This is a genomic window from Amedibacillus sp. YH-ame10 (assembly GCF_053848885.1).
The window spans coordinates 1-89893 of record NZ_JBSPFA010000012.1 but is presented as its reverse complement, the minus strand read 5'-3'; the positions used below and the strand labels follow the sequence as shown (position 1 = coordinate 89893).

The 89893-nt window shown below is 34.8% G+C and carries 93 protein-coding genes and 1 other annotated feature; of the genes, 14 read left to right on the top strand and 79 right to left on the bottom strand.

Features of this window, described 5'->3' with window-relative positions:
- Positions 1-92: 92 nt before the first annotated feature.
- From ACWG42_RS06835 to ACWG42_RS06825, 3 genes are all read right to left on the bottom strand, one after another.
- Positions 93-827 (bottom strand): ABC transporter ATP-binding protein, encoded by a 735-nt coding sequence (locus ACWG42_RS06835; RefSeq protein WP_455791102.1) that lies wholly within the window; start codon positions 825-827, stop codon positions 93-95.
- Positions 828-1251: 424 nt separating this feature from the next.
- Positions 1252-1998: a DNA/RNA nuclease SfsA gene (locus ACWG42_RS06830; RefSeq protein WP_455791101.1), complete on the bottom strand. Its 747-nt coding sequence runs from the start codon at positions 1996-1998 to the stop codon at positions 1252-1254.
- Entirely contained in the window at positions 1998-2462 is a 465-nt protein-coding gene (locus ACWG42_RS06825; protein WP_455791100.1) for a pyridoxamine 5'-phosphate oxidase family protein, read from the bottom strand. Before ACWG42_RS06825 ends, ACWG42_RS06830 begins: the two co-directional genes overlap by 1 nt.
- 154 nt (positions 2463-2616) lie before the next feature.
- On the opposite strand from ACWG42_RS06825, the gene ACWG42_RS06820 reads away from it, so the two are divergent.
- The gene (locus tag ACWG42_RS06820) at positions 2617-3189 is read left to right on the top strand and encodes a TetR/AcrR family transcriptional regulator (RefSeq protein ID WP_455791098.1); all 573 of its coding nucleotides are present in this window, start codon (positions 2617-2619) and stop codon (positions 3187-3189) included.
- A gap of 24 nt (positions 3190-3213) precedes the next feature.
- Here the strand turns inward: ACWG42_RS06820 and ACWG42_RS06815 are convergent, their stop codons facing one another.
- From ACWG42_RS06815 to ACWG42_RS06785, 7 genes are read right to left on the bottom strand one after another with little or no spacing between them, the layout of a single operon-like run.
- Positions 3214-3897, bottom strand: coding sequence for a 5'-methylthioadenosine/adenosylhomocysteine nucleosidase (locus tag ACWG42_RS06815; RefSeq protein ID WP_455791097.1), 684 nt, complete (start codon positions 3895-3897; stop codon positions 3214-3216).
- Positions 3894-4604 carry a class I SAM-dependent DNA methyltransferase gene (locus tag ACWG42_RS06810; RefSeq protein WP_455791096.1) on the bottom strand — a complete coding sequence of 237 codons (711 nt, stop codon included), beginning with the start codon at positions 4602-4604 and terminating at the stop codon, positions 3894-3896. Before ACWG42_RS06810 ends, ACWG42_RS06815 begins: the two co-directional genes overlap by 4 nt.
- On the bottom strand, positions 4601-4939 hold the full coding sequence (gene rsfS, locus ACWG42_RS06805; protein WP_455791094.1) for a ribosome silencing factor: 339 nt from the start codon (positions 4937-4939) through the stop codon (positions 4601-4603). Before rsfS ends, ACWG42_RS06810 begins: the two co-directional genes overlap by 4 nt.
- Positions 4940-4945: 6 nt before the next feature.
- Entirely contained in the window at positions 4946-5977 is a 1032-nt protein-coding gene (gene nadD / locus ACWG42_RS06800; RefSeq protein WP_455791093.1) for a nicotinate (nicotinamide) nucleotide adenylyltransferase, read from the bottom strand.
- Position 5978: 1 nt separating this feature from the next.
- Complete coding sequence (locus ACWG42_RS06795; protein ID WP_455791091.1) at positions 5979-6263, bottom strand: YhbY family RNA-binding protein; 285 nt, start codon at positions 6261-6263, stop codon at positions 5979-5981.
- Between the two features lies 1 nt (position 6264).
- Positions 6265-7344: a ribosome biogenesis GTPase YqeH gene (gene yqeH / locus ACWG42_RS06790; RefSeq protein ID WP_455791089.1), complete on the bottom strand. Its 1080-nt coding sequence runs from the start codon at positions 7342-7344 to the stop codon at positions 6265-6267.
- Complete coding sequence (locus tag ACWG42_RS06785; RefSeq protein ID WP_455791087.1) at positions 7337-7861, bottom strand: YqeG family HAD IIIA-type phosphatase; 525 nt, start codon at positions 7859-7861, stop codon at positions 7337-7339. Before ACWG42_RS06785 ends, yqeH begins: the two co-directional genes overlap by 8 nt.
- A 169-nt stretch (positions 7862-8030) precedes the next feature.
- Here ACWG42_RS06785 and ACWG42_RS06780 point away from each other — a divergent pair, with 169 nt between their 5' ends.
- From ACWG42_RS06780 to ACWG42_RS06765, 4 genes are all read left to right on the top strand, one after another.
- Positions 8031-8675 carry a TetR/AcrR family transcriptional regulator gene (locus ACWG42_RS06780; protein ID WP_455791086.1) on the top strand — a complete coding sequence of 215 codons (645 nt, stop codon included), beginning with the start codon at positions 8031-8033 and terminating at the stop codon, positions 8673-8675.
- A gap of 72 nt (positions 8676-8747) precedes the next feature.
- Complete coding sequence (locus ACWG42_RS06775; protein WP_455791085.1) at positions 8748-9974, top strand: MFS transporter; 1227 nt, start codon at positions 8748-8750, stop codon at positions 9972-9974.
- 46 nt (positions 9975-10020) lie between these two features.
- Positions 10021-11061, top strand: coding sequence for a M42 family metallopeptidase (locus ACWG42_RS06770; protein WP_455791083.1), 1041 nt, complete (start codon positions 10021-10023; stop codon positions 11059-11061).
- Position 11062: 1 nt separating this feature from the next.
- Complete coding sequence (locus ACWG42_RS06765) at positions 11063-11512, top strand: GNAT family N-acetyltransferase (protein ID WP_455791081.1); 450 nt, start codon at positions 11063-11065, stop codon at positions 11510-11512.
- 11 nt (positions 11513-11523) lie between these two features.
- On the opposite strand, the gene sigK (ACWG42_RS06760) is transcribed toward ACWG42_RS06765, so the two are convergent.
- The 14 genes from sigK (ACWG42_RS06760) to hemA all read right to left on the bottom strand — a co-directional run bounded on the left by sigK (ACWG42_RS06760) (position 11524) and on the right by hemA (position 24319).
- Complete coding sequence (gene sigK / locus ACWG42_RS06760) at positions 11524-12237, bottom strand: RNA polymerase sporulation sigma factor SigK (RefSeq protein ID WP_455791079.1); 714 nt, start codon at positions 12235-12237, stop codon at positions 11524-11526.
- Positions 12238-12307: 70 nt separating this feature from the next.
- Positions 12308-13354 carry a hypothetical protein gene (locus ACWG42_RS06755; protein WP_455791078.1) on the bottom strand — a complete coding sequence of 349 codons (1047 nt, stop codon included), beginning with the start codon at positions 13352-13354 and terminating at the stop codon, positions 12308-12310.
- Positions 13351-13992: a GNAT family N-acetyltransferase gene (locus ACWG42_RS06750; protein ID WP_455791077.1), complete on the bottom strand. Its 642-nt coding sequence runs from the start codon at positions 13990-13992 to the stop codon at positions 13351-13353. Before ACWG42_RS06750 ends, ACWG42_RS06755 begins: the two co-directional genes overlap by 4 nt.
- A gap of 143 nt (positions 13993-14135) precedes the next feature.
- On the bottom strand, positions 14136-14861 hold the full coding sequence (locus tag ACWG42_RS06745) for a sigma-70 family RNA polymerase sigma factor (RefSeq protein ID WP_455791075.1): 726 nt from the start codon (positions 14859-14861) through the stop codon (positions 14136-14138).
- Positions 14842-15273, bottom strand: coding sequence for an anti-sigma F factor (gene spoIIAB, locus ACWG42_RS06740; RefSeq protein ID WP_455791073.1), 432 nt, complete (start codon positions 15271-15273; stop codon positions 14842-14844). The genes ACWG42_RS06745 and spoIIAB overlap by 20 nt, the downstream gene beginning before the upstream one ends.
- Entirely contained in the window at positions 15270-15587 is a 318-nt protein-coding gene (locus tag ACWG42_RS06735; protein ID WP_455791072.1) for an anti-sigma factor antagonist, read from the bottom strand. Before ACWG42_RS06735 ends, spoIIAB begins: the two co-directional genes overlap by 4 nt.
- Positions 15588-15700: 113 nt before the next feature.
- Positions 15701-15859, bottom strand: coding sequence for a hypothetical protein (locus tag ACWG42_RS06730; protein ID WP_455791070.1), 159 nt, complete (start codon positions 15857-15859; stop codon positions 15701-15703).
- Between the two features lie 69 nt (positions 15860-15928).
- Positions 15929-17098, bottom strand: coding sequence for a serine hydrolase (locus ACWG42_RS06725; RefSeq protein WP_455791068.1), 1170 nt, complete (start codon positions 17096-17098; stop codon positions 15929-15931).
- 149 nt (positions 17099-17247) lie between these two features.
- The gene (locus ACWG42_RS06720) at positions 17248-18501 is read right to left on the bottom strand and encodes a precorrin-2 dehydrogenase/sirohydrochlorin ferrochelatase family protein (RefSeq protein ID WP_455791066.1); all 1254 of its coding nucleotides are present in this window, start codon (positions 18499-18501) and stop codon (positions 17248-17250) included.
- A complete protein-coding gene (gene hemL / locus ACWG42_RS06715) occupies positions 18479-19792 on the bottom strand; it encodes a glutamate-1-semialdehyde 2,1-aminomutase (protein WP_455791064.1) in 1314 nt (437 codons plus the stop codon). The genes ACWG42_RS06720 and hemL overlap by 23 nt, the downstream gene beginning before the upstream one ends.
- A gap of 1 nt (position 19793) precedes the next feature.
- Positions 19794-20765, bottom strand: coding sequence for a porphobilinogen synthase (gene hemB / locus ACWG42_RS06710; RefSeq protein ID WP_455791063.1), 972 nt, complete (start codon positions 20763-20765; stop codon positions 19794-19796).
- Positions 20758-22212: a uroporphyrinogen-III C-methyltransferase gene (gene cobA / locus ACWG42_RS06705; protein ID WP_455791061.1), complete on the bottom strand. Its 1455-nt coding sequence runs from the start codon at positions 22210-22212 to the stop codon at positions 20758-20760. Before cobA ends, hemB begins: the two co-directional genes overlap by 8 nt.
- Positions 22209-23099 carry a hydroxymethylbilane synthase gene (gene hemC, locus ACWG42_RS06700; RefSeq protein ID WP_455791059.1) on the bottom strand — a complete coding sequence of 297 codons (891 nt, stop codon included), beginning with the start codon at positions 23097-23099 and terminating at the stop codon, positions 22209-22211. Before hemC ends, cobA begins: the two co-directional genes overlap by 4 nt.
- Positions 23096-24319 carry a glutamyl-tRNA reductase gene (gene hemA, locus ACWG42_RS06695; RefSeq protein ID WP_455791057.1) on the bottom strand — a complete coding sequence of 408 codons (1224 nt, stop codon included), beginning with the start codon at positions 24317-24319 and terminating at the stop codon, positions 23096-23098. The genes hemC and hemA overlap by 4 nt, the downstream gene beginning before the upstream one ends.
- A 165-nt stretch (positions 24320-24484) precedes the next feature.
- Here hemA and ACWG42_RS06690 point away from each other — a divergent pair, with 165 nt between their 5' ends.
- On the top strand, positions 24485-26023 hold the full coding sequence (locus tag ACWG42_RS06690; protein ID WP_455791056.1) for a nitrite/sulfite reductase: 1539 nt from the start codon (positions 24485-24487) through the stop codon (positions 26021-26023).
- Positions 26024-26046: 23 nt separating this feature from the next.
- Here ACWG42_RS06690 and ACWG42_RS06685 read toward each other — a convergent pair whose 3' ends face one another.
- Both ACWG42_RS06685 and ACWG42_RS06680 read right to left on the bottom strand, forming a co-directional pair.
- On the bottom strand, positions 26047-26652 hold the full coding sequence (locus tag ACWG42_RS06685; protein ID WP_455791054.1) for a GDSL-type esterase/lipase family protein: 606 nt from the start codon (positions 26650-26652) through the stop codon (positions 26047-26049).
- Between the two features lie 301 nt (positions 26653-26953).
- Positions 26954-28363, bottom strand: a complete 1410-nt coding sequence (locus tag ACWG42_RS06680; protein WP_455791052.1) for a GntR family transcriptional regulator — start codon at positions 28361-28363, stop codon at positions 26954-26956.
- Positions 28364-28672: 309 nt separating this feature from the next.
- On the opposite strand from ACWG42_RS06680, the gene ACWG42_RS06675 reads away from it, so the two are divergent.
- Positions 28673-29398, top strand: a complete 726-nt coding sequence (locus ACWG42_RS06675) for an SIS domain-containing protein (RefSeq protein ID WP_455791050.1) — start codon at positions 28673-28675, stop codon at positions 29396-29398.
- A gap of 38 nt (positions 29399-29436) precedes the next feature.
- Here ACWG42_RS06675 and ACWG42_RS06670 read toward each other — a convergent pair whose 3' ends face one another.
- The 6 genes from ACWG42_RS06670 to sufC are packed head-to-tail and all read right to left on the bottom strand — an operon-like array spanning position 29437 to position 34650.
- Complete coding sequence (locus tag ACWG42_RS06670; protein WP_455791049.1) at positions 29437-29967, bottom strand: 5-formyltetrahydrofolate cyclo-ligase; 531 nt, start codon at positions 29965-29967, stop codon at positions 29437-29439.
- Complete coding sequence (gene sufB / locus ACWG42_RS06665) at positions 29967-31367, bottom strand: Fe-S cluster assembly protein SufB (protein ID WP_455791047.1); 1401 nt, start codon at positions 31365-31367, stop codon at positions 29967-29969. Before sufB ends, ACWG42_RS06670 begins: the two co-directional genes overlap by 1 nt.
- Positions 31367-31810, bottom strand: coding sequence for a Fe-S cluster assembly sulfur transfer protein SufU (sufU, locus tag ACWG42_RS06660; protein ID WP_455791045.1), 444 nt, complete (start codon positions 31808-31810; stop codon positions 31367-31369). The genes sufB and sufU overlap by 1 nt, the downstream gene beginning before the upstream one ends.
- A 12-nt stretch (positions 31811-31822) precedes the next feature.
- Entirely contained in the window at positions 31823-33055 is a 1233-nt protein-coding gene (locus ACWG42_RS06655; protein ID WP_455791044.1) for an aminotransferase class V-fold PLP-dependent enzyme, read from the bottom strand.
- Positions 33048-33836, bottom strand: a complete 789-nt coding sequence (locus ACWG42_RS06650) for a SufB/SufD family protein (protein WP_455791042.1) — start codon at positions 33834-33836, stop codon at positions 33048-33050. The genes ACWG42_RS06655 and ACWG42_RS06650 overlap by 8 nt, the downstream gene beginning before the upstream one ends.
- A 1-nt stretch (position 33837) precedes the next feature.
- Complete coding sequence (gene sufC, locus ACWG42_RS06645; protein ID WP_455791040.1) at positions 33838-34650, bottom strand: Fe-S cluster assembly ATPase SufC; 813 nt, start codon at positions 34648-34650, stop codon at positions 33838-33840.
- A 212-nt stretch (positions 34651-34862) separates the two neighbouring features.
- Here sufC and ACWG42_RS06640 point away from each other — a divergent pair, with 212 nt between their 5' ends.
- The 3 genes from ACWG42_RS06640 to ACWG42_RS06630 all read left to right on the top strand — a co-directional run bounded on the left by ACWG42_RS06640 (position 34863) and on the right by ACWG42_RS06630 (position 37223).
- A complete protein-coding gene (locus tag ACWG42_RS06640) occupies positions 34863-35867 on the top strand; it encodes a peptidylprolyl isomerase (RefSeq protein WP_455791039.1) in 1005 nt (334 codons plus the stop codon).
- Positions 35868-35878: 11 nt separating this feature from the next.
- On the top strand, positions 35879-36754 hold the full coding sequence (locus ACWG42_RS06635) for a peptidyl-prolyl cis-trans isomerase (RefSeq protein WP_455791037.1): 876 nt from the start codon (positions 35879-35881) through the stop codon (positions 36752-36754).
- Positions 36755-36827: 73 nt separating this feature from the next.
- Positions 36828-37223 (top strand): HIT family protein, encoded by a 396-nt coding sequence (locus tag ACWG42_RS06630; protein WP_455791035.1) that lies wholly within the window; start codon positions 36828-36830, stop codon positions 37221-37223.
- Positions 37224-37253: 30 nt separating this feature from the next.
- On the opposite strand, the gene ACWG42_RS06625 is transcribed toward ACWG42_RS06630, so the two are convergent.
- The 4 genes from ACWG42_RS06625 to ACWG42_RS06610 all read right to left on the bottom strand — a co-directional run bounded on the left by ACWG42_RS06625 (position 37254) and on the right by ACWG42_RS06610 (position 40611).
- Positions 37254-38126, bottom strand: coding sequence for a hypothetical protein (locus ACWG42_RS06625; RefSeq protein WP_455791033.1), 873 nt, complete (start codon positions 38124-38126; stop codon positions 37254-37256).
- Between the two features lie 120 nt (positions 38127-38246).
- Positions 38247-38720: a pantetheine-phosphate adenylyltransferase gene (gene coaD, locus ACWG42_RS06620; RefSeq protein ID WP_455791032.1), complete on the bottom strand. Its 474-nt coding sequence runs from the start codon at positions 38718-38720 to the stop codon at positions 38247-38249.
- Between the two features lie 4 nt (positions 38721-38724).
- Positions 38725-39285, bottom strand: coding sequence for a 16S rRNA (guanine(966)-N(2))-methyltransferase RsmD (gene rsmD, locus ACWG42_RS06615; protein WP_455791030.1), 561 nt, complete (start codon positions 39283-39285; stop codon positions 38725-38727).
- 57 nt (positions 39286-39342) lie between these two features.
- On the bottom strand, positions 39343-40611 hold the full coding sequence (locus tag ACWG42_RS06610; protein ID WP_455791028.1) for an FtsW/RodA/SpoVE family cell cycle protein: 1269 nt from the start codon (positions 40609-40611) through the stop codon (positions 39343-39345).
- A gap of 139 nt (positions 40612-40750) precedes the next feature.
- Here ACWG42_RS06610 and def point away from each other — a divergent pair, with 139 nt between their 5' ends.
- From def to ACWG42_RS06595, 3 genes are all read left to right on the top strand, one after another.
- Positions 40751-41308, top strand: coding sequence for a peptide deformylase (gene def, locus ACWG42_RS06605; RefSeq protein ID WP_455791026.1), 558 nt, complete (start codon positions 40751-40753; stop codon positions 41306-41308).
- A gap of 147 nt (positions 41309-41455) precedes the next feature.
- Positions 41456-43294, top strand: coding sequence for a ribonuclease J1 (gene rnjA, locus ACWG42_RS06600; RefSeq protein WP_455791024.1), 1839 nt, complete (start codon positions 41456-41458; stop codon positions 43292-43294).
- 88 nt (positions 43295-43382) lie between these two features.
- Positions 43383-44258, top strand: a complete 876-nt coding sequence (locus tag ACWG42_RS06595; RefSeq protein ID WP_455791023.1) for a metallophosphoesterase — start codon at positions 43383-43385, stop codon at positions 44256-44258.
- Positions 44259-44287: 29 nt separating this feature from the next.
- Here ACWG42_RS06595 and pheT read toward each other — a convergent pair whose 3' ends face one another.
- The 35 genes from pheT to ACWG42_RS06420 form a co-directional block, all read right to left on the bottom strand.
- Positions 44288-46690: a phenylalanine--tRNA ligase subunit beta gene (gene pheT / locus ACWG42_RS06590; protein WP_455791021.1), complete on the bottom strand. Its 2403-nt coding sequence runs from the start codon at positions 46688-46690 to the stop codon at positions 44288-44290.
- A gap of 12 nt (positions 46691-46702) precedes the next feature.
- Entirely contained in the window at positions 46703-47743 is a 1041-nt protein-coding gene (gene pheS, locus ACWG42_RS06585) for a phenylalanine--tRNA ligase subunit alpha (RefSeq protein WP_455791019.1), read from the bottom strand.
- Positions 47744-48020: 277 nt separating this feature from the next.
- Positions 48021-48758: a hypothetical protein gene (locus tag ACWG42_RS06580; protein WP_455791018.1), complete on the bottom strand. Its 738-nt coding sequence runs from the start codon at positions 48756-48758 to the stop codon at positions 48021-48023.
- A complete protein-coding gene (locus tag ACWG42_RS06575; protein ID WP_455791017.1) occupies positions 48745-49233 on the bottom strand; it encodes an RNA polymerase sigma factor in 489 nt (162 codons plus the stop codon). Before ACWG42_RS06575 ends, ACWG42_RS06580 begins: the two co-directional genes overlap by 14 nt.
- 87 nt (positions 49234-49320) lie before the next feature.
- Positions 49321-50379 carry a type IV pilus twitching motility protein PilT gene (locus tag ACWG42_RS06570; RefSeq protein ID WP_455791015.1) on the bottom strand — a complete coding sequence of 353 codons (1059 nt, stop codon included), beginning with the start codon at positions 50377-50379 and terminating at the stop codon, positions 49321-49323.
- Between the two features lie 13 nt (positions 50380-50392).
- Positions 50393-52066 (bottom strand): GspE/PulE family protein, encoded by a 1674-nt coding sequence (locus ACWG42_RS06565; RefSeq protein ID WP_455791014.1) that lies wholly within the window; start codon positions 52064-52066, stop codon positions 50393-50395.
- A 12-nt stretch (positions 52067-52078) separates the two neighbouring features.
- Positions 52079-53509: a PilW family protein gene (locus ACWG42_RS06560; RefSeq protein WP_455791013.1), complete on the bottom strand. Its 1431-nt coding sequence runs from the start codon at positions 53507-53509 to the stop codon at positions 52079-52081.
- 25 nt (positions 53510-53534) lie between these two features.
- Positions 53535-54491, bottom strand: coding sequence for a pilus assembly FimT family protein (locus tag ACWG42_RS06555; protein WP_455791011.1), 957 nt, complete (start codon positions 54489-54491; stop codon positions 53535-53537).
- A gap of 15 nt (positions 54492-54506) precedes the next feature.
- Positions 54507-55658 (bottom strand): hypothetical protein, encoded by a 1152-nt coding sequence (locus tag ACWG42_RS06550; RefSeq protein WP_455791009.1) that lies wholly within the window; start codon positions 55656-55658, stop codon positions 54507-54509.
- Positions 55659-55676: 18 nt separating this feature from the next.
- Positions 55677-56291, bottom strand: a complete 615-nt coding sequence (locus ACWG42_RS06545; RefSeq protein WP_455791008.1) for a hypothetical protein — start codon at positions 56289-56291, stop codon at positions 55677-55679.
- Between the two features lie 18 nt (positions 56292-56309).
- Positions 56310-56972: a hypothetical protein gene (locus ACWG42_RS06540; protein ID WP_455791006.1), complete on the bottom strand. Its 663-nt coding sequence runs from the start codon at positions 56970-56972 to the stop codon at positions 56310-56312.
- Between the two features lie 10 nt (positions 56973-56982).
- Positions 56983-57897, bottom strand: a complete 915-nt coding sequence (gene pilM / locus ACWG42_RS06535; RefSeq protein ID WP_455791004.1) for a type IV pilus biogenesis protein PilM — start codon at positions 57895-57897, stop codon at positions 56983-56985.
- A 9-nt stretch (positions 57898-57906) separates the two neighbouring features.
- Positions 57907-59103 carry a type II secretion system F family protein gene (locus ACWG42_RS06530; RefSeq protein WP_455791002.1) on the bottom strand — a complete coding sequence of 399 codons (1197 nt, stop codon included), beginning with the start codon at positions 59101-59103 and terminating at the stop codon, positions 57907-57909.
- 16 nt (positions 59104-59119) lie between these two features.
- A complete protein-coding gene (locus ACWG42_RS06525; RefSeq protein WP_455791000.1) occupies positions 59120-59890 on the bottom strand; it encodes a prepilin peptidase in 771 nt (256 codons plus the stop codon).
- 85 nt (positions 59891-59975) lie between these two features.
- Positions 59976-60434: a type II secretion system protein gene (locus ACWG42_RS06520; RefSeq protein WP_455790999.1), complete on the bottom strand. Its 459-nt coding sequence runs from the start codon at positions 60432-60434 to the stop codon at positions 59976-59978.
- 179 nt (positions 60435-60613) lie between these two features.
- Positions 60614-61342 carry a TrmH family RNA methyltransferase gene (locus ACWG42_RS06515; RefSeq protein WP_455790997.1) on the bottom strand — a complete coding sequence of 243 codons (729 nt, stop codon included), beginning with the start codon at positions 61340-61342 and terminating at the stop codon, positions 60614-60616.
- Between the two features lie 72 nt (positions 61343-61414).
- Positions 61415-64138 carry an isoleucine--tRNA ligase gene (gene ileS / locus ACWG42_RS06510; RefSeq protein ID WP_455790995.1) on the bottom strand — a complete coding sequence of 908 codons (2724 nt, stop codon included), beginning with the start codon at positions 64136-64138 and terminating at the stop codon, positions 61415-61417.
- A gap of 35 nt (positions 64139-64173) precedes the next feature.
- Positions 64174-64385: a binding site (T-box leader), on the bottom strand.
- A complete protein-coding gene (locus ACWG42_RS06505; protein WP_455790993.1) occupies positions 64382-64846 on the bottom strand; it encodes a DivIVA domain-containing protein in 465 nt (154 codons plus the stop codon). Its footprint overlaps the feature before it by 4 nt.
- Positions 64847-64860: 14 nt before the next feature.
- On the bottom strand, positions 64861-65628 hold the full coding sequence (locus tag ACWG42_RS06500) for a YlmH family RNA-binding protein (protein ID WP_455790991.1): 768 nt from the start codon (positions 65626-65628) through the stop codon (positions 64861-64863).
- Positions 65615-66016 carry a cell division protein SepF gene (locus tag ACWG42_RS06495; RefSeq protein ID WP_455790989.1) on the bottom strand — a complete coding sequence of 134 codons (402 nt, stop codon included), beginning with the start codon at positions 66014-66016 and terminating at the stop codon, positions 65615-65617. Before ACWG42_RS06495 ends, ACWG42_RS06500 begins: the two co-directional genes overlap by 14 nt.
- A gap of 129 nt (positions 66017-66145) precedes the next feature.
- The gene (locus tag ACWG42_RS06490; RefSeq protein WP_455790987.1) at positions 66146-66388 is read right to left on the bottom strand and encodes a PRC-barrel domain-containing protein; all 243 of its coding nucleotides are present in this window, start codon (positions 66386-66388) and stop codon (positions 66146-66148) included.
- 44 nt (positions 66389-66432) lie between these two features.
- Positions 66433-67212, bottom strand: coding sequence for a SigB/SigF/SigG family RNA polymerase sigma factor (locus ACWG42_RS06485; protein WP_455790985.1), 780 nt, complete (start codon positions 67210-67212; stop codon positions 66433-66435).
- 133 nt (positions 67213-67345) lie between these two features.
- Complete coding sequence (sigK, locus tag ACWG42_RS06480; protein ID WP_455790984.1) at positions 67346-68050, bottom strand: RNA polymerase sporulation sigma factor SigK; 705 nt, start codon at positions 68048-68050, stop codon at positions 67346-67348.
- A gap of 4 nt (positions 68051-68054) precedes the next feature.
- Complete coding sequence (locus tag ACWG42_RS06475) at positions 68055-68792, bottom strand: sigma-E processing peptidase SpoIIGA (protein ID WP_455790982.1); 738 nt, start codon at positions 68790-68792, stop codon at positions 68055-68057.
- A gap of 103 nt (positions 68793-68895) precedes the next feature.
- Positions 68896-69063 (bottom strand): hypothetical protein, encoded by a 168-nt coding sequence (locus ACWG42_RS06470; protein ID WP_455790980.1) that lies wholly within the window; start codon positions 69061-69063, stop codon positions 68896-68898.
- A 10-nt stretch (positions 69064-69073) separates the two neighbouring features.
- A complete protein-coding gene (locus tag ACWG42_RS06465) occupies positions 69074-71323 on the bottom strand; it encodes a bifunctional diguanylate cyclase/phosphodiesterase (RefSeq protein WP_455790978.1) in 2250 nt (749 codons plus the stop codon).
- Between the two features lie 169 nt (positions 71324-71492).
- Positions 71493-72692, bottom strand: a complete 1200-nt coding sequence (locus ACWG42_RS06460) for a coenzyme F420-0:L-glutamate ligase (RefSeq protein WP_455790976.1) — start codon at positions 72690-72692, stop codon at positions 71493-71495.
- Between the two features lie 67 nt (positions 72693-72759).
- Positions 72760-73245, bottom strand: coding sequence for a metallophosphoesterase family protein (locus ACWG42_RS06455; RefSeq protein ID WP_455790975.1), 486 nt, complete (start codon positions 73243-73245; stop codon positions 72760-72762).
- 72 nt (positions 73246-73317) lie between these two features.
- On the bottom strand, positions 73318-74286 hold the full coding sequence (locus ACWG42_RS06450) for a GerMN domain-containing protein (RefSeq protein WP_455790973.1): 969 nt from the start codon (positions 74284-74286) through the stop codon (positions 73318-73320).
- 67 nt (positions 74287-74353) lie between these two features.
- Entirely contained in the window at positions 74354-75448 is a 1095-nt protein-coding gene (locus tag ACWG42_RS06445) for a M15 family metallopeptidase (RefSeq protein ID WP_455790971.1), read from the bottom strand.
- A 46-nt stretch (positions 75449-75494) separates the two neighbouring features.
- Positions 75495-75947, bottom strand: coding sequence for a hypothetical protein (locus ACWG42_RS06440; protein ID WP_455790969.1), 453 nt, complete (start codon positions 75945-75947; stop codon positions 75495-75497).
- Positions 75948-76035: 88 nt separating this feature from the next.
- Positions 76036-76263, bottom strand: a complete 228-nt coding sequence (locus ACWG42_RS06435; RefSeq protein ID WP_455790968.1) for a response regulator transcription factor — start codon at positions 76261-76263, stop codon at positions 76036-76038.
- A 29-nt stretch (positions 76264-76292) separates the two neighbouring features.
- Positions 76293-78059, bottom strand: coding sequence for an excinuclease ABC subunit UvrC (gene uvrC / locus ACWG42_RS06430; RefSeq protein WP_455790966.1), 1767 nt, complete (start codon positions 78057-78059; stop codon positions 76293-76295).
- Between the two features lie 4 nt (positions 78060-78063).
- Positions 78064-80379: an endonuclease MutS2 gene (locus ACWG42_RS06425; protein ID WP_455790964.1), complete on the bottom strand. Its 2316-nt coding sequence runs from the start codon at positions 80377-80379 to the stop codon at positions 78064-78066.
- Between the two features lie 2 nt (positions 80380-80381).
- Entirely contained in the window at positions 80382-81035 is a 654-nt protein-coding gene (locus ACWG42_RS06420; protein ID WP_455790962.1) for a CvpA family protein, read from the bottom strand.
- A 143-nt stretch (positions 81036-81178) separates the two neighbouring features.
- On the opposite strand from ACWG42_RS06420, the gene rnhC reads away from it, so the two are divergent.
- Positions 81179-82057: a ribonuclease HIII gene (gene rnhC / locus ACWG42_RS06415; protein WP_455790960.1), complete on the top strand. Its 879-nt coding sequence runs from the start codon at positions 81179-81181 to the stop codon at positions 82055-82057.
- A 44-nt stretch (positions 82058-82101) separates the two neighbouring features.
- Here rnhC and ACWG42_RS06410 read toward each other — a convergent pair whose 3' ends face one another.
- The 8 genes from ACWG42_RS06410 to ACWG42_RS06375 all read right to left on the bottom strand — a co-directional run bounded on the left by ACWG42_RS06410 (position 82102) and on the right by ACWG42_RS06375 (position 89689).
- Complete coding sequence (locus ACWG42_RS06410) at positions 82102-83259, bottom strand: DUF349 domain-containing protein (RefSeq protein WP_455790958.1); 1158 nt, start codon at positions 83257-83259, stop codon at positions 82102-82104.
- A gap of 159 nt (positions 83260-83418) precedes the next feature.
- Positions 83419-83904: a deoxycytidylate deaminase gene (locus ACWG42_RS06405; protein ID WP_455790956.1), complete on the bottom strand. Its 486-nt coding sequence runs from the start codon at positions 83902-83904 to the stop codon at positions 83419-83421.
- A gap of 5 nt (positions 83905-83909) precedes the next feature.
- Positions 83910-85154, bottom strand: a complete 1245-nt coding sequence (locus tag ACWG42_RS06400) for a rhomboid family intramembrane serine protease (protein WP_455790955.1) — start codon at positions 85152-85154, stop codon at positions 83910-83912.
- A gap of 10 nt (positions 85155-85164) precedes the next feature.
- Positions 85165-86076, bottom strand: coding sequence for an RluA family pseudouridine synthase (locus ACWG42_RS06395; RefSeq protein ID WP_455790953.1), 912 nt, complete (start codon positions 86074-86076; stop codon positions 85165-85167).
- A complete protein-coding gene (gene lspA / locus ACWG42_RS06390; protein WP_455790951.1) occupies positions 86064-86540 on the bottom strand; it encodes a signal peptidase II in 477 nt (158 codons plus the stop codon). Before lspA ends, ACWG42_RS06395 begins: the two co-directional genes overlap by 13 nt.
- 321 nt (positions 86541-86861) lie before the next feature.
- Entirely contained in the window at positions 86862-88097 is a 1236-nt protein-coding gene (locus tag ACWG42_RS06385) for a DUF2812 domain-containing protein (RefSeq protein ID WP_455790949.1), read from the bottom strand.
- Positions 88098-88130: 33 nt separating this feature from the next.
- Positions 88131-89375, bottom strand: a complete 1245-nt coding sequence (locus ACWG42_RS06380; RefSeq protein WP_455790947.1) for a DUF2812 domain-containing protein — start codon at positions 89373-89375, stop codon at positions 88131-88133.
- On the bottom strand, positions 89372-89689 hold the full coding sequence (locus ACWG42_RS06375) for a PadR family transcriptional regulator (RefSeq protein WP_455790945.1): 318 nt from the start codon (positions 89687-89689) through the stop codon (positions 89372-89374). Before ACWG42_RS06375 ends, ACWG42_RS06380 begins: the two co-directional genes overlap by 4 nt.
- Positions 89690-89893 lie beyond the last annotated feature (204 nt).

Sequence of the window (89893 nt, the reverse complement as noted above, 5' to 3'; positions counted from 1 at the left end):
AATTTATTTTAGATTAGACTTTCTTTTCATCTATCTTTTTAAATTAGCTACCTTGTTAGTTCTTTTTATCGTGTCTTATTTTTTTTCATGTTTTACTTGACAAGTTCATAGTTGGTCTCCTTTTTTGTATACCATAAGTAAGCATCTTCCAAATTCTCATATGGACTATGCTCAACGATTTCTTGTACACTTCCCTCCACCACTTTTTTGCCATCTCTCAAAATAAGTACACGATCACATAAATTCTCCACTTCTTCCATGTAATGGGATGTCAAAAAAATGGTCATTCCCTTTTCTTTTAAATCGTGTAAAACCTGCCATACTTCCCTTCTTGCGGCCACATCCAATCCTGTCGTAAGTTCATCTAAGAATATCATTTCTGGATTTGACAATAAGGCAACTACCACCGCTAAACGTTGTCGCTCCCCTCCGGACAATGCGTCTACTTTTTGATTTTCAAAGCTAGCTAAATGAAACTTTTCTAATAAAGTTTCATACTTCATAGCGTTTTTATACAACGATGCCATTTCTTCACACACTTCTTTTACCTTTATATTGTTTGGATAGTGTGAATTCTGCAGTTGTACACCAACGCGTTCAAACAAGGCTTTTCTTTCCTTCCTTGGATCCATCCCCAACAGGCAACAACTTCCTTCTTCCATCTTTGTAAGTCCAAGCAAACAATCTATGGTTGTACTCTTACCTGCTCCATTATGACCTAATAAACCAAACACCTCTCCTTTGTGTACTTCAAAACTAAGAGAATCCACAACCTTTCTTCCTCCATACACCTTCGTAATATCTTTTGCGACAATACATTGTTCCATGATAAATACCTCCTTACAAAAGTATGTTAAATCCTCCTGTAAGAGGAGAGTCAAGAAGAAAACAAACATTTGTATAAAAGTATACAAAGCAAAACCACCAAAACATAAAAAAGAATACCTCATCAGTCTAAACCATGTGGAAGGGTTGCATTATGCTTACATTAGCAAAGATATACTATCTTTCATAAGAAAAAACTTTGCTTAACCAAATCTATGAAAACATAATCATAGTAAGACAAATCCTTAGTAATAAGAACGATTTACATAATTAGCAATCAAAGGCAAATCACATCATTATTTGCCTTTTTTTAACAGATAATAAAAACGACTAAGTGCAATCATCTGAAACCTAGTCGTTTTTAAAGATTTATGAAAGAAAATACATGAAGAAATCACTAATCAATCTTGATAATGACCACATTATTCATCCATTAATGGAATTTTTTGTTGTCGTATTTTCATACATGCATAATGTGACACCCTTTGGCGTAAATCGAAACTGTATATCCCAAGTTTCTAACCCTTTATTTATAGCAACGTTCATAGCATGTCTTACTTCTTCATAATGAGTGCTTTTTTGATGTTTTTTCTTCTGTGTAACTTCATATTGATAAACCGTTAGTAAAATGGCTCGTTTATGATTTTCAAGCGAGCCAGCAAGTTCATTGATATGTTTTGTAAACCTTTCCGTAGATGAAAATGGTGTTATCGCTTTAACCTTTATATGCTTTCCGTATTTAACGTGTAACGTAGTAAGTGGAGTCTTAACCTCAATATATGTAAATCCTGCGAAAAAATCTAATTTGGAAATCCCCAATTCTACTTCTCTACTTATATCTGAAAATACAGAAATCATCTTATCTAGTTCGTGCTGACGTAAAAAATGCTCAACTAGCTTATTTGATAAAATTTGATTTATACCAATCCAATTTTTTTCATTTTTATCTATTTCATCACAAGAAATTGCTTCAACAGTATAAGGTAATTTTCTTTTCTTGTCTTTACTCACAGAAATTAGACAAGCTATATTCTTAGTCTCAATATCTCCAATTCGACCAGTAGTAGGGCAATGACATTTTATTAGTTTCCCATCTAATAAAACGTCCAACGTAAAACGACTACTTCTTTTTAAAATTAATCCTTCTCGCAATGGTTCGTTAAAAAGATACATTATTTTCCCTCTGGTTTATCTATCCATTTACCACTGATATGTGTATAGTTGATTTCGAATGTAGATATACTTTCTAGTGCGTGTGGAATACCAACTTTTGCGTCTTTCCATGCCAATTCTGGAACGAATTTTTCAACTATCTTTTCTAAAACAAACTGACGTTTATTTACTACTTCTGTTGCATTTCCAAATATTATGACGCTTTTAGCCTTTACTCCATTTTCAGTTTCTACCACTGTAAAACTGATTTTTGAATTTTTTCTAATTGCTTCCACCTTGTGTCCATTCTCTAAGCTACAATGAAAAAACAATGAATCTCCTATCATAGCATAATGGATTGGTACTCCGTATGGATAACCATCTTCTCCAAATAAAGAAAGAATACCAAATTTTTGATTTTTCAAAATCTCTAATGATTGTTCTGTACTCAATGACCTGTCTTGACGTCTTAATTCACGAAACATTCTTTTTTCCTCCATTTCATTATTAAACTTGACCTTTATAAATGTTTTGAAATATAATAAAGAAACAAGTGTTGCTTAATTTTAGCAAATAAAATTATGCATAACAAGATGCTAGCGCTTAACTGCAACAAAGAAGGGAGATGTGTTGCTTTATATGAGAAGAAAAGATACCACTACCGAAATGATGAAGTCTTATATTGTAGAAGCTCTTTTTCAATTATTAAAAACAAAGAAATTTGATGCGTTGTCAATAAGTCACATTACAGAAAGAGCAGGTGTGAATCGGTCTACTTACTATCGTAATTTTTCATCTAAAATCACTATAATTCATTATTTTTTCGAAAAATTAATGATAGAATATGAAGAAATTTATCAGAATAAAAACATCTTTACTTTAGAGGAGTATCTTTCCTCTATTTTTGATTGTTTCTACACCCATAAAAGCGAACTATTAATACTTTATAAAAACAATTTAACCTATCCACTGTTAGAAGTTTTTCATAAATACTTTAATTATGAAAGCACAGATGAAAGTGTATCACTTACTGAAAAATATAAACTAGCGTATCATGTAGGTGGTATTTACAATCATTTATTATTTTGGTTTTATAGAGATATGCAAGAAACACCATCAGAAATGGTAAAATTGTCTTCAGAAACACTAAACAATGGATTCCAACCTAATTTGAACATAGAAAAAACGACAATAAATATAACGAGTCAGTAAAAAAAAGACACGTATGAACGTATCTTATAAAGCACTTAACTTCATGAACTCACGAGTGAAATCTGCACTTCTTTTAGAAGCTTGTTTTGCATATTCACAAAAGTCCATATGAGAGTTTTCTTTATGGGTGATATCCGATAAAGAACGCAATACAACAAATGGGACTTGATAATGAGCGCATACTTGCGCAATTGCTCCAGCTTCCATTTCAGCGCATATTGCTTCAGGAAAGTTTTCCGCTAATTTATCTAATTGATCTACGCGTGCAATAAATTGATCACCACTCGCAACCAATCCACGATGAACAGTGACGCCCAAGGCATGCAGGGAGCGTTCACATACATCTGCTACATCTTTATCCGCTGTAAAACGTAGTCGAATACCCTCTTTGCCATCTACTGGACTTGTATCAAAGTCATGTTGTACAACATCATCACTAATAACAGCATCCAAAATATTTTGTGTAGGGTTAAGTCCACCAGCAGTACCAATGTTCACAACACGATCAATAGAGAAGCGTTCTAATAGGATAGTTGTGGACATACTTGCATTCACTTTACCAACACCACTTTTCATCACAAGAAGTGGACGTTCATGTATTGTCCCCTTAAAGAATGAAACTCCAGATTTTTCGAGTTGTTCTACATTACTCATAATAGAAGTAATCGCTTCTACTTCTATATCCATAGCTGCAATGATTGCGATCATTTGCTTACCTCTTTTCTACATATGAAGAATTGTTTTTCTCCAGTACAAATTCCAGGTTGTTTGAAATCTGTGAAGATTGCCACATCAAAACCTTGTTTCTCTAACAATGCTTTGATATACACCGGATCATATACTCTTTGTATATGTTGTTCCAAAGTCATGGTGCCATCACTATGATAAAAAGCAAAGTTTTGATAAATACGATCTTCTTCACTCATGATGGTCCACTGTACATCACAATCTCCCATATGCCCAACTTCGTTATATTCTTCTTCGAATTCTTCCAAACGATCTAAAGAATGCATATCCATGATAAAGATTCCTTCATCTTGTAAATGATCCCATACATCTTGAAACAATTGTTCTACTTGTTGCTCTTTTAATACATAGTTAAAACTATCGCACAAACAAAGAATGCCATTGTATTGGCTTTCCACATTAAAGTGACACATGTCCATGACAGACCAGTTCACCAACTCACTGTGCTCTTTTTCTTGTGCTACTTGAATCATATCCGCAGATAAATCACTGGCATCTACTTGATATCCTTCTTTTGCTAGTGCAATGGTGATTTCTCCACTTCCACAAGCAAGTTCTAGTATATGTCCACTTGTTACATAGCGTTTGATAAGTGATAACCAATCTGCAGTAGCCTCATCATCTTTTACTAAAGCATCATAGAAATGGGCTAACTCTTGATACATCATAAAGTAAAGTCCACACTAGGAAGATCTGCATATAACTTCTCTAGTTGGAAATGTTCACGTTCTTCTTGTAAGAAGACATGTACGATAATTGTATCAATATCTACCAATACCCAACGAGATTCGCTGTTCCCTTCCATGGAACGAATATCATATCCATGTTCACGAACACGATCTTTGATATTTTGCGCAATTGCGTGTACTTGACGAATATTCGATGCACTACAAATAATAGAATCATCGATGAATGGATTAATGGAACGAAAGTCAAATTTAAGGACATGTTCCCCTTTCTTTTCATCGATTGCTTTTTGTACAATATTTAATAAATCACTCATGTATAATTACTCCTTTATAATTCCTTCTTTTTTCAGATAGGTTTGTTGTTCTTGTTTTACTACTCTAAATCCCTCTTTTAAACATTTCATACTTATTTCAATTTGTTTGCTGGAATCATACCCACGGCTTGGATCCAACTTATCTGCGATATATAAGATACGATCGTAATCTGTACGATTACGTCCTTTCACATGATGATAAATTGCTTCACAAATACGGCGATCATCCATATAGAAATATTTGCGTATATAATCCGCACCAATATAGCCATGCCAAATGGAACTTGCTTCTTCCATATTTTGTGGAAGATGTGTTTTCATCCAAATACTCGCTTGCGCTAGTGGTAGTTGTTTACAAACATCATGTGCAATTCCCATAAGATACGCAACGCGTGTCTCTAGTTGATGAGCTTTCGCTAATTGTACACATAAGTTTGCGACTGAAACACTGTGTACATATCGCTTTTCATTCATTTTATCTTGGATCATATCTTCTATATATAAACCTTTTTTTCCAATATATCGTAAGACACTTTTAGGAATTCTATATAGTTGATGTCCTGCACGTAGTTGGGTACTAGAAACCCTTACCAAATCCATGGGAACACGTGTTAACCCTTGTGGAAGTGTGTACTTCTCTTCTATCCTAGAAAAGACAAAGAAAGGAATTCTTTTCTTCAATTCATCACTATCTTTCCATGCATCAAAGTGTTGTCCTTGATCATCTCCAATCAACCAACAAAAAGTATGCATAGGATATCGTCTTTGTAGTTCTTTTACCGTACGTATTGTATACGAACGATCTTCCCATTCATTTTCTAGCGTACATAAACGCATATGACGATATGGATGAATAGCAAGTTTCACCATCATTGCTCGATCTTGAAAGCTTGCACATTGTCCTTCTTTTAGAGGTGTTTCTTTTGTAGGCATAAACCAAACCTCATCAATAGAAAGCTTTTTTAGCGCTGTTTTCGCTATTTGTAAATGCCCTACATGAATCGGATCAAAACTTCCTCCTAATACCGCAATTCGCATATTACAACTCCAATTTGTTCTTTTTACTCTTACGATACAACACAAAAGTTCTACCGATAATTTGTACAATTTCACTATGTGTTGCAGCACTTACTTCGATTGCTGCCTCATTTGCACTAATACCACATGTTTTTAATAAAGAAACCTTTACTAGTTCATGAGCTTCTAAGGAATCAGAAATAGTTTTCACTAAATTTTCTGATAATGCATCCTTCCCCATTTGAAATAATGCATTTCTTGTTTGCGCAATTCCGCGCAAATAACTCTTTTGTTTTCCTGTTAACATCTTATATCATAGCCTTTCTAAATGTTACATTGCCATTTTTTGGCACAAACACTTTACATGTTTCTACATTTCCACTAATACAAAACCATCCCAAACCATGGATGACAACATCAACCTTATCACGTACATGATGTAATTCAAAAGTACGCATGTCTGTATAATTCTCATCTAGAGCTGGTGATAATAATTCACCTAAATGTTCACTCCACAATTGATTTGCTTTTTCTGCTTTACTACGGTGCAATTTTAATCGATCACTAAAATACGCAACACAGCTTACTTGCTCACAACCAATCAAATCCAAACGCACTAACCCTCCTAGGGATAAGGTTTGGGATTCATAAAACTGATATCCTCTTGCCTTTAATGGTTTTAAAGGAATTAACGTTTTTAATAGCTTGTCATCGATATGTGTGAGTAAAGAATCCATTCTAGTTAAACCTGGAGTATCATAAATCACAAAGTCATGATGCTCTATTTCATTGAAATCCAAGGTTGTTCCTGGATGTCTTGAGGTGGTTAAGTCCTGTGTATCACACATCGCATTTAACAAGGTGCTCTTTCCAGCATTTGCCATTCCCATGACAACCACATCACGTCCATTACGATAGTATTCCATTGCATATTCTACTTCATCAATGGAATCGTTGTATTCTTTTGTGGCATGTTTTACCAAGTCTCCACAAATTACAATTCCTTTTACTTTGATATCTAAATCCTTTAAACGTGCCATAATGAATTTTGATAGTTTTTCATTTCCAATCGTAACTGGCAATAAATCTCGCTTCGTTGCGACCATGATAATATCTTTTCCCATCAAGTGGCGATTAATGCCTGGTAATATATTTGCTTCAAAATCGAATAAGTCTACAACCCAAAGAATTAAGGCATCTTTTTCTTGTACCTTTGTTAGTACTGCATCACTATCAATTCCTTGTTTCATAGAAATTACAACATCATCGTAATGGCGAATACGAAAACAACGTTTACAATAGTCAGCTTCCATCTTAGGTGTATACCCAATGGCTTGTTCATCATGATTTTGTAATACAACTCCACAACCTTTACAGATTTTACTCATCAAATTCTCCCTTCGTCAACTTCTTCGTTACTTTCAATAATTTAAACACTATATTTTCCGCAATTCGGTTGACTTTTGTAAATGATAAATCTCGTTCTACAGCCTGCGCTGTTAAAATCGTATGTAACCCCATCATATTAGCACCTAACACATCGGTCATCAGTTGATCTCCAAGTACCGCGATATGTTGTTTCGATACTTTTATATCTTTTATGATTCTTCGGTAGGTCTTTGGTAATGGCTTCATAGCAAATGGATAACATAATACATCCAATCCTTTCGCAAATACATGCACACGCTCTTCTACATTATTACTTATAAAAATAACCTGAATACCTGCCTCTTGAATAGCTTTCAAGAATCTCAAAACATCCTCATCGGGCTGTGCAACATCGTGTGGTACTAATGTATTGTCGATATCGCATAGCAACACTTGAATACCATGATCTAAAAGATATTGTACACGCAATGCGCTATAGTTATGTATATAATAGTTAGGGGTAAATAATTTTAGCATAAAATCTCCTTTTTTCAAGCATCATTGTACCATATTTTTCTATCCCCGTGTAGTAAAAGCTTTGGTGCGCGTTAATTATTTACAACTTTCCTATATTCTTTCCTTTACAACGCTATTTTACTATGTTATATTTTATACATACCGAACGTATGTATGTAATGGAGGTGCCATGGCAAGAAATAAATATCCAGAACAAACGATTAAGAAAATACTGGACACAAGTCTTCGACTATTTTCAGAAAAAGGATATGAACAAACAACCATTCAAGATATTGTACATGATCTAGGTATGTCCAAAGGTGCTATATATCATCACTTCAAAAGCAAAGAAGAAATTTTATTAGCTCTAGGAAATCATTACTATAACGATCATGCGATGTTTGGCAATATTAAAGAACGAGATGATTTAACAGGATTAGAAAAAATTCGTGAAATCTTTGTATTGCAACTTTCTAACCAAAGCAAAGCAGATATGGATGTACTCACCATTAACATTTGGAAAGATCCTAAGTTCTTTATGATGGATATGAAAAATAACTTAACTGAGAATCCATTGGCGATTATGGGCATGCTTGAAGAAGGAATGGATGATGGAAGTATTCGTAAACAAGATGCAAAATGTCTTGCTCAAGTTGTCTTGATGCTTGTGAATTATTGGGTACTTTCCCCTATTACTGGATTTTCCCCAGAAGATTTAAAAACGAAGATTCATTATCTAAGATATTTCACCGATGCCATTGGACTACCTGTTATCAATGATCATGTAGAACAATTAGCGTTTGAATACTTCGATCGCTTAGCAAAAGCTGTTTAATACTACCCTAGTGGTAGTTTATTTAAACTAATATACATACCGTCGTTCGGTATTATAAGGAAGGGAACAATTATGAAACTATTAAAAAACCGCAATTTCTCACTTATGATTTTAGGACAAATCATTTCTCTATTTGGTAATTCTATACTACGTTTTTCTATTTCTTTGTATATTCTTGAAGAGAGTGGCTCCGCCGCAATCTTTGCGACAATTCTCTCCATTTCTATTCTTCCAACAATCTTATTGTCCCCTATTGGTGGAATTCTAGCGGATCGTGTGTCTCGTAAACATATCATGTTGGTTTTGGATTTTATTACATCTGCGATTATTTTTGGATTCTCTCTATTTGCCTTACAAGGAAATGTCCCTATTTTTATCATCGCAACAGTAATGATTTTATTATCTATCATTCAAGCATGTTATCAACCATCTGTGCAATCTAGTGTACCCTTATTAGTAGAGAGCGATGAACTTGTTACTGCCAATGGATTGGTTGTGCAAATCAACGCATTATCTACCTTATTAGGACCCATCCTAGGAGGAATTTTATTTTCCTTCATTCCTTTCCCCAATTTATTATGGATTGCGGCTGGGAGCTTCTTTTTCTCTGCAATCATTGAATGCATTATGAAAATACCTTATCAAAGAATGGAACGTAAAGAAAACGTCATCAAAACATCTTTATCAGATATAAAAGAAGGTATGCATTTCATCATGAAAGTAAAACCTACACTCTTTGGTTTATTGATTATTCTTGCTTTGTTAAACATGGTTTTATCAAGTCTACTTACGGTTGGTCTTCCAGTTATATCCAATATCACCTTACAATTACCTCCTATTTTCTACGGTTGGTTAGAGGCAAGTATTGCGATAGGTTCTATCGTTGGTAGTATTGCTTTATCTGTTTTCTTCAAAAAAACAACCATAAAAGAATCTTATAAGTTTTTATTACTTGGAAGTATTGCAATTTCTTTGATTGGTGTCGCATTACTTTTTAAAGATAGTGCCTATATGAGCTATGCTCTTGTCTTATTTGCAAGTGTGCTTTCTATGGCATTTGCGGCTATATTTAATATTTTAGCACAAACCTATCTACAACAAGCAACTCCTGAACATCTCTTAGGAAAAGTAAGTTCCTTTGTTACAATGATTGTGATGTGTTCTTATCCAATTGGTCAATCCCTTTACGGTTACTTTTTTGAAGTATTTTCAGATCAACAATTTTTCATTATCTTTATCGCAAGCATCTTATCAATCATCATTTCATTACAAACGAAAAGAAAACTAAAAGATATATAATTCCCCTTTGATTATGATACAATAAGTATATTATTGGAGGTTATTTATGAATACAAATATCAAAAAAGAAACGATTGAATACGTTACAAGAAAGTTAATTGAAACACCTAGTCCTGTTGGATATTATGAACAAATTCAACCAGTATTTGAAGAATTAGCACACCAATACGGCTATGAAGTAAGCTATGATCGTAAGCGAACTGCTTATATAAAAGTAGAAGGAAAAGATACTAGCAAAACGATTTGTGTAGGAGCTCACTTAGATACAATAGGTCTTATGGTACGTCATATCTGTGATAATGGTACTCTTGAACTAAGAAATTTAGGTGGTGTCAATTATAATAACTGTGAAGGATGTAGTGTGCACATTCATACAAGGGATGATCGTTTCTATACAGGATTGCTGGTATGCAAAGCACATTCTACACACGTGTTTGATGAAGCAAGAAGTGATGTTCGTGAAGAAGCAAATATGATGGTCATCTTAGATGAGCCAGTTACTACTGCACAACAAGTACGTGATTTGGGAATTGAACATGGAGATATTATTTCCATCGACCCTGATTATCACTATACAGAAAAAGGTTATATAAAATCACGTTTCATCGATGATAAGGCTGCAGTTGGTGCTGTATTTGCAGTGCTTGAACTTATGAAACAACAACAGATAAAACCAGCATATACTACGCTGTTCGCTTTCCCATTATATGAAGAGATTGGACATGGCGGAGCATATTTACCACCTGAAGTCGAAGAATATGTTGCCTTAGATATAGGTTTGATTGGACCAGATCATACAGGGAGTGAGTACAAAGTATCCATTTGTGCGAAAGACAATTACACCCCATATGATCGTGAACTTACAAGTAAACTTATTCATCTAGCTAAACAAAACGAGATTGCATATAGTGTAGATGTATTTTACCATTATGGTACAGATGCAAGTGCAGCGATTCGTGCAGGAAACAATGTCTATGCCGCAGCTTTTGGCATGGGATGTTTTGCATCACATGGGATGGAGCGATGCCACATTGATGCAGTAGTAGAAACTTCTAACTTATTATTAGCTTATATATTGAGCAAATAAAATGCATGTTATAAAAGTCAAGGATCACCCTGAAAAAGCAGAGAAAGCCATTCTTTGGTTTCATCAAAAATGGAAGTACCCACTCATCGCCTATCAAAAGAGTATCCAAGCATCATTTACCTCTGCTATTCCCGCTTGGTATATAATCGAAAATGATCATAATGAAATCATCGCTGGTGCTGGACTGATTGAGAACGACTTCCATGACCGTAAGGACCTTCATCCTAATATATGTGCCATATGGGTGGAAGAAAGCTATCGTAGACAAGGTATCGCAAAACAACTATTGCAACATATATGTAAAGATGCATCTAGCATGGGGCTAGCACACTTGTACCTTGTTACTTCTCATACAAGCTTTTACGAACAATGTGGTTGGAGTTTTTTAACCATGGTAAAAGATGCAGATGGTAGTGCTTTACGTATGTATACGATCGAAATAAAAAAATAAGACAACGCGTCTTATTTTTTCTTTCGATCCTTTTTCTTATCTTCCTTTTGAAATTCTCGATAGATTTTCATAAAGGCTCTTTTTTCTATGCGAGAAACATAAGAACGAGAGATTCTTAGTTGTTTTGCAATTTCTCGTTGTGTTAATTCCTCTTGTCCATATAAGCCAAATCGCTTTGTAACGATTTCTAATTCTCGATTATCTAATACATGAATGAAGCGTTTTAGTTTCTCAATGTTATCTGCCACCATCATATCATCAATGATACTCGTTGTTTCTGGAGAAGATATGGCATCGATCAACATAATCTCACTTCCATCCTTATCTGTCGCGATTGGTTCATTTAAGGATACATTCTGAAAGTAATTCTTTGAACTACGTAAGTACATTAAAATTTCGTTTTCAATACACTTCGATGCGTACGTGGTAAGCTTATGTCCCTTTTCTGGTTTAAAAGAATCGATTGCCTTAATCAATCCAATCGTTCCAATACTGATTAAATCTTCTGTCTGTTCCTTTTTAAAATCATATTTCTTTACGATATGCGCAACCAAACGAAGGTTGTGTTCAATCAATTTGTTTCTAGCTTCTTCATCGTTCTTAGACAATAATTCAATAAATTTTTCTTCGTCTTGTTTATCGAGTGGTTGTGCAAAGGAATTACTACGAATGTATCCTACATAACACAACGCATTAGAGAGTACTTCGAATATGGTTGTAAACATGTTATCACCTATTGTACTATATGAAATTTTAAAGAAAGTTAGAAGTAAAGAAAAAGACTATTTCTCTGTCTTATAGATATCCTTTATAATACACAGGAAATGTCATCTTTTCATTGATTTTTTCTAATGCAATTTCAAATCCATCGATATCAAATATCGCAACATCTATATAGGAATAGTATTCCCCTACAGCTCCACCCATAGTTCGTGCAATTGACATTGGATACAACAAATCATGTAGCTCTTTTTCCAATTGTTGACGAACTAGTGCTTCTTTTTCATCATCGTATAATACTTCGTAATATAAGAAGCCATATTCCCCACCTAAATTTACAAAGTCCTTACATGTATCATATTGTTTATTTAACAATTCTTCTTGTAATTGTGGATTGGTAGTGATAATAAGTTTACGATCATTACGTAACGTTTCACTCACTGGTTTTTCATCCAATTTATAGGCAAGATATATAGACAAAGGATCATGATATTCCATCCAATCACGTTCTACAATGATATCACAGATATCTTCATATAAGTTTGGAAGTAAACATACATCTTCTTCATCACTTTCTTCATCTAGAATTTCCACATGAGAAATACGTGCTTCAAATTCTAATTCTCCTAGATATAGTTCTAGCATATAAGCCGTTATAGAATTCTTCTTATCATCTTCTAATTCTTTTAATCCTTCACAATATACTTTTAGTAGAAGTGTCTTTGATGTATCATCAATTGTATAATACACTTTGAAGTCTGCCCCAGTATATTGTTTTCCTTGAATTTCCAATACCGAGTTCAAAGCTTTTTCACTTAAAGGTTGACGAAAGGCATTGATAATCCAGTCTTCACTTAGTTGTTTGGGCGCATCTTTTTTTAGAAGGGCTGCCGCTAGTTGTGAAGTTTTATTACCCGCTGTATCAAATGTCATTTCATAAAAACCAGTTTCACTCATTTCAATTTCCATTTTACAAGCACTTATGGTTTTCAAACGTTCATTAAAATCTAACAACATACGTTGTACTTCTTGTGCATTGTTTTCTTTTAAAGCTGTTTCTAAATCGTTTTGGTTTTGTGTAAAATACTTCCAAAAGTTTTGTACTCTATGTTTTAAATTCATTTGGATTCCTTTTCCCTTCTGTTCAATAAATTGTATTGTATAACATCATCGTTTTCATGAGAAATTGTACTCATCAACATAAAACCATATCGTTCATATAGCTTTAAGTTTTCTTTATGATGGGTTTCCATCGTGATATCACAATGACGCAAGCTTGCTTCTTCAACAATTTGCTCTAGCATTGTTCCCGCAAGCCCTTGTCCACGCTTTTCTTCACGTGTTGATAATAAGTCTAAGTGTAAGTAATCTTCCCTTACGAAGTCTTTAATCCATCGTGAGGTAAACATATCCCAACAAGAGATTAAATGACGTATCCCACTCCAAGAAAAGAGTCGAATAATAACAATTAACATCTTTAAGTTCAATGAAACTACGCGTAAGCAATATCGTTTGTTTTCTAATGCTGAATCAAATACCACCATAACACAATCTTGTTTCTTATCATTGGCAACAAAATAGCAATATGGTCGTATAAGTTGTATGTAATGTTTGAAATATTTATTTAAAAATAATTCACGTTTTTTATCATCTTTAAATAAAGTACAGTATAAATCGTCCATGTAGAAATCTTTAGCGAAGGTTTTATAAAGTCGATCTATTTCATGATCGCTCAAATAATATAAATCTGCTAGTGCCATGTTTACACTCCGTTCTTTTCAGTCATGTATTATATCATAGATTCTTCTTCTAGTACAAGTCACTACAACTGCTATCTCAACTAGAAAAGACAATGCTACTTCATTCGGAAGAATAACATTGTCTATTGGGTGTGCTTAATATCTTATGATGGAACTAGACGAGATTTTAATTTCTCTAAGATTTTCTTTTCTAATCTTGATACTTGTACTTGTGAAATATGCAGTTTAATCGCAATATCCTCTTGTTTCATAGCCAAATCATAACGATAATGCAACAACAATTGTTCTCTTTGTTCTAAGCGTGATACTTCATCACGTAAAGAAACCATCATCACAATGTCTTCTTCATTTTGATTGCTAATTTTATCTTCTAAAAGAATTGGAGAACCATCGTTTTCATATATTGTTTCATCCAATGAGTATATGAACTGATTGGCTTCAAATGCTAAGATAACATCACTCACATCCATCTGCAAAGCATTTGCTATCTCTTGATACGTAGGGTCTCGATTAAGTTTTTGCATTAAAACCTCTTTTGTCTTAATCATTTGTAGGTATCCTTCTTTTAAAGATCTAGAAATACGAATACTTCCATCATCTCGAAAGAATCGTTTAATTTCGCCCATAATAATAGGAACTGCATATGTAGAAAATTTCACTTGATAACTAGTGTCAAAATTATTCAATGCTTTCATTAACCCCACGCAACCAATCTGAAATAGATCATCTTGTGTCACCCTTTGTTTTGAAAATCGTTTCACAATAGAATACACAAGTGCACTATTTTGTTTTACAAACTGGCTCTTTGCCTCTTCATCCCCTGTTTTGATCTTTGTGATCAATTCTTCATTAGTCGCTTGCGTTTCCATTTGGAATTCTTTTCGTGATCTCTACTAATGTCCCGCTCCCCTTTTGTGATGTCACATGAAATTGATCTGCGAATGCTTGCATAATTGTCATTCCCATTCCACTTCTTTCTAAATGTGCTTTGCTTGTGTACATTGGTTCCATCACTTGTTCAATATCCTCAATACCACAACCTTCATCACGGACTTCCATATGTATACATTCTTCATCATAAAACACATGTAGTTTTACCATACCTTCTTCTTTTTCATACCCATGAATCATAGCGTTAACAACTGCTTCCGCTAACATTGTCTTTAACTCCATTACGCAATCCATCGGTAAATTCAATGGCATTAAAAATGCAACAACACTTGTTCTAGCAAACGATTCATTCTCTAATTTACTTAAAAATTCCAATTTCATCTCGTTCATAATTTAACCCCATTCCTCTCATGTTTCATAATCTGAAACACACCAGACATCTGAAACAATACCTGATTGCTCTTTGATAGATTACATAAAACAAGTTCACTGTTCATCTTCAGTAGTTGTTTATAACGTGCTAAAACAAATCCAATACCTGTACTATCGATAAACGTAACTTCTTCAAAATCCATCATTACTTTTTCTGGCTTATATTTCTCAATTAAATCAATGCATATTTGTTTGAGATTACATACGCTCAGGTTATCGAAATCTCCATAAAAATAAAAATATAAGATTCCATTAGAATATTGATGTTTCATAATTTATCCCTCCGACACCCATAGTATCACGTTTAAAAAAAGCTTTGTGGATATTCGACAAAGCTTGTCATCACTCGACAAAAAAAGAAAAAAAGGGCTTTCTTCACCCTTCTTTAAGAGACGATATGTTCCTGCGGTTCCTCTTGTGTCAACCTTCCTTCATCATACCCTGCACATACATCAGATATATGCGCTATTTTCAACAATGAGTAAAGAAATAACAGGATAAAGAATGTTCCTAAAACTATTAAAATGATGAATAGAATTGCCATCACAGATACCTTCTTTCTTTTCTAGTCTGTGATGCTCACTCTTATTTTATTCCTAAGTTCTAAAATTGCTTATGCGAATACATCTTTAAATGTTTTCATAAAAATATCCATATAGTCTAGTGGCTCAATCGTTTTATGAACTCCAATCGGAACTTCCATATAATACCCATCACTCATTTCCACCCGTACATACCCAATCTTCTTATCTTTTACATATGGCAACGAACGTTTTGTAATTACAATTTTCTTATTCTTTTCCTTTGGTTCTTTTCCCTTTTCAAACACATAGGAAACATCTTCCAACGCCACAATATTTGCTTTTCCTGGTTTTCCATTTTCAAAAGTAATTTCATCTAACTTAGATCCTTTTTTATACAATAAACCTTGTGCATATTGAGAGAACCCATAATCCAACATTTGTTTTGCTATCGCATTACGCTCTTTACTACTTGGTGCCCCCATAACCACTGCGATAAGACGTAAATCTTGTCGTTTCGCACTCACTGTAATACAAGAAAGAGCTTCACTGGTAAACCCCGTCTTTAATCCATCTACACCTTCATATTGTTTTAGTAATTTATTCGTATTCACTAGCCAGAATTTATTATCACTGTTTTCTCGAATATAAGCATCATACGTAGAAGTAATAGCTAACATCTCATCGCCACCTTCTTTGATTAGTGCTTGCGCAAGTACCCCCATATCTTTCGCACAAGTGTAGTGATCTGGATCATGAAGACCCGTAGCATTTACAAAATGCGTATTGATAAGACCCAATTCTTCTGCTTTAGCATTCATCATTTCCACAAAGTTATCATTGGTTCCACCAATCTTTTCTGCCATCGCCACCATGGCATCATTGGCAGATGCAATACAAATCGATTTCACCATATCTTTTACACTCATGGTTTCATGAACCTCAAGGAATACTTGCGAGCCACCCATACTCGCTGCATATTCACTCGTTGTCACATCATCTTTCCAACTAATTTTTTGATGATTTAAAGCTTCAAAGATAAGTAATAATCCCATCATTTTTGTCATACTTGCAGGATAAAGTTTCTCCTTTTCATTCTTCGCAAAAATCACTTTACCTGTCGTATTCTCGATTAAATATGCGGACTTAGCACTCCCAGCTAAATCAACACCAGTAATTTTTACACTCTCCGCTTGAATAGGAAGTAAGCATACAGAAAACAACATACACATAGCAACTAAGACTTTTATTATTTTTTTCATTCGCATCTACCTCAATATAGCGTATGATACATTCGACACGTTATGACATGAAATTCAAGAAAAAGCAATCCAACAAATAGCTCAAACAAAAAAAAACCGCTCCTATGTCTTAGCTAGGAACAGTTCAACTACTATAATCTATATTCTTATTATATTTTTTGTATCCACAAATCTTGTATACACTCTAATTCTATCATACTTTGTTCTATATACGTCACTTTATATCCTTTCCTTCTTAATTCTTGTACATTTGTTAAATCATCTTTGCTATGTTTACCAGATAGCATATAAAGTGATAGCACTAGTATGTGCTTTTCTTTGACCACTACTTCTAATGGTATTTGTACTTCTCTTAAAAAATACAAATTTGGAAATTGTGGCGCAAGCCTTTTTAATTTGTTACAAAAATCACCATCTTTACTAGAATGATAACAAACAAGGATTTGATCATACGTTGCATACGTGGAGGAAATGCATTCGCATAATTCTTCTATTGCATCATCACTTGCGAACATTGGTTCTTCTATAAACACATTCGAATACGTATCCCATTTCTGAATCAAATCAAAATAGGCTCCCTTTTGAAATAACATCGGTTGTAAGATAATTGTTTTGTGAAATTGATGGAAATATGGTATGAATACACCAAGTTCAAATACTTTATAGTTACTTGCATTGATTGTTTTACAAACCGCTTGTGATAGATAAGCACTACATACTAATTCTTTTGAATGCTTTTGTTGAACTAAGGTTTCAAAGTTTTTGATTGTTTCTAACACGTGTTCATCCTTTACCCCATGGTAACAAAGCACACGCATTGAATCATGATTTAATATTTCTTTTATTTGTAATAATATATCGTATGATACAGTAAGCAATAGGCGACAAAATTTCTGTCGTGTGCATGCATCTAGATTATTAGGTAAAGCTTTACGAATACTACTTAACAATCGTAAGCGTTCCCCTTGTGTTTCTTGAAGAAATGCACCTGCTTCATCTACTAAATTAGACGTCATGGCTGGATACTTACCTTTTGTGGAAACAGCGATTTGAAAATCATCAAAATCTTTGCTTACCATTGGTCGCATGTTCGATGCATCCTCTTGATGTACTCCCATGCATAAACAATGCATCTTCTTCGCATCCGCAAAGACTTGTTCATTAAATGCTTTATCACTTGTACAAGCAATACAAAACAAGTACTGAGATAACATTGCCTTATGATAAGGTTCATGTACTATCGTAATAGAAAGTTCTCGAAATTCTTCTTTTATTTCTTTCGATAAAATGAATACATTCGCGCCTTCTTCAAGACATTGTTTTGTCTTACGCAATGCAACATTACCTCCACCAAGAATCAAAACAGAAGCATTCGCTATATCAATCTCTACATGAAAAGACATGTTCTTTTACCTGTTTTAAAGCGTGTTTCATTGCATTAAGTGTTGTATCTATATCGTCTTGTGTATGGGCAGTGGATAAAAACATTGCTTCATATGGTGAAGGGGCAATGAGGATACCTTGTTGTAATAAGGATTGAAAAAAGATGGTATATGCTTTCGTATGACATGAGGAAACATCTTGGTAGTTATAAGGTAATTCATCTCTAAAGAAAAGAGAACATAAGCTACCAACTTGATGCACCACACATGGAAGTTGATATTCTTCTATCATACGTTGAAGTTGTTCTTTCATGTACTTCCCTTTTTCTTCTAGTTCTTGATAACAAGTTGGATGCTGTTTTAAATAAGTTAAAAGACGTACACCTAATTCCATTGCGAATGGATTTCCTGAAAGTGTTCCTGCTTGATAAATCGGTCCTTGTGGAGATACCATTTTCATAATATCTGCACGACCACCATAAGCACCTACTGGCATTCCAGCACCAATAATTTTCCCGAAACAAACCATATCAGGAACAATACCGTAATATTCACTTGCTCCACCATATCGAAGACGAAAGCCTGTAATCACTTCATCAAAGATGAGTACAATTTGTTCTTCATCACATAGCGCTCGTAATGCAAATAAAAATTCTTTTATTGCTGGAATTACTCCCATATTACCTGCCACAGGCTCTAAAATAATGGCCGCAATATTTCCTTTGTTGTTTGTAATCAGTTCTTTTACAGAATTGATATCGTTATACCTCGCAACTAGGGTATGCTTCACTACATCATGTAGAACCCCAGGACTGGTTGGTATACCAAAGGTCAATGCTCCTGAACCACTTTGTACTAGCAAACCATCACTATGTCCATGATAGCATCCTTCAAATTTTATGATATTTTCTTTTCCACTGTAACCCCTAGCTACACGGATCGCACTCATCGTTGCTTCAGTTCCTGAATTTACCATGCGAACCATATCTACTCCTGCATAAGCATCACAAATTAGCTTTGCTAGTTCGATTTCTTTTGCAGTACACAAGCCATAGCTGATTCCCTTTTTCACAACATCATCCACATGGGATGTTACTATGGGATGGGCATGTCCTAGTATCATTGGCCCCCATGAACCAATATAATCAATATAGGAGTTTCCATCTACATCGTTCACGTGACTTCCAGATGCACGTTCTACAAATATAGGAGGTGTTCCTACATTTGCAAAGGAACGTACAGGGGAATTTACTCCACCAGGTATATATTTACAAGCTTCTTCAAAAAGCTCTTTGGATTTTTCATTATTCATTTTATATCCGTCCTTCATCAATGCAGTTTGCCAAATATAATGCAAAATATGTAATGATAATATCTGCACCTGCACGTTTCATACATAACATACTTTCAATGATAGCATCTTCCGCAAGTAAACCATTTGCAATTGCCATCTTTAACATAGCGTACTCTCCACTCACATTATATACCGCAAGTGGGTGTGAAAAACGTTGTTTCACAGTTGCCACAATATCAAGATAAGCAAGGGCTGGTTTTACCATGATGATATCTGCACCTTCTTCAATATCTGCCTCAACTTCTCTTAATGCTTCTCTAGCATTGGCATAATCCATCTGATACCCTTTGCGATTTCCAAAACATGGAGTAGAGTTTGCTGCAGCACGAAATGGTCCATAAAAGTTAGATGCGTATTTTGCACTATATCCCATAATCGCTACTTCTTGATATCCTTCTTCATCCAATGCTTTGCGAAGTGTTGCGATATGTCCATCCATCATGTCACTTGGCGCAATCATATCAATGCCAGCTTTCGCATAACTTAAGGCGATTTTATTCAAATAAGGGAGTGTTTCATCATTGTCAACTTCGTGGTTTTCATTTAAGATCCCACAATGTCCATGATCTGTATATTCACACATACATACATCACCTATGATATATATGCTAGGGTATTCTTTCTTCATAAAACGGATGGCTTCTTGTACAACGCCATGTTCATCATAAGCACTACTTCCAAACGCATCTTTATGCATAGGAATGCCAAAGAGAATACAAGAATAGATTTCTGCCTGTATCATTTGTTCACATATGATATGTAACTTATCAATCGAATATTGATACACTTCTGGTAAGGTTTCAATTTCATGATAAATACCTGTTCCCTCTATTACAAAGATAGGAAGAATAAGATCTTGTTTACGTAGTGTTGTTTCTTGTATCAGCGAGCGTATTTTCTCGTTTTTCCTAAGTCTTCTTCCTCTATACATGATGTTCCTCCTCTAGAATACTTTCTATAAATTGATAACGGTCTGCTTCCTTAAGTTCTATGATATGTTGAAAGCCATATTCTTGTAAAGTTGTCGTTGTTTTCTTTCCCATCGCGTAGACTGGTTTTTGTAAAATGTTCTTCCAAGTATGTAGTTGTTTCATGCATTCATGAACGACAAAAGAACAAGTAAATAAGATTCCATTATAATCCTTTTCTTGGATAGTGTATGGTGATGGTATGGTTTCATAAACTTTAATGGACTCTATAGAACACAACTGAGAAATGCTTTCTTCTAAGATACGATTATGATTCTTTGCCTTTGGTAATAAGGCATTAGATTCTTTTGTAAGCACATGTTTTAAACACTGTGCAAATCCTTCGCTGTTAGCAACATCTGATACAACATCTGCAATGCAACCATACTGTTTCAAATGCTCTGCGGTTTTTTGACCAATGGCACACATTGTTGTATGTGCGAATGTACGTAGATCCATTCCTTTTTCAAACAGTTGGTGAAAGAAAGCATCCACGCCATGTTTGCTTGTAAATAGAATATGCGTATATTCATTTATTGGATACGATGTTGTATATGGAAGATGGACAATACGACCACAAGTTATCATATCCAAGTGGGCACCTGCTTCTTGAAATTGCCACAAAATTTCTTCATCGTATTGCATACAAGCCATCAAATATTGTTTTTGAAACAATGGTTTGTGTTGTAAAAAAGAAAGTTCATTTTGAAATTTTACTGCATTTCCTACCACAATGATACCTGGAGAAACAATGGAACTTAAGTCCTGTTTAAGAATATTAGATAGTGTACCTTGTACGCTTGTTTGATTGAATCTACCGCCATTGCTAATGAGAGCTATGGGTGTATGAGTATCTTTACCTGCTTGTATAAGATGATGTACAATTTCTTCTAGATTATTCAATCCCATGAGAAAAATAAGTGTATCTTGGGTATTTGCCATAGATTCAAAATCCATTTGTGCAAACGTATCATTCTTTGTATGTGCACTCATAATACGGAATCCTAATGCACATCCTCGATGAGTTACTGGAATTCCAGCAAGTGCACTTCCTGCAATACCAGAGGTTACACCAGGAATGATTTCAAACTCTATATGATGCTTTGCTAGATATAAAGCTTCTTCACTCCCTCTACCAAACACATAGGGATCTCCTCCTTTAAGACGTACCACATTTTGATATTGTTGTCCTTTTTCTACTAAAAGTTTTTGAATGTCTTCTTGTGGAAGGCTATGATGGTGATTTTGTTTGCCCACATATATCCGTTCACAGTTATCGTTTGTAAGCTGTAAGATTTGAGGATCTAAAAGACGATCATAAAGTATGCAATCTGCCTGTTCAATTACTCTTTTTGCCTTCAACGTTAATAAAGAGAAATCACCACAGCCTGCTCCTGTTATGTAAATCACGTTCTTTCTCCTTCTTTTAGTTCTTTTGCAAGCACTTGTATTTCATCCATAATCGTATCCAGTGGATAATTTCTTTGTACCTGATGAAGTTCTTGATTTTCTCCTTGATACACAGCGAAAAGAGATACTTCATCCTCTACAATATGAGCACGCACTCCAAAAGGAGTATGACATCCTGCATCCACTGCACTTAATAAAGCACGCTCTATCTCCACTTCTTGATGAACTTGTTCATCACAAAGTTTTTGTATACGCTGAGCAATTTCTGTACTATCTTTTCGTATTTCAATTGCCAAAGCTCCTTGCCCACAAGCAGGAACCATTTCTGTTTCTTCGAAATATGCACGAATATAAGATTGCATATGCAAACGATGAAGACCTGCAGCAGCAAGTACAATTCCATCCAACTTTTCTTCCTGCATTTTCGCAATACGTGTTTCTACATTTCCACGAATTCCACATACACATAAATCCTTTCGTATGTTTAATAATTGTACACTTCTTCTCTTACTTCCTGTTGCGATTTTTGCGCCTTGTGGCAATTGTTCAAGTGAAGTCGCATTACGTAAAATCAAGACATCTCGTGCATCTTCTCTCAACAATGTTTTTGTAAAACAAAGACGATCATCCAATTGAGAAGGCATATCCTTCATACTATGAACCGCTAAATCAATATTTGCATTTATAAGTTCTTCTTCAATCTCTTTTACAAAAACACCTTTATCATTCAATTCATCTAAAGGTACATCTAACCTTTTATCGCCTGTTGTTTTAATGATTTTTAGTTCTACTTCTACATCATCATAAGCTTCTTCCAGTAGATGTTTCACTTGTTCACTTTGCGCAATCGCTAGTTTACTTCCTCTGGTTCCTAATATCCATTTCATTGTTCATCATCTCCTTGGAAAAGCATTTCCAACATTTGTTGATACGCTTTTTGATCTTCTTGTTCTAACTTTTTTAGTTGCATTACTGGTTCTTTAATCAACCGCATAAACGAACTGTGTAGTACTTTCTTTAATACATATTCTTCATGACTTGATAGTGTAAGCTTCCTTTTTAACAAATCATAGGTTTGTGTTGCCATCTCTTCACTTCGTTTTTGCAAAGTTAGAATAGTTTCATCAAAGCTATGATGTTGTAGCCACTTCCAAAGTTCTTCGATATCCTTCTCTAATATTTCATGGTATGTTTGTAAGGCAGATACACGTCTCGACAAATGTATACGTGCATATTCTTTTAAGTCATCCATATCCAACACATGGACATGTTCAATTGTACGAAGATTGGTATCAATGTCTCGAGGTATTGCCAAATCTATCATATAAAGAAGTTTATGTATGTTTGGGAAATTATCCTTTTTAAGAATGATATGAGGACTTGCAGTTGCACTACAGATGACATCGCATTGTTGTATAACTTGGTAACGTTCTTCAAAAGGAATGATTTCGATATCTTTATCTATTTGGATATGTTCTTTAGTTCGATTGCATAATAAAAGACGTTTTAGGTTTTCTTCCTTTGCATAGGTACGCATCAATTCTGCCATTTCTCCATTTCCAATGATCATCATCGTCTTATCTTGTAGGGATATGTTTTCCTTTAATTGTTGCATTGCTAAATACGCAATGGATAATGGTTTTTGTTCCCTTTCTGTTGTGGCCTTCAAGTTTTTAATACTTGCAAAACAGCTTTGAAAGATCTTATGTAATTGTTTTCCACAAGCGCCTACCGCACGTGAAAGTTCATATGCATTTTTCATCTGATGTAGTATTTGGTCTTCACCTACTACTAAAGAGTGATATCCCCCACATACTTCAAACAAATAAGTGATTGCTTCTTTATCTGTTTTCTCAAAGAGATAAGGTTCTATCTCTTCTGTTGTATATTCCATAAACAAGGCTTTTAAATTCATGCGTTGTTGTTCATGTTCAAATAAAAAGTATACTTCACTACGATTGCATGTAGAAAGAAGTACTGCTTGTCCTATTCCATAGGATAATAATTGCTCATAAAAAGAAAGAATGCGCGTATCACTAAATGCACAACGTTCTCTTAAAGATATATCCGTATTTTTATAACTTACTCCGATTAGTGAAAATTTCATTTGCACACCCGCTTTTATCGTAGTTATATTATACAAATTTCATTCCCTACTTACAAGGAAACACCTATAATAATTGCTTATGATGGTATAAGCAGAAGTTTTTTTATGAAATGTTTGTTTTGTGGTATCATGTATACATAAACAACTTTGCAAAGGAGCGGCATTATGAACAAAGAACTTTATCAAGAACTAGAACAAGAAATACATGAATTTCATGAGAAAACAAAGCAGTTCATCAACAAAGAAATCAGTGTAAAAGATTATAAAGGATATTCTGGTGGATTTGGTAGTTATGCACAACGAGGTGGACAAAGCTTTATGCTTCGTCTGCGTATGAATCAAGGAATTGTCACGAAAGATAAATTAAAATTTGTTATTGATGCCTGTGAAAAGCATCAAGTGAATAAAGCACACTTTACTACTTGTCAAACTATTCAGCTTCATGATTTGAGTGGTATGGAAATTTCCGATATCATGTTGGATGCCTTACATCATGACATTGTATGTCGTGGAGGTGGAGGAGATTTTCCTCGTAATGTCATGTGTTCTCCATTAAGTGGATGTGACCCTCAGGAAACCTTTGATGTCATCCCCTATGCGCAAGCTGTTGGAGACTATATGTTAACACTCATCAATAAATTTTCATTACCTAGAAAATTAAAGATTGGATTTAGTAACAATGATAAAAATGAAACTCATGCGACTTTTAGAGATTTAGGGTTTGTAGCCAACAGTGATCATACCTTCGATGTATATTGTGCTGGTGGTCTTGGAAACAATCCAAAAATGGGAGTAAAAGTAGGACATCATGTAGCTGGAGAAGATATCTTATATTATGTATCCGCTATGGTTTTAATTTTTATGCAATATGGGAACTATGAAAATCGTGCAAAAGCAAGAACTCGTTATCTACAAGAAGTTCTTGGAAAAGATGGTTTGATAGAGGAGTTTCAGAAGAAGGTAGAAAATGCATTTGCTGGTGAACAATTAAAACTTCAAGTGGAAGAAAGAATTGTTCATAAAACAGGAAATGGAAATATTGTAGATCGTAGAGTTACGCCACAAAAACAAACTGGATTATTTGCTGTTTTCTATCATCCAATTGGCGGAACCCTTACACCAAAGAAGTTATCCGATATTTATGAAGTAATTAAGGATATGGAAGATGTGGAACTTCGTATTACTCCACAAGAAGGAGTATACATTGTAAACTGTACAGCAGACGAAGCCAAGCTTGTTTTAAATATTACAAAGGATGGCGCACGTAATGAATTTGAAGAAAGCGTTGCTTGTATTGGCGCATCTACTTGCCAAGTTGGTTTACGTGATTCACAAGGCACACTGAAAGAAGCAATCATGTATTTAAGAGAAAAAGAATATGCGGATCATGTTCTTCCTCGTATCTTTATTTCAGGATGTCCAAGTTCTTGTGGTACGAATCAAATCGGACCATTAGGATTTCAAGGAACCGTTAAAGTTATCGATAAACAAGCATTCCCTGCTTATACATTAAGCATTCATGGTAAGGAAGCTTTATTGCATGCTACCTTTGGAGAAACAAAAGGTGTTATCCTAGAAGAAGATGTTTGCTGTTTCCTGGAAAGCATTGCAAATCAAGTAAGCAAGCATACTACAACTTATGTAAACTGGATAGAAGAATATCCTGAAGAATTACAAACTATTCTAACAACCTATATTAAATAAGAGCTGACGGTGTCAGCTCTTTCTTATTCATCACTTTTTAAATTTGCAACTTTTATAATATTTTGTAACCATTTAGGATAATACGGATATTTAGGATGGATTCCATCATACTCAAATATATCATCTTCCCATTGCATCAAATAACTATTGTCAATAAATGTAAGATCCATTTCTTCGCACATCGTCCTTAACGCATTATTGAATCTAGCAATCACCGTGACACCTCCAAATTTTGCAAGTGTATCACTACGCATAGGAATGATCGAATTAATATAAATGTTTGTTATATCATGTGCATATAAACGTCGAATTTGTTCTTTATATTTTTCAATAAAAGCAACTTCATCTCCACGAAAACGATAAATATCATTTTTCCCATATTCCATAAATATAATTTTTGGTTGTAAGGCAATCACGCGTAACATATCCCCATCTATCATATCTACACTTCTACCACGTTTGGCAATGACATTATTTTTTCTAAGCAACCGATAATCCAAAATAGATTCCGCTAAAGAGTCTCCCATCAAAACGGTATCTTGAAAAAAAGGTAGCATAGCATAAATTGCTTTCTCACTTTTTTTGCACTTGTGTAATGTATGCATATTAAAATCAATTACGTCTATCATAAAAATGATCCCCTTCTATCACCATGTATTACCAGAATAATATAACCTTGTACTAATTAGTACTTCACACTATTATAGTAATCTAAAGCAATACAATTTTCAAGATAAATTTGTAATTTTTTTAATAAGCTTTCCTATCATAGTACCGGTCAACAAATAAAGCATATTATTAAACGTTGTACAGAAAACTTTATACAATGTATGAAAACCCTTATTCTTATACACAAAAGAAAACGGAACATACGACATTGCGTTTGTTCCGTTTCGCAAACCTTTTGAGTACACTAATATATTCTTTTGCTTAAAGCACTTCTTCAGAAAGTATTCTTTCATAATGATCTAAAATTTGAATTATTAGTTTTTGTACAGTTTCCATATTCATATTTCTAAGAGCCAATTTTATTTCACTCTTTGTTTCTTCGCTAGGAACTCCATAACTATCTTGTTGTTTCAATAACATAGTAAATACTTGCCAAACAAAAGAATCACTCATTTGTTTAAAAATATAAGATAGTGTAGGATTATAACTTTCGCAAATCATATTCAAAATAGGTTGTATAGAAAAGCTTTCTTCTAAATCAAAAAGAATCTTTTCACAAACATCTTGTGAAATCCTTTTGAATTGTTTCTTTTGAAAAGATGCAAGTATCCATTTAGAAAGCTCAAGCATTTCATGAAATATCGCAAGATTATTTTGTACATGAGGCTTTTGTAAAATTTCTTGAAGATTTGTATTCTTATCATATACAAGAATTGTCCCTATTCCATTAACTGACTGCACAATGCCATATAAACGCAATTCCTCAATAGATTTCATAATCGTATTTTTGGATACTCCATATGTTTTTCCTAGTTCCTCAATAGAAGGAAGTTTATCTCCAATTTTTAAGTCTGTAGCCGTCATATTATGGAGGATATCTACACTTACTTGATTGTATAAATAACGTTGTTGAAGTTCAGCTCTCCATTCAAAACCGATTGGATCAAACTCTTTTAGATCACTACAATGCTCTTTACAAAATCGATCTCCTCCTTTATCTACCATAGTGGTAAAGATTGGAATGATTTTTTTCAAAACAAGCGTTTTACCATTTAATGCTTTTTTGAAATTATGCATAGCCGCTACTCGTATTTTCTTTTGTATATATCTACTTGTGAAACGATTGCTATCACTTGTGTTGATTGGTATTGTAATAAAACTCATCATTGTTTGAAACAAATTTAAAAACATAGCATTATTTAAATTCGTAAATGCCAACGTATATAATTTCATCAATTGTTCTAATAATATATTAGGATTTGCATTTTTATCTTTCTCGATGTGTTCGATAATTTCTAACATTTTATTTTGATCTTGACTACTACTTTTAGACAAAGCCTCTTGTGCAATCAAAGGCATAATCAGCCCGAGTATTCTTAATACTTCATGTGCTGTTTGACACTTTGATATAATCATAAGACGATATGCTCGATTGTATTCAAAATCATCAATGTTATATATCACGATATGATTGGATCCTTGCGCTGGCATAACAAATCCTATCTCTTCTAATAAATGTATTGCGTAACGCATCGTATTTCTTCCAACTTGGTAGTATTCACATAACTCTTTCAAAGAAGGAAGTTTTTCACCTGTTTTATATTTTGATTGTAATATATCGTGTTTTAAATGCTCATATACCATATGATATAATGTGTCTTTTTGTTCCATCGTATCACCTTACTTCCTGAGTATCTTTATAAAAACTTTGCAAAACAGTATCTGAAAAGGAGATCTTCACATAACTATCTTCTATCAATAAAGGTGTAACAATTATAGCACATTTAACTTTACATATGATATTTTTTAGGGCTGTTCTTTCTCTTCTTTGTGCTTCCATAACTCCATTTATAAATGAAAATGAAGTTGCATTTATAAATTAAAATGCTACCATATAGATATAAAGAAGTTCATCTAAATCTTGTAAAAAAGAGTATAAAATCAAAAACGCAAGTTCATGAGACTAAAGGAGGATAATTTATGGAGTTTATGGATGCTTATCACACGTTTGTGAAGGATACACTAGAGGAAACACACCAAAGAAATGTACAGGCAATGGAAAAAGCTGCTCAAGTATTGTTTGCCTGTGAACAAAAACAAAAGAAAATCTACACCTTTGGAACTGGACACTCCCATATGATAGGACAAGATTTATACGCAAGAGCTGGCGGATTTGCCAAAATATTTCCTATCGTAGAAATCGAAATGACACTTGCTACACACCCAACAAAGAGTACGCATCTTGAACGTAATGAATCTTATGCTGATGTACTTGATGAAGTTTATACCATAGAAAAAGATGATGTGATTATTATGACAAGCAATTCTGGTAGAAATCCTTTGGTAATTGAATATGCATTACGGGCAAAACAAAAAGGTGCACATCTCATTGCGATTACTTCTCTAACGCATAGTAAACGTATTCAAAGTCGTCACAAGAGCGGTCTTCGTCTATTTGAATGTGCAGATATCGTACTGGATAATATGGCACCACTAGGTGATGCTGGTGTCGAAATAGATGATACAATCAAAATGGGACCTATTTCTACACTTACGGGGTGTTATTTATCCCAATGTATCATCGGTCGCTTTGTTGAACTTCTACGTGAACAAAAAATGCCTGCGCCAGTATTTCGTTCTAGTAATATGGATGGTGCAGATGCCTACAACAAAGAACTTTTTGACCAATACATCATAAAAAAATAATGATTTAGTTCTTTAAGATAGAAAAAAAACATGGGCTTCTAAAAGTTCATGTTTTTATATATTTTGTGTTCACTCACAATCATATCCAGAGGAATATCATGCGCTTCTTCAAAAACATCTTCCACCTTTTGACATTCATGTGCAACACCTATCTTTAATCCTTGGAAATGTTCGAGATAACGATCATAATACCCAGCACCATGTCCCAAACGATTGCATTGTTCATCGAAGGCCACAAGTGGAATCAATAAAACATCCAATGTTTCCACTTCCCTAGCATCTTTGGGTTCACGAATACCATAACTTCCAACACTAAAGCTTGTATGTTCATCGACTTGATAAAAACGAATCGTATGATCTGGAAATGTCTTTGGTAGTGCAAAGGAAACGTTTTTATTTTCCAATAAAGGTGTAAGATTAACTTCACTTCCATATGCGTAATACAATCCAACATTCCCCTTTAAGTATGGTAAGAGGCATTGACATATACGTTCACTATTGGTTTGGATTTGTTCTTTTGAAAGTGCATTTCGCACGCTCAACATTTCTTTTCTAACGTCTGTTTTCATTATCCGATGGACTCACTCATATCGAGTTTTAAAAGTTGATTTAATTCCACTGCATATTCCATAGGCAATTCTCTTGTGAATGGTTCTAAGAATCCCATAACAATCATCTCTGTAGCTTGTGAGCGAGATAAGCCTCGGGACATCAAATAGAACAATTGTTCCTCACTAATATTAGAAACGGTTGCCTCGTGTTCAATTTGTGATGTCATGTTTTTTGATACATTGGTTGGAATCGTATCACTACGTGATTGTTTATCTAGGATTAAGGTATCACATTCTACCTTGCTTTTGGCGTATGCCGCATTTGGTCCATGATAGATAAGTCCACGATAGTTCACTTCTCCACCAATCCTTGATACAGATTTCGATATAATATTGCTGTAGGTATGAGGTGCCAGATGAATCATTTTAGCACCTGCATCCTGTACTTGTTTTCTTGCGGCTACCGCAATCGAAATACAAGTTCCTCGTGCATAAGGTTCTGCTAATATACAAGCAGGATATTTCATATTGGTTTGAGAACCAATATTTCCATCAATCCACTCCATACTTCCATTTTCAAATACTTTTGCACGTTTGGTTACTAGATTGATAATGTTATCACTCCAGTTTTGTACGGTAGAATAACGACATCGTGCATTCTTATGCACAAAGATTTCTACCACTGCCGCATGCAAAGAATCCTTTGAATATACAGGAGCTGTACACCCTTCTACATAATGTATATCCGCACCTTCATCCACAATGATTAACGTACGTTCAAATTGTCCCATACGTTCTGTATTGATACGGAAATAGGATTGTAGAGGTTTGTCTAACTTTACACCTTTAGGGACATAAATAAAGCTACCACCACTCCAAACACAACTATTTAAAGCTGAAAATTTATTATCACTATATGGCACAAGGGTTCCAAAGTATTTCTTAAATAAATCTGGATGTTCTTTCAAAGCGGTATCCGTATCTAAGAAGATAACGCCTTTTTCTTCTACCTCTTCCAACATATTATGATAAACAGCTTCGCTATCATATTGGGTAGTAACTCCTGCTAAAAAATCCTTTTCTGCATCTGGTATTCCTAGTTTATCAAATGTATCCTTAATGGTTTCTGGTACATCATCCCAACTCTTTTCTGTTCGATCACTTGGTTTGATATAGTATGTATAATCATCAAAGTTTAAATCTGATAAATCTGGTCCCCAGGTTTGCATTGGCATTTTTTCAAATGTTTCAAATGCTTTAAGACGAAAGTCCAACATCCACTGTGGTTCCTCTTTTATATGAGATATTTCCATTACCGTTTCTCTTGTTAAACCTTTATCCGTTTTATAAAGACTTGTGTCTTTATCATGAAACCCATATTTATATTCATCTTCCAAAGGAAGCTGTTTTTCATTCATTAAGACTCCTCACTTTCTTCAATGAGTTCTTTCATTGCTTTCCATCCAATGGTAGCACACTTGATACGATTTGCTTGTTTTCCAACATTTTGAAAAGCAATTGCTTCTTGTAACAGGTCTTCATCATATTCTTTTTGATCAATCATAGAAAAATATTCCTCGATGATAACTTTTGCTTCATCAGTACGTTTTCCTTGTAAGAGTTCACTCATTATAGAAGTGGAAGCTGTGGAGATCGTACACGCTACACCATCGAAGCGGATATCCTCCACAACTCCATCACAAATCTTACTTTGTACATAAATATCATCGATACAAGAATCAGAAGCCATATGTTTTTCACCATACCCTTGATCTTTTGTTAATGTATGATTTCTTGGGTATTCATAATGATCCATGATAATTTGGCGTAAGACCATAGGATCTTTTAATGCATCGTTCATTCTAGCGACCTCCTAAAAAAATATATCTAAGCATGTTTCCATTGATGCTTTTTCACATACTGTTAAAAAGGCATCGATATCCTCTTTGGATGTGTATAAATACAAACTAGCTCGTATGGTAGCATCCGCATGTAATTGATTTCCTAACAACTTAGAACAATGTTGTCCACTACGAACACAAATTCCATTTGCATTAAAGAAACTAGCAGCATCTTGAGCAAATACACCTTTTACATTAAAGGTAATAATTCCAGTATCATTGTTTGGGTTATAGACTTCAATATGATCCATCTTTACTAGTTTATCGATTGCATACTTATGAAGTTCTTGTTCATATGCATGAATGTTTTCTAATCCAATTTCACTAAGATAACGGATTGCCGCATGTAACCCGAAGATTCCTTCTATCGGTTGTGTACCACTTTCAAAACGATATGGTACATCCTTTAAAAGGATATTTCCTTCCATATCATAGCGAGCATTGCTATCCCCACCTAAGAACAGTGGATCCATCATCTCTAATAGATCTTTCTTTCCATAAAGGACACCAATTCCGGTTGGTCCACACATCTTATGTGCAGAGAACGCTAGGAAATCACAATCCAATGCTTTTACATCGATGGAAATGTGTGGAACACTTTGTGCTCCATCTACAACTACAATAGCGCCATACTGATGAGCAATCTCACATATTTGTGCCACTGGTAATATATACCCTAGCACATTGGTAATCTGTGCAATCGAAATCACTTTTACTGCTGGATTCATCATCTGTTCAAACGCTTCAAAGTCAAAACGTCCTTCTTCATCTAATGGGATATATTCTAGGAATGCTCCTGTTTCTTGCGCTACACGCATCCAAGGTAGAATACAAGAAGCGTGTTCTGCTTCGGTTGTTAGAATGATATCTCCTTCTTGTAGATATTTTCTTCCATACCCATACGCAACTAAGTTCAATCCTTCACTTGCGCCACTCGTATAAATAATCTCTTCTGGTAACGCATGAAGAAATGAAGCTATATCGGCTCTTGTCTCTTCGTACTCTTTATCTACATAATAGCTTAAATCATAATCTCCTCGATGTGCATTTGCGGAATAGTTTTCATAATAATTAACCACCGCATCAATCACAGCTTTAGGTTTAAGAGTGGTTGCACTACTGTCTAAATAAACCAATGGATGTCCTTGCATCGTCTTTCCTTGCAACATTGGAAAGTCTTTGCGTATTTTTTCATTATTAAGCATGTAGACCCACCTTCATTTCAATTTCATTTTTTAATTCATTTTTCCATTCTTCATGGTCAAACATTTGCGCTATTGGCATAATATACCCAACGCTTAATAACCCCAATGCTTGTTCTCTTGTAAGACCTCTTGTTTGAAGATAATACAATTGATTCGCATCTGGTTGTCCTAGGGTTGTCGCATGAGATGCCTTTACATCGTTTTCATCAATTAACAACAAAGGAACTACTTCACTATTGTGTTGTTCACTCATGGTCAATACACGCGTTGTTTGATGAGATACACTATCATGTGCTCCCTTGTTTATTTTACCGATTGCTTCCATATGGTAATTTCCATGTTCCTTAACTACCGCATAATGTTCCATGGTTCCTGTAGTATATGGAGTCGCATGTTCGATTGCTACTTTAAAATGCTTGTTACCTTCTACAATACAAGCACTCTTGATGTCACAATTTGCGCCTTCTTCACATAAATGAACCATCCCATCGATTGTGGACGCACTAGGATCTAAATCACAGTACGCAAGTTCAAGAGATGCATCCTTATGCACAAAAGCTTCGATATCCAGTTGGATACCTGATGTGCTGTTATTCTTTAGTAAAACTTTCAACTTACTTCCTGGTTGTAACAGGATGTTCACACGTTGTTTGGCATCTAAGCCATCATATGTCACAAATAGCATTGCGTTTACACGTTCGTCTATTTGTAGTTCTAAGAGGTCTTCCTTGCGTGCAATTTGCACCTTTTCCAACACATCTTCTGTAATATGCAATTTCATATTAATTATGTTTTACTGCACAAGTACCTAGCAGCTCTACTTCTTTCTGTTCTTCTTTAACAACGTGTACATTATATTCTTGTTCTAACCAGTCGTATCCTTCCTGATCAATTTTTTCAACCAGTTCACTTCCACCGCTTACAACGATTTTTCCATCTACTAGCACATGTGCATGCGTCGGTTGTAATAAATCATAAAAACGAGCATAATGTGATACGATTAACAAACCTAATCCTTCACTTGTACGCATGTCTTGAATTGCTTGCGCAACAATCTTCAGTGCATCTACATCCAAACCAGAATCAATTTCATCCAACATCGCAATGTTTGGTTTTAACATTTTCATCTGTACGATTTCATTACGTTTCTTTTCTCCACCACTAAATCCTTCGTTCAAGAAACGATGTGCAAGATCCTCTTTCATATGCAAATCTGCCACTGTTTTTTCCATTTCTTTAATAAAGGTAAACAAAGGAACTGGACGTTCTCTTCTAGCATTAATGGCAGCACGTAAAAAATCAGAGTTCGTGACTCCACTTACTTCACTTGGATATTGCATTCCAAGAAACAAACCAGCTTTGCTACGCTCATCTACTTCCATTGCTAAAACATCGAATCCATCAAGGGTGATACTTCCCTCACTTACATGGAATTTTGGGTTCCCCATGATGGCTGCTAATAGGGTGGATTTTCCATTCCCATTAGGGCCCATCAAAGCATGGGTTTCTCCACTATTTATCACTAAGGACAAGCCTTTTAAAATTTCTTTTCCATCTACATCTACGTGTAAATTCTCAATACATAAACTACTCACATTGATCATCCTTTCCTCGCGTGTATTATCATACCAAATTTTCGCCTTTTCTACAATTCAAACGATTCTACATTTCCTAGCATATACATATTTTTTAAGTTCCGTGAAAATTAGGTGAATATTTGTGTTAAATTACGTGAAAGTTTGGAAAAAATTGCATTCAATGAACAAATACACTATAATATTACGGAATAAACAATTAGGAGGACTTTATGATAGAAATACTAAAAAGACAATGGTTTGTCGTATTGGTTGCTGTGATTTTTATCGGTTTTGCCATTTTCTGTGTATACGATACCAACAAGGATCGTGTCAGTGGGAAAACACACGATGGAAAAGATGTCGTCGCAACATTGAGCGGTGATAAATATATTACGGCTGATTCCTTGTATGATACTCTATATAAAAACTATGGAGGTACTACAGTTTCCACCAAATTTCAAGTTGCTGTAATTTCACAATCCGTAAAAGAAACAAGCGAATTGAAAACGCAAGCTACCAACTACAAAGCAAACTTTTTAACACAAGCGGAGACAGGAATGTCTCAATATGGGTATACGGATATCAAATCCTATATCAATGCACAGCTAGCAAACTTAGGATATAGCTATGATACATTAGATGATTACGCAATGTTATGTGTAAAAATCAACAAAATGTCAGAGGATTATATCACAAAGAATTTAGATGCATTGTTTAGCCCTATATATGAGGAAAAATCTCCACGTAAAGTATCTCATATCTTAATCAAAATGGAAGATTCTGAAAATCCAACGGATGCTGAAAAGAAAAAAGTTAAACAAGTTGAAGATGCTCTTGCAAAAGGAGATAGCTTCGCAGAAGTTGCTAAGAAATATAGCGATGATAGCGCGTCAGCAGAAAACAATGGTTCTTTAGGGTATATGGATAGCGATACCACATATGTAGATAGCTTTAAAAATAAAGCGTTGAGCATGAAAACTGGAGAAGTTAGTGAATGGGTTCATGAAAGCAACGATTCTTATAAAGGTTGGCATATGATTAAAGTTGAAGAAACAGATAAAGAAAAGCTTTTAAAAGATAAAGATATCAAAACTGGTTTATATGAAGCAATTCAAAATAACAACAGTGATATTTATAGCAAATTTGTTTGGGAAGCAGCAAAAAAATTAGATATCAAATATGCAAGTGATGATATAAAGAAGAAAATTATGACATCTCTTGATATTGAAGAGTAGGAGGCAAACATATGAAAAAACTCGTATCCTTAATGGCGGTTGCCATGGTGTTTACCTTAGTTGGATGTAAAGATGCTTATGTTGGTGTATCCAAATCTGATGATACATTAGTTACTGTCGGTGATCAAAAAATCACCAAAGGCGAAGTATTCGATATTATCAAAACAACGTATGGTGCTTCTTATACCTTAAATGAAGCAATCAATATAGTTGTAGACAAAGAAAAGATTGCTTTAACAGATGAAATGAAGAAAAAAGCTGATGAGCAATTAGCGACCTTAAAAACAAGTGGTGGCGATGACTTTGTACAACGTTTGAAAGATAACGGTTATGAAAGCGAAGACGATTACAAAGAAAAAGAAATTTATCCAAACCTTCGTCAACAAGGATTGGTAAAGAAATATGTAGAGAGTAAACAAAAAGCATTATTCAAAACATATTCTCCTCGTAAAGCAGAGATTATTGAAGCAGAGTCAAAAGAAAAAGCACAGAGTGCATTGGATGCTGTTAAAGGTGGAAAAAGCATGAGTGAGGCTGCTGGTGAATTTGGTGTCACAACAACGTATAAAGGAGAAGAAGCAATTTATACTTCTAAGAGTTCCCTTCCAACCGTTGTATTCGATAAAATCAAAACAGCTGAAAAAGCAGAATTGGTAAGTTTAGTAGTAGAAGATACTACCAATCAAAAATACTATGTAGTAAACATTACAAACATTGACCCTACTTCCTTTAAAGAAGAAGCCATTGACGCAATTGTTACTACTGGTTCTACAGATTTATCTACATCTGCATCTATATTTTATTTGAAGAAATATGATTTCGAAGTATATGATAAAGATGTTTATGATGGATTAAAATCAATTAACGAAGAATATGTAGCAGATTAAGTCGGATTACCGACTTTTTCTTTTCTATAGATTTATTCTTTGGTATAATAAACCTATAGAAAGAAGGGTGTATATGTGTATATTTTGTAAGATTGTAAAGAAAGAAATACCTAGTTATTGTATTTATGAAGATGATCTTGTCATGGCTTTTCTAGATATCTCTCAAGTAACAAAAGGACATACCCTCATCATCCCAAAGAAGCATTTTGAGAATCTATTAAGTTGTGATGATGAAATTCTTATGCATATGACTAAAGTCGCTAAGATGCTTGGAAAACGCATCATGGAGCGGACCCATGCCAATGGCATGAATTTCTTAAGTAATATGAATGAAGTTGCAGGACAAAGTGTTCCTCATTTCCATATTCATTTGATTCCTCGCTACAGTGAACAGGATGCTTGTATCATACGATTTAACGAAAGTGAAGATCAAGACAAGCTCGCATTACAAGCACTTTTACAAAAGTAACAAAAAAACATGCTCGACATGTTTTTTTTATTACTTCTTCACAATTTCTAAAAACGTAAGATTATAAAGCTTCGCATATTTATCACGTATATACCTTTGGAAATCCTCTTCAAGACTCATATTATAACTCGTATTAACAATCATCTTCTCCCCATATACATTCTCATCTAATATATTGAGAGATGTGTTAATTTCATTAAATGTTAACATATAATAAATCGTTTCTTGCGCTTCTTCTAAAACAGCTTCCCCCTCACTTGCAGTATTCACTTCCCCTTTTGCCTTTACTGTATATATATCAATAATTTTATCCTTCACACTTCCTTGAAAGGAATCCAAGAATACACGATAAGTTAAGGTATAGTTTTCTAATTTCGGTTGTGATTCCACATAGAAAGAAGTAAAATCCTCTTCCAATATAGATTTGATATTGTTCTTTAGATACGTATCACCATAACTTGCGATTTCTTTAAATAAGGATTTTGGAATTTCATCAGCACCAGCAAAACGAACGGGTAAATCTTTTACTTTCACTTTACGTATGGTATTGATAGGATGAATATTATATACACGAGCAAGTTCTTTATCATAGCTTGCAGTTATAGTCAACTCGGCATCATTATAAATTTCACTCTGTGGTGTTACTTCATATGTAATGGAATTCATGAATTCTTGAATTCGTTGATTGTAGGCTTTCATTTTATTCTCAACCTTAACACTCGCAGTGCCTGTTTCTCCACGATACGTTATGGAGGCATCTTTGGTCACATCTACATCTATGGTACGCATAAAGAGGAAATAACTAACGGAATAAAGACTCAATACAATTAACACCATGCATATGACCGTAATACTTTTTCCTTTTGCTGTTTCTTTGCTTGGTAAAAGAACATTCAGCTTCATCCAATTCCTCCTTTCTGTTTCAAATATTCTTGTACATTATAGCATTTTTTCATAGTGATTACTATGCATTCCATCTATGAAATTCTTACAAAAAGAAAAGAAACGCTAGCTCCACGTCTCTTACATTTTCTCCCTTAACGCCTGGTATACTTCTTCACTTACAAAGGCACTCACATCTTGATTATATTTCATCATTTCTCGGATCATAGAACTAGATACATAGGAATATTTTGGATCTGCAAATAATGTTATCGTTTCAATAGAAGGTAGCATATGATGATTCAATGAGGCAATAGAAACCTCATACTCATAATCTTTTACACTGCGTACACCTCGTATGATAGCACATGCTTGTTCACGCTTTGCAAACTCTACGGTAAGTCCAGCATCACTTTCACAGCGAACATTTGGAATATGATGTAGTGCATGATTTAAAAATGTCATACGTTGTTCTAGCGTAAATAACGTTTGTTTTTCAGAATTGTTTAAAATCACCACAATCACTTCATCAAACAAACGAGCTGCTCGTTCGATAATATCAACATGACCTAATGTAATAGGATCAAAACTTCCTGGAAATACTGCTTTTTTCATATACTTACCTCTTCTTATAATATGTGATACGCGTAATACCATACGTTACATCTTTTACTTTTTCAAGACTACCTACAACATCTTCAAAAGTATCTTCTTTCAAGCTTTCACAAACGATATCACCATGTTCACAAAGCATATCATTTTCTTCCAAATAGGTTAAGATACTCATAATCTGTTGTTTCTTATAGGGAGGATCTAAATATACTAGATCAAACTTCTTCCCCTCTATATTTGCCTTACGAAGCGCGCTCTTATAATCCATTTTCCAAACATCACACTTTTCTTTACAGTCTAATGATCTAATATTTTGTTGTATGGTGGAGATAGCCTTACCATGATAGTCCACCATAAGCGAATGGTCCATCCCTCTAGAAATTGCCTCTAGAGACATATTCCCACTTCCCGCAAACAAATCAAGCATCTCTCCTCCATCAAAGTATGGTCCAATACGTGAAAAGATTGCCTCTTTTATTTTATCTGTAGTAGGCCTTGTGGATTGTCCATCCACTGCCTGAATTACGCGAGATCGATATTCTCCAGCAACAATTCTCATTTTTTTCAACTCCTTATGTATAAAGCAATAGGATCAGGGAATGATACTATTGCAACCGAAAGGTTGTTACCCCCCAATCTTTGTTTCTCCTCTTCCCTTTCTTAAAGAGTCCCCATTCCCCTTGGGACTCTTTTTTATCATACCATCCGCACCTTGACGTCGAATCCTTGATATGACAGCTTGTGATATTCCAATGGCACTCATGATTGCCATCAAAGAAGAACCACCACTTGATATAAACAACAAAGGAACACCCGTTAATGGTATCAGTCCAGATACTCCTCCAACATTTAAAGCAAAGTGAATAAAGATATACATAGCCGTACCGATTAAGATTACTTTATACCCTTCACTCTTTGTACGGAAGGCATAATAAAATAACCTTTGTATAATCACTCCATACCCAATCATTACAATTGCCAATCCAAAAATACCCAACTCTTCTACCACAATGGATAAAATGTAGTCATTATCTGATTGCGTTAAATATCCATATTTTTGTATAGAATTTCCAAGCCCTACTCCAGTAATACCACCGCGAGCTAATCCATACAAACCATTGATTGGCTGGTATCCATCTAGATGTGGTGATAGAAATGGATTGATGGCATTGGATATACGCGTTGCAAAATGCCCTATAAAAGGCATCTTTGCGATATAATCAATCCCTACACCACTCATAACAATCAAAGAACAAACACATGCTACAACTAACAATATTTTAATCCAACGCTGTTGTTTTCGTATATTGATGTGTGATGGGATTAAAAAGCAGATTGCACAAAGCAAAAATAAAACAATTAAGGTACCAAAATCTTTTTGTAGAAGAATTGCTGCTGCACAACCAACAAAAAAGAATACAGGTACTTTTACAATTCTCCAAAAATCCCAATTTTTCCGACCAGCGACTTCTACATACACCGCCATCGCAACAATCATAAATACCTTCGCGAACTCCGAGGGCTGTATCGTAACTTCTGTACCTGGAAGTGGGATTCGAATCCATGCATGAGAACCATTTACATCCCTAAACAACTGTGTAGATAGTAACGCTCCTATAATAAATACTGCTGCTATAGGAAGGATCTTTTTTGCATTCCTCATCGAAAAATTATTCGCAAAAAAAGTCATTAATATATAGGACATAACAACAAACATCGCTTGTTTCACAAATACAATTGCTACAATCGCAATGCCATCTTCCGCAACACGCCCTACCGTAGTAGACGCAATCATCAACGTTCCAAAGGCAATTAAAATCAAGATTGTTAACTGTAAAAGAAAATCAAAACTTTTTGGCATTTTTAATGTTAAGTGTATATTTCTTTTGCGCATCGTTTCCTTTCCCTCCTATTCATAATTCATATCTTTTATGATACCATATTCTATCATGATTTTCACTTTTATTTGGCAAAACTCTTCCATTATTTCGTAAAAGCGTATAAAATAGAACAGTAAGAAAAGGAGGAATCTTATGAGTTATAATTATGATGATATAATAAAAGACAGTGAATCAATTGTACGTGAAAAGAGTCTTCCTGTAGAATTGCCTTTAGATAGTGAAAATCGTGCGTTATTAAGCGATATGTTAACCTATGTTCGAGATTCGCAGGATGATGAACTTGCCCAAGCTCAAAATTTACGACCAGCCGTTGGTATTGCGGCCATTCAATTAGGTGTTCCTAAAAAAATGCTTGCAGTGGTTGTTCAAGATGAAGATGGCAATCGTATAGAATATGCACTAGCAAACCCTAGAATCATTTCTGAATCTGTACAAAAAGCATATTTAAAAAATGGTGAAGGTTGTTTATCAGTAGAGAATGAACACGAAGGTTTAGTACCAAGAAGTGCCCGTGTGAGTGTCAAAGGATACGATATGCTACAGGATAAAGAAATTACGATTAAAGCAGATGATTATTTATCCATTGTGCTACAACATGAAATTGATCATTTCTCAGGTATCTTGTTTTATGATCGCATCAACAAGAGTGATCCATGGCTAGCAGATCCTGACGCTATTATCATTGAATAAATGCTCTATGTAGAGCATTTTCTTTTGATTTAAAAAAAGATATACGCTTACATAAAAAAAACAAATGCAAATCAGGTTTATTTTTTATAAAATATGATATAATATTAAAAGATATGAGGTGCATATCAACATGAGAAAGGAGTTTATATGAGTATAAACCAAACAAACAAAACAAATGCACCGAGAACAAATCAGGATATGAATAAAAACAGTTATAATAGAAACAATACAGAACGTAACGATACCCTAGTGTATGCACTAGGTGGATTAGGTGAAGTAGGTAAAAATATGTACTGCTTTGAACACGGAAATGAAATTTTAATCATTGATTCCGGTGTTCGTTTTCCTGAGGATGATTTACTCGGTGTGGATTATGTTATTCCAGATTACAATCATTTGGTAAAAAATAATCGCAAACGTAAAATTTTAGTTATTACGCATGGTCATGAAGATCATATCGGAGGTATTCCTTTTCTATTGAAGAGTGTCGATATCGAAGCTATTTATGCCCCTGCTTTCGCTGTTGCGTTAATCAATAAAAAATTGGAAGAACGTAAAATGTCACGCAGTGTGAAATTGATAGAAATCAATGATCGCAGTTCTTTAAAGATGAATCATTTCACATGTGGATTCTTTAACACAACACACTCCATCCCTGATTCTTTAGGGATTCTAGTGAATACGCCGAATGGACGCGTTGTTCATACAGGAGACTTCAAGTTTGACTTAACACCTGTTGGTTCCAATGCAGACTATCAAGTGATGGCCTATATGGGACAGATTGGTGTAGATTTATTATTGAGTGATTCTACCAATTCTGGTGTCGCAGACTTCTCAATTTCTGAAAAGAAAGTTGCGGCAGAGATTTTAGATACTATGAAGAAGACCAATGGTCGATTGATTGTAGCTACATTCGCAAGTAATGTATACCGTGTTTCACAGATATTAGAAGCTGCGGTTGCTTGTGGACGTAAAGTTATCATCTTTGGACGCAGTATGGAAAATGTAGTAACGATTGGACGTAAAATGGGGAAAATTAAGGTTGGAGAACAACATTTCCTATCCCCTGATCAATTGGCACATACCCCTGCAAATAAAACTTGTATCGTTTGTACGGGTAGTCAAGGTGAACCACTTGCGGCATTATCACGAATTGCGAATGGAACACATCGTTACATCAAGTTGATCCCTGGAGATACAGTTATCTTCTCATCAAGTCCGATTCCTGGAAATGGTGCGAGTGTAAATCAGGTGGTGAACAAGTTGTTCCGTGCAGGTGCAAATGTATTAACGAAATCAATTCTTGGTAACTTGCATACAACAGGACATGCTTCTCAAGAAGAACAAAAACTGATGTTGCAATTGATTAAGCCTAAATACTTCATGCCAATTCATGGAGAATATAAGATGTTAAAACAGCATAAGGATACAGCGATTGAAACTGGATTACCTCCAGAAAATATCTTTACTTGTGCGAATGGAGATGTCCTCACCTTAAGAAACCATCAAGTTTTAGAGACAAGTTGGAGAATTATGGCAGATGATATCTATGTAGATGGTAATGATATCAGTGGTGTATCTACCGCTGTATTAAAAGATCGTTCAATCCTAGGTGACAATGGACTTGTTTCTGTTATCATTGCGATTGATTCAAAAGAGAACAAGGTTTTAACAAAACCTGTTATTGTATCTAGAGGATTTGTCTTTATCAAAGATTCTCAAGGATTATTAAAGGAAGCAGAAACAATTGTTCACAATGCATTAAAAGAAAAGATGCAACAACGTACAACCTTCTCCGAATTGAAGAATTGTGTACGAGGAACACTTGAACCATTCCTTTACAATAAAACCCATCGTAACCCAATTGTAATTCCTGTAATCATCAATTCAAAATCAGCGATGCAGGCAATCATGCAATCACGTGCGTCACATCAAAAAACAAATCGCACACCAAACAAAAAGAATACAACTCCAAAAGAAGCATAGCGTAAGCTATCCTTCTTTTTTCTATATTTCTCATTTCTTTACCAACGTATTTATGATAAAATAGTAAAGAATATGAGGTGCTTAAATTATGGTAAAACGTCTACTTAAAATCGTATCTGTATTAATATTACTTGCATTAGTGGTTGCAGGTGTGTTCTTTTATTCCATATATATATCCGTAGATCGTGTAAATTTATCTTATCAAAATTTAACATCTACAAAAATACCAACAGAAATGAACGATATCAAAATCGCTTATATAAGTGATATTAAATACAATTCCTTTATGAATAAAGAGCGATTGACTTCAATGATTTCTGAATTGAACGATACTGGAAGTGATGTTGTGATATTTGGAGGAGATATGTTTGATACTCCTGATAAAAAAGCTCCTGATTCTACCATTACCGCTGAGATTACAGAAATCTTAAAAAGTATCGATGCACCTTTAGGAAAATTCGCAGTCTTAGGAGATCAAGACTTGGTGAATGAAGAAACAAAAACTTTGGTTTCTTCCATTCTATACAATAGTGACTTTGAAATTATTACCAATACCATTGTACGCTTGCGTAACCAAAGTAATTCTAGCATCTCTTTGATTGGGCTTGATTCCCTAGTAAATGGCACTCCTGATGTTGCTAGCGCATTTTCTAAGATTAACAACGATGAATACAACTTACTTATTACACATTGTCCAGACTTGTTAAAAAACAATGATATCAATACACAATATATTGATACGGCTATTACAGGACACTCCCTTGGAGGACAGATTTATCTTCCTTTATTTGGTCCTCTACATACCGTTACAGGTGCAGAGAAGTATAATCATGGAACATATGATATTAATAAGATGACCTTATTTGTTAGTAATGGATTAGGGACAACAGAAACCGATATGCGTTTATTCGCTCCTCCTCAAATCCTTATCTTCAAACTACATCATGGTACAAACAAAGCATAACAAAGGCAGCCGATTGGCTGCCTTTTTCATTATGATCTTAATTCTGCTTGTACATCTTTCTTTAAAGTTTCTAAAATCAATTCATGAATACTATTAATTTCAGTATCTTTAAGAGTCTTTTCAAAGGATTGGAAAGTGATACTCAACGCGATTGATTTACTTCCCTTTTCCACATGTTCTCCTGTATAAACATCGAACACTTCTACATTTTGAATAATGTTTTCTTTTCCAAGTTTTCCATTCTTCTTAATGCTATTGATAATGTTCGCAACTTTTACATCTTCCTTAACAACAAACGCTAAGTCTCGTGTAACCGATGGGAATTTTGATACTTCTGAGAATTTCACTTTACTAGCTTTATTCTTAAGAAGAATTTCAAGATTGATTTCCATCGCGATAGTATCATTGATATCATATGTTTTTGCCAACATTGGATGAAGTTGCCCAACAATACCTAACAACTCTTTTCCTAAATATACTTCCGCACTACGATATGGGTGGAAGTTCTTACAATCGATATGATTTTCTTTGAATACCACACGCTTTTCATCGAATCCAATACTTGAAAGTATCGATTCTACTACACCTTTTAATGTATAGAAGTCCACATCAACACTATAGTTTTGCCAACGATTCTTATGCAGTGCTCCACTTGCCGCAACACAAAGTCGTTCTTCTACATTTCCAATGCCATACGCATTACTGATTTCAAACAATGCGATATCTTTTACACTTCTTGCCTGGTTGTACGCGATACTATCTAATAAGCCAGGAAGGATAGAATTACGAATATAACGACGATCTTCACTCATCGGAGAAGCCAATTCATATACTTGTTCATCTCCCATAACTGCTTCATCAATTTTTTTCTTACTTACCAATGTATACGTAACTGCTTCATTATACCCAAGATCACTTAAGGTAGAACGTAATTTTCTTCTTAATTTTTGACGTTTGTTTAAGTGTCCAAGAGTTGAAGTTGTTTGAGGCATTGTACATGGTAAACGATCATAACCAAGAATACGGATAATCTCTTCAGCGATATCTGGTTCAATCAATAAATCTGTACGATAACTTGGAATCTCCACATGAAGATCTTCTCCAAGTTTTATTGGATTCAAGTGTAAATCCTGTAACACTTCCATGACTTCACATTCCGCAAAGTCAGTACCCAACAATGTATTCATACGTGCTACATTTACATCAATGGTAACTGGTGTATAGTGATTAGAACCAAATTGTACAGTTTCTTCTAATCCTTTCGCATCTGCATATGCAATTAACAATTCAACGGCGCGATCCATTGCCTTAAAGGTAGCCATTGGTTCGATTCCCTTTTGGTAACGAACACTAGCATCCGTGTTTAGATTTAAACGACGTGCGGTATTTCTTATAGAAACATGATGGAAGATTGCTGCTTCGATGATGATTCCTTTTGTTGTCTCTTCAATCTTAGAATCATTTCCACCCATAACACCTGCAATACCAATTGGTTTTCCAGCATTTGTAATGACGATATCTTCATCATTTAATGCATACGTAACCCCATCCAATGCAGTATAGTCTTCATGGATATGATCTTTCACAGTGATCTCTTGATCTTTGATCGCATCAATATCATAGAAATGTAAAGGTTGTCCTGTTTCTAACATTACAATATTACTAATATCTACTACATTGTTAATGGACTTCATACCCGTTGCCATCAATAATTCCTTCATCCATTTTGGAGATGGTTTAATGCTTACTTCATTGATGACTTTTCCTAAAAACAATGGACATTTTTCGCTTTCGCTGTGAATTTTTAACTTCGTTGCACTTCCCTGTGCCGCGATCCCTTCCACTGCAGGAATGTTAACTTCTCTTTTCAAGACAGCACCTGTTTCTAAAGCCATAGACCAGGCTGCTAAACAGTCTGTACGATTTGGTGTTAAACCAATGTCCATAATTTCATCATCAAGTCCAAGATATGCCAAAGGATGTTCATCCCCTACAACCGCATCATCATCCAGTACTTCAATCCCATTCTTGCTGTCTTCACTCAATTGATGCGCATCCACACCTAGTTCTAATAAAGAACAAATCATACCATGGCTCTCTTGTCCACGAATGACACCATCTTTGATTTCTCCACCTGCTAATACGGCACCAGGACGAGCTACAATGACCTTTTGTCCTGCCGCAACATTTGGCGCTCCACAAACAATTTGTGTTACTTTATCACCTAAATCGACTTCACATACATGCAAATGATCACTATCTGGATGATCCACACAAGTTAATACTTTACCAATCACAAGGTTACTACCTTGACTCATTCTTTCGATTCCTTCAACTTCTGAACCACTATTGGTTAATTTATCCGCAACTTCTTCGATTGTTAAATCAGATATATCAACATATTGTTGAAGCCATTTTCTACTTATTATCATTCGTACTTCCTCCTACTCGAAACGAGAGAACGTCTTCAAGAAACGAATATCGTTTGTATAGAAATTACGAATATCACTAATTCCATACTTCAACATCGCAACACGTTCAATACCAATACCAAATGCAAAACCACTTACCTTTTCAGGATCATATCCAGCCATAGAAAGTACATTTGGATGCACCATACCTGCACCTAGAATTTCAATCCAACCAGTTCCTTTACAAACATTACATCCTTTACCACCACAAATATGGCAACTAACATCTACTTCAACACTTGGTTCTGTAAATTGGAAATAACTTGGACGGAAACGAATGGTTCTGCTTTCTCCAAACATTGATTGTGCCAAGAACAATAAAGTTCCCTTCAAATCTGATAATTTGATACCCTCTCCAACAACAAGTCCCTCACATTGCATAAACTGATGAGAATGTGTCGCATCATCATCGTCCCTACGATACACCTTACCAGGACAAATGACTTTTATAGGTAGAACTTCATCTTTCGCAAAAACTTCCAACTGACGCGTCTGTATGGCCGTTGTATGCGTACGTAATAGTTCCTCTGCATTGATATAGAACGTATCTTGCATATCTCTAGCAGGATGATCCTTTGGAATATTTGCACGTTCAAAATTATACAAATCAAATTCCACTTCAGGACCCTCTTCCACTGTATAACCTAACCCAACAAACAAATCTTCCATTTCCTGTTGAATCAACATAAGAGGATGCATATTTCCTAGTGTAGGTTTTTGTCCATCCAACGTAATATCAATCTTTTCATTTTCAATACGTTGATTCATCTCTTCCACTTCTAAAATCGCCTTACGTTCTTCAATTGCACTTCCTATCAATGTCTTTACATCATTGACCATCTGTCCAAATGCAGGACGCTCTTGCGCACTCAAATCCTTCATAGACTTCATAACTTCCTGAATAGGACCTTTCTTACCAAGGTACAATACACGAAGCTGTTGTAATTCATTTACATCTTTACAAGATGCAATCTTGCTTAAACCTTCTTCTTTTAACGTCGTTAAAACATCCATAATTCAACTTCCTTTCCAATAAAAAAGTCGTAAGACTACAGGAACGCTTACTATAGCGCGGTACCATCCTGTTTCATCTTGCGACACACCTTGTTTATCATGATAACCGTCATGGATACGGGAGATGTTTAATCTCACTCCTAGGTGAATTCATAAAGCTATCCTTCAAGAAGACTTTCAGTCCATGATCTTCTCTCCCTAAGATGAGTTGCTTTATTACTAATCCTTATCATCGTTTTCTAGCTTATTATAGCCAATTTTCACATAAATTACAAGGTTAAATTAGAAAGCTTTCTAAGAACTTTGAAAATTCCTCTTCATTTTGTATCCTAGCGTTCATTTGTATGATATAACCCTTGCGATATGCATGCACCCAATACAACGTATTTCCACTCTCTTCCTCATAACGCTTATTGATTGTAAGTTTATAACCCTTGTATTGTTCAACACTGTCATCGTTCTCAATATCATATGGAATGCACCTTGGCATACGTTCATCCTGATAAAATACGTCGATTGCTTCCTGTGTTCCTTTTTCAAAGTGATAGGTAAGATTGGCATAAGGACCAATGGTTTTTTCATCATTCCAATATTGCATATAGTTTATATTCGAAGTGAACCCTGTTGGAATATGCAATTGTTCTAGGGTAGGCGCAATCTGTACCATCTGATTTCGAACTTCTTCATTCATTGGTTCTACAATTCCTGAAATATCTCCTGAGGTCTTAGCAACTTCTTCTATACTAAACGTCTCCTCTTTTACATACGCATTTAGATTGAAAGGCGCCTCCACAACAGGACTTTTTTCTTCAACTACAGGGATACTTTCATTAGGCTTGTAAAAGCTATACAATACTCCTATTCCAACACATAAACATAGCATCACACAAGCTGTCGCATAACGCATCCCAATTCTTCTTGTGGTTGTTTGCTTTGTACTCATTGCTTGTACTGTCTTTAGAATAAGCTCTTCAGGTATTTCTAATTCCTCATTAATTTGCTTATAGGTTTTCAAATTCTTCACATCCTTCCAGTTGTTTCTTTAATAGATTACGTGCTCTTTTTAGCTGTGTACGTATCGTCGCATCTGGCAAATGAAGGATAGACGCAATTTCTTGAGAGCTATACCCTTCATAGTAGTATAAATGGATAACTTGTCTATATTTCAAAGGAAGTTTTAAAACTACTTCATATAGTCCATATTCCTCTTCTTTTAACATTGGAATATCTTCAATCAAGGGAGCACTATGACGAACAAAAGCAGACATAAAATGATTCTTACAACAATTTCTAGTCACGACGAAAAACCATGCTTTGGCATGCTCTTCATTTTCAAATACTGGTTGTTTCTTTAGATAGCGTAAAAAGACTTCTTGAAACACATCATCTGCCACATCTTTGTGTTTGGTAAGTGAAAGGGCAAAACGATACACACTATGTCCATATTGTTCAATTAACTTCTCCGCTTCTTGTGCACTTAAAGCTTCCATAATTACCCCCTTTCGTATGTTATACCCTAGATTCTATAAGAATGTTTCAAAAAAACAGGAAAATTTCCTGTTTTTTTCGAATATGATTTATCCCATTAAATATTGATGTAATTCGTTTGGATCATCACTATATTTTTCAGCTACTTCTCTACTCACTTTTCCCGTACGAACAAGTCTTGCTAAATCGTAATTCAAAGATTGCATTCCTGTTTTCACCCCTGTTTGTATCAAGGAATTGATCTGATGCACTTTGCTTTCACGAATCATTGCCCCTACAGCATCTGTACCCGTCATAATTTCAAGAGCCGCTACGCGTCCACTTCCATCACTTAATGGTAACAATTGTTGTGTAATAACTGCTTTTAAAATACCTGAAAGTTGCATACGTATTTGGGATTGTTTTTCCGCTGGGAAAACGTCAATGATACGATCGATTGTCTTAGCTGCCCCAATAGTATGTAAGGTACTAAACACAAGGTGTCCTGTTTCCGCAAGTGTGATAACAGAAGCGATTGTTTCGTAGTCACGCATCTCTCCAACTAAAATAACATCTGGGTCTTCACGCATTGCAGAACGAAGTGCCATATCAAATGATTCTACATCACGACCTATTTCACGTTGATGAATTAGCGCACGCTTACGTTCATATAAGTACTCTACAGGATCTTCAATCGTTAAGATATGACAATCTTTTCTCTCGTTAATATATTGCATAACAGCCGCTAGTGTTGTGGATTTACCACTTCCTGTAGGACCAGTCACAAGTACAAGCCCACGAGGTTCCATTGCTAAATCTTTTAACACACTCGGTAAACCCAATTCTTCTAATGACCATATATGATTGTTAATGATACGTAAAGCCGCACAAAGTTTCCCTTGTTGACGATACACATTCACACGTTGGCGTTCATTTCTACTATCCACATAGGTAAAGTCTAAATCCTTCCCATGCTTCAACAATTCTTCTTCATGTTCATTGATCATAGAATGAATCATATCGTTCATTTCTTGATCACTAATTGTTCTTGGATAATCTACTAATTTTCCATTCATTCGAATCATGGCACTACCACCCACATTCAAATGTAAGTCACTACACTTATGATCTCTAGAATACGCAATCATTTCTTCTAATAATGCATTCATATTTGCTAGCTCCTTAATCTGTATAAGCTGAAATCTTATACAATTCTTCCATCGTTGTCATACCTTCTTTAACGAGTTGAATTGTCGCTTCTTTTAATGTTACAAGGTTTTGCTCCTTTTTAACATATGCATACATATCATTAACTTCCGCATGACTACTAATTAATCTACGTAACGTCTTATCAATCAAAATAACTTCATGAACAGCTGTTCTACCTTTGTATCCAGTATTATTACAATGATTACAACCAGCTCCATGATAAATAAATTCAATATCTTCACCAAGTTCATCTTTTTCAATATCCGTAGCTTTGATCTTTGTTTTACAGTGAGGGCAAATGGTTCTTACCAAACGTTGAGAAACAGAACCAATCATAGAGTTCGCAACCATAAATGGTTCTACACCCATATCCTCTAAACGAACGATTGCGGAAATCGCATCATTCGTATGTAAAGAACTAAGAACTAAATGTCCTGTAATTGCTGCACGTACAGAAATAGAAGCCGTTTCACCATCACGCGTTTCCCCTACTAGGATAACATCTGGATCTTGTCGCAATAACGCACGTAATCCCGTTTCAAAATTAAGACCCGCCATATTATTAATCTGCATTTGATTCACTCGTTCTATATTCTTCTCTACTGGATCTTCAATCGTTGAAATATTCACCTGTTTCTTTGCTAATGCTTCCAATATCATATACAACGTAGTTGTCTTACCACTTCCTGTAGGACCCGTAATATAGATAATACCATGAGGCATTTCCATCATCTTACGCATCTTCACAAAGTTTTCAACGTTCATACCATATTGACTATCATTACGAATAGGTGTATTACTATTCAAGAAACGAAGTACCGCTTTTTCACCATATACTGTTGGAATTACAGACACACGTAAATTCATTTTAATGTTTTCAATAGTAACCATAAAATGTCCATCTTGAGGAATACGTTTTTCCGCGATATCCATATTACTCATAATCTTAATACGGACAATCAAAGATTGATGCAATGTTTTCGCAAGCTGTACATAATCAACAATCATTCCATCGATTCTCATACGTACCATTGTTTTATCTTCATATGGCTCCACATGGATATCACTTGCATTTGCTTTATATCCGCGAAGAATCAAGGAATTGAATAATTTTACAACTGGTGTATCATCTGTTTCAGAATCAAACAATTCACTTTCATCAAATTCAAAGGATACAAAATCTTCACTTGCTTTATTCGCAACTTCTTTCGCATTGATTTCAGAATAATAATAATCAATGGCACTTAATATTTTTGCTTTCTCACAAAGACAAACAGAAATACTCATACCCGTAACTAAACGAACATCTTCAATTCCATAGAAATTCAAAGGATCACTCGTTACAATCGTCAAACGACCATTATTTTCACTAATCGCAATCAAGTTATATTTTTCTGCTAATGCTTTTGGTATTTTTGCGACAGCATCTACTTCAATTTTCACATCATCTAAATCTACTACTGGCTCATTCAATTTATCAGACAATGCCTTCAACATTTGTTGCTCAGAAATAAAACCCAAATCAATCAAATGTTGTCCCAAACGCTTAGAGCGATCATTACGCTGTGCTTCCAATGCAGATTGCAATTGATCTTCATTGATATAACCATACTCTTTTAACACTTCACCTATTGGTATATTTTTCATACAATCACTCCTCTACGCCTGTGTCCAATTTCCATTGCCTTCATATTTCACTTCTACCCATATAGATTTATCTGTAGGTTCAGTCCCTACGAAATCATCTTTTTTAGCCAAATAAAACTTTCCATCATAGCGAATAATATCCCCCTTTAAATATCCACTTGTTTCATCCCAATTCAGTTGAATCTTTTGCCAATCATATTCCCCTTTTTTATTTTTCTCACCTGGAGCAATATTCCCATCTCCATTTTGCACTGTCATCCATACAGCACCATTGTACTTAACAAATTCATTCATTGAACCATGACCATTTCCCTTATACTCCTCTATCACAAGATTTGGGTCATCATCCTTATTATTTACTGTATCCTGATACTTTTCTAAATTACAACCATTATAATAGTCTGGGAATGTTTCCTTATCATTTAAATCAATGAAGTCTTTTGCAGAATCCTTTGGACCTTTCCAAACCGCATAAGCAGCTGGATTATTTGGAAGCACATCAGAAGCACCTCCATCCGTACGAATCATTTGATAGTATTTACCGGCATATACGATAATATCTTTGTAATCATAATAGGAAGCTTCACTATAATCTTTACTAATTTTCTTCCAATTTGTAGATTTATCTGGCCTAGTACTACCCGCATCTGTAGCAACTTCTAATCGATACCAAGCACCATCTTTATCAGGGTATTGAACAAAATCTCCTAAAACATATTGTTTCCCAAGATTGTTCCATGCATTCTCAATCCAAACACCCTTATTATTACTTGCAGAATCCTCAAGTGCAGTGATAGCTTCATTCTTACAATGAATTTCATCCGCAACAGTACCACTGCTATCAATAGTTGGAGTATCGTTCACAAAAGGATTTGTACCTTTTTGATAAAATATTCTACGTGTGCCAACGATATTCAACAACTCTGAATATTGATCCTCACTTGCGCCATTTGAAGAAAATACATTATTCTTCAAATTAATCAATTCTAACGTATGAGATGTCTTATATATCTCTTTATTGTTGTTATCCAAAAAAGCAAAACTCAAATCCATACGATAATCATTTTTATAACAGCGTGCTTTTAGTTCTAAAATATTGTTATTATAAAAATCATCTGTATACAATAGTAACTCAGAAGCATCATCCCCCACATATGTAGTCTTTATGAGATGTTTTTCACTATTCAAAGATAATGCATACCAATCACCATAAGCCTTAGGTTTTTCATCCGCCACAACTACACTGCTAGCATACGCTAACTCATCTCTTATTAAATCAGCTATTTTATCAACAGCAAATTTATTAACATCAGCACTCTCTGTTTTGTTAAAGTATCCAAAGCTATTCAATATGATAGAACCAGCAACAACCATAACAATAGAAGTAATGACAAGAGTAACCAATATTTCAATAAGTGTAAATCCTTTGTTATTTGTTTTCATAGTTACCTCACCTCTTTCTTCTTACTTACTTCCAGATATCATCTGGGTTGCTTGGATTGTATTCCGCATTCATATCAAGTTTTTTCCACCCAATAGATTTGTCTGATAATTGCAATTTAAATGTATCCCAATTCATCCAATCACTATTTCCTTTATATGATAACGCTGAAAATCCACGGAGGTTATATAAAGGCGCATAGGTCATAACATAATCATCACCTTCATAATAATACCAACTAGAGTTCTCATAGTTGTAAACAAAATGAATAACTTCTTTTACAGCATTTTCAGTTGATGAATAATCGTTATCTTCATGATATTTATCATACTTAGACAAATAGATTAACACATTTTTAGCATTTGAATCTTGCATAGCGTGTTCCCAAGGATAATACGCTTTCAAATAATATGGAATTGCACTTTCTTTTAAAGGTAATATTTCAATAGGATATCGTATATAATCATCTTTCGCATTAAATTCTGGATAATAACTACCTGATCCATCACTTATAGCTGCATCCTTTTTAAATATGAAGTTCAATCCAACTTTCGTATTATAGCCACCATTCAAAAATGCATTCGCACGTTCTGTAACCCTTAAATAAAACGAATTTGCATTATTAACAACATCAGGATCCACTTTCGAACTTGCCGCATTTTGAATAGACTTAAGTGTTATAATGCCATCGGACTTCATGCTATGTTCACTTACATTGTATTTTGCAGATACTTGCTTTCCTTTAAAATTCTTTATTTTAACTCCATCCATTGTTTTTGATGTAGTTACTACTTCTTTATTTGTTTCAGAATCCGTTTTTTCTGCTTTTGACAATAACGCATTGCTTTGATTCTTCACCGTATTTGCATTTCCCATAACACGGATTACATTCGCAAATCCGGTCATAATCATAAGCCCAGCAATTGACAATATGAAAATCGCCATCAAAGTCTCCATCAATGTCATACCTTTATTATTTTTCATATTGTCATCTCCCTTCTATTGCAACATATTTTCTTCTGTAAGGAAATTTGCTACTAAGTAATTCCATTTATCTTCAGCATCATTAGAAGAATCAAAAGATGTTGGTGCTAATGACATAGGTGCACCATTTGGGGTTAAGCGAATTTGATTAATATAATACCAATGTCCATTATAGAACACTAAATTGATAACGCCTCCATTGCTAGGAGTAGCTGATTCATTCGCAAACACAAACAGTAGGTTATACCAATTTGTGTATTTTGGCTGAATATAATAAGGTTTACTCAACAATTTATCCTTCGAAATGCTCTTTTCTACTTTTTTGATGGATTGTGTTCCATCAGGTAGTGTAACGGCTGTAGGTATAATAAGCTTATCCTTCGCAGTAACTTCATCTACATTATATGGAATATAGGTATGTTCATTATTTCTATTAGCCAAATAATCACGTAAGGTTTTGTCATCAAAATACTTCAAAGCCTCTAGTCTTGCCCTCATAGTTTCATCTACGTTCTGCCAAGATTTATCTTCTTTCATATATTGAACCAATGCTCTCACAGCAGATTCTTGATTCATACCTTCACTCATTTTTTGTGAGAAATACTCATAGAATTCTCGCATGTCATTCCCTACTTTGTAACCAAGTGTAACATTATTAAAGACTTCATCCGCATCACCATTTTGATAATAACGTATGATTTGCCATTTATCTCCAATACCATCGATATACCCCAATTTTAAATCCGCTCTAACTTCATACTTTTGACTATCGTACTCCGCAATCACGCCAATGGTAATATATCCCTTCATTGATTTATCCGTCTTATTGATCAAAATATAGCTTTCTAGTATATCCCCAACATTCGCTGTTGTTGGAAGAGATACCGTCAAAGGTATTCGTTGTCCTTCACCTAAGATTGGTGTAAATTCATCCTTAGATGTATCCATAAATAAAGCTAAGTATTCTTCATTGCCTTTTTTGATATTTTCTGCAATGTCTTCCACAACACCCTTAGCAGTTAAATACGCTTGTCTTTTAGAATTTGTTTGTAATGTACGATGATAATAGGAATACGCAATCGTCAAACTGCCCGCAATTAAAATGGACAAAACGCCTATTACAACAATCGCCCACAACAATGCGGATCCCTTCTGATTTTTCTTCATATCATCACCAACCTAATTTTAAACCATGAACACTTTAAATGTAACCGTCATTGTGTTCGATAATAACAACTGACTTGAGTATGTTACTTCAGAAACTTTCAATGTTTTTATTGTGTTTGCATCATTGACCATTGCTTGTAAATTTGAAATAGTTCCAGTAACGGTTAACGTTACATTATATACTTTCGCTTTTGTTTTTTCTGTTGCATTTTCTTCAGTAGTTGCCTGTGCATCTTTGGTCTGTGCTTTCGCAAGTTCTTGTATATACTCTTCGTAGTTTACAACTTCTTCTTCACTTACCTCAGAAACCTGCAATGACATTGGCTTCAAATAATAATTAACTGCTAATGAAGTAATCAATTGGTCAACGTCTTCTGTACGTGTTAAATCCGCAATATAGAAACGATCGATTGCCGTATTATAATCTTTCGTAGCTGCTTCTATTTTGGCATCTAAATCTTCATACTCAATAATCCCAGCTTTTGTCGACATCCACTGCGTTTCAATCGTCGTATATTTTGCTTTTAAATCATTATATTTTTCAAGTGCAGGCATGCATAGTAGAAAGCCTCCACCTACAATGATCAAAATATATACCAATACATACAGTAGGATTTTTTCTCTCTTTGTCATATTTTTCATTCATATCACCTACTTCAAGATACATTCAACAGTTGCGGAATATACGGTTTCCTTCACTGTTTCTTGCTCGCTCTTTGTTATATTTCCTAATATATTTGATACACTGTTATTACTTGAAGATGATGTGCCTTCATTTGCTTTTTCAGAAGCTGCATACCCTGCATAAGTCACTTTCGCAAATTCCCCACTTGCTTTTAGATTACGCACAAATTCCTCTGTGTTGCTCTCTGTAGCAGTTTGTATAGTTACGGTTATAGCTTGCGAAACTCTTGTATAATGAAACCCTGTAATCGTAACTTTTCCGTTTCCTGAAATAATCAACTGATCAAATGTACCTTGAGACAATTGTGGATAAGACTGTATGTCTTCGTACAATTTCTTATATTTCTCCGTATTTGCATAAATTCCTTGCAATGTATTTGCCTTAGCAACATTTGGATCTTCTGCAATCTTTTTCTCAAGTTGCTTGATTTTGACATTCATCTCATCAATATCCCCTTGCATACCAATGCTTTGTAAGGTCACATAGCCAAACACTCCTGCTATAATAACTGCCAATATAACTGGAGGTATTGCATACTTCATTATGGAAGCGTATTTTGATGGTTCTTTTTTCTTTTTAAACGCATTTAATAAATCAATGTCTTTTGTTTTCAATTTCTTTTGAAGCATCTCATACACCTCACTTTCTAATTAAGCATCCAACGCAATAAACGTAGTCATTCAAATAAAATTTTTCTTTTTTCTCACTATTCGTTACATATATAGTTTTTGAATCTGGAAAACGCCCTGCTTGAATTTCCAAATTCTCTTCTACCATTTTAGACAATGCAATTTCTTCAGATTTCTCTAATCCACAAAAGAACGCCATTTCAATTGGATATGGACTTCTCTTCGATTTGTTAAATTGAATCAATTGAGATATATTACTATTCATTTCTGTAAGAAAATCCGGTGTTCCACGTTCTGAAAACATACGAGAACGATTAGAGAACGTATAATGGTTATTCTCAAATAAATAAGAAGAAACATTATTCGCATCCAAAACAGATACAATAAACGTCTTATCTTCAAAATCACTCAATTCTTCAGTTAGTTTATGTAATGTATTCACGGAAATATCAATACTATCTACTTTTATACCAGCATTTTCGAATACTTCCAAATAACTTGAAATAAGTTTACGTTCCACAGCACAACATAGGATTTCTCCTCCTACTTTATCTGCTTCTGTATACTCATTGCGAAGAACACTATAATCATAAATTAAATCCTCATATCCTTCTTCAAGATTAGAGAGTTCATTTTTCACTACTTGTGTCAATTCACTCTTTTTCAGTGCGGGCACATCAACGTTTTTTACTAAGATTTGTCCACTGTCGATAACAATACGACAATGCTTCACACCTTGTTCTTTCAACGTCTTCAAATTTTCTAAAATTTGCGCCTCATCTGTAATCACACCATTGATCATAGTTCCTTCATCCAGAGGTAGTTCTAGAAAGTTATGGATCTTTATCATATCTGATTTATCAGATGATCCCTGTATCAACTGAATACTATTCGTCGATATATATACTACGTTTTCACTTGCCATAATGTCCTCCTATGCGATTCCTGTTGGATTTTGATACATCTGGTAAATTGGTAACAAAACAGAAAGCATGACCATCAATACAATAACTGCTAAAATAATGATCATTACTGGTTCCATAATGGTAACCATTCTTTGCGTTGCAGCTTCTGATTCATAATCAAAATCATCCGCAATACTTGTTAACATATCCTCTAATTTACCGCTCTCTTCACCAATAAAGATGGATGTACTTAACTTAGAATCAAACCCTTGAATTTTTTGAACACTTTGTGATAATGCAGAACCATTACGCACCATTGTAATAGTATCATCAAATTGCGATTCTAAGTATTTATTACCAACTGTTGTTCTAGCAATTTGCAATGCATTTATAATTGAAATCCCACTTGTATACAAGGAACATAAATTACGTGCAAATCTAGCTGTATATATAATTCTTAATAACTTTCCAAACAAAGGTGATGTAAGTTTGAATTTATCAAACTTATATCGAATCTTATCAACTCTCAATAAAGAAGAAATAATAGCAATGATCATCAATACTCCAATCAAGAACAAATACCAATATTCCAACATAGCTTTCGAGAACGCATTCACTAATCGCGTAACAAGTGGTAGTTCCATTCCTTCAAAAATATCTTGAAATTGAGGGATAATCAATGTAAACACCGCAACAATTACAACCACAGTCATACATAAAAGAATAATCGGATATACCATGGCATTTTTCACTTTGCTTTTTACACGATTGTCTTTTTCATATTGAATCGCCATCGTCTTCGCAACTTTTTCCATTTGCCCACTAGCTTCTCCAGAACGATACATATTAATCATCAACTCAGGAAAAGCCTTCCCTTGTTCTTCCATTGCCGCAGACAATGTCAAACCTTGTTGAAGTTTACGATAAATATCTGTATAAATTCTTTTAATTTTAGGATTCTCTTCCCTTTGTAAAAGGATTGATATTGCACGTATCAAACTTACACCTGAACCAAGCATTGCCCCTAACTGTCTAGAATAATCTGCTAGTTCCTTCAACTTCATTTTATACTCATTACGTTGTACATTAGTTATATCTTTAAAACTAATCAAATATAAGTTTTCACTACGCAACAAAGAGACAAGCTGTTTTTCGTCATCCGCTTCACGCTTGCCTTGTATTTTGTTTGCTTCCATGTCTCTAGCTATGTATTTAAATACTGCCATATTCATTCACCTCTTTTTAAATCAGACCAAAAAACATTAAATACGAGTGAATAATTTCATTTCCATATAGTAATGATACCATAATTCCTACCGATAGGTAAGGTCCAAACGCCATATAACTGCCTTTTTCTGTCTTTTTTCGCAATAATAAATTGATTGCATACCCTCCACCTAACAGTAAAGACACAAAGGTTGCGAGTAATGTTAATTTCCAACCTAATAAAATCCCACATACCGCTATCAGTTTAATGTCTCCTCCCCCGAAACAATCTGGTATACATCTCGTTAATACATACATTGGTAAACTTACACTAAAGAAACCAATCATTCTGTCTATGATACTTACATCCGTTTGTACAAACATCATCCCAATGATTGGAATAAACAACGCCAGCACCAATCCATTCGGGATTTCCATTGTATCAAAATCAATCATAGTGATTGCTAGTAATATTACAAACAATATAAACACAAACAATGCTTCTAATTGAAAAGGATATTTCCAGAAACAGAAAACCGCAAATATCCCCCCAATGCACTCAATCAATGTATCACGCATTGGAATCTTAACTCCACAATATCGACATTTTCCTTTTAAAAACAAATAACTAAAAACTGGAATCAAATCCAACCATCTTAATTCATGATTACAACTTGGACAAAACGATCTACCTTTCGCAACCGATAATTTCTGAGGCACTCTCCAAATTACCACATTAATAAAACTTGCGACGCACATCCCAATCAGAAAGGAATATATATATATAACAACAACAATACTCTCCATGAAACTCCCCTTTCCAAATATGTAAAGTAGAAAGCCTCTAACTAGTAGAGGCTTAAAATCTTATAAATTAGACACATCAAATACACTAGTTGTAAGCCGCGCCATCTGTAGCTGCACCATTAGATACAACAGAGGTGCCATCCGCCGAATTAAATGTAACATGACGAGTAGGATCGCCCTTCACAGTAATCTCACACACATTGACATTATAAACATTTTTGCCATTCACTTGTGATTTTGTAAAAGTACAGTTTGCTGAGTTTATGGCTCCATCTTCTTGAATTTCAGTATTCAAGTTGTTTCCATTGATCACAGTACGTGTTGCTGGTTGTGTTGCATTTTCTCTTGCAAGGATACCTTGTGCCCCAACATAACCATTACGTGCTTGCGCAATAAATTTTTGATCATTCGCTTTACTTACGTAACCAAGAATAGCTGGTACCGCAATAGCCAATAGGATACCCATGATTACTAATACTACGATGATTTCCATTAATGTGAAACCTTTTTTGTTCTTCTTTAAGTTTTTAACATTTTTAAACATTTCTCTTCTCTCCTTTATTTCATATGCAGAAACTGCATACCTTCTCATGCATCCATTATAGCACAATCATCTAAAGTGTGTAGAAAAAATTACGATAAATTGTAAAAATTCCGCTTGTTATATGCAATTCCTAGTAATTTGTGACGATTGTGTGACTTTTTTTGAGTTTTTCTTGTTTCCTATCGGAAATGATACATACAAATCCCCGACGCTACTGCGACATTTAACGATTCAAATGTCTCCATTTCGATGAAAACTTTTTGATCTGCACAGTCCAAAATACGCTTACTGACACCACTTCCCTCATTGCCAAACACCAATGCAATTTCACTTGGTTTTTCTACTAAAGACATGGGTTTTCCATTTTCAAGTGCTGTAGCGTAGATAGGAATATGTTGTTCTTGTAGATGATGTATTACCTCTTCCATATCTTTTCGTAATACCGGAAGATGGAAAAGGGCGCCTTGTGTAGAACGTATTACTTTTTCATTGTAAACATCTGCACAGTGCGTTGATAAAACAACGCTATCATATCCAAACGATAATGCAGTGCGTATAATGGTTCCCACATTACCTGGATCCTGCACGTCATCTAGGATGACGATATGCTTCCCTAATTCTTCTGTAGAAAGTGTTGGATAATGACATACTGCCATAATCCATGTACCAGATTTGCTATCACTTAGTTTCTTCAATATTTCTGGTGTTACTTCATAACTTTCATACAAGTGATACTTACAAGTATGGGACTGTTCCACAACAATCGCATCGATCAAGCCAGCTTTATGTGCTTCTTCAATCAAATGTTCTCCTTCGATTAGAAATTTTTGGTCTTGCTCGCGATGTTTTTTTTCTTTATATTTTGCCCACTGTTTTACTTTTGCGTTCGTTAATGAATTGATTTCCATACATGTACTCCTATTCTTTTTGTTTATGATATCACATAAGAAAGGTAAAGTCATCGGACTTTACCTCATTGTTTATTTTAATACGCTTGCGCAACGTTCACATAAACCATCTTCTGCATGTGAATCGCTGATATTCCAACAGCGTGGACATACACTACCTTCACACTTCTCTACAGAAGCCTGACATACTTCGTATGCTTGTAGTTCATCTACGCTGAAAGATACCTTAGACACAATTAACCACTGATGGAAGTTATTCCCACAGTATGTATCAATAAGTTTACGATCTTCATCACTTACATTTACTAAAACATGCGCTTCTAAAGATTTACCAATCACCTTTTCTGCACGTGCTTCTTCTAATGCTTTGAAGATATCAGAACGGATTGCCATCATACGTGCCATATCTGCTTTGATGCTTTCTCCATTTTCTACATGTTGTGTTTCAGGGAAGCTTCCTAAATGGATGCTTTCTTCTTCTGCATGGAAGAAATCATTCACTTCTTCTGTTGTATGCGTAAGAATTGGTGCCCATAAACGAACAAATACATTTACCGCATGATAAATAACTGTCTGTACTTGACGACGTCTAATATCATCTTTCTTTTCGATGTATAGAATATCTTTTGTAAAATCTAAGTAATACGCAGAGAATTCATTTGTCATCAATGTTGTTAACATACTTGTCACATCCGCAAAACGATATTCTTTGTATGCTTTTTGTACTTTTGTATTAACATCGTCCAAAAGTGCAATCATATGTTTATCTAACAATGGAAGAGTTTCCACATCTTGTAAATCTGCTTTTTGGAAATCTTCTGGGTGAATATTTGCCAATAAGAAACGGAATGTATTACGAACTTTACGGTAGTTCTCAGAAATCTGTTTCATGATTTCATCACTCATACTACAATCTGCTTGATAATCTACACTTGCTGCCCATAAACGTAAAATATCCGCACCAAATTTCTTTGTGATTTCTCCTGGCGCTACCGCATTCCATTGACTCTTAGACATTTTCACGCCTTTTCCATCCATGACAAACCCATGGCTTAATACCTGTTTGTATGGAGAATGTCCATGCACTGCAGTCCCTACAATTAAAGAAGAGTTAAACCAACCACGATATTGATCGCTTCCTTCAAAATACAAGTCTGCTGGATATCCTAGATTGTTCGCAATCATAGCACCTGTATGAGAAGAACCACTATCAAACCATACATCCATAGTATCGCTTTCTTTATAGAATACACCATTTGGTGAAGCGGCATTTGTATACCCTTCTGGAAGAAGATCTTTGGCTTCTTTTTCAAACCAAATGTTAGAACCATGTTCTTCAAATAGTTTTGCGACATGATCAAATACAACTTGATCCATAATCGGAGTATCATCTTCCCCATAGAAAATAGGAATTGGAACACCCCAAGCACGTTGACGAGAAATACACCAATCTCCTCGATCCGCAATCATATTATGCATACGTTGTTGACCCCATTTTGGAATCCAATCAACATTTGCAATTTCAGTTAGTAATTGTTCTCTAATTTTATCAATAGATGCGAACCACTGTGTTGTAGCACGGAAAATAATTGGTTTCTTTGTTCTCCAATCATGTGGATAAGAGTGCGTAATAAACTCAAGTTTCAATAAAGCTCCTAGTTCATCTAAACGCTGTGTAACCGTTTTATTGGCATCATCTACATATTGCCCTTCTAACCATTCCCCAGCATCTTTCATCATGCATCCATGTTCATCCACATTACAATACGCTGGTAAACCATATTTGGCACCGATGAAGAAGTCATCTGCACCAAAACCTGGGGCTGTATGCACACACCCGGTACCAGCTTCCGCTGTTACGTGATCCCCTAGGATCACTAAGGATTCTCTATCATATAAAGGATGTTGACAAACGATTTTTTCTAGTTCGCTTCCTTTGAATGTTTTTACGATATCCTTCTGTGTTAAACCAAACTTCTCCCATAAAGCATCTACCATTTCTTTTAGAACGATAAGTTTTCCTTTTTCACTCTCTACAAGTGCATAGGTAAAGTCTTTGTTTAAACAGATTGCTAAGTTTGCTGGAATCGTCCAAGGTGTTGTTGTCCAAATTACAAAAGAAGTATCTGTATCTAATATACCATTTCCTTCTTTTACCGCAAACTTTACGAAGATTGTAGGACTTTTAATATCATGGTATTCGATCTCTGCTTCTGCAAGTGCAGATTCTGATGATGGAGACCAATAGACTGGTTTTAATCCTTTATAGATCAATCCTTCCATTGCCATTTTACCAAAGATTTTAATTTGTTCTGCTTCAAAGTCTTTGGTCAATGTAATGTATGGATGATCATAATCACCAACGACACCAAGAGATAAAAATCCCTTCTTTTGACGTTCTACTTGTTCCATCGCATAGTCATAACATAATTTACGAAAGTCTGCCAATTCCATTTTCTTACGATCATGTCCTAGTTTTGTAATTGCTGTTTCAATTGGTAAGCCATGTGTATCCCATCCTGGAATATAAGGTACCTTATACCCTGCCATGAATCGATTACGTACAATGACATCCTTTAAAATCTTATTAAGAGCATGTCCTAAATGGATATCCCCATTCGCATAAGGAGGCCCATCATGTAGCACAAAAGACTCGCAACCTTCTCTTTTTTCTAACATCTTTTCGTATAATGCTTGTTGTTTCCAACGTTCTTGAAACCCTGGTTCTTTGCTTGGAAGTTTCCCTCTCATTTCAAATTCTGTTTTTGGCATCAATAGTGTGTCTTTATATTCCATGTTCATTTCCTCCTAACATAAAAAAACGCCCTCTATCTAAGGACGTATAATCAACGCGGTACCACCTTAGTTCTTCATATTCCTATGAAGCCCTCAAACTTATAACGACAAGTGCATCGTATCATCTTACTGTACTTGGGATGATCTGCTCCAAAGTGATAATCAAAATGAATCCTTACAGTTTTTCACCAAACAACTGCTCTCTATAAATTCCTCATCTTAATCGTATCTTTTTCTACGCATTTATTTTTCTTTTTTTAGTAGATCCATATCTGGAATCTGTGGCGTCTCAAATTCATCAAGTGCCTGTGAAATCTTCGCTAAATCTTCTTTCATGTTCCCCTTTAAAATGTTTGCCTCTTTACCAACACGCGCTATCTCACTTAATACTTCACGTGCCATCATTAAAGATTCTCGAACAATTACATCCGCATTCTTATGGGCTGTTTCCACGATTAGATTTGCTTCTTTCATTGCCATACGTGTCATATCGAAGGCTGCTTTTTCTTTCACATTGAGATTCTCGCAAATCCCATCATATAATTTTTTGTAATCATTTGCTTCTTGTTCGTAAGAATCCCGTAATTGATATGCCTTTTCAATTTTCTCCTGAAGGGAGGATAATTGTAACTGCATAGATTGAATATAATCATCTACTTGATAGCGATTATACCCTTTCTTCATAGTGTCAAATGTAGGTTTGTCCATACTTTCACCCTCGCTCACTCATACACTCCGACATCAATCACGTAATGTTCTTTCTTGGTTCTCTTGATTACTTCTGCGAAATGATAGCGCCCATATCCACGAATGGAAATAGCACTATTATTATTACACATGTAAGACGTTTGTTCAAGTACAACATGATTAACTTTCACTCTCCCTGAAACGATAAATTCCTGTGCTTTTGCACGTGATACATTCGTCAATGCAGAAACAATGGCATCCAAACGAAGAGAGGAAACGATTTTATGTGAATATAAAATCGTAGGCGTATGTTCTATAATATTTGTGCTTCTTTGAAAGTGCACATGATTTCGTTTGATTTTCGTTAGATTACAAACGATATAATTTTCAATTTCCTCATCCAAAATTATTTGTATATCACGATCACTTACAAGGATATCTCCTATCTTTTCTCTTTCAATCCCTAGATTCATCAAGGCTCCTAAAACATCACGGTGTCCTATGGAAGAAAAGGTAGATGAGTAATTCGCCTGAAGTAAGACGGTAGGAAATATAACATCTTCCTCAAATGGTAAAAATGCAAATCGATTACGTTCTGCTTGTGCATAACCCCCATCTTTTCGTACTGCGATTTGGTTTCCACAAATCGTCTCTACAATCGCACTTTGATCAGGCGAAAAAAAGGGAGTAATGATGGTTCGTTTACGTTTTTCTGTAAGATCCAATAGATCATAGATACGTTTTACGAATTCTTCATTACCCCGATAATGTTCAAAGTGTATGCCTTTATTATTCTTCTTCACTGGAATCTAAATTGATTGCCCCGTGAACTGGAACATTTCTAGGTGCACATAGAATTACATTATGTCCAATCTTTTGAATGCTACCATCTAGTGCAAAAATAACACCAGTTAAGAAATCGATTGTTCTTTGAGCGTAATCTCTTTGCAGTTTATGTAAATTGATAACCGCTGCTTTATTTTCTTTTAAGCGACGTGCGATTTCTTCTGCTTCATCAAAAGAACGTGGCTCAAATAACACCATTTTTGTATCATTTGGTAAATGGCTTACTTTTGAGCGAGGTTGTTCATATTGTGATATAGATTGTGTTTCTTCTTCCTCTTCTACTTCTAAAACGTCATCTTCATCCATTGGTGCAATGAATTCTTTAAATTTCTGAGTGATGCTCATAGCGATACCTCCTATTATACTTACCTATATGATAGCATAAAAAAGCCTATAGAAAAAGTTTTTTTGCTTATTCTTGGGCTTTTTTACTTAAACTTTCGTAAGAATTTGGAAAACTATTGTACATCTGTCTCAATGGAAGCGAACAAGAATCACATCTCCATTGATATTTTCGATTTCATTTACTGGTATTTCGATTTCTTCACAAGGAAAAAACCATGGGAATATTTTCTTCACTAGGCTTTGTGCAGGACGTACATAAATAGCATGAATGACGTAATTACATTCATCGAAACCTAAGTCATTTACAAATCCCACAAGTGTTCCATTACGTACATTGATAACTTCTTTTCCAGCTATTTCACAAAATTTCATGTTCTTCACCTAGTTTAGTATATGATAGAAAATTAAAATTGTGCCTATGTTTCAATTTCTCTTTTTAATTGTGCGATGGCATTCTTTTCTAACCGTGATACTTGGGCTTGTGATATGCCGAGTTCTCTTGCTATTTCTGTTTGTGTTTTATCTTGGTAATAACGTTTATGTAAGATATCCAGTTCTTTATCTTTTAGATGTTTCATGCTTTTACGTAAGGATAAAATATTACCTAGCTTTTCTATTTCGTTTTTATCATCTTTGATTTGGTCTAACAAGTATAATTCATCTCCATCATTATTGAACACAGGTTCAAATATAGAGAGTACACTCTGTGTAGAATCCATTGCGTCCACAATATCCTTCTCTTGTACTTCCAATTGTTGTGCAAGCCATGCAATGGATGGTTCTACTTGATGATCATGTATATACTCTTCCTTTAAACGAAAGGCTTTATATGCCAAATCCTTCAAGTGACGAGAAACACGAATCACTTGGTTATCTCTTAGATAACGCCTAATCTCCCCCATAATCATGGGTACTGCGTACGTAGAAAAGCGAACTTCATGTTTCAAATCGAAATTATCAATGGATTTCACTAATCCGATACACCCAACTTGGAATAAATCATCCATGTTCTCACAACGACTAGAAAAGCGTTGTACAATGGAAAGTACAAGTTTCAAATTCCCTTTGATAAGTGTTTCCTTTGCACTTTCATCTCCACTTTGTAACTGTAAAAAAAGCTGTTTCATTTCTGTATTACTAAGCACAACCAACTCTGATGTGTTGATTCCACTGATTTCAACCTTATAACGACTCATATACAATCCTCCTGTCCACTACTAGGAGTCTTCCCTTTAAAAGGTAGCGTTATACGGTATACGAATGGCTTTGCACTGTAAGTAATTGGAAGAAAAATAGGGCTTGACAGATGTAAAAAAAGCTACTCTTATATTAGTAGCTTTGATTATGTTTCATTTGTGTTTTTAGCTTATGAATAATACGTTTTTCAAGACGAGAAATATAGGATTGTGAAATTCCTAAACGCTTTGCGATATCCTTTTGCGTAAGTTCTTCATGTTCGATACCATAGCGCATTTGTAAGATCACACGTTCTCTTTCTTTTAGCGTGCCCATTGCCTTTAACAATTCTCGTTTGTTCTCTTCTCGTTCGAACTCTTTGGTTACGACATCATCATCAGTACCAAGGATATCCGACAACAATAGTTCATTCCCATCGTAATCGATGTTGAGTGGTTCATCAAAACTGACCTCAACTTTACGACGGCTTTTTTTACGCAAGAACATGAGAATTTCATTCTCTATGCACCTAGAGGCATAGGTTACAAGTTTAATATTTTTGTCACGTTTAAATGTATTTACCGCCTTGATCAATCCAATGGAGCCAATGCTGATAAGATCTTCCATAAAAATAGGATTGGTTTCATAACGCTTCGCAATGTATACCACCAAACGTAAATTGTGTTCAATGAGTTTATTACGTGCTTCTTCATCTCCATTTTCAAGCGCAATCAGTGCTTCCAACTCTTCTTCTTTTTCCAAAGGTTTAGGTAGTACGTCATTGCCTTGAATATAGTACACTTGAATCTCATCCTGTTTAAAGAATAAAAACTTCAATATTTTGATTAGTTTTCTCATAGTTTCACCCCATCGTCATCAATTTCATATTTAGTAGTACTACGCATTTGAATGGCAGTTTCAAATGTCGCTCTGCGTTGATATATACTTTATGCCTCTTACATCCTGCCATCTGTATCTCGCATTCATAACAGCGCATAACATCGGTTGAAGTGACACTGTTCATTACTATTAATTCTATGCGTTCGTTTTTAAAATATGCTTGGTATTTCTTATCTACAAAAATGACTGGTATTCCTTTATAGGTTAATAAGTTCCCACTATCCAAATACGATTTTAACCCCATCTTTGTCTGGTTCATAAAAAACTTTGCTTCATATACATAGGATAATTTCGCAAAAATATCTTTCCATTTCAAAAACAATAGCACGTACAACAGTGCATAGACTGCCCACAAGAAGAGAAAGGAGGTTCCTATTGGTACAAACCATACCCCATTATGAAACCCTCCCCCATAAAACAAAAAGGCAGAGCCATAAAACAAATAACGGAAAACAAGTGAACATAAATAACTTTTATAGGCATAACGAAAGAAAAAAAAGAAGCTGATTAACTCCAGCACAACCACCCACACCAAACTATACGCTGACCATGTAAAGACTGCAATGGCACTCACAATGATAGCGTATGGTATACAACGTTTCAAGGAAACAGGCTGCATAGCTGCATATTCCCCTAGCAACACACACAGTAATATGGTCATTGCATTATGTAGAAAGCTCACTTCTACATAGCTTTCCATAGTATCCCTCCTCAACAAGTTCTAGTATAAACAAAACCACTTTGTTATCTTGTCGAGATATGCTAAAAAAATAAAAGAATTGCTTTCTTTTTCGTCAAACATTTTAAGAACGTTGTTCTATAAAAACATCATATAAATTGGGATACAAATGATGTATCTTACAATAACGTAAATATAGAATTACATACTCTTCCATACATTCCATATCTTTTACTTCTTGTAATGTTTTTCTATGATACGTTAACCATTCTTGAAAAGATAAAAAAAACATACAGCTCACCTCACGTTACAGTGTATGCTGTATGTTCTTGTTTTTGTTCATTTAAGATTGCTTCTAAATCAGGAATTGGCATTGGACGATAGAAGTAAAATCCTTGTGCAACATGACATTTCACACGTTTCAAGAATTGTAATTGTTCTAGATTTTCTATTCCTTCTGCCACCGTTTCAATGTGTAACATATCAATCAACTGGCATAAACCAGCCACAATGATATTGCTCTTTCTCTTGGTTTCCTCTGTATGTTGAAAGAACACTTGATCTAATTTGATAACATCAATTGGTACTTCTTTTAACATATTCAAAGAAGAATACCCACTACCAAAATCATCCATTGAAATTTTAAAGCCATACCCTTTCAATTCATCGATAATAGCTAATAAATCATTTGGGTTTTCTAACATTGTGCTTTCTGTAATCTCTAATTCTAAATATTCAGGTGCTAAATGATTGCTCTCTATAATTTCATGCAACCGTTTCGCAAATCCTTTTGAGAACATATAACTCTTTGATATATTCACCGAAATTGTAATCATTCTCTTGTGTTCATTTTGCCATCTTTTCAGTGTTCTACACACTTTGTGGAACACATAAAAGTCAAGTTTATGAAGCGCTCCATTACGTTCGAATAAAGGAATAAACTCCCCTGGAGGTATCAATCCTCGAATTGGATCACGCCATCGCACCAGTGCTTCTGCCGCAACGATTTCAAACGTATTTACATTCACCTTTGGTTGTAAGTACACAACAAATTCTCCATCATTGATAGCTTTATCCAAACGTTCCAACATATACTTCTCATTTAATACTTGTTGGTACATCTCATCATTGTAGAAAGAAATGTGATCTTCATGATTCTTTTTGATATAGTTTTTAGCGTATACTGCCTTATCTAGGCAATTCATAATATTAGTTTCTCCACTCTCCATGATGTACACACCAAAACATAGTTGGAACTTAATTCCTTGCTGTTCATATTCAGTTTCGAATATCATAATAATATTGGAATACATTTGATTGATACGTTTGGTAATCACCGCTTCATCATTATCTTCCCAATACACTACAAAACGATCATCACTGATACGTGCACAACGCTCATTACTACCACAATACAAATTCACACAGCGCATAATATTCTTGAGTAGGTTATCCCCCATCTCATATCCGTGAATTTTATTGAACATTTTAAAATCTTCAATATCGAGTTCTATTAAAGATCCAATATTGGTATCTTTTTTTAGTTTTACAATGGATTCTACATCCATTTTAAATTTATTAAAGTTATCATATCCAGTTAACGTATCTTTGAATAGTACTTTTTGCATTTTCTTATTGTTACGATGCCAAGAAACATAGATATAGAATAAAAGAATCATAAATACTAAAATAATAATTACCCATGTGAGTACTGCCATTTGTGTAAAAGACATGATTTGTGCAGACACAACACTCGCTGGAACAACAGAAACAACCACCCAATCATTGATTCCTAATACTCCATATGCCATAAAATACTTATTGTTGTCATCGTGATAGGAAACAACGCCTTCATTATGGGCACGATCAATCTTACGGTATTCTTCATCATACATCAATTCATCTAAATTGTTATATGTATTTGTATCCTCATTGTTTCGCAATACGACAGTACCTTTGGAATCTACAAGCATTGAATAGCCTTGACCATCAAAGCTTGTCACCAATAAATTATCCGCAACACCCTTTGTTGTCTTCACCATAAAAATAACAGCACGAATGGTATCATCTTGATAAACAGGCGTTGCATAGGCATTGATCAGGGCTTTATCTTCTCCAATTAAGTCATTCAATACAGCAGATACATTTCGTTCTCCCTTGATTGCCTTTTGGAAATATTCTCGCTCACTAATATTCAACGTAACTCCATCCGTTGTATAACAATCTCCATTTAGATCTGCAATCCCCATACGTTTATAACCATTTTTACCTGCAACGGTTGCTAGCTTATCCACGATGTTCTTTTTATCATTCAAGTTTTCATATTTGATATACTCCGCAAAAGAATCTAACAATTCTAGATTGCTATGCATTTTATTACGAATGGTAATCGCGTTCTTATTAGAAACTTCTTTTAAGGTTGTCGTAATTTCAGAAGTAATATTTTTGTTTAAATAGCTCATGTAAGTTGTAGCAACAGAAATAAGGAGCAATAAACACACTGCACCTATGATAATCGATTGTATGATTGTACGATAATCCTTTCTGCGCATAAGTAAAAGGCTCCTCTACCCTGATGGTCCCATATGATATGATGCTTCCCGACCACATATCTCTTTCCTATAAGTATAGCAACTATTCCTAGCAAAAACAAGGTGTTTAATAAAGAATTATATATTTAATTCCAAAAGTATATACTTTTAAAAAGAAAAAGGGTAATGATTACCCTTTACTTGTTGTATAATTGTCAAAATACCCTTGTACTAATACGACTGGAGTACCTTTATCCCCAGATCCACTAGTTAAATCACAAAGTGATCCAATCAAATCTGTCAACCTTCTAGGAGTCGTACCTTGAGACGCCATATTCCCTACAAGACTACCATCTTTATCTTTGATTTTTTCTTCAATTGCTTTCTTTAACTCTTCACCTGTTAAATTAGCGAAGTCGTTATCTGCTAGATATTTTAATTTCAATTCATTTGGTGTTCCTTCAAGACCTGCAGTATAAGCTGGTGAAACACATGGATCTGCAAGTTCCCAAATCTTACCAACAGGATCTTTGAAAGCTCCATCTCCATACACCATAACTTCTACATGCTTTCCAGTTTTCTTCAAAATCTGTGCTTGAATATCTTCTACTAACCCATTGCATTCTCTTGGGAATAGTTTTACGGTATCTTCTGTAGATTTATTAGAACCTAACAAACCATATGCTTCATTACACCCAGAACCATCGATACTATTGGTCATGATATCATCAAGACCACATACTTTTTCAGCACCGTTTTCTTTTAAAATACGTTTTGTACGAACACGTGTATGAATATCACAAGTCAAAACGTTCTTTGTATAATCCAAAATCATTTTTGGATTATTCGCAAAAATAATTTCTACTTCCGCTCCACATTCGCGAATTATATCACCATAGTATGCAACATAATCAACGCCTGTGAACTCATGTTTGTTTTCTCCAAACAATTCACGATATTTATCAAGGCTTAATACGTCTGAGTAAGGATTGATACCAGCTTCATCTAATTTATCAATCGATACTAATTCATTACCAACCTCATCACTTGGATAACTAAGCATCAAAACGATTTTCTTTGCACCTTTTGCAATCCCACGTAAACAAATAGCAAAACGATTGCGGCTAAGAATTGGGAACATAACCCCGATAGTTTCTCCACCTAATTTTGCCTTCACATCGCTCGCAATCGCATCTACAGACGCATAGTTCCCTTGGGATCTAGCAACAATACTTTCTGTAATTGCAATAACATCACGATCACGTAGATCAAAGCTTTCACTAGCTGCAGCATCAATCACACTTTCTACTACAATACTAGCAAGGTCATCACCCTCACGGATGATAGGACAACGAACTCCTCTTGATACAGTACCAATTTTTCTTTCCATAATTACAACACCTTTCTTTTATGCTTCTTCATAAGAAAAACCGTAATCGAATACGGTTTTCATATTATTACCAGAAAAACTTACTCTTTTTCTGCGGTAAAAACACAAATTCCACATCAACGTTTTTATCCTCCAAATTCAAAATGGCATAGGATGGACCTCGTCCATCTCGACTTCTCCATAACGATCCTGGATTCAAAACATGAACGCCCTCACAGATTTCATAGAATGCAACATGTGTATGTCCAAAACAAACAATATCACATTGTAATTCTTTCGCCTTTTGTGCCATACTCTCTACTCTATGAGAATATACAAATTGATGCGAATGAACCACATAAATTCTATGTCCACCTAATTCGAGAATGCGCTCTTGAGGGTAATCAAAAAACATATCATTATTACCACTCACGCTCACTAATTGAGGAAACGTCGATGGTGCGGTTTCAATATCACCACAGTGAATATAGGCATCAGCGTTTGGATACTTTTGTAATACATCCGCCAATACTTCATCTTTCCCATGACTGTCACTTACAACGATTATTTTCATCTTACCACCAGTATTATAATACCAAAAAATGAAGCGTATGAAAAGCATTTTCTTATTATGAAAAAATTTACATTAAAATGTCACTTCGTTATACATCAGTTCATATTTCGAAACAGCTTCTGCCTTTTGGCTTTTTGGTGTTACCACAACACCATCTACACGTACTTCTACACGCTGAATTCCCTCAAGAGTCGCAAGTGATAACACCAACGTATCGTACACATTTTGTTTCACACTGGCATCACTGGATAAAATGTTCTTATTCAATTCTACATACAACGTTCCATCTTGCATTTTAAAATCTTTTACTTCGATATCATCTGCGTACAATGGTTGTAATAGTTCACTAGAAGCACTGATATCCGTGATGATTGAATTCACATGCGCACTCAAAGAATCTCCACTTACTTGAATACGCCGGCTTCTTGGGACAAGATATTCATTACCTTCAATTTTCTTCGTTGCGAAGACAGTAATGGAAGTAGAATCATGAAGACTACTTGCGCTCGTTTCAAAATGATTGATACCAATACTTCGATTCAATACCTCTGGTATGGGTGTGTTTGCCACTGGCATACTTGTCAGTGGTTGATCGTTTTGAAATAGTTTTACTTGTTCAATGTCATGAAACTGTGTACTTCCCCAAGTAATTGCCTCTAACACCCTAAGCTCATCTTCTGCCTTATAGTTTTTAAAGCTATCATCCAAGTACAAAGAAGCAATCCCCTTTTGAACGATTACTCGTTGTAGTGTACACTCCTTTTGAAAGAGTGGCAAAAAACCCTTCACGCTTTGTTTCCCACTCATATAAGAAAACATAAGCTGTAGTTTTTCATCTTCGCTTAATTCTTCGCTTACAGGTATGGATAAAGGAATTAAAGTACGATCTTCATCTTTTAAGTAAATTTGCATATGTGTACCTTCTTTTTGCGTACTCACAACACGAACACTATCCTGCGAAGAAGAAAAGTGAATGGAAAGATACGTAATCAACGCAATACAACCAAATAAAAAAGCAATCTGTTTTTTAAACTTATACATATTGTCACCTCTACCAAACTTTATGCCAGAAGGAAAAGAAAAAGAACAAATCTAAAGACTTGCTCTTCTATTCATATTTACCAAAATTCACTTCACTTAAAACCAAGTTTTTATCATGAATCTCTTTTGCCATCTCACGCCCTACATAACGAAGCGTGTATGGCTGATAGTACTTCCCACTTGTATCTTCTTCATCTTTTGGATAACGAAGGATGAATCCATACTTATACGCATTATCTTTCAACCATATTTCTTGTTCACGTTCTTGTTCACTTACATTTTCAGGTGTTTCCTCATTTGTATCCACTTCCCCATCCGTCTGTGTCTCATCTGTTTTATTACCATTTACTTCTGGTTTCATTTCATTTGGTAATAACTGAATAGTGTATCCCAATTGGTATTCACTATGTCCTGGATAATCCCAATACATAGTTAATTCTTTTCCTTTATAGACTTCTTGTGCAATATCATACAAGTTTACTTGATCTTCATAAGAAAGATAACCCGCAACAATGCTCATATTACCACAAGATATCCCATTGATATCTTCTGCAGCTGTACATAATTGTTGTAATGGTGTAAGCACTTCTTCCTTAATTAAAACATCGTTTGCCCCATTCACAATACTTCTATGTGGTAATGTCCCAACAGAAACTAGATTACTAGGTTCATATGTATATACAGTTTGCTTGTTCCCAATCAATGTGTACATATAGGAAGGATTTGGCATCAACAATGTCCCTTCTTGGTATTGGTCTCCCTCATCATAGAAACGAATTAAAGAGTTAAAGGAATAGTTTGTGATCGTTTCTTTTAGTGAAGAATAACTTAACTGATTTTTATACTTATTGATAAAACGAACAATAAAATCTTTGGTTATATTTTCATTTTGTGAATGATATGCTTTGTCATACCATAATGTATTGGCTATATCAAACCCTTCAATTTCAATATAGGGAAGAAACTCATCTGGTTCAATTTTCTGTGAAATTAACATATTAATACCATCAGTGTTCAAATACTTCAAAACAAGTGCGCGTTGTTTCTCACTTAGTTCATGAGGATAGCGTGCCAATTCATCATAGTGCTGATTCATAACGAAATAGCATAGAGAAAATAGCCCTACTAATGCAATCACAAATAGACTACGTTTCACTTTCATACTCAACACCTCGCTTATCATTATAGCATACAACTCTATTGTAAGACTATCCTGCTTTTCCATCATTTTTGTAAGATTTTTTCATATAAAGATAAAGTATGAACTGATGCTTTGTATATCGTAATCTTACAAAGCAAGCATCATCTCTCTTATGATTCAATGGAACCTTAGATAATGAACCTAACCCAACCCCTCGAAATATTAACTCTTTATTCCCTATCAAGCAATGATACTCATGATTCCCCTTAGGGTGCCTAGAAAATCGTAATATAGCTAGCATAAGATCTTGAACTTCAATTTCATTCATCTGTTTCAAATAATAGCGATGATGCATCTTCAATAACGCATAGATATCTTCCTTTGTATATAACATATCCACTTGTAAACGAGCTGAAACATTTTTATAAATACGTTGTACTTCATATATATGATGTAACAGAAAACGTCGTTGTACACGATTGACATGCAATTCATAACGAATACATCTAACTTTTTTCATATAGACCTCCTCAATTATGTATATACGAGAAAAAGGTCTAAAAATCCTAAATAAAAACTCATTTTTTTCAAAATGAGCTCTTATACATTCAATCCAATGATAATTCTTCCAATCTTAACAGTTCCACAACTGCTTGCGCTCTTCCCTTCACTCCCAATTTCAACATGACATTGGAAATATGATTTCGAACTGTTTTATCCGATATATTCATTCGTTTTGCGATTTCTTTTGTACTATAATTGGCAATTAGAAGTTCAAACACTTCTTTTTCCCTTTGTGTTAGTATCTTTTGCGTAGCACTTACCCCCCTATACATTTCCTACCTATCTTATCTTATGCTCTACCTTAATTTTGGTCTGTGTTATGCAGGATATTGTATATATTTTGTGCAACTTTTTCTGGAACAACTTCTTTTATTTCATCGATGTTGGCTTCTTTTAGTCGTTTTAAGGATTTAAAATGTTTCCAAATTTCTTTTTTACGTACTTCACCAATACCTTCTACTTCATCTAATATGGATTTTGTCATTGCTTTATTTCGCAATCGACGATGAAAACTAATCGCATAACGGTGCACTTCATCTTGCATTTGCGTTAATAAGAAGAACAGTGAGCTATCACGAGCAACAGGTAAGATATTTCCATGTACATCCATCAAATTACTCGTACGATGATGATCATCCTTCACCAATCCACAAATGCATAAGGAAACATCCAGCGCATCTATAATTTCTTTTGCGGCTTCAATCTGCAACTGTCCACCATCCACAATAAGTAAATCAGGAAACTTCGCACGTTCTTTTAGGAGTCGAACATACCGTCGATAGACCACTTCTTTCATAGAATCCAAGTCACTAATATATTCACCAAGCTTATACACCCGATAATCTTGTTTACTTGCTTCTCCATCTTTGTATACAACCATACCAGAAACATTAAAAGTTCCTGAGATATGAGAGTTATCAAAAAGTTCAATTCGATGAATCTCTCGTTGAAGAAGACTACACAACTGTGCCATTCCCTCTTCTCTACGATTCACCTTACGCTCTACTAATTCAAATTTTTGTTCATGTGCATTTTTCGCATTATGTAATACCATCTCAACTAGTTTTAGCTTATCTCCACGAATCGGTTGTGAAATCTTCGTATCTAAGATTTCTTCTAGATGTTCAATGGAATACTCTTTTGGAATTAAAATTTCTTGTGGCAATGGATTGGATGCGTAGTACTGTAATACAAAAGACACAAAAGCATCTTCTCCATCTTCATATAAAGGAGTAATGGATAAGGTTCGCTCCAATAACTTCCCTCCACGAACAAAGAACCCTTGAATTGAAATATATCCTTTGTCTATATAATACCCAAACACATCTCGATCTTTACGATCTTTAAAATCGATTTGTTGACGCGCTGTCACATGTTGAATGGCTTGAATTAAATCTAACTTTTCTTTTGCTTTTTCAAACGCAAGTTCTTCACTTGCTTGTTCCATTTCGCTTTTTAATTCTTGTAGTAACTCTTTTGCATCCCCCTTCAAGAACTTACGAATTCCCGCAGCCATATCCGTATATGTTTTAGGATCAATGTCATATACACAAGGAGCCAAACATTGTCCCATATGATAATATAAGCATTCTTTCTTGGGAAGTTTTTTACACTTACGAAGAGGATAAATACGATTTAGTAACTTTACTGTATCATACGCTGCAGAACTATCGGGAAAAGGACCAAAGTATTCAGCTTTGCGATCATTTGTATTGCGTACGACTTTTAGAATCGGTGCTTTCTCCTTTGATAATTTCAAGTAAGGATAAGTTTTATCATCCATAAACATGATATTAAAAGGTGGAGTATGTTTCTTAATTAAGTTGATTTCTAATAGGAGTGCTTCTTTCTCACTACCCGTCACGATATACTCAAAATCATCGATGTTACTAACAAGGCGGGTAGTCTTAAAATCATGTGCGCCAACAAAGTATTGACGTACACGATTCTTTAATTTTTTTGCCTTTCCAACGTAAATGATTTCTCCTTGTTTGTCTTTCATCAAATAACAACCAGGGAGTGGCGGTAAAATGGCAAGCTTATCTTCTATTTTTGCCATATTGGCCATATCATCACTTCCCTTTCTGTTTCAAAGTCACAACAGTAGCACCTAAGCCACCTTCTCCTTGACCACCCATCACAAAACTCTCCACTCTTGGATTGCGTTTTAAATAGTCATGGACTCCTTTACGAAGAGCTCCTGTACCAACACCATGAATCAAACGCATAGTGTAAGCTTTACATAAAATGGCATCATCCAAATACTTATCAATGACTGGAAGAGCTTCTCCTACACGCATGCCAATGACATTGCATTCCAAAGAAATGCTCTTTACACTCTTTGACGTATATTCTTTCTTCGATTTTTTCTGTACTTGACGTTTGGCATGCGTGATATCTTTGCTTGTCACATTCATTTTCATCCCATTCGCAAGAACACATACTTTATCTTTATTGATGGATAAAATCTCTCCATAATAATGATATTGTTTGATTAACACATAATCCTTTACAGAGAACACTTCATCACTTTCTTCATCTACTTCCTCATCTTGTTGCATACCCTTTAATCGAGTTTTCAAATCTGTAACTTCATGAGGCTTTGTTTCTTCATTGATTGCCTTAAAAGAATCTAAGATATCTTGCGCTTCTTCTTTGGTTTGATCTAATAGTTTTTCAGCTTCTAGTTTTGCCTGTTGAAGAATATGCGCCTTTTCATTCTCCAGTTTTCGTTTTTCTTTTTCTAAGCTTTCTTGTAATGCTTTAATATCCGCCAAACGCTCACTCATCTGATCTTTGACTTGTTGATTTTCTAATAAAGTCGCTTCTAATTTATCCATCGCCTGATCTGCCGCAGAACGTGATTCTTCTTTTAATTGATTTGCTTTTTCTAAAACACTTTCTTTTAATCCATAACGTCGTGCTATTTCAAAGGCATTGGATTGTCCACTTACTCCTTCTATATAACGATAAGTAGGACGCATATGTTCCATATCGAATTCTACACTCGATAATAAAATATCTTCATTTTTAGAACCATAATGTTTTAAGGCAGAATAATGGGTTGTCGCAATGATCATCGCACCTGATTTACGAAGATCATCCAAAATTGCCACTGCAAGTGGTTCTCCCTCTCTAGGATCTGTCCCACTTCCTAACTCATCCAATAAAACAATGGAATTGCGACTTGCACGTTTACAAATATTCGCAAGTTTTGAAATGTGCGAAGAAAACGTAGATAGAGATTCTTGAATAGATTGATCATCTCCAATATCTACATAAATGGAATCAAACAATGGCACAAGTGCTTTTTCTGCCGCAACAGGCATTCCACATAGTGTCATTTCCACAAATAACCCAATGGTTTTTAAGGTAACGGTTTTACCTCCAGTGTTTGAACCAGTGATTAAAAGATTATGGTATGGCGCTTTTATTTCATAGGTATTACGTACAACACTTTCTTGTTTAATTAAGGGATGTCGTGCTTGTTCTATGTAGAGATGGTGATCTTTCGTATTCAGCTTTGCGACACACCCATCCACTTCTTTTGCCCATAAAGCCTTCGCAAAGATTTCATCCAAAAGCGCAAAGGTATCTAAATTTCCAAGGAGTTCATAACCAACACCTTTCACTTCTTGACTTAACATATATAAAATACGTTCAATTTCTTCTTGTTCCTGACTACGTAAACTTTGTAGCTTATTATTTAAAATAATCAAACTTCTTGGTTCTACATAAGCGGTTTGTCCAGAGGCACTCTCTCCATGAATCAAACCATCCACACTATTCTTTTCACTTATTTTTACTAGAATACAAGTTCTACTATTACGTATCGTTGTAATAGTATCCATTAATTTTGAAGAATTCTTAGAGATTACGCGTTGTACCTCATGTGAAATATCACTGTTACACGTTAAAATACTTCTTCGCAGAGTTCGAAGTTCACTACTCGCATTATCTAGAACTTCCTGATTCACAGAAATACAAGCTTCAATGTGGCTCGCTACTCCTCTATGATCACTAAACGAATCTATCAATTCTTTCAGATAAGGAGTTTCCAATTCACTTGCCTTAAAGTATTTGGACACATGTTCGCATGCACGAATCCCATCCGCGATATCACGTAAATCAGCTGCGCTTAACATACGATCTTTCATGGCATCTTGAATACTACCACCGATATCATGAACTCCACCAAATGGTAGATTTCCATAACGCACAACCAAATCAAACGCTTCTTTTACTCTTCTTAGTTCTCTCTCTACCCAAAGCGCATCAAAATGGGGCTGTAATTGTCGAATTCTCTGTTTTCCCAAGGAAAAAGAGCAGTGCTTTAAAAACTGTTCTTTTACAATATTTAATTCTAACGATTCTATTTCTATTTTCATAATTATTCGCTTCGCAGCATAGAAACAATTTGTGCTGCGTTCTCCTCACTCACATTTTGTTTAAGAAGCCAATCGTAATAGCGATTGATTTCTTCTTGTGTAAAAGTCTTATCACTTTGTAACGCTTCATCCAACTCATTTAAATCTATGTAAAAGAAAACAAGTTTAGACACAGGTTCACAATAGCGTAAATACGATTGTGAAACTAGTGTGTTTCCCAATTCCCATCCTGGAAAGCGCATCACAAAACTTAACAAGAACAGGATTAACAATGCTTGTAGTCCTCCTAACAAACACCCTGCCAATCGATTGATGGTAGATATTACAGGGATATTTTGTAGAACCTTGATGGCTGGACGAACAAGCAATAAAAGAACATATAAGAATACAAACAAAATAACAAATACAGTAAAACGATTCAAGTTATTGTAAAGTACATTCTCCACACTCGCAATGCCAAGTTGTGGTATGCTCTCTTTTGGATAAAGAGAAAACATTTCCGATAATGGTTGGGATAAATACCAAGTCACAAAACCTAAGACAAAAAAAGAAAAGATGCTTAACAGTTTTAATAAAAATCCTTGTCGATATCCACTGAACATAAAGAATACCACTAGGACAACAATCACCATATTCATTAGTGTCACAGCATTCATATACACAACATCCTTCCTTTATTCAAACATTCCTTCATTATTTTACCATATTTACTAATAAAATAAATGAGAATGCATAAACTTCATAGCCATTCCCTTGTATTATATGGTAAAATAACTGCAGTTATGAGGAGGAAATTGGAATGTCCACAAAAACAGTTACTATGAGTACACAAGAAATGTATGCTTTAAAAGCTTCCCTACACAATGCCAGCGTACGTAAAACACCTCCTTATGCCCTTTACCAAGTAAAGACAAGCGATTGTGTCATCACCGCCTATGAATCTGGAAAGGTAGTATTCCAAGGAGAAGGTGCAGATTTTTATGGCAGTGCCCATCAAGATTCTTCTACACCATCCACCCAAAAGACAACGACGAAAAACGTATACCCACAATGCGGAAGCGATGAAGTGGGTACTGGAGATTACTTTGGTCCAGTTACCGTTTGTGCTTGTTGCGTCAAGGAAGAAGATGTGAACTTTTTAAAAGAATTAAAAATACAAGACTCCAAAGCTATTCAAGATGACTATATCATGGATATCGCTCCATTGTTAATGGAACGCTTAACCTATTCCCTATTAATTCTAGATAACGCAACCTACAACCGCATTCACCCAACCAATAATATGGTTGCGATCAAATCCAAACTACATAATCAAGCGTATGTCCATTTACAAAAGAAACTAGGAAGCCTTCCTTCATTCTGTATTATTGATCAATTTGTACAGAAGACTTCCTATTATCGCTACCTATCCCAAGAAAAAGAAATCGTAAAAGATATTCACTTTGAAACCAAAGCAGAAAATAAGTATCTTTCGGTTGCTTGTGGTTCTGTCATTGCTCGTTATGCATTCTTAAAGGCAATGGAAGATATGAATCAACGTTATGATTTTACCTTCTTAAAAGGGGCAGGCGCAAAGGTAGATGAAAACATTCGCGCATTCGTAGAACGTTTTGGAAAAGAAGAATTACAAGCCGTTGCGAAAGTACATTTCGCAAATACAACAAAAGCATTTTTATAAGAAAAGGATTTCGTGCATGAAACATGCGTACGAAATCCCTTTTTTTAGTTCCCTTGTAATGTTTTTTCAATATCCGCAAGTTGTTCTTCTAATTCCTTTATGAAATCTTCTTTATCTGCGATTTGATCTTCCATTTCTTCAATTGCTCTTTCCCCTAATAAACCAACCATCTCATTTTCCATATATTTAATTTGACGCTTTTGTGTTTGAATCAGTTCTAATTTACGTGCTCGAGCATCTAACATCTTTTGACGCCACTGTGCATGTTTTTGATCATTGAACTCTTTTAAACCCGCAAAATACGCATCCATTAAAGAACGGAATTCTTGCCAAGCTTGATCTTCTTTATCTTTTCCACAAGAACCAATTGTTTTCCATTCTACTTGTAAGTTCTTCATTGTAGAAGTATGTTCTTTGGTATATTCTTTTCCTTCTACAATACCCTTTGCTTGAACGATTAACCCCTTCTTTTGTTCATACTTTTCATCTTGCTCACTACGAACACTTGCATAGTACTGTTCTCTTTTCTCATAAAAGACTTGGCGATGTTCTTGAAATTCATTCCATAAACGATCATCATGTTCTCTACCAGCATTGCCTGCTTGTTTCCAACGTTCCATTAGATTACGATATTGTTCACTCGTCTCTTTCCAATCTTCACTATTCTTCAAAGCTTGCGCTTCTTGAATTAAATCTTGTTTTGTAGAACGAGCTTCTTCAAACTTCACTTTTCTATTTTCCCAATCTTCACGCTTACGATCATAGAAGGTTTGTCTAGCAGCTTGAAACGCATCCCATAACGTATCATCGCTATCTTTACCAGCACTTCCTGTTGCCTTCCATTGTTGCATAAGTTCATTCATTTCATCACTTGTCGCATTCCAATCAGTAGAAGTCGATAGTTTCACAGCGCGATCCACCAACTCTTGTTTTAATTGTTGATTGTTTTGATATCCCTCATTACGCTTTGCATAAAAGGTATCCAAACATGCATCAAATTCTTGTTCCAAGGATTCCTCAAACGCAGATTCACCATAAGGTATTCTTTTCCATTTTCTTTTTAAATCGGATATTTGATGAAACACTTCATTCCATGAAGCATCTTCTGGAATCTTCTTTGCCTCTTCTACTAATGCTTGTTTTTGCTCAATCGTATCCTCCATATCGAATACTTCTAATTCATCATCATATGCATTGTACATACATTTACCTCCTCAATGATTTCCATTGCCCTAAATGCTTACCTTTATATTCTAACGTAAAACAACAAAAATTCCTAGTATACATCCTTGAAATTATGCTTCTTCTACTTTCTTATGAGTAAACAAACCATCTCATAGAAAAAAGAGTGCCCTGCACTCTTATACGTTTTCTTTACGAACAACACTTAATTCAATTGTATATGGAATTTGCACGAGTTCAACTCCTGCCGCTCTTAACATACGTTTACTTGCTATGGTTCCATCAGTACTTGCATATTTATCAGATTCGTATACAATTCTTGAAATCCCACTTTGAATGATTGCTTTCGCACATTCATTACAAGGAAACAAGGATACATATATACTACATCCTTTTAAATTTTGAATACTATTTAATATAGCATTTAATTCTGCGTGTACTACATATGGATATTTTGTATCCGCAAATTCCCCTTCGCGATCCCATGGAAAATCATCATCATCACAGCCATTAGGAAATCCATTATACCCAATGCCTACCACACGATGTTCCTTGCTAACAATCACAGCACCCACTTGAGTACTAGGGTCTTTACTACGTCTTGAGCTTAAATGTGCCAACCCCATAAAATACTCATCCCAATTCAATACGTCTTTTCTCTTCATGTTCTCTACTCCATTCTATATTGCTTATTATAGCACTTTTGTAAATAATCTGCGTATTTATTTAATGCAGTATTACGATAAATATTTACGATAGATGCATCGAATTCTTTATCTAAAGGTTCAATGGTTGTAGTTTTCATACCTAAATAAGTGACTCCTACCAATAGGATTAAGGAAGCACTCATCACATGTTTTTTTAATTGCGCAATTTTTTCTGAGTTTGAATATAGTATTCCTAATACAACGCCACATACAAATCCACCTAAATATGCATGGTAAGAAAGTCCTGGCAACAAAATCAAAATACTTCCAAAGATTGCTAAACGAAGAAAGGACAGCTTAACAAATGGATGTTTCATCGTGCCCTTTAAGACAAGCACGATGAAATACGCACCCAACAATCCAAACACACCATCTCCCATACCAAGGGCTAAAGCATTTGCTTCTGCTACCAATAAAAACAAATTACCAACAACAATGGAAAGAAGCAGTATGGAAATAAACTGCCATCTTTTGAAACAATGTTCGCATGCTTTTCCAATCGAATACAACACAAACATATTGATCGCAAGAATGATGGGATCTTGATGTAAGAAGCCAGCACTTAATAATCGGAAATATTCATAAGCAGCTACAATATTCATTTTATAAAATGCACCAAACGCCACAAGTGTAGACATTTCATCTTGAATATAAAAACTAAACGCATAGGATGCTAACGATAAGAGAACACAGATTGCCATGACAACATATGTGGTTTTAGGTCTTGTTCTAGCTTGTAATTTCTCATAGAATTTCACTTGCCGTTTGTGTTGCACTTCTTCGATTTCTTTGGTGATACTCACAATTTCTTTTTCATAATCATCACTCTCATGAACGATAGAATCTAATTCATGAAAGGTGCTTAAGATACTTTCATCAGAGACTCCATTAGGAGTAACTTTGATTTGCGTTAAGAATGTATTTTCAATTGGTGTACATTCTGGATTCGTATTAAATATCATAATCGGTCCTTCTCGTTGAATCAAATCCAAGATGGAACGATGGGCATTACGAATATATTCACTATCAGCTAAGGTGCTATCATTTGATTTTGAAGAAATACGAATAACGGGATACTTTGTCTGTTGCGCATTCATGAGCCAAATATCTTCCTTGTGTTGTTGCACACGAATTACTTGGTATTCATGTTTTGTCACAAGATAATCAATCACTTGGTACGCAAACATATCATATTTATTGAAATCCACAAAATCACCTCTATTCTTGTCTTAACTCCTTCAACAGTTCTTCAAACTGTTCAGGTAAAGGGGCATTTACAGTTACCTCTTCTTCTGTTACAGGATGTACAAATGTAAGTTGATGCGCATGTAACATTTGTCCTCCGGTTTTCAATGTTTTACGATAACTATACTTCTCATCTCCAACTACAGGATGTCCAATGTACTTCATATGTACACGAATTTGATGTGTTCTACCTGTTTCCAAGCGACATTCTACTAGCGTATATTCTTTGAATCGCTCTATCACTTTGAAATGTGTACGAGCATCTTTTGAGTTATCTCCAGTCACCGTCATCTTTTGACGATCTTTTACATCTCTTCCAATAGGCGCATCAATCGTTCCAAATTCATGTTCAATTACACCATGTACCAATGCATAATACAAACGATTAACCGTCTTTGTTTGTAATTGCTTAGATAATGATGTATGTGCCTTGTCATTCTTTGCGACAATCAATAACCCTGTTGTATCTTTATCAATACGATGTACAATCCCAGGACGTAACACCCCATTGATACCAGATAAATCCTTACAATGGTACAACAATCCATTGACCAATGTACCACTTTGATTTCCATTTGCTGGATGTACAACAACTCCTCTTGGTTTGTTAATAACGATCACATCGTGATCTTCATAACAAATATTCAAATCCATCTCTTCTGGAATTGCTTCCATATCCATAAGATCTTCAAACTCTGCTGTTATTACATCCCCTGGTTTCACTTTATATTTTGCTTTACAAAGTTGTCCATTCACAAAAATAAGTTCATCGCTTAACAATTGTTGTACTCTACTTCTTGAAAGATCTTCTTCTTTTTCACTAATATACTTGTCGATACGATCCAGCGTATCTTCACTACTTACTACAATCTCTATTTCTCGCATTTATGATATCCTCCATATGATTCTAAAAATACTGATAAAACAACAATTGCGACTCCTATGCACAAGGACATGTCCGCAACGTTAAATACTGGGAAATCATAATTGAAAATAATGAAATCCAAAAAATCTCGTACATATTGAAACCAAAGACGATCGATAAAATTCCCTAAAGATCCCGCAATCATTAACACAACACCGAGTTTACTCAAACCGTCCGCTTCTTCACTATTGCGATAAAAATAAACCATCGCAATTACAAATACAATCGTAATAATGTAGAAGAAGACCATCTTTCCTTCAAACAAACTCCAAGCAGCTCCTGTATTATGTACATTGGTAATCTTAAAAAATCCTGCAATTACATCAAAACTTTCTCCAAGTGCCATATTGGCATTAATTACAATCTTGCTAATTTGATCCACAATCAAAACCGCAAGAATAAGTAGTATATGTTTTAGTTTCATTCGCACTCACCTTTTATCTATTCTACACATATTCTCTCTTTTATATTACTAGAAACGTAAGATTATGTACCACCTTACCACATGTGTGAAACAATTATAACAAAAAAAACCGCCTATGGCGATTTAATCTTACTTTTTATAGTAGAACTTGGTAATTAGGAAAGTTATAAATTAAGGAGGATGAACATTACGTTCATTCTATTGTATGTTCTTTATAAAAAGTCGGAGGTTTTTGTTAACCTGAATATAGTGTAACATAAGAGAAATAAAGTTTCAATAGTTTTTCATTATTTCGTTGTTTATTTTCTGAAAAGTTTTACATTAAGATTGTATACGTTCAAAGATAACATCGAATTGTTGTTGTGTAAATGATTCATACTCACTTACACGAAACATCAGGAAGGTATCCTCATGTTGTATCAAAACCCAATAATCCATCGTATATATTGTATACTCCCCTAATCGTTCTTCCTGTTGCACATCATTCGTTGTAATCGCATGTACTATGAAATTCTTCCATATAGTATCCTTCACATGAATGACATCATATTCATAAGTCTCTTCTAAACCTTTACAATAAGAATATGACTCATCTTTCATAAATACAGAATCTTCTATATCTACATCGAATCGTATACTTTCATCCAAATTGAAATATGCATTCGGTATCACACTTTCTACACCCTGTTTTTCCGCAGTTGTTTCATAGATGTTTGCAGTTGTATACTCTATGACTTGAACACTTGATACTAGAAGTATCGATGCAACAATGAGAGATGCTACTATCGCAATATAATTCTTCTTACAAAGTTTAGAAATAGCTTTATAAAAGAGTATAATTAGACAAACACTCAACAACAAACAAAGAAAGAACCAATACAATTGCATACTCATATTCCAAATCATCAAATTCAAAATCAAGAGTACAAATAATAGTATTTGTAAGCTAGAGCGAATTTTAATCCTCCAAAGAGAATATTTCTTTTTCTCATGAATCATCCATCGTATTACGGGATATGCAAAACTCAAAAAGAATGAAGCATATAAAAGATATGTTAAAAATCTAAAAACATTACTCATACTTGTCCAATAGAACACTTCTTTATAGCTATCATTGAATATATCTATAAGTGGAATCGTAAGCCATAACAATCCAAGACATAAGCATAATCCCGCATATTTTAAAGAAGCTTTTTTCATTTCTTTCTTTGTTTCTATACTTTGTTCTCGTATTGGCATATCAATCGGTACATCAGAAACAAAGATTTGCATAGGACCATTGCTCACTAAGAAAACATAGCCATACTCTTCTATAAATGAGCGATACTTTAAAACTTCTTCATTTGCAATATCTGGATACCATACATCATAATTTGATATAAAATCTACATAGAAGTAGTATTCTTTAGGTATACACTCTTCAAAGGTCATGCTTGTTCTTGGAGTAGGCGATATGTTGTTTAACATCCAGCCTTCTTTTGCCATTTCCTTTAAATACTCTTCTAGTGTTTTATATTCAAACAAAAAGAAATATAAGTACTTTTTCTTTGTGTTCATACAACACCCTCCTCTCACTCTCTACAAGCGCATTTACATCGCATCAATCTGATCAAATATATAATCTAATTGCAGTGATGAAAATTCTTTATACTGATCAGCGGAAAAAGAAATATAAGTTCCTTGATCCCTAACAAGTACGTAATATTCTTGAACATATACTTTATATTTTCCAATTTCTCTTTCTGATATTAAATCTTTAGTTGTCAATAATTGCATAATTAGTTTGTGCAATGGTGTATTTTTTACAGTTACAATTTGATAACTAAAATATTCATCTTCATTTTCACTATAGGAGTAATCAACTTCTTTTAAAAACTCACTATTTTGAGTCCTTATATCAACTGTTTGATTTTCCTCCCATTCAAGATAATCATATGGTATTACGCTTTTTCCTTCTGTTAGTATATATTCAGAATTATTAAGCATAGAATTTTGAACACTTTTCTCTATGAGTTTATTCCCCCCCATAATCATTCCTACAACCAGCAACGCAATGATCGCTATGCGTTTGTAAGTCTTATCAAAACGCTTTGCAGTATACGTTATACTCATGTTAATAATACTAACCGCAAGGATAATGTATAAAAGTATTAACGCAAACGAAAGATTAAATAAACCACCTAGCATAAGAACGATTATGCACAATACCGATACATATTGTAAATACGTACGAAGTTGTATTCTCCATAAGCTATATCGTTTCTTTTCATGAATAATCCAAGCAAATACTGGAAAAGAAAAACTGATATACAACAATCCTAAGACACAACGGCTTACATCTAAAACTAAAGTTGCATTATCTGCCCAAACATACGCATCCTGATATTTCCCATTTAAGAAACTTGAAATCCCCATAAATATCCATAGGATACCAAAAATCATCCACATTCCAACTTCTTTTATTGATATTTTGCGCAGCTCTTTTTTCGTTTCCGCGCTTTGTTCACGAATTGGAATATCCATCTTTTCTTCACTCATAAACAATTGTAGTGGCCCTTGATTTAGGATAAATGTATATCCATACTCCTCAACCAATGCACGATATTTAAACACTTCTTTATTTTCTACTTGAGGAAACCAGAAGCTATAATTGGATATAAAATCTAAATGAAAATAATATTTCTTTGGTGTACAAGACACAAACGTTAATATCTTCATGAGACCACCTGAGATACGTTCGATCATCCAGCCTTCTTCTGCCATATTCTCCAAATACTCTTGTAGTGCTTGGTGTTCATATAAAAAGAAATTTAAAGTTTTTCTCTTTGTTTTCATAACAACGCCTCCATCCAAGGTTTCCCTTCTTCCATCATATCCTTTAATCGTTTGTACTCTTCTAAAAGCATACCTTTTCCTTTATCTGTAATCTCATAGGTTCTCTTTCTACCATCTACTTGTGTTTCCACTATCATCTTTTCACTTTCAAACTTAGATAACATGGTATACAGCGTTCCAGGTACCAAACGTACTCTTCCTTTCGTAATATCTAAAACAAATTCAGTTATCTCGATACCACATCGAGGAGTTAACAAAGCTACCAAAGTGTAGTACATAGGTTCCGTTAACGTATCTAATTGTTTCCTTGGCACAATCTCACTCCTCTCTAATATCGTTAAACGATATTACCTCTATCTATACTATAATATCGTTTAACGATATTGTCAATATAGAAATAAAAAAGATGTCCTGAAGGACATTCCGAAAGATTAAATTTCGCCTGTAGATATAGTATACTATCTATAGGTGATTTTTTTGATTAAAGACTCTTCTGTTTTCGCTAAAAAAGAACTTGC

What these genes read in the sequence shown, in the direction of transcription:
- ACWG42_RS06630 (WP_455791035.1), top strand. Translation starts at nt 36,828, where the DNA reads ATGTGTATATTTTGTAAGATTGTAAAGAAAGAAATACCTAGTTATTGT.
- ACWG42_RS06410 (WP_455790958.1), bottom strand. Translation starts at nt 83,259, where the DNA reads ATGTACAATGCATATGATGATGAATTAGAAGTATTCGATATGGAGGAT.
- ACWG42_RS06635 (WP_455791037.1), top strand. Translation starts at nt 35,879, where the DNA reads ATGAAAAAACTCGTATCCTTAATGGCGGTTGCCATGGTGTTTACCTTA.
- ACWG42_RS06770 (WP_455791083.1), top strand. Translation starts at nt 10,021, where the DNA reads ATGAATACAAATATCAAAAAAGAAACGATTGAATACGTTACAAGAAAG.
- ileS (WP_455790995.1), bottom strand. Translation starts at nt 64,138, where the DNA reads ATGGAATATAAAGACACACTATTGATGCCAAAAACAGAATTTGAAATG.
- sufU (WP_455791045.1), bottom strand. Translation starts at nt 31,810, where the DNA reads ATGAACGATGCATTAAAAGATCCTATGGTCTTACGCCAAATTATCATG.
- ACWG42_RS06545 (WP_455791008.1), bottom strand. Translation starts at nt 56,291, where the DNA reads ATGACAAAGAGAGAAAAAATCCTACTGTATGTATTGGTATATATTTTG.
- ACWG42_RS06505 (WP_455790993.1), bottom strand. Translation starts at nt 64,846, where the DNA reads ATGGACAAACCTACATTTGACACTATGAAGAAAGGGTATAATCGCTAT.
- ACWG42_RS06680 (WP_455791052.1), bottom strand. Translation starts at nt 28,363, where the DNA reads ATGGAACAAAAAGACACATTATATCATATGGTATATGAGCATTTAAAA.
- rnjA (WP_455791024.1), top strand. Translation starts at nt 41,456, where the DNA reads ATGAGTATAAACCAAACAAACAAAACAAATGCACCGAGAACAAATCAG.
- ACWG42_RS06380 (WP_455790947.1), bottom strand. Translation starts at nt 89,375, where the DNA reads ATGAAAACAAAGAGAAAAACTTTAAATTTCTTTTTATATGAACACCAA.
- ACWG42_RS06745 (WP_455791075.1), bottom strand. Translation starts at nt 14,861, where the DNA reads ATGGAAACGCAAGCGACTAATGAAGAATTGATCACAAAGATCAAAACA.
- ACWG42_RS06720 (WP_455791066.1), bottom strand. Translation starts at nt 18,501, where the DNA reads ATGTCTTTTCATGTAGAGATTGATATAGCGAATGCTTCTGTTTTGATT.
- ACWG42_RS06530 (WP_455791002.1), bottom strand. Translation starts at nt 59,103, where the DNA reads ATGGCAGTATTTAAATACATAGCTAGAGACATGGAAGCAAACAAAATA.
- ACWG42_RS06475 (WP_455790982.1), bottom strand. Translation starts at nt 68,792, where the DNA reads ATGGAAAGCTATGTAGAAGTGAGCTTTCTACATAATGCAATGACCATA.
- ACWG42_RS06725 (WP_455791068.1), bottom strand. Translation starts at nt 17,098, where the DNA reads ATGAAAAAAATAATAAAAGTCTTAGTTGCTATGTGTATGTTGTTTTCT.
- ACWG42_RS06555 (WP_455791011.1), bottom strand. Translation starts at nt 54,491, where the DNA reads ATGAAAAATAATAAAGGTATGACATTGATGGAGACTTTGATGGCGATT.
- ACWG42_RS06490 (WP_455790987.1), bottom strand. Translation starts at nt 66,388, where the DNA reads ATGAAATTTTGTGAAATAGCTGGAAAAGAAGTTATCAATGTACGTAAT.
- hemL (WP_455791064.1), bottom strand. Translation starts at nt 19,792, where the DNA reads ATGAATAATGAAAAATCCAAAGAGCTTTTTGAAGAAGCTTGTAAATAT.
- ACWG42_RS06445 (WP_455790971.1), bottom strand. Translation starts at nt 75,448, where the DNA reads ATGAAAGTGAAACGTAGTCTATTTGTGATTGCATTAGTAGGGCTATTT.
- ACWG42_RS06685 (WP_455791054.1), bottom strand. Translation starts at nt 26,652, where the DNA reads ATGATAGACGTAATTGATTTTAATATGCATACATTACACAAGTGCAAA.
- hemA (WP_455791057.1), bottom strand. Translation starts at nt 24,319, where the DNA reads ATGAAATTTTCACTAATCGGAGTAAGTTATAAAAATACGGATATATCT.
- ACWG42_RS06435 (WP_455790968.1), bottom strand. Translation starts at nt 76,263, where the DNA reads ATGTATAGGGGGGTAAGTGCTACGCAAAAGATACTAACACAAAGGGAA.
- ACWG42_RS06520 (WP_455790999.1), bottom strand. Translation starts at nt 60,434, where the DNA reads ATGTTTAAAAATGTTAAAAACTTAAAGAAGAACAAAAAAGGTTTCACA.
- ACWG42_RS06610 (WP_455791028.1), bottom strand. Translation starts at nt 40,611, where the DNA reads ATGCGCAAAAGAAATATACACTTAACATTAAAAATGCCAAAAAGTTTT.
- ACWG42_RS06730 (WP_455791070.1), bottom strand. Translation starts at nt 15,859, where the DNA reads ATGGCAATTCTATTCATCATTTTAATAGTTTTAGGAACATTCTTTATC.
- ACWG42_RS06565 (WP_455791014.1), bottom strand. Translation starts at nt 52,066, where the DNA reads ATGAAAAATATACCAATAGGTGAAGTGTTAAAAGAGTATGGTTATATC.
- ACWG42_RS06540 (WP_455791006.1), bottom strand. Translation starts at nt 56,972, where the DNA reads ATGCTTCAAAAGAAATTGAAAACAAAAGACATTGATTTATTAAATGCG.
- ACWG42_RS06775 (WP_455791085.1), top strand. Translation starts at nt 8,748, where the DNA reads ATGAAACTATTAAAAAACCGCAATTTCTCACTTATGATTTTAGGACAA.
- ACWG42_RS06755 (WP_455791078.1), bottom strand. Translation starts at nt 13,354, where the DNA reads ATGAATTTAAAACATAGAGTACAAAACTTTTGGAAGTATTTTACACAA.
- ACWG42_RS06420 (WP_455790962.1), bottom strand. Translation starts at nt 81,035, where the DNA reads ATGAATGCTGTGACACTAATGAATATGGTGATTGTTGTCCTAGTGGTA.
- ACWG42_RS06525 (WP_455791000.1), bottom strand. Translation starts at nt 59,890, where the DNA reads ATGGAGAGTATTGTTGTTGTTATATATATATATTCCTTTCTGATTGGG.
- pheT (WP_455791021.1), bottom strand. Translation starts at nt 46,690, where the DNA reads ATGATAATAAGTAGAAAATGGCTTCAACAATATGTTGATATATCTGAT.
- ACWG42_RS06440 (WP_455790969.1), bottom strand. Translation starts at nt 75,947, where the DNA reads ATGAAAAAAGTTAGATGTATTCGTTATGAATTGCATGTCAATCGTGTA.
- ACWG42_RS06765 (WP_455791081.1), top strand. Translation starts at nt 11,063, where the DNA reads ATGCATGTTATAAAAGTCAAGGATCACCCTGAAAAAGCAGAGAAAGCC.
- ACWG42_RS06820 (WP_455791098.1), top strand. Translation starts at nt 2,617, where the DNA reads ATGAGAAGAAAAGATACCACTACCGAAATGATGAAGTCTTATATTGTA.
- ACWG42_RS06560 (WP_455791013.1), bottom strand. Translation starts at nt 53,509, where the DNA reads ATGAAAACAAATAACAAAGGATTTACACTTATTGAAATATTGGTTACT.
- yqeH (WP_455791089.1), bottom strand. Translation starts at nt 7,344, where the DNA reads ATGAGTAAAATCTGTAAAGGTTGTGGAGTTGTATTACAAAATCATGAT.
- ACWG42_RS06495 (WP_455790989.1), bottom strand. Translation starts at nt 66,016, where the DNA reads ATGAGCATCACTCAGAAATTTAAAGAATTCATTGCACCAATGGATGAA.
- rsfS (WP_455791094.1), bottom strand. Translation starts at nt 4,939, where the DNA reads ATGAGTGATTTATTAAATATTGTACAAAAAGCAATCGATGAAAAGAAA.
- sufB (WP_455791047.1), bottom strand. Translation starts at nt 31,367, where the DNA reads ATGAATGAAAAACAGCTTCCTTTGGAAGATGAATATAAATATGGGTTT.
- ACWG42_RS06470 (WP_455790980.1), bottom strand. Translation starts at nt 69,063, where the DNA reads ATGTTTTTTTTATCTTTTCAAGAATGGTTAACGTATCATAGAAAAACA.
- ACWG42_RS06405 (WP_455790956.1), bottom strand. Translation starts at nt 83,904, where the DNA reads ATGAAGAGAAAAGACGTATTGAATTGGGATGAGTATTTTATGGGGTTG.
- ACWG42_RS06650 (WP_455791042.1), bottom strand. Translation starts at nt 33,836, where the DNA reads ATGAAATTGCATATTACAGAAGATGTGTTGGAAAAGGTGCAAATTGCA.
- ACWG42_RS06425 (WP_455790964.1), bottom strand. Translation starts at nt 80,379, where the DNA reads ATGAAAATAGAAATAGAATCGTTAGAATTAAATATTGTAAAAGAACAG.
- def (WP_455791026.1), top strand. Translation starts at nt 40,751, where the DNA reads ATGAGTTATAATTATGATGATATAATAAAAGACAGTGAATCAATTGTA.
- spoIIAB (WP_455791073.1), bottom strand. Translation starts at nt 15,273, where the DNA reads ATGAACGAGATGAAATTGGAATTTTTAAGTAAATTAGAGAATGAATCG.
- ACWG42_RS06515 (WP_455790997.1), bottom strand. Translation starts at nt 61,342, where the DNA reads ATGGAAATCAATTCATTAACGAACGCAAAAGTAAAACAGTGGGCAAAA.
- ACWG42_RS06815 (WP_455791097.1), bottom strand. Translation starts at nt 3,897, where the DNA reads ATGATCGCAATCATTGCAGCTATGGATATAGAAGTAGAAGCGATTACT.
- ACWG42_RS06830 (WP_455791101.1), bottom strand. Translation starts at nt 1,998, where the DNA reads ATGTATCTTTTTAACGAACCATTGCGAGAAGGATTAATTTTAAAAAGA.
- ACWG42_RS06690 (WP_455791056.1), top strand. Translation starts at nt 24,485, where the DNA reads ATGAACAAAGAACTTTATCAAGAACTAGAACAAGAAATACATGAATTT.
- ACWG42_RS06395 (WP_455790953.1), bottom strand. Translation starts at nt 86,076, where the DNA reads ATGCGAGAAATAGAGATTGTAGTAAGTAGTGAAGATACGCTGGATCGT.
- ACWG42_RS06640 (WP_455791039.1), top strand. Translation starts at nt 34,863, where the DNA reads ATGATAGAAATACTAAAAAGACAATGGTTTGTCGTATTGGTTGCTGTG.
- ACWG42_RS06835 (WP_455791102.1), bottom strand. Translation starts at nt 827, where the DNA reads ATGGAACAATGTATTGTCGCAAAAGATATTACGAAGGTGTATGGAGGA.
- ACWG42_RS06460 (WP_455790976.1), bottom strand. Translation starts at nt 72,692, where the DNA reads ATGGAAAGAAAAATTGGTACTGTATCAAGAGGAGTTCGTTGTCCTATC.
- nadD (WP_455791093.1), bottom strand. Translation starts at nt 5,977, where the DNA reads ATGCGAATTGCGGTATTAGGAGGAAGTTTTGATCCGATTCATGTAGGG.
- ACWG42_RS06750 (WP_455791077.1), bottom strand. Translation starts at nt 13,992, where the DNA reads ATGGCACTAGCAGATTTATATTATTTGAGCGATCATGAAATAGATCGA.
- pilM (WP_455791004.1), bottom strand. Translation starts at nt 57,897, where the DNA reads ATGGCAAGTGAAAACGTAGTATATATATCGACGAATAGTATTCAGTTG.
- ACWG42_RS06785 (WP_455791087.1), bottom strand. Translation starts at nt 7,861, where the DNA reads ATGCTAAAATTATTTACCCCTAACTATTATATACATAACTATAGCGCA.
- ACWG42_RS06825 (WP_455791100.1), bottom strand. Translation starts at nt 2,462, where the DNA reads ATGTTTCGTGAATTAAGACGTCAAGACAGGTCATTGAGTACAGAACAA.
- ACWG42_RS06670 (WP_455791049.1), bottom strand. Translation starts at nt 29,967, where the DNA reads ATGAAAACAGACGTTAGAAAAGAAATGTTGAGCGTGCGAAATGCACTT.
- ACWG42_RS06570 (WP_455791015.1), bottom strand. Translation starts at nt 50,379, where the DNA reads ATGAATGCATTATTAGAAGAAATGATTGCGTATTCTAGAGATCATAAG.
- ACWG42_RS06455 (WP_455790975.1), bottom strand. Translation starts at nt 73,245, where the DNA reads ATGAAAATAATCGTTGTAAGTGACAGTCATGGGAAAGATGAAGTATTG.
- ACWG42_RS06450 (WP_455790973.1), bottom strand. Translation starts at nt 74,286, where the DNA reads ATGTATAAGTTTAAAAAACAGATTGCTTTTTTATTTGGTTGTATTGCG.
- ACWG42_RS06465 (WP_455790978.1), bottom strand. Translation starts at nt 71,323, where the DNA reads ATGCGCAGAAAGGATTATCGTACAATCATACAATCGATTATCATAGGT.
- ACWG42_RS06595 (WP_455791023.1), top strand. Translation starts at nt 43,383, where the DNA reads ATGGTAAAACGTCTACTTAAAATCGTATCTGTATTAATATTACTTGCA.
- ACWG42_RS06575 (WP_455791017.1), bottom strand. Translation starts at nt 49,233, where the DNA reads ATGGAAGCTTTAAGTGCACAAGAAGCGGAGAAGTTAATTGAACAATAT.
- ACWG42_RS06810 (WP_455791096.1), bottom strand. Translation starts at nt 4,604, where the DNA reads ATGATGTATCAAGAGTTAGCCCATTTCTATGATGCTTTAGTAAAAGAT.
- pheS (WP_455791019.1), bottom strand. Translation starts at nt 47,743, where the DNA reads ATGGATGTTTTAACGACGTTAAAAGAAGAAGGTTTAAGCAAGATTGCA.
- ACWG42_RS06625 (WP_455791033.1), bottom strand. Translation starts at nt 38,126, where the DNA reads ATGAAGCTGAATGTTCTTTTACCAAGCAAAGAAACAGCAAAAGGAAAA.
- lspA (WP_455790951.1), bottom strand. Translation starts at nt 86,540, where the DNA reads ATGAAACTAAAACATATACTACTTATTCTTGCGGTTTTGATTGTGGAT.
- ACWG42_RS06485 (WP_455790985.1), bottom strand. Translation starts at nt 67,212, where the DNA reads ATGAGTCGTTATAAGGTTGAAATCAGTGGAATCAACACATCAGAGTTG.
- ACWG42_RS06780 (WP_455791086.1), top strand. Translation starts at nt 8,031, where the DNA reads ATGGCAAGAAATAAATATCCAGAACAAACGATTAAGAAAATACTGGAC.
- coaD (WP_455791032.1), bottom strand. Translation starts at nt 38,720, where the DNA reads ATGAAAAAAGCAGTATTTCCAGGAAGTTTTGATCCTATTACATTAGGT.
- ACWG42_RS06385 (WP_455790949.1), bottom strand. Translation starts at nt 88,097, where the DNA reads ATGAACACAAAGAAAAAGTACTTATATTTCTTTTTGTTTGAATATAAA.
- uvrC (WP_455790966.1), bottom strand. Translation starts at nt 78,059, where the DNA reads ATGGCCAATATGGCAAAAATAGAAGATAAGCTTGCCATTTTACCGCCA.
- sigK (WP_455791079.1), bottom strand. Translation starts at nt 12,237, where the DNA reads ATGTTTACAACCATATTCGAAGTACTCTCTAATGCGTTGTGTTATGTA.
- hemB (WP_455791063.1), bottom strand. Translation starts at nt 20,765, where the DNA reads ATGTATAGAGGAAGAAGACTTAGGAAAAACGAGAAAATACGCTCGCTG.
- ACWG42_RS06735 (WP_455791072.1), bottom strand. Translation starts at nt 15,587, where the DNA reads ATGAAACATCAATATTCTAATGGAATCTTATATTTTTATTTTTATGGA.
- rnhC (WP_455790960.1), top strand. Translation starts at nt 81,179, where the DNA reads ATGTCCACAAAAACAGTTACTATGAGTACACAAGAAATGTATGCTTTA.
- ACWG42_RS06655 (WP_455791044.1), bottom strand. Translation starts at nt 33,055, where the DNA reads ATGCTTAATAATGAAAAAATACGCAAAGACTTTCCAATGTTGCAAGGA.
- ACWG42_RS06675 (WP_455791050.1), top strand. Translation starts at nt 28,673, where the DNA reads ATGGAGTTTATGGATGCTTATCACACGTTTGTGAAGGATACACTAGAG.
- ACWG42_RS06550 (WP_455791009.1), bottom strand. Translation starts at nt 55,658, where the DNA reads ATGAAGAAAAATCAGAAGGGATCCGCATTGTTGTGGGCGATTGTTGTA.
- sigK (WP_455790984.1), bottom strand. Translation starts at nt 68,050, where the DNA reads ATGAGAAAACTAATCAAAATATTGAAGTTTTTATTCTTTAAACAGGAT.
- hemC (WP_455791059.1), bottom strand. Translation starts at nt 23,099, where the DNA reads ATGAAATGGATATTAGGAACCAGAGGAAGTAAACTAGCGATTGCGCAA.
- ACWG42_RS06795 (WP_455791091.1), bottom strand. Translation starts at nt 6,263, where the DNA reads ATGTTAACAGGAAAACAAAAGAGTTATTTGCGCGGAATTGCGCAAACA.